At 64.0% G+C, this 111,136-nt stretch carries 104 protein-coding genes (2 of these 104 only partly in view); 50 read left to right on the forward strand and 54 right to left on the reverse strand.

What is annotated here, in order from left to right; genetic code table 11:
* The 3 genes in view from ABCR88_RS01090 to ABCR88_RS01100 are tightly spaced (at most 14 nt apart) and all read right to left on the reverse strand, a layout consistent with a single transcriptional unit that may run on beyond the window.
* Positions 1-452 carry the beginning of an arylsulfatase gene (locus ABCR88_RS01090; RefSeq protein WP_015633716.1) on the reverse strand. The gene continues 1,159 nt to the left of window position 1, outside the view, so only the first 452 of its 1,611 coding nucleotides appear in the window; the start codon lies at positions 450-452; its stop codon lies beyond the left edge, outside the window.
* 14 nt (positions 453-466) lie between these two features.
* Positions 467-1,282, reverse strand: coding sequence for an ABC transporter ATP-binding protein (locus ABCR88_RS01095; RefSeq protein ID WP_011058586.1), 816 nt, complete (start codon positions 1,280-1,282; stop codon positions 467-469).
* Positions 1,279-2,874 (reverse strand): ABC transporter permease subunit, encoded by a 1,596-nt coding sequence (locus ABCR88_RS01100; RefSeq protein ID WP_041115132.1) that lies wholly within the window; start codon positions 2,872-2,874, stop codon positions 1,279-1,281. Before ABCR88_RS01100 ends, ABCR88_RS01095 begins: the two co-directional genes overlap by 4 nt.
* Before the next feature lie 368 nt (positions 2,875-3,242).
* On the opposite strand from ABCR88_RS01100, the gene ABCR88_RS01105 reads away from it, so the two are divergent.
* Entirely contained in the window at positions 3,243-4,265 is a 1,023-nt protein-coding gene (locus ABCR88_RS01105) for an ABC transporter substrate-binding protein (protein WP_041115133.1), read from the forward strand.
* Positions 4,266-4,425: 160 nt separating this feature from the next.
* On the opposite strand, the gene ABCR88_RS01110 is transcribed toward ABCR88_RS01105, so the two are convergent.
* Entirely contained in the window at positions 4,426-5,346 is a 921-nt protein-coding gene (locus ABCR88_RS01110; protein ID WP_015633719.1) for a LysR family transcriptional regulator, read from the reverse strand.
* A gap of 183 nt (positions 5,347-5,529) precedes the next feature.
* Here ABCR88_RS01110 and ABCR88_RS01115 point away from each other — a divergent pair, with 183 nt between their 5' ends.
* On the forward strand, positions 5,530-6,435 hold the full coding sequence (locus ABCR88_RS01115; protein ID WP_236185413.1) for a TauD/TfdA family dioxygenase: 906 nt from the start codon (positions 5,530-5,532) through the stop codon (positions 6,433-6,435).
* Positions 6,436-6,593: 158 nt separating this feature from the next.
* On the opposite strand, the gene ABCR88_RS01120 is transcribed toward ABCR88_RS01115, so the two are convergent.
* Entirely contained in the window at positions 6,594-8,210 is a 1,617-nt protein-coding gene (locus ABCR88_RS01120) for an alkaline phosphatase family protein (protein WP_350403986.1), read from the reverse strand.
* 222 nt (positions 8,211-8,432) lie between these two features.
* Complete coding sequence (locus ABCR88_RS01125; protein WP_047283431.1) at positions 8,433-9,377, reverse strand: LysR family transcriptional regulator; 945 nt, start codon at positions 9,375-9,377, stop codon at positions 8,433-8,435.
* Positions 9,378-9,531: 154 nt separating this feature from the next.
* On the opposite strand from ABCR88_RS01125, the gene ABCR88_RS01130 reads away from it, so the two are divergent.
* Positions 9,532-11,904: a TonB-dependent receptor gene (locus ABCR88_RS01130; protein ID WP_325985412.1), complete on the forward strand. Its 2,373-nt coding sequence runs from the start codon at positions 9,532-9,534 to the stop codon at positions 11,902-11,904.
* Positions 11,905-11,970: 66 nt separating this feature from the next.
* Positions 11,971-13,308 (forward strand): aryl-sulfate sulfotransferase, encoded by a 1,338-nt coding sequence (locus ABCR88_RS01135; protein WP_350403988.1) that lies wholly within the window; start codon positions 11,971-11,973, stop codon positions 13,306-13,308.
* Between the two features lie 63 nt (positions 13,309-13,371).
* Here the strand turns inward: ABCR88_RS01135 and ABCR88_RS01140 are convergent, their stop codons facing one another.
* The 9 genes from ABCR88_RS01140 to ABCR88_RS01180 form a co-directional block, all read right to left on the reverse strand.
* Positions 13,372-13,701, reverse strand: coding sequence for a hypothetical protein (locus tag ABCR88_RS01140; protein ID WP_236203006.1), 330 nt, complete (start codon positions 13,699-13,701; stop codon positions 13,372-13,374).
* Positions 13,698-14,135, reverse strand: coding sequence for an SMI1/KNR4 family protein (locus tag ABCR88_RS01145; protein WP_011058596.1), 438 nt, complete (start codon positions 14,133-14,135; stop codon positions 13,698-13,700). The genes ABCR88_RS01140 and ABCR88_RS01145 overlap by 4 nt, the downstream gene beginning before the upstream one ends.
* Positions 14,136-14,230: 95 nt before the next feature.
* Positions 14,231-14,902 carry a hypothetical protein gene (locus ABCR88_RS01150; protein WP_047335383.1) on the reverse strand — a complete coding sequence of 224 codons (672 nt, stop codon included), beginning with the start codon at positions 14,900-14,902 and terminating at the stop codon, positions 14,231-14,233.
* Positions 14,903-14,977: 75 nt separating this feature from the next.
* Positions 14,978-15,193 (reverse strand): helix-turn-helix transcriptional regulator, encoded by a 216-nt coding sequence (locus tag ABCR88_RS01155; protein WP_011058598.1) that lies wholly within the window; start codon positions 15,191-15,193, stop codon positions 14,978-14,980.
* 9 nt (positions 15,194-15,202) lie between these two features.
* Entirely contained in the window at positions 15,203-15,781 is a 579-nt protein-coding gene (locus ABCR88_RS01160) for a hypothetical protein (protein ID WP_041115140.1), read from the reverse strand.
* 287 nt (positions 15,782-16,068) lie between these two features.
* Complete coding sequence (locus ABCR88_RS01165; RefSeq protein WP_350403989.1) at positions 16,069-16,545, reverse strand: DUF6392 family protein; 477 nt, start codon at positions 16,543-16,545, stop codon at positions 16,069-16,071.
* Positions 16,546-16,695: 150 nt separating this feature from the next.
* Positions 16,696-17,901, reverse strand: coding sequence for a CynX/NimT family MFS transporter (locus ABCR88_RS01170; protein WP_041115142.1), 1,206 nt, complete (start codon positions 17,899-17,901; stop codon positions 16,696-16,698).
* Positions 17,888-18,349 carry a nucleoside deaminase gene (locus ABCR88_RS01175; RefSeq protein ID WP_011058602.1) on the reverse strand — a complete coding sequence of 154 codons (462 nt, stop codon included), beginning with the start codon at positions 18,347-18,349 and terminating at the stop codon, positions 17,888-17,890. The genes ABCR88_RS01170 and ABCR88_RS01175 overlap by 14 nt, the downstream gene beginning before the upstream one ends.
* A gap of 28 nt (positions 18,350-18,377) precedes the next feature.
* Entirely contained in the window at positions 18,378-19,040 is a 663-nt protein-coding gene (locus ABCR88_RS01180; RefSeq protein WP_325985413.1) for an ankyrin repeat domain-containing protein, read from the reverse strand.
* Positions 19,041-19,148: 108 nt separating this feature from the next.
* Here ABCR88_RS01180 and ABCR88_RS01185 point away from each other — a divergent pair, with 108 nt between their 5' ends.
* From ABCR88_RS01185 to ABCR88_RS01245, 13 genes are all read left to right on the forward strand, one after another.
* The gene (locus ABCR88_RS01185) at positions 19,149-20,012 is read left to right on the forward strand and encodes a LysR substrate-binding domain-containing protein (RefSeq protein WP_325985414.1); all 864 of its coding nucleotides are present in this window, start codon (positions 19,149-19,151) and stop codon (positions 20,010-20,012) included.
* A 512-nt stretch (positions 20,013-20,524) separates the two neighbouring features.
* Positions 20,525-21,334, forward strand: coding sequence for an energy transducer TonB (locus ABCR88_RS01190; protein WP_053148443.1), 810 nt, complete (start codon positions 20,525-20,527; stop codon positions 21,332-21,334).
* Between the two features lie 55 nt (positions 21,335-21,389).
* Positions 21,390-22,115 (forward strand): MotA/TolQ/ExbB proton channel family protein, encoded by a 726-nt coding sequence (locus tag ABCR88_RS01195; RefSeq protein WP_011058606.1) that lies wholly within the window; start codon positions 21,390-21,392, stop codon positions 22,113-22,115.
* 1 nt (position 22,116) lies between these two features.
* Complete coding sequence (locus tag ABCR88_RS01200; protein WP_011058607.1) at positions 22,117-22,518, forward strand: biopolymer transporter ExbD; 402 nt, start codon at positions 22,117-22,119, stop codon at positions 22,516-22,518.
* A 314-nt stretch (positions 22,519-22,832) separates the two neighbouring features.
* Positions 22,833-23,414, forward strand: a complete 582-nt coding sequence (locus tag ABCR88_RS01205; protein WP_011058608.1) for an alpha/beta hydrolase — start codon at positions 22,833-22,835, stop codon at positions 23,412-23,414.
* A 57-nt stretch (positions 23,415-23,471) separates the two neighbouring features.
* Positions 23,472-24,410 carry a sigma 54-interacting transcriptional regulator gene (locus ABCR88_RS01210; RefSeq protein ID WP_103290577.1) on the forward strand — a complete coding sequence of 313 codons (939 nt, stop codon included), beginning with the start codon at positions 23,472-23,474 and terminating at the stop codon, positions 24,408-24,410.
* A 107-nt stretch (positions 24,411-24,517) separates the two neighbouring features.
* Positions 24,518-24,952: a hypothetical protein gene (locus ABCR88_RS01215; RefSeq protein ID WP_350403992.1), complete on the forward strand. Its 435-nt coding sequence runs from the start codon at positions 24,518-24,520 to the stop codon at positions 24,950-24,952.
* Positions 24,952-25,593, forward strand: a complete 642-nt coding sequence (locus ABCR88_RS01220) for a hypothetical protein (RefSeq protein ID WP_350403994.1) — start codon at positions 24,952-24,954, stop codon at positions 25,591-25,593. Before ABCR88_RS01215 ends, ABCR88_RS01220 begins: the two co-directional genes overlap by 1 nt.
* A 220-nt stretch (positions 25,594-25,813) precedes the next feature.
* Positions 25,814-26,596, forward strand: a complete 783-nt coding sequence (locus ABCR88_RS01225; protein WP_011058610.1) for a MetQ/NlpA family ABC transporter substrate-binding protein — start codon at positions 25,814-25,816, stop codon at positions 26,594-26,596.
* A 471-nt stretch (positions 26,597-27,067) separates the two neighbouring features.
* Positions 27,068-27,733, forward strand: a complete 666-nt coding sequence (locus ABCR88_RS01230) for an amino acid ABC transporter permease (protein ID WP_011058611.1) — start codon at positions 27,068-27,070, stop codon at positions 27,731-27,733.
* Positions 27,714-28,373 carry an amino acid ABC transporter permease gene (locus tag ABCR88_RS01235; protein ID WP_015633731.1) on the forward strand — a complete coding sequence of 220 codons (660 nt, stop codon included), beginning with the start codon at positions 27,714-27,716 and terminating at the stop codon, positions 28,371-28,373. The genes ABCR88_RS01230 and ABCR88_RS01235 overlap by 20 nt, the downstream gene beginning before the upstream one ends.
* The gene (locus ABCR88_RS01240) at positions 28,370-29,152 is read left to right on the forward strand and encodes an amino acid ABC transporter ATP-binding protein (RefSeq protein ID WP_183000628.1); all 783 of its coding nucleotides are present in this window, start codon (positions 28,370-28,372) and stop codon (positions 29,150-29,152) included. The genes ABCR88_RS01235 and ABCR88_RS01240 overlap by 4 nt, the downstream gene beginning before the upstream one ends.
* Entirely contained in the window at positions 29,149-30,033 is an 885-nt protein-coding gene (locus tag ABCR88_RS01245; protein ID WP_011058614.1) for a transporter substrate-binding domain-containing protein, read from the forward strand. The genes ABCR88_RS01240 and ABCR88_RS01245 overlap by 4 nt, the downstream gene beginning before the upstream one ends.
* A 132-nt stretch (positions 30,034-30,165) precedes the next feature.
* Here ABCR88_RS01245 and ABCR88_RS01250 read toward each other — a convergent pair whose 3' ends face one another.
* A complete protein-coding gene (locus ABCR88_RS01250) occupies positions 30,166-31,362 on the reverse strand; it encodes an AAA family ATPase (protein WP_041115150.1) in 1,197 nt (398 codons plus the stop codon).
* Positions 31,363-31,636: 274 nt separating this feature from the next.
* Between ABCR88_RS01250 and ABCR88_RS01255 the strand changes: the two genes are divergently transcribed.
* Genes ABCR88_RS01255 through ABCR88_RS01265 form a run of 3 tightly spaced genes read left to right on the forward strand, consistent with a single transcriptional unit; the run spans position 31,637 to position 36,881 of the window.
* Complete coding sequence (locus ABCR88_RS01255; protein WP_011058616.1) at positions 31,637-32,731, forward strand: efflux RND transporter periplasmic adaptor subunit; 1,095 nt, start codon at positions 31,637-31,639, stop codon at positions 32,729-32,731.
* A complete protein-coding gene (locus ABCR88_RS01260; protein ID WP_210692854.1) occupies positions 32,728-33,798 on the forward strand; it encodes an efflux RND transporter periplasmic adaptor subunit in 1,071 nt (356 codons plus the stop codon). Before ABCR88_RS01255 ends, ABCR88_RS01260 begins: the two co-directional genes overlap by 4 nt.
* Positions 33,795-36,881, forward strand: coding sequence for an efflux RND transporter permease subunit (locus tag ABCR88_RS01265; RefSeq protein WP_350403996.1), 3,087 nt, complete (start codon positions 33,795-33,797; stop codon positions 36,879-36,881). Before ABCR88_RS01260 ends, ABCR88_RS01265 begins: the two co-directional genes overlap by 4 nt.
* A 231-nt stretch (positions 36,882-37,112) precedes the next feature.
* Here the strand turns inward: ABCR88_RS01265 and ABCR88_RS01270 are convergent, their stop codons facing one another.
* The 12 genes from ABCR88_RS01270 to ABCR88_RS01325 form a co-directional block, all read right to left on the reverse strand.
* Positions 37,113-37,739: a class I SAM-dependent methyltransferase gene (locus ABCR88_RS01270; protein WP_350403998.1), complete on the reverse strand. Its 627-nt coding sequence runs from the start codon at positions 37,737-37,739 to the stop codon at positions 37,113-37,115.
* A 152-nt stretch (positions 37,740-37,891) separates the two neighbouring features.
* Entirely contained in the window at positions 37,892-38,536 is a 645-nt protein-coding gene (locus tag ABCR88_RS01275) for a methionine ABC transporter permease (protein WP_015633738.1), read from the reverse strand.
* On the reverse strand, positions 38,526-39,650 hold the full coding sequence (locus ABCR88_RS01280; protein ID WP_337154469.1) for an ATP-binding cassette domain-containing protein: 1,125 nt from the start codon (positions 39,648-39,650) through the stop codon (positions 38,526-38,528). The genes ABCR88_RS01275 and ABCR88_RS01280 overlap by 11 nt, the downstream gene beginning before the upstream one ends.
* 1 nt (position 39,651) lies before the next feature.
* Positions 39,652-40,461, reverse strand: coding sequence for a MetQ/NlpA family ABC transporter substrate-binding protein (locus ABCR88_RS01285; protein WP_350404001.1), 810 nt, complete (start codon positions 40,459-40,461; stop codon positions 39,652-39,654).
* 112 nt (positions 40,462-40,573) lie between these two features.
* Positions 40,574-41,941, reverse strand: coding sequence for an LLM class flavin-dependent oxidoreductase (locus ABCR88_RS01290; protein WP_350404002.1), 1,368 nt, complete (start codon positions 41,939-41,941; stop codon positions 40,574-40,576).
* Positions 41,941-43,140 carry an SfnB family sulfur acquisition oxidoreductase gene (locus ABCR88_RS01295; RefSeq protein WP_041115161.1) on the reverse strand — a complete coding sequence of 400 codons (1,200 nt, stop codon included), beginning with the start codon at positions 43,138-43,140 and terminating at the stop codon, positions 41,941-41,943. The genes ABCR88_RS01290 and ABCR88_RS01295 overlap by 1 nt, the downstream gene beginning before the upstream one ends.
* Before the next feature lie 39 nt (positions 43,141-43,179).
* Positions 43,180-44,421 carry an SfnB family sulfur acquisition oxidoreductase gene (locus ABCR88_RS01300; protein WP_350023479.1) on the reverse strand — a complete coding sequence of 414 codons (1,242 nt, stop codon included), beginning with the start codon at positions 44,419-44,421 and terminating at the stop codon, positions 43,180-43,182.
* 374 nt (positions 44,422-44,795) lie between these two features.
* Entirely contained in the window at positions 44,796-45,176 is a 381-nt protein-coding gene (locus tag ABCR88_RS01305; RefSeq protein WP_041115165.1) for a DUF2750 domain-containing protein, read from the reverse strand.
* 55 nt (positions 45,177-45,231) lie between these two features.
* Positions 45,232-45,984 (reverse strand): L-cystine ABC transporter ATP-binding protein TcyN, encoded by a 753-nt coding sequence (tcyN, locus tag ABCR88_RS01310; RefSeq protein ID WP_041115168.1) that lies wholly within the window; start codon positions 45,982-45,984, stop codon positions 45,232-45,234.
* Positions 45,985-45,988: 4 nt separating this feature from the next.
* A complete protein-coding gene (gene tcyL, locus ABCR88_RS01315) occupies positions 45,989-46,654 on the reverse strand; it encodes a cystine ABC transporter permease (RefSeq protein WP_011058627.1) in 666 nt (221 codons plus the stop codon).
* Positions 46,654-47,451, reverse strand: coding sequence for a cystine ABC transporter substrate-binding protein (gene tcyJ, locus ABCR88_RS01320; RefSeq protein WP_011058628.1), 798 nt, complete (start codon positions 47,449-47,451; stop codon positions 46,654-46,656). The genes tcyL and tcyJ overlap by 1 nt, the downstream gene beginning before the upstream one ends.
* Before the next feature lie 340 nt (positions 47,452-47,791).
* Positions 47,792-48,787, reverse strand: coding sequence for a D-cysteine desulfhydrase (locus ABCR88_RS01325; protein ID WP_077933196.1), 996 nt, complete (start codon positions 48,785-48,787; stop codon positions 47,792-47,794).
* 189 nt (positions 48,788-48,976) lie between these two features.
* On the opposite strand from ABCR88_RS01325, the gene epsC reads away from it, so the two are divergent.
* On the forward strand, positions 48,977-49,903 hold the full coding sequence (gene epsC, locus ABCR88_RS01330) for a serine O-acetyltransferase EpsC (protein ID WP_011058630.1): 927 nt from the start codon (positions 48,977-48,979) through the stop codon (positions 49,901-49,903).
* Between the two features lie 385 nt (positions 49,904-50,288).
* Complete coding sequence (gene betT, locus ABCR88_RS01335; RefSeq protein WP_161466434.1) at positions 50,289-52,250, forward strand: choline transporter BetT; 1,962 nt, start codon at positions 50,289-50,291, stop codon at positions 52,248-52,250.
* Positions 52,251-52,259: 9 nt separating this feature from the next.
* Here betT and ABCR88_RS01340 read toward each other — a convergent pair whose 3' ends face one another.
* Both ABCR88_RS01340 and ABCR88_RS01345 read right to left on the reverse strand, forming a co-directional pair.
* Complete coding sequence (locus ABCR88_RS01340) at positions 52,260-52,517, reverse strand: hypothetical protein (protein WP_350404004.1); 258 nt, start codon at positions 52,515-52,517, stop codon at positions 52,260-52,262.
* Positions 52,518-52,569: 52 nt separating this feature from the next.
* A complete protein-coding gene (locus tag ABCR88_RS01345) occupies positions 52,570-53,310 on the reverse strand; it encodes an SDR family oxidoreductase (protein WP_019094920.1) in 741 nt (246 codons plus the stop codon).
* A gap of 132 nt (positions 53,311-53,442) precedes the next feature.
* Here ABCR88_RS01345 and ABCR88_RS01350 point away from each other — a divergent pair, with 132 nt between their 5' ends.
* The 3 genes from ABCR88_RS01350 to ABCR88_RS01360 all read left to right on the forward strand — a co-directional run bounded on the left by ABCR88_RS01350 (position 53,443) and on the right by ABCR88_RS01360 (position 55,163).
* Positions 53,443-54,333 (forward strand): LysR family transcriptional regulator, encoded by an 891-nt coding sequence (locus tag ABCR88_RS01350; RefSeq protein WP_350404006.1) that lies wholly within the window; start codon positions 53,443-53,445, stop codon positions 54,331-54,333.
* Positions 54,334-54,549: 216 nt separating this feature from the next.
* Positions 54,550-54,732, forward strand: a complete 183-nt coding sequence (locus ABCR88_RS01355; protein WP_041115175.1) for a type II toxin-antitoxin system HicA family toxin — start codon at positions 54,550-54,552, stop codon at positions 54,730-54,732.
* Between the two features lie 29 nt (positions 54,733-54,761).
* The gene (locus tag ABCR88_RS01360) at positions 54,762-55,163 is read left to right on the forward strand and encodes a type II toxin-antitoxin system HicB family antitoxin (protein WP_041120520.1); all 402 of its coding nucleotides are present in this window, start codon (positions 54,762-54,764) and stop codon (positions 55,161-55,163) included.
* A 12-nt stretch (positions 55,164-55,175) separates the two neighbouring features.
* On the opposite strand, the gene ABCR88_RS01365 is transcribed toward ABCR88_RS01360, so the two are convergent.
* Positions 55,176-56,222, reverse strand: a complete 1,047-nt coding sequence (locus ABCR88_RS01365) for a LacI family DNA-binding transcriptional regulator (protein ID WP_077933197.1) — start codon at positions 56,220-56,222, stop codon at positions 55,176-55,178.
* A 205-nt stretch (positions 56,223-56,427) separates the two neighbouring features.
* On the opposite strand from ABCR88_RS01365, the gene ABCR88_RS01370 reads away from it, so the two are divergent.
* From ABCR88_RS01370 to mgrA, 3 genes are all read left to right on the forward strand, one after another.
* A complete protein-coding gene (locus tag ABCR88_RS01370; RefSeq protein ID WP_350404008.1) occupies positions 56,428-58,686 on the forward strand; it encodes a TonB-dependent receptor in 2,259 nt (752 codons plus the stop codon).
* A gap of 143 nt (positions 58,687-58,829) precedes the next feature.
* Positions 58,830-60,158: an LLM class flavin-dependent oxidoreductase gene (locus ABCR88_RS01375; RefSeq protein ID WP_232643906.1), complete on the forward strand. Its 1,329-nt coding sequence runs from the start codon at positions 58,830-58,832 to the stop codon at positions 60,156-60,158.
* 74 nt (positions 60,159-60,232) lie between these two features.
* Positions 60,233-61,270, forward strand: coding sequence for an L-glyceraldehyde 3-phosphate reductase (gene mgrA, locus ABCR88_RS01380; RefSeq protein ID WP_350404009.1), 1,038 nt, complete (start codon positions 60,233-60,235; stop codon positions 61,268-61,270).
* A gap of 95 nt (positions 61,271-61,365) precedes the next feature.
* Here the strand turns inward: mgrA and ABCR88_RS01385 are convergent, their stop codons facing one another.
* Entirely contained in the window at positions 61,366-62,553 is a 1,188-nt protein-coding gene (locus ABCR88_RS01385) for an HlyD family secretion protein (protein ID WP_350404010.1), read from the reverse strand.
* Positions 62,554-62,630: 77 nt separating this feature from the next.
* Here ABCR88_RS01385 and ABCR88_RS01390 point away from each other — a divergent pair, with 77 nt between their 5' ends.
* Complete coding sequence (locus ABCR88_RS01390; protein WP_350404012.1) at positions 62,631-64,226, forward strand: DHA2 family efflux MFS transporter permease subunit; 1,596 nt, start codon at positions 62,631-62,633, stop codon at positions 64,224-64,226.
* Positions 64,227-64,240: 14 nt separating this feature from the next.
* On the opposite strand, the gene ABCR88_RS01395 is transcribed toward ABCR88_RS01390, so the two are convergent.
* On the reverse strand, positions 64,241-65,287 hold the full coding sequence (locus ABCR88_RS01395) for a helix-turn-helix domain-containing protein (protein ID WP_011058640.1): 1,047 nt from the start codon (positions 65,285-65,287) through the stop codon (positions 64,241-64,243).
* 371 nt (positions 65,288-65,658) lie between these two features.
* Between ABCR88_RS01395 and ABCR88_RS01400 the strand changes: the two genes are divergently transcribed.
* The 8 genes from ABCR88_RS01400 to lpdA all read left to right on the forward strand — a co-directional run bounded on the left by ABCR88_RS01400 (position 65,659) and on the right by lpdA (position 74,354).
* Positions 65,659-67,440 carry a fatty acyl-AMP ligase gene (locus ABCR88_RS01400; protein WP_019095745.1) on the forward strand — a complete coding sequence of 594 codons (1,782 nt, stop codon included), beginning with the start codon at positions 65,659-65,661 and terminating at the stop codon, positions 67,438-67,440.
* The gene (locus ABCR88_RS01405; protein ID WP_015633759.1) at positions 67,437-68,345 is read left to right on the forward strand and encodes an acyl-CoA desaturase; all 909 of its coding nucleotides are present in this window, start codon (positions 67,437-67,439) and stop codon (positions 68,343-68,345) included. The genes ABCR88_RS01400 and ABCR88_RS01405 overlap by 4 nt, the downstream gene beginning before the upstream one ends.
* Positions 68,346-68,376: 31 nt before the next feature.
* A complete protein-coding gene (locus ABCR88_RS01410) occupies positions 68,377-69,333 on the forward strand; it encodes an acyl-CoA desaturase (protein WP_015633760.1) in 957 nt (318 codons plus the stop codon).
* Between the two features lie 52 nt (positions 69,334-69,385).
* A complete protein-coding gene (locus tag ABCR88_RS01415) occupies positions 69,386-69,706 on the forward strand; it encodes an acyl carrier protein (RefSeq protein WP_011058644.1) in 321 nt (106 codons plus the stop codon).
* Between the two features lie 18 nt (positions 69,707-69,724).
* Entirely contained in the window at positions 69,725-71,704 is a 1,980-nt protein-coding gene (locus ABCR88_RS01420) for an alpha/beta fold hydrolase (protein ID WP_183000634.1), read from the forward strand.
* 37 nt (positions 71,705-71,741) lie between these two features.
* On the forward strand, positions 71,742-71,939 hold the full coding sequence (locus ABCR88_RS01425; RefSeq protein ID WP_011058646.1) for a rubredoxin: 198 nt from the start codon (positions 71,742-71,744) through the stop codon (positions 71,937-71,939).
* 202 nt (positions 71,940-72,141) lie between these two features.
* On the forward strand, positions 72,142-72,903 hold the full coding sequence (locus tag ABCR88_RS01430; RefSeq protein WP_171053494.1) for an alpha/beta fold hydrolase: 762 nt from the start codon (positions 72,142-72,144) through the stop codon (positions 72,901-72,903).
* Complete coding sequence (lpdA, locus tag ABCR88_RS01435; protein WP_350404015.1) at positions 72,900-74,354, forward strand: dihydrolipoyl dehydrogenase; 1,455 nt, start codon at positions 72,900-72,902, stop codon at positions 74,352-74,354. Before ABCR88_RS01430 ends, lpdA begins: the two co-directional genes overlap by 4 nt.
* Positions 74,355-74,413: 59 nt before the next feature.
* On the opposite strand, the gene tauD is transcribed toward lpdA, so the two are convergent.
* The 7 genes from tauD to ABCR88_RS01470 all read right to left on the reverse strand — a co-directional run bounded on the left by tauD (position 74,414) and on the right by ABCR88_RS01470 (position 82,829).
* Positions 74,414-75,253, reverse strand: a complete 840-nt coding sequence (gene tauD, locus ABCR88_RS01440; RefSeq protein WP_350404017.1) for a taurine dioxygenase — start codon at positions 75,251-75,253, stop codon at positions 74,414-74,416.
* A gap of 260 nt (positions 75,254-75,513) precedes the next feature.
* Positions 75,514-76,353, reverse strand: coding sequence for a taurine ABC transporter permease TauC (tauC, locus tag ABCR88_RS01445; RefSeq protein ID WP_041115196.1), 840 nt, complete (start codon positions 76,351-76,353; stop codon positions 75,514-75,516).
* Positions 76,350-77,144 carry a taurine ABC transporter ATP-binding subunit gene (tauB, locus tag ABCR88_RS01450; protein WP_350404019.1) on the reverse strand — a complete coding sequence of 265 codons (795 nt, stop codon included), beginning with the start codon at positions 77,142-77,144 and terminating at the stop codon, positions 76,350-76,352. Before tauB ends, tauC begins: the two co-directional genes overlap by 4 nt.
* A 27-nt stretch (positions 77,145-77,171) precedes the next feature.
* Positions 77,172-78,149 carry a taurine ABC transporter substrate-binding protein gene (gene tauA, locus ABCR88_RS01455; RefSeq protein ID WP_011058652.1) on the reverse strand — a complete coding sequence of 326 codons (978 nt, stop codon included), beginning with the start codon at positions 78,147-78,149 and terminating at the stop codon, positions 77,172-77,174.
* A 173-nt stretch (positions 78,150-78,322) separates the two neighbouring features.
* Complete coding sequence (gene gshA / locus ABCR88_RS01460) at positions 78,323-79,906, reverse strand: glutamate--cysteine ligase (protein WP_026020196.1); 1,584 nt, start codon at positions 79,904-79,906, stop codon at positions 78,323-78,325.
* A gap of 215 nt (positions 79,907-80,121) precedes the next feature.
* Complete coding sequence (locus ABCR88_RS01465; RefSeq protein ID WP_011058654.1) at positions 80,122-80,505, reverse strand: PaaI family thioesterase; 384 nt, start codon at positions 80,503-80,505, stop codon at positions 80,122-80,124.
* Positions 80,505-82,829 (reverse strand): Tex family protein, encoded by a 2,325-nt coding sequence (locus tag ABCR88_RS01470; protein WP_041115200.1) that lies wholly within the window; start codon positions 82,827-82,829, stop codon positions 80,505-80,507. The genes ABCR88_RS01465 and ABCR88_RS01470 overlap by 1 nt, the downstream gene beginning before the upstream one ends.
* A gap of 359 nt (positions 82,830-83,188) precedes the next feature.
* Between ABCR88_RS01470 and ompR the strand changes: the two genes are divergently transcribed.
* Positions 83,189-83,929, forward strand: a complete 741-nt coding sequence (gene ompR, locus ABCR88_RS01475) for a two-component system response regulator OmpR (RefSeq protein WP_011058656.1) — start codon at positions 83,189-83,191, stop codon at positions 83,927-83,929.
* Between the two features lie 105 nt (positions 83,930-84,034).
* Positions 84,035-85,348, forward strand: coding sequence for an ATP-binding protein (locus ABCR88_RS01480; protein WP_011058657.1), 1,314 nt, complete (start codon positions 84,035-84,037; stop codon positions 85,346-85,348).
* Positions 85,349-85,423: 75 nt separating this feature from the next.
* Here ABCR88_RS01480 and rimK read toward each other — a convergent pair whose 3' ends face one another.
* The 3 genes from rimK to ABCR88_RS01495 are packed head-to-tail and all read right to left on the reverse strand — an operon-like array spanning position 85,424 to position 87,604.
* On the reverse strand, positions 85,424-86,329 hold the full coding sequence (rimK, locus tag ABCR88_RS01485; RefSeq protein ID WP_007931744.1) for a 30S ribosomal protein S6--L-glutamate ligase: 906 nt from the start codon (positions 86,327-86,329) through the stop codon (positions 85,424-85,426).
* Positions 86,326-86,808 carry an ATP-dependent zinc protease gene (locus ABCR88_RS01490; protein WP_007931742.1) on the reverse strand — a complete coding sequence of 161 codons (483 nt, stop codon included), beginning with the start codon at positions 86,806-86,808 and terminating at the stop codon, positions 86,326-86,328. The genes rimK and ABCR88_RS01490 overlap by 4 nt, the downstream gene beginning before the upstream one ends.
* Positions 86,809-86,824: 16 nt before the next feature.
* The gene (locus ABCR88_RS01495) at positions 86,825-87,604 is read right to left on the reverse strand and encodes an EAL domain-containing protein (protein WP_041115206.1); all 780 of its coding nucleotides are present in this window, start codon (positions 87,602-87,604) and stop codon (positions 86,825-86,827) included.
* A 115-nt stretch (positions 87,605-87,719) separates the two neighbouring features.
* Between ABCR88_RS01495 and ABCR88_RS01500 the strand changes: the two genes are divergently transcribed.
* The gene (locus ABCR88_RS01500; RefSeq protein ID WP_041115208.1) at positions 87,720-88,124 is read left to right on the forward strand and encodes a S4 domain-containing protein; all 405 of its coding nucleotides are present in this window, start codon (positions 87,720-87,722) and stop codon (positions 88,122-88,124) included.
* Positions 88,125-88,162: 38 nt separating this feature from the next.
* Here ABCR88_RS01500 and ABCR88_RS01505 read toward each other — a convergent pair whose 3' ends face one another.
* Complete coding sequence (locus tag ABCR88_RS01505; RefSeq protein ID WP_011058660.1) at positions 88,163-88,975, reverse strand: phosphatase PAP2 family protein; 813 nt, start codon at positions 88,973-88,975, stop codon at positions 88,163-88,165.
* Between the two features lie 98 nt (positions 88,976-89,073).
* On the opposite strand from ABCR88_RS01505, the gene hslO reads away from it, so the two are divergent.
* Positions 89,074-89,976: an Hsp33 family molecular chaperone HslO gene (gene hslO / locus ABCR88_RS01510; RefSeq protein WP_011058661.1), complete on the forward strand. Its 903-nt coding sequence runs from the start codon at positions 89,074-89,076 to the stop codon at positions 89,974-89,976.
* A gap of 179 nt (positions 89,977-90,155) precedes the next feature.
* Positions 90,156-91,700, forward strand: coding sequence for a phosphoenolpyruvate carboxykinase (locus tag ABCR88_RS01515; protein ID WP_350404022.1), 1,545 nt, complete (start codon positions 90,156-90,158; stop codon positions 91,698-91,700).
* Positions 91,701-91,815: 115 nt separating this feature from the next.
* On the opposite strand, the gene ABCR88_RS01520 is transcribed toward ABCR88_RS01515, so the two are convergent.
* Both ABCR88_RS01520 and ABCR88_RS01525 read right to left on the reverse strand, forming a co-directional pair.
* A complete protein-coding gene (locus tag ABCR88_RS01520) occupies positions 91,816-92,670 on the reverse strand; it encodes a DMT family transporter (RefSeq protein WP_325986004.1) in 855 nt (284 codons plus the stop codon).
* 40 nt (positions 92,671-92,710) lie between these two features.
* On the reverse strand, positions 92,711-93,064 hold the full coding sequence (locus tag ABCR88_RS01525) for a DUF1493 family protein (protein ID WP_325985423.1): 354 nt from the start codon (positions 93,062-93,064) through the stop codon (positions 92,711-92,713).
* A gap of 233 nt (positions 93,065-93,297) precedes the next feature.
* Here ABCR88_RS01525 and ABCR88_RS01530 point away from each other — a divergent pair, with 233 nt between their 5' ends.
* The 5 genes from ABCR88_RS01530 (at position 93,298) to ABCR88_RS01550 (ending at position 99,589) form a co-directional block, all read left to right on the forward strand.
* On the forward strand, positions 93,298-94,455 hold the full coding sequence (locus ABCR88_RS01530; protein WP_350404024.1) for a tetratricopeptide repeat protein: 1,158 nt from the start codon (positions 93,298-93,300) through the stop codon (positions 94,453-94,455).
* 67 nt (positions 94,456-94,522) lie between these two features.
* Complete coding sequence (locus ABCR88_RS01535; protein WP_350023487.1) at positions 94,523-95,653, forward strand: polysaccharide deacetylase family protein; 1,131 nt, start codon at positions 94,523-94,525, stop codon at positions 95,651-95,653.
* Between the two features lie 168 nt (positions 95,654-95,821).
* Entirely contained in the window at positions 95,822-97,756 is a 1,935-nt protein-coding gene (locus tag ABCR88_RS01540; protein ID WP_350404025.1) for an ATP-dependent DNA helicase RecQ, read from the forward strand.
* A gap of 104 nt (positions 97,757-97,860) precedes the next feature.
* On the forward strand, positions 97,861-99,087 hold the full coding sequence (locus ABCR88_RS01545) for a 3-hydroxyacyl-CoA dehydrogenase (RefSeq protein WP_123431236.1): 1,227 nt from the start codon (positions 97,861-97,863) through the stop codon (positions 99,085-99,087).
* Positions 99,088-99,154: 67 nt separating this feature from the next.
* The gene (locus ABCR88_RS01550) at positions 99,155-99,589 is read left to right on the forward strand and encodes a thioesterase family protein (RefSeq protein WP_011058669.1); all 435 of its coding nucleotides are present in this window, start codon (positions 99,155-99,157) and stop codon (positions 99,587-99,589) included.
* 160 nt (positions 99,590-99,749) lie between these two features.
* Here the strand turns inward: ABCR88_RS01550 and ABCR88_RS01555 are convergent, their stop codons facing one another.
* The 3 genes from ABCR88_RS01555 to ABCR88_RS01565 form a co-directional block, all read right to left on the reverse strand.
* Positions 99,750-100,223 carry a YMGG-like glycine zipper-containing protein gene (locus ABCR88_RS01555; protein ID WP_011058670.1) on the reverse strand — a complete coding sequence of 158 codons (474 nt, stop codon included), beginning with the start codon at positions 100,221-100,223 and terminating at the stop codon, positions 99,750-99,752.
* 299 nt (positions 100,224-100,522) lie between these two features.
* Positions 100,523-102,871 (reverse strand): FdhF/YdeP family oxidoreductase, encoded by a 2,349-nt coding sequence (locus tag ABCR88_RS01560; protein WP_350404026.1) that lies wholly within the window; start codon positions 102,869-102,871, stop codon positions 100,523-100,525.
* Positions 102,872-103,152: 281 nt separating this feature from the next.
* The gene (locus tag ABCR88_RS01565; RefSeq protein ID WP_053155922.1) at positions 103,153-104,040 is read right to left on the reverse strand and encodes a LysR family transcriptional regulator; all 888 of its coding nucleotides are present in this window, start codon (positions 104,038-104,040) and stop codon (positions 103,153-103,155) included.
* A gap of 136 nt (positions 104,041-104,176) precedes the next feature.
* Between ABCR88_RS01565 and lysM the strand changes: the two genes are divergently transcribed.
* On the forward strand, positions 104,177-104,617 hold the full coding sequence (gene lysM / locus ABCR88_RS01570) for a peptidoglycan-binding protein LysM (protein WP_325985426.1): 441 nt from the start codon (positions 104,177-104,179) through the stop codon (positions 104,615-104,617).
* 68 nt (positions 104,618-104,685) lie between these two features.
* On the opposite strand, the gene yrfG is transcribed toward lysM, so the two are convergent.
* The gene (gene yrfG / locus ABCR88_RS01575) at positions 104,686-105,348 is read right to left on the reverse strand and encodes a GMP/IMP nucleotidase (protein WP_053155925.1); all 663 of its coding nucleotides are present in this window, start codon (positions 105,346-105,348) and stop codon (positions 104,686-104,688) included.
* Between the two features lie 224 nt (positions 105,349-105,572).
* On the opposite strand from yrfG, the gene nudE reads away from it, so the two are divergent.
* The gene (gene nudE / locus ABCR88_RS01580; RefSeq protein WP_011058675.1) at positions 105,573-106,139 is read left to right on the forward strand and encodes an ADP compounds hydrolase NudE; all 567 of its coding nucleotides are present in this window, start codon (positions 105,573-105,575) and stop codon (positions 106,137-106,139) included.
* Between the two features lie 11 nt (positions 106,140-106,150).
* Positions 106,151-106,978: a 3'(2'),5'-bisphosphate nucleotidase CysQ gene (gene cysQ / locus ABCR88_RS01585; RefSeq protein WP_350404027.1), complete on the forward strand. Its 828-nt coding sequence runs from the start codon at positions 106,151-106,153 to the stop codon at positions 106,976-106,978.
* A gap of 141 nt (positions 106,979-107,119) precedes the next feature.
* Here cysQ and ABCR88_RS01590 read toward each other — a convergent pair whose 3' ends face one another.
* The 4 genes from ABCR88_RS01590 to rfbD form a co-directional block, all read right to left on the reverse strand.
* The gene (locus tag ABCR88_RS01590) at positions 107,120-107,575 is read right to left on the reverse strand and encodes a YiiD C-terminal domain-containing protein (protein ID WP_350404028.1); all 456 of its coding nucleotides are present in this window, start codon (positions 107,573-107,575) and stop codon (positions 107,120-107,122) included.
* A 37-nt stretch (positions 107,576-107,612) separates the two neighbouring features.
* On the reverse strand, positions 107,613-109,019 hold the full coding sequence (locus tag ABCR88_RS01595) for a sigma-54 dependent transcriptional regulator (RefSeq protein ID WP_077933207.1): 1,407 nt from the start codon (positions 109,017-109,019) through the stop codon (positions 107,613-107,615).
* A 74-nt stretch (positions 109,020-109,093) separates the two neighbouring features.
* Positions 109,094-110,902: an ATP-binding protein gene (locus tag ABCR88_RS01600; RefSeq protein WP_011058679.1), complete on the reverse strand. Its 1,809-nt coding sequence runs from the start codon at positions 110,900-110,902 to the stop codon at positions 109,094-109,096.
* 34 nt (positions 110,903-110,936) lie between these two features.
* A protein-coding gene (gene rfbD / locus ABCR88_RS01605; RefSeq protein WP_350404029.1) for a dTDP-4-dehydrorhamnose reductase crosses the window boundary here: on the reverse strand, positions 110,937-111,136 show its end. Its footprint extends 682 nt past the window's final position; the window shows 200 of its 882 coding nt (coding positions 683-882); its start codon lies beyond the right edge, outside the window — the gene reads right to left on this strand; its stop codon occupies positions 110,937-110,939.

Genomic DNA, 111,136 nt, shown 5'->3' on the forward strand with positions numbered 1-111,136 from the left:
TCGTCGTAGGTCGGCTCGAAGCCGTAGTGGTTGGCCGCCCCCGGCAACAGCGAGAACGAGCGCTCGAAGCCCCGGGCATGGGGCGCGCGTTCGGCAGTCAGCCCCAGGTGCCATTTGCCGCTCATCAGGGTCTGGTAGCCGGCCTCGCGCAGCAGTTCCGGCAGGGCCACCACGCGGTCGTTGAGGTAACCCTCATAGCCCGGCTTGCCGATCAGCTCGGGGGTCAGGGCTTCGGCCATGGTGCCGATCCCGGCGATGTGATGGTCGGTGCCGGTGAGCAGCATGGAGCGGGTTGGCGAGCAGGTGGGGGCGGTGTGGAAGTCGGTCAGGCGCAGGCCGTTGAAGGCCAGGGCATCGAGGTTCGGCGTGGCGATCTCGCCGCCGAAGGCGCCGAGGTCGGAGAAGCCCAGGTCGTCGGCCAGGATCACCAGGAAGTTGGGACGTTGCGGCATCGAGTCACTCCTGTTCAGCAAGCAATGAAGGTCAGGGGCAGGTCGCGGATCTGTACCGGCGAAGGCGCCTGGTAGAGCTCGTCGCGGGTCAGTTCGTGAAGCAGCTCCTCACGCAGTTGGTGGAAGTCGAAACTGCTGCGCTGGCGCGGGTGGGGCAGGGCCACCTCGACCACGCGCTTGATCCGCCCCGGGCGCGGTTCCATCACCACCACCCGGTCGGCGAGGAAAATCGCTTCCTCGACATCGTGGGTCACCAGCACCGTGGTGATCTTGGCCCGCTCGCGGATCGCCAGCAGTTCGTCCTGCATCTGTTGGCGGGTCAGGGCGTCGAGGGCGCCGAAGGGTTCGTCCAGCAGCAGGATCCGCGGGCTGGCTACCAGCCCCCGGGCAATGGCCACTCGTTGCGCCATACCGCCGGACAGTTGGTGGGGATAGGCCCGGGTGAAATCCTTGAGGCCCACCAGTTCGATGAATTCGCCGACCCGTTGCTGGCGCTCGGCGGCGCTCAGGGGCTCGTTGACCAGGCCCAGGCCGATGTTCTCGGCCACCGTCAGCCAGGGGAACAGGCGGTGTTCCTGGAACACGATGCCGCGCTCGCCGCCGATGCCGCTGACGGCCTTGCCGTCGACCCGGATCTGGCCACGAAACTCGGTGTCCAGGCCGATCAGCAGGCGCAGCAGGGTGGACTTGCCGCAACCGCTGGAACCGACGATGGCGACGAACTCGCCTTCGGCGATGTCCAGGTTGAATTCGCGGATCGCCTCCACCTCGCCACCGGCGACGGCGAAGGTCTTGCCCACGTGAGTGAAACTGACCAGGGGTGCGTTCATGCGTGTCTCCAGCGGGTGGCGCGAAGTTCGAGTTGTTGCCCGATCAGGTTGAGCAGGGCCCCGGTAAGGCCCACCAGGAGCATGCCGGCCATGATCAGGTCCATGCGTAGCAGTTGCTGGGCACTGATCATCTGGCTGCCGATGCCGCCGTTGGACGGCATGAAGTATTCCGCGCCGATGGTGCCCAGCCAGGCGTAGATCAGGCTGATGCGCAGGCCGGCGAAAATCCCCGGCGCGGCGCCGGGCAGCACCAGCCGGCGCAGCCGTTGCCAGAGGTTCAGGCGCAGTACCTGGGCGGCTTCCGCCAGTTGCGGCGAGAGCTGGGCGACGCTGCGCTGGGTGGCGATGAACAGCGGGAAGAATGCGGCCAGGGCGACGAACACCCACTTGGCCAGTTCCCCGAGGCCGAACCAGGCGGTGAGCAGCGGCACCCAGGCGAAGATGGCGATCTGGCGGATGGCGGCCAGGGTCGGGCCCAGCACGCGTTCACTGAACCGCGACAGGCCCAGCAGCAGGCCAAAGGCAAAGCCCAGGCCGCCGCCCAGCAGCAGGCCGCCGAGGGTGCGGCCCAGGCTCAGGCCCATGCCCCCCAGCAGGCTGCCATCGAGCAGGCCGTTGCCGGTGGTGGCGAGTACCGCCAGGGGGCTGGGCAGGATGTTCGGGTCGACCCACTGCTGGTCGCTCGCCACTTGCCACAGGGCCAGCAGCGCCAGGGGCAGCAGCCAGGGTTGCAGGCGCTGCCAGCCCTGGTAGCGCGGGCCGCGACGGAATTCGGCGGTGGCCGGGTGCGGCCAGTGCACCAGCCGGCGGTCGAGCCAGCCGATGCCGCGGTCCATGCACACCCCCAGCAGGCCGATCACCAGGATGCACACGAAGACGATGTCCAGCATGAACAGCTGGCGTGCCCAGACCATCAGGTAGCCGATGCCTTCGCTGGAGGCCAGCAGTTCCACTGCCAGCAGCGAGGTCCAGCCGGTGGCCAGCGCCAGGCGCACCCCGGCCATGAAGGCCGGCAGCGCAGCGGGCAGCACCAGGCGGCGCACCAGCAGCGCCGGCGGCAGGCGCAGCACCGCGGCGGCTTCCCGCAGCCGGGGCTGGGCATCGCGCACGCCCACCAGGGTGTGCAGGGTCACGGGCACCACCACCGCCTTGATCAGCACCACCAGCTTGAGCACTTCGCCGATGCCGAAAAACACCATGAACAACGGGATCCAGGCCAGGGTGGGGATCTGCGACAGGGCGCCGAAGGTGGGAAACACCAGGCGCTCCAGGCGTCGGCTGAAGCCCAGGGCACCCCCCAGCAGGGCGCCGGCGGCGATACCCGCCAGCAGGCCCCAGAACAGCCGTTGCAGGCTGATCGCCAGATGGCTCCACAGCTCGCCATGGGCCAGCTCCAGGGCACTGCTCCAGACCAGGGCCGGGGCCGGCAGGATCTGTTCGCTCATCCATTGATTGCGGCTGGCCAGCCACCACAGGGCGAACAGGCTGATGGGCAACAGCCAGGGCAGCAGCCGCTGGCTGATCAGGGGCCAGCCCGGGCGTCCGTCGGACGGCGCCGCCAGGGGCAGGCTGAGCAGGGAAACACGGGCCATGGATGACCTCCGTCGTCGGGTACTGCATGGCGTGGGTCGATGCCGTAGGGGCTGGCTTGTCGGCGAATCAGCGTTTGAGGGCCTCTTCGCTGGCAAGGCGGTTTCTACGTTTTATGCATTTGTGATCTATTAAAATTCTTATCGATTCTATTAAGAGATAAGAAAGGCCATTTAAGGCTTCTCGCCGACACGCATCCAATGCATTTGAAGAATATTTTTCATGCATTTCATGCATATCCCCGGGGACGCCCGTGGCAGCTGATTTATTCGATATGGTTATCAAAATGTGAATTTATAGTATTTAAGTGTTGAACGATTCCGTGCCTACCTTTTGCTCCTCTCAGCCTTTGCCACCAGGAGCCGCACCCATGAACCTTCCCTTCAAACGCGTCATCAGCCTGTTCGCCGCCCCGGCCCTGGCGGGGCTCCTGGGCTGCCTGCCGCTGCTGGCCCAGGCCGACGAACTCAAGGAAATCCGCATTGCCGTGCCCGACCTCAGTGCCGGCACCCAGCACAGCGGCGGTGGGGTGGTGGATGTGCTGCGCCAGCAACAGATCTTCGAAAAGGCCTTCGCCGACCAGGGCATCAAGATCCAGTGGAATTTCTTCAAGGGCGCAGGCCCGGTGATCAACGAGGCCTTCGCCAACGGCCAGGTGGACCTGGCGTACCTGGGGGACCTGGCCGCCATCATCGGCAAGTCCAACGGCCTGGATACCCGCCTGCTCAGCGCCTCGGCCCGTGGGGTCAAGCACTATCTGGGGGTGGTGCCGGGTTCCGGGATCAAGACCCTGGAAGACCTCAAGGGCAAGCGCGTGGCAGTGTTCCGTGGCACCGCCACCCAGCTGTCGTTCGACGCGGCCCTGGCCAGCCGGGGCCTGAGCGAGAAGGACCTGAAGGTGGTCAACCTTGACTTCAACGCGGCGGTGGCTGCATTGGCGGCCAAGCAGATCGACGCCTCCTGGGGCAGCACCGGGCTCTCGGCCCTGCGCAGCAAAGGCCTGGCCGAACTGCCCCTGAGCACCAAGGACCTGGGGGGCGCCGGCAGCGTGCAGAGCGTGCTGGTGGGCGCCGGCAAGTTTGTCGACGAACATCCCGAGGCCGTGGCAAAACTGCTCAAGGCCCAGCAGCAGGCCGTAGAGTGGCTGACCCAGGACAGCAACAAGGAAGCCTACATCCAGCTGGTTTCGGGGCTGGCCAGCTACCCGCCGGTGATCTTGCAGGATGACCTCAAGGACCAGCGCCTGAGCGAGATCTTCCCCTCGACCCTGGACCCGGTGTTCCTCGGCAAACTGCAGGATTCAGTAGACCTGGCGGCCAAGGAACGCTTGATTCGCAAGCCGTTCAAGGTGGATGCCTGGGTCGCCCCGCAGTTGGCCGCTGCCGGTCTTTGAGGTCGGCACCATTCGCCGGCAAGCCGGCTCCTGCGTAACCCTGGAGCCGGCTTGTCGGCGAGGGAGGGCTTGAGGGCCTCTTCGCTGGCAAGCCAGCTCCCACGGTCGGCGGGGATATCGTGCGGGATCTTGTAGGAGCCGGCTTGCCGGCGAAGCTGTTCTACACGGCGATGGCGTGCCCCTGCCGATCCACCGCCACCAGCACTTCGATCATCTTGCGCGCCGCCGGCGACAGGCGAAAACCGCTGCGGCTGACGATGCCGCAACGGGCATTCAGGCTGTCGATGTTCTGCGGCAGGTTGCGCCAGTGCAGCAGCGCCAGCGAACCCTGGGCGATGTCTTCGGCAAAGGCCTCGGCGGTGCCCACGCCGATGGCATTGGACTGGCGGACGATCTTCACCAGCGCCGGAAAGTGCTCGGTCTCGATGGTCGGGGAAAAATCGATGCGCCCGCTGAGGTTGGCCAGCAGCTTGCGGATCCCCGGGGGGATCAGGGTGGTGGCCAGGGGGTAATCGAACATGTCGTTGGTGGACAGGCTCTCCTTGGCCAGCAGCGGGTGCCCCGGGCGGCAGAAGAACACCCCGCGCTTGGGCGTCAGGGGCTGGGTCTGGTAGTTCGGGTCGGCTTCGAAATGGCGGATGTCGGCAATAAAGAATTCGATCTCTTCGCGGTTCAGGCTGCGGCTGAGTTTTTCCCAGTTGTCCACGGCAAAGCAGGTGCGCACCTTCGGGTGGGCACTGGTGAATTGCGCCACCGCATCGGGTACCAACTTCACTGCCGGGGCCGGGCCGCAGCCGAAGCGCACCTCACCGGCGTCGAGCTTGGTCATCTGGGTCACTTCGCTGCTGAGCAAGGCCGCGCCCTGCACCAGGCTCAAGGCGTGCTGCAGCACCACCTGGCCTTCCGGGGTGGGGCGCAGATCCTTGTTGCCGCGGTCCACCAGCACGCAGCCGAACTCCTGTTCCAGGCCCTGGATACTGCGGCTGAAGGCCGGCTGGGTGATGCCCATGGCGTCGGCGGCGCGGACAAAACTGCGGTGTTCATTGAGGGCGATGAAGTAACGCAATTGGCGAAGATCCATATGCTTTCCCGGCATCCGAAAAATAGCTCGAAGGCATTTGCGACGAGTGAGGAATGAGGTTTTAAATGCAAGCTCTTATTCCGTCAACGAAGCATGTGGTTATCTATTAGATCTAAATTGAATATAGATAGAGCGTTGTTTCGCGGCGGTTCCACCGTAAGCAGTCCGATGAGGGTGTACCTGATGAGCAATGCCGCCTTAGCCGTTCAACCTGCTGTTCATGCCCTTGATATTCACCCGGTGGCCGGCCGTATCGGCGCTGAGATCCGTGGCGTGCAACTGTCCGGCGATCTCGACGCCGCCACCGTGGAAGCGATCCGGCAAGCGCTGGTGCAGTACAAGGTGATTTTCTTCCGTGGCCAGACCCACCTCGACGACCAGAGCCAGGAAGCCTTCTCGCACCTGCTGGGCGAACCGGTGGCCCACCCCACCGTGCCGGTACGCGACGGCACCCGCTACCTGATGGAGCTGGATGGCGCCCAGGGCCAGCGGGCCAACTCCTGGCACACCGACGTGACCTTCGTCGACGCTTACCCCAAGGCCTCGATCCTGCGCTCGGTGGTGGCCCCGGCCTACGGTGGCGACACCGTCTGGGCCAACACCGCCACGGCCTACAACGAACTGTCGGCGGAGCTGCGGGAGCTGGCGGACAAGCTCTGGGCGGTGCACAGCAACGAATACGACTACGCCGGGGCCAAGCCGGACGTTTCGGCGGAGAAGCTGGAGCGTTACCGCAAGGTATTCACCTCCACGGTGTTCGAGACCGAGCACCCGATCGTTCGCGTGCACCCCGAGAGCGGTGAAAAGAGCCTGGTACTGGGGCACTTCGTGAAGCGCATCAAGGGCTATTCCCAGGCGGACTCGGCGCATCTGTTCGGCTTGCTGCAAAGCCACGTCACCCGTCTGGAAAACACCGTGCGCTGGCGCTGGAGCGCAGGGGACGTGGCGATCTGGGACAACCGCTCGACCCAGCACTATGCCGTGGACGACTACGGCACCCAGGACCGCATCGTGCGCCGCGTGACCCTCAAGGGCGACGTCCCGGTGGGCGTCCACGGCCAGCGCAGCCAGACCACCAAAGGCCTCTGACCCGCCCCCTCAAGCCCCTACGGGCATTTACCCGATGAACCTGCCCACTGTAGGAGCTGGCTTGCCAGCGAAGGCGCCCTCGAGAGCGCTGCAAGGTCCAAGGGCCTCTTCGCCGGCAAGCCGGCTCCTACGGGGGAAGGTGCAGGTACGGGTGGGGGTTACCACACGCCGATCTGTACCAGCTTTTCGCTTTCCGGCTCGCCGTAGCGAAAACGCTGGCCGCGCAGGTCGATTTCTTGATGGCTGATGGTGGTACGGCGTTTCAGGCCGCGCAGCCATTCCAGCACATATCCCAGGTGTTCTTCGCGCACCGCGGCATAGGCCGGATCGGTCCCCAGGTCGTGCAACTCCTGGGGGTCGTTGTGCAGGTCGAACAACTGCGGGCGCAAGCCATCGTAGGCCAGGTACTTCCAGCGCTCGCTGCGCACCATGGTCATGCGGCAGCGGTCGATGGGCTGGCCCAGGCGCTCTCGCGCCGGGGCCTGGAAGGCGTAGTCGTATTCGCTGATGGCGTAGCGGCGCCAGGCCGGTTCGGCGCCGTGCAGCAGGGGGATCAGCGAGCGGCCTTCCAGGCGATGCTCGGCCCCCGGCAGGCCCAGGGCCTCGAGAAAGGTCGGCAGGGCGTCGATGGTTTCCACCAGGCGTTCGTCCACGGTGCCGCGGCTGCTGTCTGCCGCCGTGCGCGGGTCGCGGACGATCAACGGCACGCCCACCGCCGGTTCCAGCAGAAATTCCTTTTCCCCCAGGTAGTGGTCGCCAAGGAAGTCGCCGTGGTCGCTGGTGAAGACGATCAGGGTGTCGTCCCAGCGGCCGTTGCTCTGCAGGAAGTCAAACAGCCGGCCGAGCTGGTCATCCACCTGCTTGATCAGGCCCATGTAGGTGGGCACCACGTTCAGGCGCACTTCGTCCCGGGAAAAATTCAGGCTTTCTTCATGCTGGCGGAAGGCGGCGTAGACCGGGTGATCGCTGAGCTGCCCTGGCGCGGCGCGCACCGCCGGGATCACCTGCTCCGGGCCATACAGGGCGTGGTACGGGGCAGGCGCGATATAGGGCCAGTGCGGTTTGATGTAGGACAGGTGCAGGCACCAGGGCTGCTCGCCTTGTTCGCTGATGAAGTCGATGGCGCGGTCGGTGGTGTAGACGGTTTCCGAATGCTCTTGCGCGACCCGGGCCGGCAGGTGGGCGTTGCGCATTTTCCAGCCGCTGCGGATTTCTCCCTGCTCGCCGGCCCCGGCGTTGGCCCAGTCGTGCCAGGGGTTGCGCCCTTGGTAGCCGAGGTCGCGCAAGTAGTGGGTGTAGGGCGCCGACTCGCGCTTGTCGTCGAAGATCGGGTCGTCGGGGTAGATGCCGTCATGGCGGAAATAGGGCTCGAAGCCGACTTCGTTGAGCACCTCGGCCTGGGCACTCCCGGGGTCGATGGCCAGGCGTTGCAGGGCGTCGAGGTTGGGTGTGGCGTGGGTCTTGCCCACCAGCGCGGTGCGGATGCCGTGGGGTCGCAGGTAGTCCCCCAGGGTCAGTTCTTCAAGGGGCAGGGGCACGGCGTTCCAGGCCACCTGGTGGCTGCTGACGTAGCGCCCGGTGTAGGCCGACATGCGCGACGGGCCGCAGATGGTGCCCTGGGTGTAGGCGCGGCTGAAGCGCACCCCGGCGGCGGCCAGGCGGTCGATGTTCGGGGTCTGCAGGTGCGGGTGGCCGTAGCACGAGAGGTAATCCCGGCGCAGCTGGTCGCACATGATGTAGAGCACGTTGCGCACGGGCGGATGGGTATTGGACATGGGGTTCACCGAGGGGAAGACAGGCGAGGTTTTTCGCCTCCGGCGGGGGCTTCCGGCAAGCGCATTTGCCGAATAGTTTCGATGCGTTTCATGCAATGCGGGGGGCGCCCGCGGGTCTGTGGTGCCTGTAGGAGCTGGCTTGCCAGCGAAGGCGCCCTCGAGCGCGCTGCAAGGTTCAAGGGCCTCTTCGCCGGCAAGCCGGCTCCTACGGTTGGGGGCAGTTCACACGGCGAGGTTGTCCAGGTTGCATACCTCTTCGTCCTGTTCGTCGATGCGCTTGATCTCGTCGATCATCGCCGCGGCCAAAGGCGACAGGCGATAGCCGGCGCGGCTGACGATGCCGTAGCGGGTGTAGAGCTCTTCCAGGTCGTCGGCCAGGCCGTCGATCTTCAGGCACACCAGCTCGCCCTTGGCGTTGTGCAACGCGTCGCTGTAGGAACCGACGATGCCGATGGCGTCCGAGCGCATGACCACCCCCAGCAGGCTGTAGCTGTTTTCGCATTCCACATTGGGCGTGAAGTCCGGCTTGCCGCTCAGATCGACAATGACCTTGCGCAGGTTGGGCGGGCGGATGGTCACCGCCAGTGGGTAGCTCATCAGTTCGCTGGCGCTGACACTTTCGCGCTGGGCCAGGGGGTGCCCGGCGCGGCAGCAGAAATGCCATTTGCGCGGGCGCAGGCGCTGGGTCAGGTAGTCCGGATCGGCCTCGAAGTGCCGGGTGTCGGCAACGAAGAATTCGAACTCTTCGCTGAGCAGGCGCTTGCTCAGGCTTTGCCAGTCATCCACCTGGAACTGCACCCGGGCCTTGGGGTAACGCCCGATAAAGCTGCCGATGGCCCGGGGGATCAGCCCGGCGGCTGGCGCCGGGCCACAGCCGAAGCGCAACTCTCCCGCTTCCAGCCCATTGAACTGGCTGATCTCGTTGGCCATCTGCTGGGCGCCGCTGACCAGCCGGCGCGCGTGCTCCAGCAGCAACTGGCCCTGCTTGGTCGGCGCCAGGTCCTTGCGCCCGCGATCCACCAGCTGGCAGCCGACGCTGTGTTCCAGGGCCTGGATGCTGCGGCTGAAGGCCGATTGCGAGAGGTTCACCGCCGCTGCGGCCGCGACAAAGCTGCGCTGTTCGGCGAGGGCGATGAAGTGGCGGAGCTGGCGCAGGTCGATATGCATTTTTCACATAAAAAATATCGGGGAAATGCATTGGCTATGCATTAGGTCGACTCCTTATAAAGGCAATCTCTTATGCAGTAAATCTTTGTAAAAACATAAATAAATAACTTTAAGGAATATACAAGGCTGTATATTTTCTGACCAGGAGCCGCCCATGAGCCCGTTGTCCCTCGCTTCACCCCTCTCGCCCCGGCGGCTCAAGCGCCTGCCCCTGGCGCTGTTGCTGGCCGGCAGTGCCAGTTGGACACCGACCTGGGCCGAAGAGGCCCCGGCGCCGCAAGCCACCCCGGCCAAGAGCAGTGCCAGCAAGGCCAAGGCCGATGATGGCCAGTTGCAGACGGTGACCGTCACTGCCCGTCGACGCGAGGAAAGCTCCCAGAGCGTGCCCACCCCCATGAGCGTGGTCAGCGGCCAGGCCCTGGAGAGCCAGCGGGTGTACCGCATCCAGGATCTGCAGCAACTGGTGCCCAGCGTCAACGTCGCCTACATGCATGCGCGCCAGTCCAGCGTGTCGATCCGTGGCCTGGGCAACAACCCGGCCAGCGACGGCCTGGAAGGCAGCGTCGGGCTGTACATCGACAACGTCTACCTCGGAAGGCCGGGGATGGCGGTGTTCGACCTGATGGACATCGAGCAGCTGGAAGTGCTGCGCGGCCCCCAGGGCACCCTGTTCGGCAAGAACACCACCGCCGGGGTGATCAACATCAGCACCCGGGCGCCGAGCTTCACCCCGGAGCGCAGCATCGAAACCTCCCTCGGCGAGGATGGTTACTTTCAGACCAAGGGCACGATTTCCGGGCCGCTGACCGATGAGCTGGCGGGGCGTTTTTCCGCCTACCGCACCCGCAGCGACGGCGACATCAAGAACGAATTCGACGGCCACGACCTCAATGGCGGCTCACGCCAGGGCTTTCGCGGGCAGTTGCTGTACAAGCCCAATGAGCGCTTCAACCTGCGCTGGATCGGCGACTACAACGAAGAGGATTCCAGCGCCGGCACCCGGGTGCTGTATAGCACCGGGCCGACCATCAACGGCACCAATGTCTACGAGTCGCGCGCGGCGGCGGCCGGCGCGACCCTGGTCAATGGTTCGCACCGCAAGGTCAACCTGGACAACGACCAGCACGTGACGGTGTTCCAGGGCGGCACTTCGCTTGAGGCCAACTGGACCCTGCCCAGCGACTTCACCCTGACCTCGGTCAGCTCCTACCGCTGGTGGAATTTCACCCCGCGCAACGACGATGGCCTCAACGTTCCGGCCAGCTACAACGCCGGGGTTTCGGTGCAAGACAAGCAGTGGTCCCAGGAATTTCGCCTGGCCTCGCCCACCGGCGGCTTCTTCGACTATGTGCTGGGCGCCTACTACTTCGGCTCCGACCTGGACAACAAATCCTTCGCCTATTACGGGCCCAAGGCGGACATCTGGAATGGCACCCCGGCCGGCGCCCTGAGCAACGTCACCAGCATCGGCAACGGGCATATCCAGACCAACAGTTTCGCCCTGTTTGCCCAGGGCACCTGGCACCTCACCGAGCGCCTGGATTTCACCGCCGGCCTGCGCGGCACCTACGAGGAGAAAAGCGCCTGGGTGACCCGCAACGCCCCGGTGGGCGGCGTGGCGGTGGCCGGCGCCGCCGCCAACGCGCGGCGCGGGCGCACCGGAGCCTATGACTCCGGCGACCTCAACCAGTACAGCACCAGCCCCTCGGGCCTGCTCAACCTCAGCTACCGCATCACCGACGACCTGCTGGGCTACGCCACCCTGTCCCACGGCGAGAAGTCCGGTGGGGTCAACCTGACGGTGGGGTCGGCGCCTACCGCCGGGGCCGATTCGCTGCTGATCGGCACCGAGCGCGCCAACAACGCCGAGCTGGGTTTCAAGAGCACCCTGTTTGACCGCCGCCTGCAACTCAACGCCAACCTGTTCTGGACCCAGGTCAACGGCTACCAGACCAACGCCTACGACGACGCCAACCGCGTGCAGTACCTGACCAACGCCGGTTCGGTGCGCTCGCGCGGGGTGGAAGTGGAAAGCACCCTGGTGCCGATCCGTGGCCTGACCCTGAACCTCAACGGTTCCTATAACGACGTGCGCTACCTCTCCTACAAGGATGCGCCGTGCCCGCCGGAAGTCAGCCTGCGCCCCGGTGCCCCGGCCTCGTGCGATCTCAGCGGCCACCAGGTGGTGGGTGCCTCGAAATGGATCGGCAACGCCAACGGCGAATACAAGTGGAACCTGGACAACGGCCTGGAAGAGTACGTCACCGCCAGCTATGCGTTCCGTTCCAAGGCGGTGGGCACCGTGGAGGATTCCGAGTACGGGCAGATCCCCAGCTACGCCGTGGTCAACCTTTCCACCGGCTTGCGCGGCAACTACGAGCAGGGCCAATGGGACGTTTCGCTGTGGCTGAAGAACGCCTTCGACAAGACCTACTACACCACCCTCTGGACCGGCGGCAACGGCGGTTACGAAGGCCTGCTGGGCACCCCGCGGACCTTGGGCGTGACCGGTCGCTACGACTTCTGATACCCGGCTTTTCGCACCTTGCGCCGGGTTCTCCGGCGCCTTTCGACTTGAACAGGAGTGCTTGTCATGTTGCGCCTCACCACCGCTTTGCCCCTGCTGCTGTCCACCGCCCTGCTGGCCTCGGCGGTGCAGGCCGCGCCCAGCGTCTACCCCACCGGCGTCACTCGCTACGACCCGGCCAGGGCCTATAACCAGTACGTGATCTTCAGTGGTGCCGATAAGCAGACCCACCTGATCGACATGAACGGCAACGAAGTGAAGAACTGGCCCCAGGCCGGTTTCCCCTCGGCCATCATCGACCCGCAGCTGGTGGGCGGCGAGCGTGGCCGGGTGCTGTTGCAGCTCAAGGACAAGGAGCCCGGGCCCCTGGGTTCGGCGGGTAACGGCCTGGGCAACCAGAGCGTCGGCGAGCTGGACTGGAACGGCAAGCTGGTCTGGCAGTGGGGCGACCAGGCCCCGGGCGGCGCGGCCCAGCAGCATCATGACCAGCGCCGGCTGAGCAACGGCAACACCCTGGTGCTGGCCAACAAGGTGCACAAGGTGGCGGGGTTCAAGGTGCCCCAGGTGATCGACGACGCGATCTATGAAGTCAGCCCCGGGGGCCAGGTCAAATGGCAGTGGCTGGCCTCCGAACACCTCAAGGAATTCGGCTTTACCCCGGCGCAACTGAAGCTGGTGTACGGCACCGACAACCCGGACTACCTGCACATCAACAACCTCAGCGTGGTGGGGCCCAACCAGTGGTTCGACGCCGGTGATAAACGCTTCGCCCCGGACAACCTGCTGATCGACTCGCGCAACGCCAACTTCATCGCCATCCTCGACAAGCACAGCGGCAAGGTGGTCTGGCGCCTGGGGCCGAACCTGTCGCCGATCAACCCGAAGACCGCCGCCAAGGTGCCGCGCCCGGTGGACCAGTTCGTCGGCCAGCATGACGCCCACATCATTCCCGCCGGCTTGCCAGGGGCCGGGCATCTGCTGGTATTCGACAACCAGGGCACCGCCGGTTACCCGTCGGTGCCCCTGGGGCTGATCGCCGGCTCCCGGGTGCTGGAGATCGACCCGATCAAGAACCAGATCGTCTGGCAGTACAGCGCCGCCAGTTCCCGGCAGCCGGGCTGGGCTTTCTACAGCTCGTTCATCAGCAGTGCGCGGCGCCTGCCCAACGGCAACACCCTGATCGATGAAGGCATGAACGGGCGCTTCTTCCAGGTGACGGCCGGCGGTGAAATCGTCTGGGAATACGTCAGCCCCTATCTGGGCAAGGCACCGGGCAGCGAGGCCATCAGCAACTGGGTGTACCGGGCTCTGCCGGTGAGTTACGACTGGGTGCCCCAGGGCACGCCACGTTCGGAAACGGCAGTGAGCGTGCCGGACTCGGGGCTCAAACAGGCGGGGATTTGAGCAGGTTCCCGGGGCGGGCGGCCTCGCCACAAATCAGGTGCGGGAGCAGCCCTGGGGATGGCCTCAGAAGTAGAAAAACAGGCCGGTGTCGCGTTCCAGGGCCAGTCGATTCAAGGCGATCAGCTTGGGGAGCAGTTCGTCTTGCGCCGTAGCGGCCCGGGTCAGGATCGACAGGGCCGTGGCCAGGGCGGCCTGGCCCTGGATCGAGGCGTCCTCGTAGTCATCGATCAGGGTGCCCAGGGCACGGTTCAAGCTGGGCAGCAGGTCGCTGCGGGACAGGGTTGCCCACTGCTCCGGGGACAGGGCCAGTTCTTCCAGGTCGCCCGGCAGGCACTGGTCCAGGTCCAGGCGTTGCTGGGCGTCTTTGCTGGTGGGCACGACTATCCACTTCATGGCTGCCACAGCTCGACAAAGGCCTTGAAATCGGCGGCCACCGGGTAACGGCTGGCGCTCTCGGGATCGAAGATTTCCACCGCCACGGCCGGGCTGTTGAAGTCCAGGCAGATCAGCAGGCCGCCGGCATCCCGGGCAATCGGCAGGCAGCCTGCGGCGAGCCCCGGCACACGGCCAGGGCTGGCGTACCAGAGCAGGGTCCAGGGCTGGCTGCTCAGGCCGAATTCGAAGAACTCGCTGATGCAGGTGTAGCCGCCGTCATAGGCGAAGCCGCCGATCCCCGGCGTGGCGGCCTCGGCGTACTGCACCAGCTCCAGGTACAGCGACGGAAACTCGACGCCGAGGCGATGCTGCACCTGGGCGATCAGCTGTTCGTCCACGATAGATCCGGGTTCTATTTCCCAGGCATTCCAATCCAGGGTCATGCTCGACATGCGCCTTGTCGTTGAGGGACCGCGCCCGCCCGATGGAGGATCGGGCGGGCGTCGAGGGGCGATTGTAGGCGTGTCGCCCGGTGCGTGGTAGGCGCTTATTTGCAGCTATGGCCTTCGGGCAGGGTGACGGTGTATTTGCGCTGCACCCGGTTGCGGAAGTCCAGGTTGTCCAGGCTTTCCTGCACCAGGAAATCCTCGACCTTGGCGTCCTGGCAGTCCTCGTTATAGGACGAGGCCCGCAGCAGGAATACCGTGCGCCGGCTCTGCTCGTCCTTGGCCTTGATGTTGAAGGTACTGAGGGTGGTGTAGCCGGTGCGCTCCGAGGAACCCACCGGGCCCCAGGTGGTGGTCGGGGTGCTGTTGCACACCAGGTTCTTGTCTTTATGGGTGCTCTGCTTGCACACCGTCTTGGTGCTGCTGGGCACCTGGCCGTAGTCGGTGGCGGTGTAGCGGTAGCTGACCTTTTCGCTGCCCACGTCGAGGGTGAAGTTCATTCGGAACGGCGGATGGTTCTTGGGCAGCGACGTATCGGTGTAGACCTGCTTGAAACCCATGCCATGCAGGGCGGCGACCATGTCGCGCAGGTAGTAGCTGGCGTTGAGACCGTGGGCATCGTTGGCTCCGTTGATGCTTACCAGCACCGGGGCCTGAGGGTCGAAGTAGTAGTCCGGGGCCGGAGTGGCGGCAATCGCCACTTCGAGTTTGTTGGCGCAGCCGGTCAAAAGACAGGCGAGCAAAAGCAGCGGGCAGAGCAGGTAGCGAGTCATGAATAAGCCAATGTGCAACGTGAGGAGTGGTAAGGCTTTAACGATCGGGACTCGGATCAAACAAACGCGGGGGTGTCACGCGGGCTCGGTGGCCTGATATTCCAGCAGGTCGCCGGGCTGGCAGTCGAGTGCGGCGCAGAGTTTGTCCAGGGTCTCGATTTTCATCCCCTTGACCTTGCCATTTTTCAGCAACGACAGATTGGCCTCGGTAATGCCCAGGATGGCGGCCAACTCTTTCGAGCGAATCTTGTTTTTAGCCATGACAACGTCAAGCCGAACGATAATGGTCATCTCATTGTTCTATATGTAGTGACTGTGCTCATCACTGAGGACTTTGGCGTCGCGCATGATAATGGAAAACGAGCAGAGCAAGATTCCTTTGACCACCTCGTAGGCCGCGTAGGACGAGAAGCCCGCGGAAATCTGCAGGATGCGCTGGCCGGGCGGCAGGTCGATGGACAGGGCCAGGCCTTGCAGGGTTTCCATCATCGGGAACGTGGCCGGGGCGACTATCCACAGCATGCCCACGCGCCAGAGGATGCGGATGTTGCGATCGCTCCAGGTTTCGCCACGGGACAGGCGCAGGAAGAACACGCCGGTCAGGTACAGGGCGAAGCTCGACAGCAGCAGTGGCAGGAAGTCGAGGATCACCAGCAGGGTGAAGCTCAGCGACGAGAGCTTGAAGTCGGCTTCCAGCAGGCGCGGCGAGTGTTCGGCGAATACGCCGAGCAGGGCGCCCAGGACCTGGTCCTTGCTGTAGATCCAGAGCCCGGCATTGCCGCCCAGCTCCACCACGCCCATGACCCAGGCCAGGATCGCGGCCAGCAGGCCGACCCGTCGTAAGCGGTACTGGGCCGAGCCGTTGATTTGGGAGTTCATGCGTTATTCCTTGCAAAACTTTGGGGGTGGCAAATTATTGATAAAAAATTATCGAATTACAATAATTTATTTTCAATAATCGCCACGACTCCAAGCCAGGAATCATGCTGTGGCGAGGGAGCTTGTTCCCGCCCGGGCGCGTAGTGGCCGTAAAACCCGAGGTTGGGGTCTTATTGGTGTACCTATCCATTGCTGCGGTCACGGCCACTTATGGTTTGGCTCTTACAGCGAGTCACTTTGAAGCCCGGATCGTCGCGAGTCTCCACGAGCCACTCTGTGTGTCCGAATCAGTCGCGCTGCGGCTCCAGCAAGTCGAACGACAGGACCTTGATCTGCCGGTCGGCGCTATAGACGAACCCAACCCGCGCACCGGGATGCAGGTGCTCCGGCAGGCGGTAGCTCTCCCAGGCGTTGAGCGTGTATTGCCCATCTGCTGATGGCCTGCGCTCCCCCGATCGCAGGGGCGTACCCAGCAGGTTGCGGATGTCGGCGTGGGTCATGCTGCGCGAGAACGGGGCGGGCAGCTCGCCCCTGTAGAAGGAGCGCCCCTGTTCAAGGGGCATGAGTTCGATCAATACCTTTTCCAGGGCCAGGCTGTCTTCCCAGAAGTCCAGCATCAGGCCGGGCTCGACGATCACGGTCAGCCAATCGAATTCATCGTAGATCTTGTCCTTCGGGGTCTCGATGCGTTCTCCCCGGGCGATCAGTTCTTCATGGCTGAGCCCCAGGCTGCTTACCCAGCGGCCGATCGTTGCAGCGTCCATCGCTATTCCTGTGTCCTGAGTTGAGTGTGTGCCCGTTGTCGCGAGAGGCGTTGGCGGCCGATCTTAGCCGGTCGAGAAGGATAGTGGTGCTGTGGCGACATGAAGAACGCCGCCTGCCGTGCTGGCAGGCGGTGGGTTGGAGGGCCGGTGTCAGGCCGGTTGGGGCGCGGTATCGAGCTGGGCCCGGGCCTGATAGCTGGCGGGGCTGAAGATCCGGGTCAGGAGCAGCATCGCCAGGACACCCACGATCAGCACCCACCAGGCGCTGACAAAGCTGCCGGTGACTTGCCGCAGCCAGCCGCTGAGCCATGGCGAGACGGCGTTGATCAGAAAGCCCACGCCCTGGACAAAAGCCGCCAGTTGCCCGGCTTCCCGAGGGTCGCGCCGGTGATCCAGGGTGAGGATCAGGCTCAGGGCAAAGCACGCTCCGAGGCCGAAGCCGATCAGCGCCACCCACAGGTGCGGGCTCTGCAAGGGCCACAGCACCAGCCCGAGAAAACCCGCGGCCTGGGCCGCGAGGCTGATGCCCAGCAGCGGGCGGCGGTCGCTGCTGCGTTGGGCCAGGGCCGGCATCAGCAGGGCGGCGCTGACTTGGAACAGGGTCATGAAGGCCAGCAGCGAACCGCTCTGGCTGGCGCTCCAGCCCATCTGCAGGTAGTAGGCCGGCAGCCAGGCGACCATGCTCATGTAGCCGCAGTTCACCAGGCCGAAATACAACGCCAGCAGCCAGGCGCGGCGGTTGTTCCAGAGCCCGGCCAGGGGAGCCGGGCTGCCGTTGCGGCGGCCGGCCCCCAGGGGCAGGCAGGCCCAGAGCAGCAGCGCCGCCATCGCCGGTAGCAGCCAGACGCCAAGCCCCGCCTGCCAGTTGGCGAAGTGGCTGGCCACCTGCGGGCTGAGCAGGGCGGCAATGCCGCCACCGCCCATCAGCGAGGCCGAGTAGACGCCCATGGCCAGGGCTACGCGCTGCTGGAACTGGCGCTTGATCAACGCCGGCACCAGGGCCTGGATCAAGGCCACCCCGGCGCCGCCGAGCAGGGCGGTGGCGAGCAAGGCCGCGGCCTCGCCGAAGAACAGCCGCACCAGGCAGGCCAGCAGCACCAGCAGCAAGCCCAGGGAAACGCCCCGACGCTCGCCCAGGCGGGCTTCGATGCGTACACCGAGCAAGGCCACCAGGCCCATGCAGATCACCGGCAGGCTGGTGAGCCAGGCGCTGCTCTGGAAGCTCATGCCGGTGGCGCCGCGGATCTCGTTGAGCAGCGGGCTGACCGAGCTGAGGATGGGCCGCAGGTTCAGCCCCAGGCACACCAGCAGGGCCCAGCCGGCCCAGCGCTGGAAGGTGGATTCAGTTCGCTGCATGACGCTCCTGCCAATCCTGGTAGAGGGCGCTCATCGCTGCCTGGGGCAGGTGCAGCACCGGCAGGCGCTGGGCTTCCAGGGGCTTGCTCAGTTGCTGGTAGATGGCCGCGGTGGACAGGCCGAACGGCTCAGCTTGCTCATTGCTGGCAGCGAATACCGCGCGGGACACGCCGCACAGGTACATGGCGGCCAGGCACATGGGGCAGGGCTGGCCGCTGGCGTAGATCACGCAATCATCCAGGCGCGGGCCCAATTGCCTGCTGGCGGCGCGGATGGCCAGCATCTCGGCGTGGGCGGTGGGGTCCTGGCTGAGGTGGATTTCATTCACCGCCTCGGCCAGTACCCGGCCGTTGCGCACCAGCAATGCGCCGAACGGGCGGCCGCCCTGTTCGACATTGCGCCGGGCCAGTGCCACGGCCTGTTGCAGGTAGTGTTGATCGTCGTGCATGCAAGGTTCCTTCAAAAGAGGGGCGGGCTCAGGCAGCGCCGGCATCGCGCAGCAGCTTGGCGATGGCGCTCTGGCCACGGCGCTCGGCCTGTTGCAACGGGCTGAGGCCGGCGCGGTCCGGCAGGTTCAGGTCGGCGCCGGCGGCAATCAGTTGGGCGACGATCTGTTGGTGCGCCGGGCCGCCGTCGGACAGCACTATGGCTTCCATCAGGCAGGTCCAGCCCAAGTGGTTGACGTGGTCCAGCTCGACGCCGGCCTCGATCAGCAGGCGCACGGTTTCCACGTGGCCGCGTTCGCAGGCCGGGATCAGCGCGGTGCCGCCGTAGCGGTTGGTGCTCTTGAGGTCGGCGCCGTGGGCCAGGGTCAGCTTGAGGATTTCGTTGTGACCGCTGGCGCCGGCCAGCAGGTAGGGGCTGTCCTGGATCAGGTTCTTGCGGTTGACGTCGGCCCCGGCCTCGATCAGCGCCCGGGCGATGTCGATGCGGTTGTCCCGGGTGGCCACCAGCAGCGGGCTGCTGCCGTCCAGGCCACGGCCATCGAGCGCCGCGCCTTGCTCAAGCAACTGTTGTACCTGCTGCAGTTGCCCCTTGCGTACCGCTTCCAGCAACGCGCCATCGCTGGCCATGACCACCCCCGCAGTGAACAGGCCGGCGGCGATCAGGCCGCGTTTGAGAAAACGCTTGAGTAGCATGAGAACCTCCCGTTCCGGCTGATGAAAGGGAAGTATGGTGACGGCCCTGGGTATTCTGAAATTAAATATAATCATGCCAACCAGTGGCAGTCAGGATGATAGGTCAACATGTTGGATCCGGTGTTGTTACGCAGTTTTGTCGCGGTCGCCGACAGCCAGAACTTCACCCGCGCCGCCGAGCGCCTGCACCTCACCCAGTCCACTGTGAGCCAGCAGGTGCGGCGCCTGGAAGAGAGCCTGGGCTGCCAGTTGCTGGACCGTGACCAGCGCCGGGTGGTGGCCACGGTGGAGGGCGAGCGGCTGCTGGCCTACGCCCGGCGCATCCTGGCGCTGCATGAAGAGGCCAGCGATATGCTGGTCAACCAGCGCGGCGAAGAAGTCCTGCGCCTCGGGGTGCCGGAAGATTTCGCCGCCGAGCGCCTGATGCCCATGCTCTCGCGCTTTGGCCTGGACTATCCGGCGGTGCGCCTGGAGGTCAGCAGCGGTCTGGGCCCGGAGTTGCTGCGCCAGTACCGGCGCGGTGAATTCGACCTGCTGCTGGTCAAGCAGATGGGCCACAGCGACGACTGCGTGGCGTCCTGGCCCGAGCCTTTGTGCTGGGTCGACAGCGTTCGCCAGCCCGCCTTTGGCCGCGATCCGTTGCCTTTGGTGGCGTTCCCGGTGGGCGGCCTGTACCGCCAGGAAATGCTCCATCACCTGGAGGTCGGAGGCTGGCCGTGGCGCATCGCCTATTCCAGCGCCAGCCTGGCCAGCGTCTGTTCGGCGGTGGCGGCGGGCCTGGGCATCAGCCTGTTGCCGGTGCGGGTGCTGGGCAAGGGGCATCGCGTGCTCGACGCCGACAGCGGTTTGCCGGACATCCAGGGCGTGCGCCTGGCGTTGTACGCCGGCAGTGGCTTGAGCCGGGCCGGCAAGGAGCTACAGGAACAGTTGCGGGCAGTGGCAAGCGTCAAGCCGCAAGTGGCCAGGCGCTGACTGTCTGCTGGTTGGCCAGGTTCGTCTGCACCAGGGCTGTACAGGCCGATCATCCGGGGGGCGAGTTGCGGAACAGCTTCGTCTAGCCGTCGCGCGTTCGATAACAGGCGGCCGCCGGTATCTCGTCGCCTCATGCCGGTAGCACAGTGCCCCAGCGGCCCTGGAATGCCCCTTCACAAGATTGTTCAAGCAGCGCAAGGGCTGATCTTGAGGGGCCGCTGCTGCTTGGAGAGCTGTTCCATCCCCCGCCAAGCGTCTTGTTTCGATGCTTTGCGGGAATATTTTCGATGCCCGCAAGGCATGGTGTTTTTCCCTCTTGGCTGCAGCCCTTGAACCACGGGGCCTGGGACTTTTTCGCGAAATCATGTATTCGATTTCGATCTATCTATAACTTGAAAGATTACTTTAAGAGATAAGCACGGGGCACTGATCATTGACCCCGCGGCACCGTTGCGTTGGGGCAGTTCAAACGCCGGTGCCGGGTTTTTCAAAAGATCGTAGGGAGTGAATCCATGGGCAATGTCCAGACCGCCGCCAGTGCACACGAGGTGCTGTGGCGCCAGGCACCGAGCGGCGAGTTGGTCGACCTCGGCCGGCCTCACCGCTTGCCGCTGGGCCAATTGCGTCTGCAACGCACGCCCAAGGGGATATTGCGTCGCCGTGAGGCCATCATCCTCGGCGCCGCGGCCCTGGTACTGCACGCGGCAGTGATCTACTGGCTGAGCCAGAAGCCGACCCCGGTGCTGCCGATCGTGCCGCCGGAAATCCCGCCCATGACCATCGAGTTCTCGCGCCCGGCGCCGCCGGTGGTCGAGCCCCCACCGCCACAACCGGTACAGCCGGTGGTGGAGCCGCCACCGCCAGTGGAGGACGAGCTGGCCGTGAAGCCGCCACCGCCCAAGCCGGTGCCCAAACCCAAGCCGGTGCCCAAGCCCGAGCCGAAACCTGCGCCCAAACCGGTGCAGCAGACTCCGGCGCCGCCACAGCCCGCGGCCCCGGTAGCCGCTCCGGCTCCGCCCGCGCCACCGGCCCCGGCGCCCGTGACTCCGGCTTCGGCGAATGCCGCGTACTTGAAGAACCCGGCGCCGGAATATCCGTCGCTGGCCCAGCGTCGCGGTTGGGAAGGCACGGTGTTGCTGCGGGTGCATGTACTGGCCAGCGGCAAGCCGGGCGAGATCCAGATCCAGAAGAGCAGTGGTCGCCAGCAACTCGATGACGCCGCCCTGGCCGCGGTCAAGCGTTGGAGTTTCGTCCCGGCCAAGCAGGGCGACGTGGCCCAGGACGGCTGGGTCAGCGTACCCATAGATTTCAAGATTCATTGAGCCGCAAGGCCGATCAACCAACACGCGCTAAACGCTTACACAGAGGGAACACATCATGACGTTACTGGCATCTCCACTGGAATCCATCGAAAGCGCGGTGATCTGGCTGTTGGTGGTCTTCTCCGTCGCCACTTGGGGCCTGGCCCTGGTCAAGGGCGTGCAGTTCGCCCGCCTCAAGTCCCAGGATCGCAAGTTCCACAATCAGTTCTGGGCAGCGTCCAGCCTCGACTCCGCTGCCTCGTTGAGTGAAACCCAGCCCGGCGCGGCGGCCCGGGTTGCCCAGGCCGGCTATGCGGCGATCCAGGTCGGCGAAGCGCCCCATGCCGCGGACCTGAGCCAGGCGATCAACCATCAGGACCGTCTCGAACGCGCCCTGCGCCAGCAGATCGTGCGTGAACGCCGCTCCCTGGAAACCGGCTTGGCGGTGGTCGCCAGTATCGGTAGCACCTCGCCCTTTATCGGTCTGTTCGGCACCGTGTGGGGGATCATGGAAGCCTTGAAAGGCATCAGCGCGGCGGGCTCTGCCAGCCTGGAAACCGTGGCCGGGCCGATCGGCGCGGCCCTGGTGGCCACCGGCGTGGGGATCGCCGTCGCGGTGCCGGCGGTGCTGGTCTACAACTACTTCCTGCGGCGCCTGAAGCTCACGGCTGCGGACCTGGACGACTTTGCCCACGACTTCTACAGCCTGGCGCAGAAGAACTCCTTCCGTGTGCTGATCCACCCGAGCGTGCACAAGGCCGCGGCCCAGGGCAGCCCGCAAAAAGTGAAGGAGGCGTCCTGACATGGCCTTCTCCACTCAAGACAGCGATGAGGTGCTGAGTGAGATCAACGTCACCCCGCTGGTGGACGTGATGCTGGTACTGCTGGTGGTGTTCATCGTCACCGCGCCGCTGCTGACCAACGCCATTCCGATCAACCTGCCCAAAACGGAGGCCGTGGCCCCGGTGGAGCAGAAAGACCCGCTGGTGGTGAGCATCGACGGTGCCGGCAAACTCTTTATCAACAAGGACGAGATCCAGCCGGACCTGCTGGAAACCAACTTGCAAGCGGCCAAGGCCAAGGACCCGCAAGTGCGGGTCCAGCTGCAGGCCGACGATGGCGTCAACTACGGCGAAGTGGCCCGAGCCATGGCGTCCATCGAGCGTGCGGGCATCACCAAACTGTCGGTGATTACCGCGCGCTGAGACCGAGCAACAACGCCACGACTTTTCAGGCCGTCTCCTTGGCAGGGTGCGGCCTTTTTTTTGCCTGGCGAAAAAGCCCCCGCAAGGCCCCCACCGTAATCGCGCCAGCCGTAGGCGCTGGCTTGCCAGCGAAGGCGTCCTTGAGCGCGGTGCAAGGCTTGCGGGCCCCTTCGCCGGCAAGCCGGCTCCTACGGAGGCCGGGGGGAAGTTTTATATTCGTTTAAGGCATTAATAAATAGCTTCTTATTCCTTAACGAATATAAATCCCCTCCCTATACTCGTCCGGGAACAGACACGCAGCAGGAGAGTTCCCCATGCGCAACGAATCCATTCGCTACTTGATTGTGCCGGGCTGGCAAGGATCGCCAGAAGATCATTGGCAAACCCACTGGCAGAACAGCCTGCCCAACAGCGCGCGGGTGGAGCAGGCCGACTGGCTGACGCCGCGCCGCGAAGATTGGGTGGCGGCCCTGGCCGAGGCCATTGCCGCCGACGACACTCCGGTGATCCTGATTGCCCACAGCCTGGGTTGCATTACCGTGGCTCATTGGGCCGCGCGCGCGCCCGTAGCGGCCTTGCGCCAGGTGCGCGGTGCGTTGCTGGTGGCCCCGGCGGACGTCGAGCGCCCGGCCTGTGCCCCGGCGCTGCGCAATTTCGCGCCGATCCCCCGGCACCTGCTGCCGTTCCCCAGCCAAGTGGTCAGCTCGGATAACGACAGTGCCGTGAGCGCGCCGCGGGCCCTGGAGCTGGCCCGTGACTGGGGCGCCGAAGCCGGGATCCTGGCCGGCGCCGGCCATATCAACGTCAAGTCCGGCCACCATCGCTGGGAGCAGGGTTTCGCCTATCTGTACCGCTTGCAGAACCGCATGGAACAACACGCCCTGCGTCGTGCCTGATCGTCCTTTTTTCGTTTAAACGCCCCGTCCCCCGGCGGTCTGGGGCGGGAGCCTGCCATGAGTGCCCATACCCCATTCGGTCAGCCGTTGCTGACCTTCCCCGATGCCGAGAAAAGCCCCCTGAGCATCCGCGCCAAGGCGCTGGTGTTCGTCGACCCGCGCTCGCGGCAGTTGCGCGAAGAGCTGGAGCAACTGGCGCCGCGTTCGGTTTCGGTACTGATCCGTGGCGAAACCGGCACCGGCAAGGAGCTGCTGGCCCGGCACATCCACCGTGCCAGCGATCGCAGTGGCCTGTTCGTCTCGGTGAACTGCGGCGCCATCAGCCCGACCTACGCCGACGCCGAACTGTTCGGTTATGCCGCCGGCAGTTTCAGCGGTTCGGCCAGCAGCCGCGCCGGCTGGTTCGGCTCGGCCAACGGCGGGACCCTGTACCTGGATGAAATCGGCGACCTGCCGCTGCCGATCCAGACCAAGCTGCTGGCCGCCCTGGAGAACCACGAAGTGACCCGGGTCGGCGCCCAGCAACCGAGCCCGGTGGACGTGCGCCTGGTGGCGGCCACCAGCATCGACCTGGCCCAGGCGGTGGCGGCGGGCAAGTTTCACGAGCGCCTGTATCGCTACCTCAGCGAAGGCCAGCTGGAACTGCCGGCGCTGCGGGAACGGGTGGGAGACATCGAGTCCCTGGCCGAATACTTCCTCGGCATCTACAGCCAGCGCCTGGACCTGCCGGTGCCGCTGATCAGCGAAGCCGCGCAGCAGGCCCTGAATCGCCACAGCTGGCCGGGCAACACCCGGGAGCTGGAGAACGTCATCCACTTTGCGCTGCTGGTCAGCAGCGGCGAGGAGATACTGCCCGAGCACCTCAACCTGCCGGAAAAAGTGTCACCGCTGAGTGAGTTGGAGCGGCAAATAGAGGTGTTGCTGCGGGGAAGTGAGAGTGAGCGCGGAAGGTTGAAGGCTGTGCTGGAGAAGGTTGCGCAGCGGTTGGGATTGTAGAGCGGAGCGAGCACGAGAGTTATTGCAAAAGCAATGGTTGTACATGCAAATGATTTGCATTAACTTCTTCGAAAAGGAAATCTGCTTCAAGCATTAAAGGGATTTTTATGAGAAGAGTATCTTGTGCGGTCATTTTTCTATCTGCTCTGACCCCCAACGCCTATGCGTATCTCACTGAACTGGCGATGTTTTCTCGTGCCAACTGTTTCGGTTTCAACGAGTCAGTCAGTTGGGACACGATACGTACATGGAAATTAGAAACATCGTCTGTGCAATACAACACTGTGGATGGCAGTTACAGGGAGTTTTACGATAAATCCGACAGTACCTGGCGGTCTTATGCAGGTTGCGGATTTTGTGGCATGGATTGGGAAGTCTACGGTTTCCATTATGCGGACGGGAAATATGGCGATCCTGACTACAGCGCTCAACAGGATCATCTGCTTATCAATGTCTGTACTCCTGGCTGGTCTCCAAGCGTAGCTGACGGTTCGCCCTGCCTCGAAACCTACACGACCTCTTGCAATCTGACGGAGTGGTGATGATGCGCTTGTTGATGATCTGCATAAGCATGTTGCTTGTTTCATTCTCGGCAATTGCGGAGTTGGAAATTCACCCTCTAAGTGGTAACGCACATATTCAAAGTATCATCAACAAGAGACCCGCCTCATCCCGAATTGAGCCTGAGAAAAGATCGAGCTTTCCAAGCTTCGAGCAATTCAGTTCGATGGTCACACTCGCTCAGAAGACCGATAAAAGGCTATCTAAAGCAGTCAGGTTCAAATCGGAGTCGAGAGCGGCAATTGAAAAATTGGGATGTCAGTTTTCCAAAGAAGCCCCCTCCGGTGTCGAGATGAAGGAAGGCGGTTTGAACGGTGTCATGTCACTTTATTCGTGCGGTGCTGACTATGTTGTCACCTACGAGTCCCACTATGAACGTGAGCTGTCGCAGCGTGTAGTTGTTTACGACGATGATTACGCCAAGCCTCAAGACCTCGGTAAGCCCTTGGTGAAAACGTCGGAAAAAGTAGTGGGCGGAGTCAGGAAGACCGGGTTGCGCTGGATGAACTCGAAGCATGAAGTGAGGTATGACATTTACGCCAGCCTGGAGGGTGATGGTGCACTGGAGAAGGCACTGACGTCGGTCATTACCAAGGTTGCCATTGAAGTCGGTAATCGATAGATCGCAGGCGTTGTGTAACGGAGCAACGAGACGTACCGGCAGGCTAGCCAGCTATCCATTTTGTACCCGTAAAAAAGTTATAAGTTCTTGCGAAAAAGATATTGTTCGGGAATAAAAAATCTCGGTATTGTCCGCCTCACGCCAGCAGTGGCACTTCACTGGCACCTCAATCAGTTCCCTATTTGAAGCCGTCGTCGACCTCGACACCTAAGGACCTTGCATGAAAAAAGTTCTGTTGTTCACCGCACTGGCGGCAGCCCTGAGCGCAGGTATCGCCCAGGCTGGCGAGAAGCTGGTGGTCGCTGCGACCCCGGTGCCCCACGCCGAGATCCTCGAGCTGATCAAGCCGACCCTGGCCAAGGAAGGCGTGGACCTGGAAATCAAGGTCTTCACCGACTACGTGCAGCCCAACGTGCAGGTCGACCAGAAGCGTCTGGACGCCAACTACTTCCAGACCCTGCCCTACCTGAAGAGCTTCAACGAAGGCAAAGGCACCCACCTGGAAACCGTGATCGGCGTGCACGTCGAACCTTTCGGCGGCTACTCCAAGAAGGTCAAGACCCTGGCCGAGCTGAAAGATGGCGCAACCATCGCCATCCCCAACGAAGGCAGCAACAGCGGCCGCGCCCTGATCCTGCTGCAGAAGGCCGGGCTGATCGAGCTCAAGGACCCGAAGAACGCCGTGGCCACGCCCAAGGACATCGCCAAGAACCCGCACAACTTCAAGTTCAAGGAACTTGAGTCGGCCATGCTGCCGCGGGTCCTGGACCAGGTTGACCTGGACATGATCAACACCAACTACGCTCTGGAAGCCGGCCTGAACCCGGCGAAGGATGCGCTGATCATCGAAGGTTCCGATTCGCCTTACGTGAACTACCTGGTGGCCCGCCCGGACAACAAGGACAGCCCGGCCATCCAGAAGTTGGCCAAGGCGCTGACCAGCCCGGAAGTCAAAGCCTTCATCGAGAAAAAATACAGCGGCGCAGTACTGCCGGCGTTCTGATGAACTAGGCTACTGACGCGACAAACCCCTTCAAGGTTTAAACGCCGACGGCTAGCGCAGCGTCGGCGTTTTTTATTGCGCCCGAAAAAACCGTAGGAGCCGGCGCCTACACAGGGGCGTTTTGGGCGGTGGGCTGGGTGGCCCGGCGCAGGGCCGCCAGCCATTTCATCAGTTCATGGGGGTCCAGGGGTTGCGGGGTCTTTGCATCGGCCATGGTGGTCGTCCTTGAGAAGTGCAGCGTCCAGTGGGGCTGTTCGAGCGCGAAAGAACCCGGCAGGCCCGGCAGAGAAGGTAGTAGCTGGGCGCCAGCCCGGCAAATCCGCGGGTTAGGTTTTTGGGTGATATCAATATGCCTTAACGGTATTTAAATTCTGCTTTTTATAGCTATAAAGTCGCGGCAGCCGGGCGGTTACCCATCGCCCCATGGACTGCACCACCGCCGCTGTATCCCAGCGGCGTCCAGGACTTTCAATGACCCTCGACTACGCCTTTATCCTCAGCACCCTGCCGGCCTTTCTCAAAGCCGTTGGGGTAACCCTGCAGGTCGGCCTGATCGCCATCGGCACTTCCCTGCTGGTGGCCCTGATCAACGCCACGCTCCTGGTATTTCGCACCCCTTACCTGCACCGGCTGATCGGCCTGTACGTGGAACTGGCGCGCAATACACCGTTGCTGATCCAGCTGTTCTTCGTCTACTTCGCCTTGCCGGCCCTGGGGATCAAGGTCTCCGGCTTCACCGCGGCGATCATCACCATGACTTTTCTTGGCGGCGCCTACCTCACCGAGGTGCTGCGGGCCGGCGTGGAAGCCGTGCCCCAGGCGCAGCTGGAGTCGGGGCGCTCCATCGGCCTGTCGCAGTGGCAGTTGCTGCGCTACGTGATCCTGCCCCAGGCCGGGATCCTCAGCCTGCCATCGCTGTTCGCCAATTTCATTTTCCTGCTCAAGGAAACCACCGTGGTCTCGGCGGTGGCGGTGCCGGAAATTCTCTACACCACCAAGAGCTACATCGCCCTGTACTACAAGACCTACGAAATGCTCGCGGTGCTGACGCTGATCTGCGTGCTGTTGTTCCTGCCCCTGTCGCTGTTGCTCAGCCGTCTGGAAAGGAGGTTGCAGCATGGCCAGTTCGGGTCTTGAGCTGTTGCTGGTGTCCCTGCCGCAACTGGCCAGGGGCGCTGCGCAGACCTTGTCGATTTCCTTGCTGAGCATTGCCTTCAGCACCCTGGGCGGCGTGCTCTATGGCGTGCTGCGCAGCCTGCAGCGCAAGGTGCTGGACGTGCCGCTGCGGATCTACCTGGAGCTGTTCCGGGCGATTCCGGTGCTGGTCTGGCTGTACCTGCTGTTCTTCGGCTTTCCGATCTTCTTCGGCATCAGCATTCCCAGCTTCACCTGCGCGGTGCTGGTGCTGTCGCTGTGGGGTGCCAGCGAGGTCGGCGAGGTGGTGCGCGGGGCGCTGCAGTCCCTGCCCCGGGGCCAGCGTGAGGCAGGGCTGTCCATCGGCCTTTCCGGTGCCCAGTTGTACGGCTACGTGTTGCTGCCCCAGGCGCTGAAACGCATGACGCCACCGACCATCAACGTCTACACGCGGATCATCAAGACCAGCTCCCTGGCAGTGCTGATCGGCGTGGTGGACGTGATCAAGGTCGGCCAGCAGATCATCGAGCGCACCTACGAGTCGGTGCTGATCTACGGCGTGCTGTTTCTGTTTTTCTTCTTTATCTGCTACCCGTTGTCAGCCGCCTCCCGCGTGCTGGAACGGCGCTGGACGCAAGCATGAGCGCATTGATCGAGTTCCAGGGTTTCAACAAGTTCTTCGGCCCGCAGCAGGTGCTAAAGGAAGTGGACCTCTGCGTGGCGGCGGGTGAGGTGATCGTCATCCTCGGCCCCAGCGGCTGCGGCAAGAGCACCCTGTTGCGCTGCCTCAACGGCCTGGAAACCGCCCACAGCGGCCACCTGCGTTTTGCCGGGCGCGAACTGCTGAGCCCCGCCACCGACTGGCGCCAGGTGCGCCAGCAGATCGGCATGGTGTTCCAGAGCTATCACCTGTTTCCCCACATGAACGTGCTGGACAACATCCTCCTGGGGCCGCTCAAGGTACAGAAGCGCGAGCCCCGGGAAGCCCGGGCCCAGGCCGAGGCGCTGCTGGAACGAGTGGGCCTGCTGGACAAGCGCGAGGCCTTTCCCCGGCAGCTTTCCGGCGGCCAGCAGCAACGCATCGCCATCGTCCGTTCGTTGTGCATGAACCCCCAGGTGATGCTGTTCGACGAGGTCACCGCGGCGCTGGATCCGGAGATGGTCAAGGAAGTGCTGGAAGTGATCCAGGGCCTGGCCCGCGACGGCATGACCCTGTTGATCGTCACCCATGAAATGGCCTTCGCCCGGGCCGTGGCCGACCGTGTCGTGTTCATGGACGGCGGGCGCATCGTGGAACAGAACACCCCCGAGGCTTTCTTCACGAACCCGCAGAGCGCACGCGCGCAGCAGTTCCTGGAGAAGTTCTCCTTCGTTGAAGCACTGCCCAAGAAAGCCCCTAAAAAGGAACTGGAGCTCTTATGAAAACTGCCAAGTCTTCGCTGTTGTTACTGCCGCTGTTCGGTCTGGCCCTGCTGGCCGGCTGCGACAAATCCAATGATGCACCCAAGCCTGCGGCCACGGCCGCCAGCGCCGCGCCGGCGGCCGGCTACCTGGACAAGATCAAGGCCCGGGACAAGCTGATCGTCGGTGTATTCACCGACAAGCCGCCGTTCGGTTTCGTCGATGAAACCGGGCGCTACGTGGGCTTCGATACCGACATCGGCCGGCAATTCGCCAAGGACCTGTTGGGGGACGAGAACAAGGTTGAATTCGTCGCCGTGGAACCGGCCAGCCGCATTCCCTTCCTGCAGAGCGACAAGGTCGACCTGATCCTGGCCAACATGACCGTGACCCCGGAGCGCAAGGAAGCGGTGGAGTTCACCAACCCCAACCTGAAGGTGGCGGTCCAGGCCCTGGTGCCTGAAGGCAGTGCAGTGAAGAGCCTGGATGACCTGGCGAGCCGCACCACCATCGTCACCACCGGCACCACCGCGGACATCTGGCTGACCCAGAACCACCCGGACTGGAAACTGCTCAAGTTCGAGAAGAACACTGAATCCCTGCAGGCCCTGGCCAACGGTCGCGGTGACGCCTATGCCCAGGACAACCTGATCCTGTTCAGCTGGTCCAAGCAGAACCCGGGCTACCGCGTATTGCCGCAGACCCTGGGCGAGCAGGCGCCGATCGCCCCGGCGGTGAAGAAGGGCAACATTGAATTGCGGGACTGGGTGAATGCCGAACTGGCCAAGCTGGGCGAGGAGAAGTACCTGCTCAAGCTGTATGACCAGTACGTGCGCAAAGAGCTGAGCGACGACACCAAGCCTGAGAGCGTGATTGTCGAAGGCGGCAAATGGCAGGGCTGACCCCTCCTCCCTTCGCGTAGGAGCTGGCTGGCCAGCGAAGGCGTCCGTGAGGGCGATGCAGGGCTTGAGGGCCTCTTCGCCAGCAAGCTGGCTCCTACGGGGGGCATGGCAGTCGGGGCCGGCGGGGAGGGGTCAGTCAGGCCAGTTCCACGCCGGTTCGTCCAGCATGCGCTGGCCGACGATGCCGGTCTGGCCCAGTTGTTTCTCCAGCACGATGCAGTTGCATTCGGGGTCTTGCTGCAAGGCTGCGATCAGCCGCCGGGCGTGGGACACCACCCACACCTGGCACTGTTGCGAGGCGCGAATGATCAGGCGCGCCAGGGCCGGCAACAGGTCCGGGTGCAGGCTGGTCTCCGGTTCATTGAGCACCATCAGGGTCGGTGGTCGTGGGGTCAGCAGGGCCGCTACCAGCAACAGGTAGCGCAAGGTGCCGTCGGACAGTTCCGCGGCCGACAACGGTCGCAACAAGCCATCCTGATAGAACTGCACCCCGAACAGCCCCCCCGGAACGGCATCGATCTCCAGCCGCGACTCCGGGAAGGCATCGCTGATGGTTTCGTGCAATGCCTGCTGATCGCCCACTTCGATGATGGTCTGCAACGCGGCGGCCAGGTCCCGGCCATCGTGGTGCAGCACCGGGGTGCGGGTGCCCAGTTGTGGTCGGCGCGCGGGTGCCTGGCTGTCGGTGCGCAAGTGGTCATAAAAACGCCAGCCTCGGATCTGCTCGCGCAGATGCAGGACCTCGGGCGATGAACTCAGGTTGCCCACCCGGTCGAACAGGCTGTCGCCGCTGCTCGTGTGCTGCGCCAGCACCTCCCATTGGCGGCCCGCACGGGCTCGTATCATCGGGCCCTGGCGGTCCACCAGGGCACTGGCCGAGCGGTACAGGGGCCCGCCCCAGATGCTCTCGCGCTTGATCCAGGGGTCGAGAGTGAAGCGCGAGGCAATCGGCGAGCTGTGCCCGGGCAACATGAAATGGCCGCTGGAATCCGGCAGCCCCAGGCTGATCGCGTACCCGAAGTCCTCACCGGCAAAGCCCAGTTGCAGGCGTCTGGCGGCCTTGCGCGGCCCGCCCTGGATCGGCACCTCGCCCTGGCTCATGCGTCGGCTGATCTGTTCCGGCCCGGCCCAATACGTCGATTCCAACCCGCCTTCCTTGGCCAGGGCGTTGACCACGCCGCCCTGGGCGGTCTCCGCCAGCAGGCGCAGGGCGCGGTACAGGTTGGACTTGCCGCTGCCGTTGGCGCCGGTGACCAGGTTCAGCCGACCCAGGGGGATCACCAGTTTGTTGATGGAGCGGTAGTTGGCCACCGCCAGGGTCTTGAGCATGCCGGGTCTCCTGTTGCGTGGTGCGCAGTGTGCCTGATTTGTGGAGCCGCAGCTTGCTTGCGGCTGCCCTCGAAACCGACGTCGTGCTTGCCAGGATAGAGCGCGTCGAGGGCCGTTGCGGCTGCTGCGCCCCGGGGCGCCGGCCGGCCAGCGGGAGCAAGCTTCGCGCCACCGAAACCCTCTCTGATGAGACTGGCGTGCAGCGGTTGAACCCTGTTCTAAGCTCACAGTCGTAACGTCACTGGCGAGACAGCATCACGCAAAAGGAGCCTGCATGGCTGCGTTCAATTCGAAGTGGATAGTGGGATTGACCCTGTTGCTGCTGCTTGGCGGCTGCGGGGCGGAAAAGCCCGGGGAAAAGGAGCGCCCGCGGGTGCGCATCCTGGAGGTGCAGAGCAGTGACTTCGCCCCTTCGGTGACCCTGACCGGTGACGTCCAGGCCCGGGTGCAGACTGAACTGTCGTTCCGCGTCGGCGGCAAGATCATCCAGCGCATGGTCGATGTCGGCGATCGGGTTACCGCGCAACAGGTGCTGGCCAAGCTCGATCCCAAGGACCTGCAGACCAATGTCGATTCTGCCGCGGCCTCGGTGTTCGCCGAGCAGGCCCGGGTCAAGCAGGCCGGCGCGGCGTTTGTCCGCCAGCAGAAGCTCTTGCCCAAGGGCTACACCAGCCAGAGTGAATACGATTCGGCCCAGGCCGCCCTGCGCAGCAGCCAGAGCGCCCTGAGCGCGGCCCAGGCGCAACTGGCCAACGCCCGCGAGCAACTGAGCTACACCGAGCTGGTGGCCGAGGCTCCGGGGGTGATCACCGCGCGCCAGGCCGAGGTCGGCCAGGTGGTGCAGGCCACGGTGCCGATCTTCAGCCTGGCCCGGGATGGCGAGCGCGATGCGGTGTTCAACGTCTACGAGTCGCTGCTGATGCAGCCACCGGGCCAGGAAACCATTCACATCAGCCTGCTGGACAACCCCAAGGTGACCACCACCGGCAAGGTCCGCGAGGTGACGCCGGTGGTCTCGGCCCAGAGCGGCACGGTGCAGGTCAAGGTGGTGCTCGATTCGTTGCCGGCGGGCATGGACCTGGGCTCGGTGGTCAGCGCTACCGCCCGGGCCCATGGCAAGGCCAGTGTGGTGCTGCCCTGGTCGGCCCTGACCAAGAACCTCAGCGAGCCTGCCGTGTGGCTGGTGGGCGAGGACGGCAAGACGGCCCTGCACACGGTGAAGGTCGGGCGCTACCTCACCGGCAAGGTGATCATCAGCGACGGCCTCAAGGGCGGCGAGAAAGTGGTAGTGGCGGGTGGGCAGTTGCTGCACCCGGGGATGTTCGTGGAGATCGCCTCGCAAACGAGCGACCAAGGAGCACAGCCATGAAGCGCCTGCTGCCGTTGTTGTGTGCCAGCGCCTTATTGCTGGGCTGCTCCAGGGAAGAGCCGGCGCCGGAGCCGGTGCGCCCGGTGCTGTCGTTCCGGGTGGCGCCCCAGGCCGAGGAAAGCCTGGGGCGTTTTGCCGGCACCATCCAGGCCCGCTACGAGACCAACCTGGGCTTCCGGGTGCCGGGGCGCATTGCCAACCGCAATGTCGATGTCGGTGCCGAAGTGGGCCCCGGGGACTTGCTGGCGACTCTGGACCCCACCGACCAGCAGAACCAGCTGCGGGCCGCCCAGGGCGACCTGGCCAAGGTCGAGGCGCAGTGGATCAACGCCCAGGCCAATGCCCGGCGCCAGCAGGAACTGTTCGATCGCGGCGTGGGCGCCCAGGCGCAACTGGACATCGCCCAGACCGACCTGAAGACCACCGGTGCCTCCCTGGACCAGGCCAAGGCCTCGGTGCGCCAGGCCCGGGACCAGCTCAACTACAGCGAACTGCGCAGCGATCACGGCGGTGTGATCACCGCCTGGAACGCCGAGGCCGGGCAGGTGGTGACCGCCGGCCAGCAAGTGGTGACCCTGGCCCGGCCGGAGATCAAGGAAGCGGTGATCGACCTGCCGGCCAGCCTGGTGGACCAGTTGCCGGCCGGTGTGGAATTCAAGGTCGCGGCACAGCTGGATCCGAGCATCAGCACCACCGCCACGGTGCGTGAGATCGAACCCCAGGCCCAGAGTGCAACCCGTACCCGCCGCGCCCGCCTGACCCTCAAGGACACGCCCGAGGCCTTTCGCCTGGGCACCGCCATCAGCGTGACCCTGAGCTCGGCCATCGAGCCGCGCACCGAGGTGCCGCTGACCGCCCTGCAAGAGGTGCAGGGCAAGACCCGGATCTGGGTCGTCGACCCCCAGAGCCAGACGGTGGCTCCGCGCGAGGTCACGGTGCTCAGCCGCGACAGTGCTTCGGCGTTGATCAGCCAGGGCGTCAAGCCCGGCGAGCGGGTGGTCAGTGCCGGGGTCAACAGCCTCAAGCCGGGGCAGAAAGTCAAAATCGATGAGGACCGCGCACAATGACGCCCGACAGCAAAGGGAGCTTCAACCTGTCCGAGTGGGCGATCAAGCATCAGTCCTTCGTCTGGTACCTGATGTTCGTTGCGCTGCTAATGGGCGTGTTTTCCTACATGAATTTGGGGCGCGAGGAAGACCCGTCCTTCACCATCAAGACCATGGTCATCCAGACCCGCTGGCCCGGTGCGACCCAGGAAGAAACCCTGAAGCAGGTCACCGACCGCATCGAGAAGAAACTCGAAGAGCTGGACTCGCTGGACTACGTGAAAAGCTACACCCGCCCCGGCGAATCGACGGTTTTCGTCTACCTTCGCGACACCACCAGTGCCAAGGACATTCCCGAGATCTGGTACCAGGTGCGCAAGAAGATCAACGACATCCGCGGCGACTTTCCCCAGGGCCTGCAGGGCCCGGGGTTCAACGATGAGTTCGGCGATGTGTTCGGTTCGATCTACGCCTTCACCGCCGATGGCCTGAGCATGCGCCAGTTGCGCGACTACGTGGAACAGGTACGGGCGCAGATCCGTGAAGTGCCGAACCTGGGCAAGGTGGAGATGGTCGGCGAGCAGGACGAAGTCATCTACCTGAACTTCTCCACCCGCAAGCTGGCGGCCTTGGGCATTGACCAGCGCCAGGTCCTGCAGAGCCTGCAATCGCAGAACGCGGTGACCCCGGCCGGGGTGATCGAGGCAGGGCCGGAGCGCATCTCGGTGCGCACGTCCGGGCAGTTCGCCTCGGAGAAGGACCTGGCCACGGTCAACCTGCGGCTCAACGACCGCTTCTACCGGCTGGCGGACATCGCCGAGATCAGCCGCGGTTATGTCGACCCTTCCACGCCGCTGTTCCGCTTCAATGGCAAGCCGGCCATCGGCCTGGCGATCGCCATGAAGAAGGGCGGCAACATCCAGGACTTCGGCAAGGCCTTGCACGCTCGCATGGACCAGCTCACCGCCGACCTGCCGGTGGGCGTCGGGGTGCATAAGGTTTCCGACCAGGCCGAGGTGGTGGAAGAGGCAGTGGGCGGTTTCACCAGTGCCCTGTTCGAGGCGGTGATCATCGTGCTGGTGGTGAGTTTCATCAGCCTCGGGGTCCGCGCCGGCCTGGTGGTGGCCTGCTCGATTCCGCTGGTGCTGGCCATGGTCTTCGTGTTCATGGAGTACAGCGGCATCACCATGCAGCGGATCTCCCTGGGGGCGCTGATCATCGCCCTGGGGCTGCTGGTGGATGACGCGATGATCACCGTGGAAATGATGGTCACGCGGCTGGAGAAGGGCGAGAGCAAGGAGCAGGCAGCGACCTTCGCCTACACCTCCACCGCCTTTCCCATGCTCACCGGGACCCTGGTGACCGTGGCCGGCTTCGTGCCCATCGGCCTCAATGCCAGTTCTGCCGGTGAGTACACCTTTACCCTGTTCGCGGTGATCGCGGTGGCCATGCTGGTGTCGTGGATAGTCGCGGTGCTGTTTGCCCCGGTGATCGGCATCCACATCCTGAGCACCAACGTCAAACCCCATTCCGATGAGCCGGGGCGTATCGGACGGGCCTTCAACGGTGGCCTGCTGTGGGCCATGCGCAACCGCTGGTGGGCCATCGGCATCACCGTGCTGCTGTTCGTGGCTTCGGTGTTCTGCATGCGTTTCGTGCAGAACCAGTTCTTCCCGTCATCGGACCGGCCGGAGATCCTCGTTGACCTCAACCTGCCGCAGAACGCTTCGATCAACGAGACCCGCCAGGCCGTGGACCGCCTGGAGGCCACCCTCAAGGACGACCCGGACATCGAGCGCTGGAGCACCTACATCGGCGAGGGCGCAATCCGTTTCTACCTGCCCCTGGACCAGCAATTGCAGAACCCGTACTACGCCCAGCTGGTGATCGTCAGCAAGGGCCTGGAGCAGCGCACGGCCCTGACCCAGCGCTTGCAGAAACGCCTGCGGGAAGATTTCGTCGGCATCGGCAGCTATGTGCAGGCCCTGGAAATGGGCCCGCCGGTGGGGCGGCCGATTCAATACCGGGTCAGTGGCAAGGACATCGACCAGGTGCGCAAGCACGCCATCGAACTGGCCACCGAGCTGGACAAGAACCCGCACATCGGCGAGATCATCTATGACTGGAACGAGCCCGGCAAAGTGCTGCGCATCGACATCGCCCAGGACAAGGCGCGGCAACTGGGGCTGTCCTCCGAAGACGTGGCGCAGTTGATGAACAGCATCGTCAGCGGCTCCACCGTGACCCAGGTGCATGACGACATCTACCTGATCAACGTGGTCGGTCGCGCCGACGACAACGAGCGCGGCTCCCCGGAAACCCTGCAGAACCTGCAGATCGTCACTCCCAGCGGCACTTCGATCCCGCTGCTGGCGTTCGCCAGCGTGCGCTACGAACTGGAGCAGCCGCTGGTGTGGCGTCGCGACCGCAAGCCGACCATCACCATCAAGGCCGCGGTGCGCGATGCGATCCAGCCCACCGACCTGGTCAAGCAACTGAAGCCGGACATCGACCATTTCGCCGCGCAACTGCCCGCCGGCTATTCGGTGGCCACCGGCGGCACCGTGGAGGAGAGCGGCAAGGCCCAGGGGCCGATCGCCAAGGTGGTGCCGCTGATGCTGTTCCTCATGGCGACCTTCCTGATGATCCAGCTGCACAGCGTGCAGAAGCTGTTCCTGGTGGCCAGTGTGGCGCCCCTGGGGCTGATCGGCGTGGTCCTGGCCCTGGTGCCCACGGGCACGCCCATGGGCTTTGTGGCGATCCTCGGGATCCTGGCGCTGATCGGCATCATCATCCGCAACTCGGTGATCCTGGTGACCCAGATCGACGAATACGAGCGTGAGGGCTATCACCCCTGGGACGCGGTGCTGGAAGCCACCCACCATCGGCGTCGACCTATCCTGCTGACCGCCGCGGCGGCCAGCCTGGGGATGATCCCGATTGCCCGGGAAGTGTTCTGGGGGCCGATGGCCTACGCCATGATCGGCGGCATCATCGTTGCCACCTTGCTCACCCTGCTGTTCCTCCCGGCGCTGTACGTGGCCTGGTACAAGATCAAGGAACCGAGCAAGGACACCGAGCGCACCCGGCCCACGGCCTCGTAGGCGCTGGCTATTTCCGTAGGAGCTGGCTTGCCAGCGAAAGGGGGCCTGAAGGCGAGCACCTGATCCGAAATCGCCTTCGCCGGCAAGCCGGCTCCTACGGGGTATGCGGCGTTGCAGAGGGCGTAGGCCCCCCACTGCCTCGTAGGAGCTGGCTTGCCAGCGAAGGGGTCCGAGAGACAGGCGCCTGATCTGAAATCGCCTTCGCTGGCGAGTTGGCTCCTTGCAGGGGGATCAGGCCTTGCGCCAGACGCTGGCCAGCCACGGTTGCTGTTCGCGAGGCAGGCCGGCGGGGCGGTAGTAGTGCTCCAGTTCGACAAACCCGGCATCAGTCAGCAGTGCCTGCCAGGCCGCCAGGTCGTGGTAGGCGCCATAGCGCGGGCCGTTCCAGCCTTCCTGGTTTTCCCCTCGCGGATTGGAGCTGAACAGCACGCCGCCGTCCTTCAGGCTGGCATGCAGCTGCTTGAGTATCCGCGGCAGTTCCTGGCGGGGAATGTGGAACAGCACCGCGTTGGCGAAGATCCCGTCGAAGCGTTCAGCCGGCAGGTCGAGCTTGAGAAAGTCCTGCTGCCAGACCTCGCAGCCGCTGTCTTCCCGGGCCATCTGGGCGAAGCGCTCGCAGCCGTCGAGGCCGACGGCGACATGGCCCAGGCGGGTAAAGGCCTGCAGGTCGCGGCCGGGGCCGCAGCCAAAATCCAGCACGGTGAATGGCGCCGGGCCCTGAATGTGCCGCAGCAGCGCGTCGATGTTCTGGCTCACATCGTGGTCGCGGGTGCCTTCGCGAAAACCTTCGGCCACCTGGTTGTAGTGGCCGAGGGTGGTTGCGGTGATGCTTTCGAGATCGTCGGGGGCGAGTTTCATGGCGGGCTGCGTGGGTAGAAGGGAGGCAGCAAATATACCTCCAATGGCGACCTGGCGGCCTTTTCGCGAGCAAGCTCGCTCCTACAGGTTGTGTGCAGTCCCTGGTAGGAGCGAGCTTGCTCGCGAAGGCGTCCGAGCGGACACCACAGCCCTCAGCGCTTGTTCAGCACCCGCGCCAGGCGGTCGCCACCCAGCTGGATCGCGGCCACCAGAATCACCAGCAGCACGATCACCGTGAGCATGATCTGGCTGTCGAAACGCTGATAACCGTAGCGGTAGGCAATGTCCCCCAGGCCGCCCGCGCCAATCGCCCCGGCCATGGCCGAGGAGTTGATCATGGTCACCAGGGTGATGGTGAAGCCGCCGACGATGCCCGGCAGCGCTTCGGGCAGCAGCACGTGCCAGACGATATGCCAGCGCCGGCAACCCATGGCCTGGGCGGCCTCGATCAGGCCGTGGTCGACCTCACGCAGGCTGACTTCGGCGATCCGCGCAAAGAACGGCGTGGCGGCGATGGTCAGCGGCACCACGGCGGCCCACACGCCGTAGGTGGTGCCGACGATCATCCGGGTAAAGGGGATCAGCGCCACCATCAGGATCAGGAACGGGATCGAGCGGAACAGGTTCACAAAGGCCCCCAGCGCCCGGTTCAGGTTCGGCGCCTCGTAGATCCCGCCCTTGCCGCTGGTGACCAGGATCACCGCCAGGGGAATCCCCGCCAGCAGGGCAATCAGCGAGGACACGCCGACCATCAGCAGGGTGTCGAGAATGCCCTGCAACAAGCGATCAAACCACATAGCCCAGTACCTCCACCTGTTGTGCCCATTGCCCGGCGCGCTGGCGCAGTTGCGCAGCCTCCAGGGACGAGCCCTGGACTGCCAGCAGCAATTGCCCCAGGGCGTGCCCCTGGATGCGTTCCACGCCGCCTTGCAGCAGGCGTACGCGGCCGCCCAGGGCGCCGAACAGCGCCGCCAGGTCCGGTTCCTCATGGCTGCTGCCGGTGAAGCGCAGGCTCAGCACCAGCGCCGCCTCGGAAGACGTCGGATGGCTTTGCAGGCGGTTCTGCAGTTCTTCCGGCAGGCCGTGCTGCAGGGGCGCCAGCAGGGTCTTGCTGACCTCGTGCTGCGGGTTGCCGAAGACTTCCCAGACCGGCCCCTGCTCGACGATGCGCCCGTGTTCCAGCACCACCACGCGGTCGCAGATATCGCGGATTACCGCCATCTCGTGGGTGATCAGGATGATGGTCAGGCCCAGGCGCTGGTTGATCTCTTTCAGCAGGCCGAGGATCGACTGGGTGGTTTCCGGATCCAGGGCCGAAGTGGCCTCGTCGCACAGCAGGATCTCGGGATCGTGGACCAGGGCCCGGGCGATCCCCACCCGCTGCTTCTGGCCGCCGGACAACTGCGCCGGGTAGGCCCGATGCTTGTCCTTGAGACCCACCAGCTCCAGCAGCTCGCGCACCTTGCGCTCGCGCTCGGCCTTGGGTACCCCGGCCACCTTCAGCGGCAGCTCGACGTTGTGCCACACGGTCTTGGCCGACATCAGGTTGAAGTGCTGGAAGATCATGCCGATGCGCCGGCGCAGGGCCACCAGGCGGTCTTCGTCGAAGTCGCCGATGTCCACCTGGTCGATTAGCACCCGGCCGCTGCTGGGCTGCTCCAGGCGGTTGATGGTGCGGATCAGCGACGACTTGCCGGCGCCGCTGCGGCCGATGATGCCGAACACCTCGCCGCGCTGGATCGAGAGGTCGATATCGTGCAAGGCCTGCACCGGACCCTGCTGGCCCTGGTAGGTCTTGCCCAGGCCGATAAAACGCACCTGGGCGCGATTCAGTTCGGGGTGCAGCTCGGTCTGCTCGGCGCGCCGGGGCGCCGCTTCCGGCAGCTTGCGCTGCAGCGTCGCGACACTCATCTCAACCTTCCCAACCGGCTTGGTAGAGCTTGCCGTGGGCTTTATCCAGAGCGGCGCGAACGGCAGGCGAGTGCTGGTAGATGTCGACGAACTTGATCAGCCGCGGGTCGTTCTTGCTCTTGGGCTGGATCACGAACTGAATCACGTATTCCTTGTGGTCCAGGCCGTCGAACAGCAGCGCCGAGCCGGCATCGAAGGTCTTGGCCAGGCGGATGTAGGCCGGGTAGCCCTGGACCAGGTCGGCGTCGTCATAGGCGCGTACCAGTTGCACGGCTTCGACCTGGAGGATCTTGATCTTCTTCGGGTTGCTGACGATGTCGTCTTCGGTGGCCTTGTAGCCGACGCCCGGCTTGAGGGTGATCAGCCCGGCCTTGGCCAGCAGTTGCAGGCCGCGCCCGCTGTTGATCGGGTCGTTGGCGATGGCCACGCTGGCGCCCTCGGGCAGTTCAGCGAAGCTTTTGTATTTTTTCGAGTACAGGCCGACGTTGTTGATGATGCCCGGGGCGAAGGGCACCAGGTCGAAACCGGCGGCGGCCTTGGCGTTTTCCAGGAACGGGATGTGCTGGAAGTAGTTCACGTCGATGTCACCGGCGGCCAGGCTGACGTTGGGCGCGATCCAGTCGGTGAACTCCACCAGTTCCACCTTCAGGCCCTGCTTGCCGGCCTCTTCCACGGCGGCCTCCAGGGGAATGGCGAAGGCGGCGGTGGTGCCGACCTTGAGCGGCGCGTCGGCGGCGAAGACGGCGCTGCTGAACAGGCCGAGGGCGAGGGCCAGGGCTTTGAGCGGGTGGCGCAGGCGTTTGGTTTTCATAGGGGTCAGGGTCCGAGTCGGGGCCAGGGAATGGGGTGTGGTTGCGGGCCTCTTCGCTGGCTAGCCAGCGCCTACAGTGAGGTGTGCAGGAGCCGGCTTGCCGGCGAAGCATTTAGCGGCGGTAGGCCGCGCCGGTGTGTTGTTCGGGCAGCTTGCGGCCCTGGCGGAAGAGCTTTTCCCGCAGGGTGCCGTCGTCGTAGGCGGTCTTGTAGGAGCCGCGGCGCTGCAGTTCGGGGATGACCAGGTCGATGAAGTCGACGTAGCTTTCCGGGGTGACGATGCGGGTCAGGTTGAAGCCGTCCAGGCCGGTTTCGGCGATCCAGGATTCCAGGTCGTCGGCCACCTGCTGCGGCGAGCCGACCACGGTGAAGTAGCGGCCGCCCAGGGCGTGCTGGTCCAGCAGCTTGCGTCGGGTCCAGTCGTTGTTCTGCAGGTTCTTGGTGGCCGACTGGATGGCATTGCTCTTCACGTACTGGATCGGCTCGTCGATCTCGTACTGGGAAAAATCGATCCCGGTGGACGCGGAAAAATGCGCCACCCCGGCCTCTGCGCTGGCGTGGCTGCGGTACTCGGCGTGCTTCTTCCAGGCCAGTTCCTCGGTCTGGCCGACTATCACGTTGAGACCCATGAACACCTTGATGTCCTCGGGATTGCGCCCGGCGGCCACGGCGCTGGCGCGGACCTTGTCCACCTGGGCCCTGGTCGCGGCCTTGTTCTGCCCGCTGATGAACACGCACTCGGCGTGGCGCCCGGCGAACAGCAGGCCGCGGTCCGAGCTGCCGGCCTGGAACAGCACCGGGGTGCGCTGCGGCGACGGTTCGCACAGGTGGTAGCCACTGACCTGGTAGAACTCGCCCTGGTGCTCGACCTTGTGCACCTTGCCCGGCTGGGCGTAGATGCGCTGTTCGCGGTCGTTAAGGACCGCGTCGTCCTCCCAGCTGCCTTCCCAGAGTTTGTACAGCACCTCCAGGTACTCGTCGGCCTGGTCGTAGCGGCGGTCGTGCTCGATCTGCTCCTTGAGCCCCATGGCCTGGGCGGCGCTGTCCAGGTAGCCGGTGACGATGTTCCAGCCGACCCGGCCACGGCTCAGGTGGTCGAGGGTGGAAAGGCGCCGGGCGAACAGGTAGGGCGCCTCGTAGGTGAGGTTGGCGGTGAGGCCGAACCCCAGGTTCTTGGTGACCGCGGCCATGGCCGAGACCAGTAGCAGCGGGTCGTTCACCGGCAGCTGGATCGACTCCTTGAGGGGCACGTCCACCGAGTTCTGGTAGACGTCGTAGACCCCGACGATGTCGGCGATGAACAGCCCGTCGAACAGCCCGCGCTCCAGCAACTGGGCCAGCTCGGTCCAGTACTCGAGGGTCTTGTACTGGGTCGAGTTGTCCCGCGGGTGGGTCCACAGGCCGTGGTTGATGTGCCCGACGCAGTTCATGTTGAAGGCGTTGAGCAGGATCTTCTTCTTGGTGGTTTCAGGCGCGGCCATCAGATGGTCCCCCGCAGTGGCGGGTTCTGCTGGTTCAGGTAGTAGTTGCCCACCGCGTGGTACTTCCAGCGCACCGGGTCGTGCAGGGTGTGTACCCGGGCATTGCGCCAGTGGCGGTCCAGGCCATGCTCGGCCAGGGTCGCCTGGCTGCCCGCCAGTTCGAACAGGGTGCTGCCGGCGGCCAGGGAGATTTCCGTGCTCAGGGCGCGGACCTCGGCCACGGCGATGGACGCGGCGGCCACGGTGTCGGCGTTGGTGTCGGCCTGGGCCCGGTCGAGGAATTCTCCGGCGCGCTCCAGCAGGGCCTCGGTGGCGTGCAGGCGGATGCTCAGGTGGCCGAAGCTCTTGAGGGTCAGTGGGTCGTCGGTGGCCTTGTCGTTGCCGGAGTCGATCCACGGCCGGGTCTTGGTGCGCACAAAGCGCAGGGCGTCTTCATAGGCGGCGCGGGCGATGCCGGTGTCGATGGCGGCGTGGAGAATCTGCGCCAGCGGGCCGACTGGGGTCGGGCGCTCGAAGGCGCTCTGGAACGGCACCACGTCGGCCTCGTCCACCCACACGTTGTCGAATTGCACCGAGCCGCTGCCGGTGGTGCGCTGGCCGAAGCCGCTCCAGTCGTCGATCACGTCCAGGCCCTGGGCGTCGGCGGGGACGAAGGCCAGTTGCTGCACGCCGTGTTCATCCACCACCGAGGTGGGGATGCGCTGGGCGTAGAGGGCGCCGGTGGCGTAGAACTTGCGCCCGTCGATGCGGTAGCCCGGGCCGTTGCTGTCGCGGCTCAGGCGGGTGGTGCGGTCGTGGGCGGTCTTGGTGCCCAGCTCGGCCAGGGCATTGCCGAAACGCCGGCCGGCCAGGACTTCGGCGTACAGCCGTTGTTTCTGCTGAGGGCTGCCGTTCACTCGCAGCACTTCCAGGGCGTAGAAATGGTTCTGCGGGATCTGCCCCAGGGAGGCGTCAGCCTCGGCGATCAGGGCGATGACCTTGGCCAGGGTGACGTTGGAAACCCCGGCGCCACCGTATTCCTTGGGCACGCTGATGCCCCACAGGCCGGAGCGGGAAAAGGCTTCCAGCTCGGGGTGCGGCAGGCGCCGCTCGCGGTCGCGCAGGGCGCTGTCGCGCTTGAAATCTTCCGCCAGGTCGCTGGCGACAATCAGGGCTTGCTCATCGCTGGTAATGACCGCGACGTGTTGGGAAAGAGACATGTGTTTCTCCAGAGATCTGGTCAAAAGCGTTCTGGGCGGTTAAATCCAGGAGTGCCGGGCAGGCAAGGTGCCGTTCAGGTGATAGGTGCCCACGGCGTGGTACTTCCAGCGCACCGGGTCGTGCAGGGTGTGCACCCGGGCGTTGCGCCAGTGACGGTCGAGGTTGAATTCGGCGAGGGTGGCGCGGCTGCCAGCCAGCTCGAAGAGCTTTTCACTGGCCAGCAGCGAGATCTCGGTGGTCAGCACCTTGGCTTCGGCCACGGCGATGGAGGCGCGGGCCGCAGACTCGGCAGTGATCGGCGCCGCACTGACCTGGTCCAGCACCTGGCCGGCCTTGCGCAGCAGGGCTTCGGCGGCGTGCAGTTCGATCTGCAGCTTGCCGATGTCGGCGATCACATACAGGTCATCGCTGGCCCGTTCGACGTTGGCGTCGACCCACGGGCGTGCTCGTTCACGAACGAAACGGATGGCGTCGGCCAAGGCTTCCCGGGCGATGCCGGCGTCAATGGCGGCCTGGATCAGCTGGGATACCGCGCCCTGGATATTCGGTGTTTCGTTGATCCGCCAGTTGTCTAGCACCAGCTCGGCGTCCACCCGTACATCGTTGAGCAGGATGGTGCCGCTGGCGGTGGTGCGCTGGCCGAAGCCCGACCAGTCGTCGACGATGCGCAGCCCCGGGGTGCCACGACGGACGAAGGCCAGCACCTGGCGGCCTTCCTCGTTGAGTGCCTTGACCGCCACCCAGTGGGCGAACAGGGCGCCGGTGGAGTAGAACTTCTGGCCATTGATCACGTGGCCGTCGGCGTCGGCGGTGATCCGTGCCTTGAGTTCAAGGGTGTTCTTGGTGCCGCGTTCCGGGCCGGCATTGCCGATGCGCCAGCCTTCCAGGACGCTCTGCAGCAGCTGTTTCTTCTGCCGCTCGGTGCCGCAGCCGAGAATCAGGCCGAGGATGCCAAACTGGTTCTGCGGGATCTGTCCCAGGGCCGGGTCGGCCGCGGAAATGATGGCAAAGACTTCGGCCAGGGTGACGAAGGAAACCTGTGGCCCGCCGTAGGTGCGGGGGATGGAAATACTGCCCAGGCCGCTGCGGGTGAACTGTTCGATCTGCGCCCAGGGCAGCTTGCGCTGACGGTCACGTTGGGCGGCTTGCTGGCGGGCAACGTCCGCCAGTTCATGGGCGGCCTGAAGGGCTTCGGCGTCGTTGCGCAAAACCCGTGCGGGCAACAAAAGGGGAGCAATATCCAGGTCACTCTGGACCTGAGCTTCGACCAGACTGGACATCAGCGCCACTCCTTGGCTGCACGCAATGCCCTGGCGATCTGCACTGGGGTGATTGTGTTCCGGACCATACCTACCTCACATCTCATGGATATGCCGCGTGCGTGCGGCGAAATCAGAATCAAGAATGTCCGGTGGTCCGGTGCATATACCCTATGCGCGTATAAAAATTAAATAAACTAATTTTTAGGAATATGAATAGAAGGGGTTTACGTATACGGCAGGATGGCCGGTTGCGGCCCAGTGGCTGCGGGCTGGCGCGGTGTGCGGCAGACACCGGCTAGCATTTTTCGTTGGCGCAAAAGAACACGGACAGGGGGATGCAAACACGGGAAGTGAGGCGATCGGCGCTGAGCGTTCAGGCGCCGCCGCAGGCGTTACTGGTACTGATCCAGCTCGTGGGTGAGCGATTGCAGCAGTGACTCGGGGGGCAGCAACAGGCCTTGTCCGTCCGCATCGGCAAACACCAGGCAGAGCCTGGCGTCGCGCTGCATGCCAGGCAGCCAGTGGGAGAGGAAATGGCCCAGCTCAATGGGCTTGGGTTCAAAGCCGTGCCATGGGCCGTGGGCGCACAAGGCGGCGAACTCCGCCTCTGGCCAGAAGGCGATGGCGCTGGCCTGGGCGGAGCCGGCGGTGGCCCAGCCGTCAGCGAACAGCCCCCAGATGACCTGGAAATCCGCCACCTTGCGAATCAGGTAGTCACACCGGGCCTGGGGCGAGAGCCGGAGCAGGTTGTGGATTTTCTGCGGCGCCAGCATCAGGCCTCCATGGCCTGGAAGGAGCGCAGGCAGCCGGCTAGGGGAGTTTCAAGCTTCATGTGCCGGGGTGGAGAAACTTGCTGAGGAACTGTCGGGTGCGTTCGTGCTGGGGGTTGGCGAACAGCGCCTTGGCTTCGCCCTGTTCGACGATCACCCCCTTGTCGAAGAAGATCACCCGGTTGGCCACGTCCCGGGCAAAGCCCATCTCGTGGGTGACGATGACCATGGTGCGTTTCTCTTCGGCCAGGCTGCGGATGGTGGCCAGTACTTCGCCCACCAGCTCCGGGTCCAGGGCCGAGGTGGGTTCGTCGAACAGGATCACCCGCGGTTCCATGGCCAGGGCCCGGGCGATCGCTACCCGCTGTTGCTGGCCGCCGGATAGGCGCCTGGGGTAGGCATCTTCCTTACCTGCCAGCCCGACCTTGGCCAGCAGCGCGCGACCCAGGGCGACGGCTTGCTCCCGCGGGGTCTTCTTCACCACCAGCGGGCCTTCGATGACGTTCTCCAGGGCGGTGCGGTGGGGGAACAGGTTGAAGTTCTGGAATACGAAGCCCACTTGCTGGCGCAACTGGCGGATCCGGCCCTGCTGATGGCTCAGGGGGATGCTGCTGTCGATGCTGATGTCACCGATGCGGATGCGGCCGCTGGTGGGTTCTTCGAGAAAATTCAGGCAGCGCAGGAAGGTGGTCTTGCCCGAGCCGCTGGGGCCGATGATGGCGACCACTTCGCCTTCCTTGACCTCCAGGTCGATGCCATTGAGCACCGTCTGGCCCTTGAACTGCTTGGTCAGTTTTTCCACCACGATCATGGCTTCAGGACTCCTGGTCGTGCCGATTGACCCGCTCTTCAAGCCGGTTCTGCAGGTGCGCGAGCACGCTGGCGAGAATCCAGTAGATCAGGGCGGCGGCAAGATACATGGTGAAGATTTCGAAGGTGCGGGCGGTGATCAGCTGCGCCTGGCGGAACAGTTCAGGCACCTGGATGGTGGCGGCCAGGGCCGTGTCCTTGACCAGAGAAATGAAGCTGTTGCCCAGCGGCGGCAGGGCCGTGCGCATGGCTTGGGGCAGGATCGCCCGGCGCAGGGTCTGCGCGCGGGTCATGCCGATGCTGGCGGCGGCTTCCCATTGGCCACGCTCGATGGAGCCGATGGCAGCTCTGAGGATTTCACAGGCATAGGCCGCCATGTTCAGGGAGAAACCGATCAGTGCCGCGGGCAGCGGGTCCAGTTCCAGCCCCAGTTGCGGCAGGCCGTAATAGATCACGAAGAGCTGCACCAAGAGCGGCGTGCCGCGAAAGAACGACACGTAGATGCGGGCGATCCAGCTCACCAGGGCCAGGTGTGACAGGCGCATCAAGGCCAGGCCAAAGCCCAGCAGCAGTCCGAAGAACATGCCGCCGAGGCTGAGGATGACCGTGTAGTACGCGCCTTTGAGAAGAAATGGCGCTGATTCCAGCGCCAGTTGCAGGCCTGCTTCCATTATTGGGTGACGTCAGCGTTGAAGTATTTTTCCGAGAGTTTTTTCAACGTGCCGTCCGCCCGCAGTTCCTCGATGGCCTTGTTCACCGCCGCCAGCAGCTCAGGTTCGCCCTTGCGCAGGGCCACGCCGGCTTCCTGGCGGGAGAAGGGTTCGCCGGATACCACGAGGGTGTCCTTGGTTTTCTTGATCAGTTCGAAGGCCGCCAGGCGGTCCACCAGGATGGCTTCGATACGGCCTACGCGCAGGTCCTGGTACTTGGTCGGATCGTCGTCGTAGGTCTTGATGATGGCGGTGGGCACATTGTCCTTGAGCCACTGCTCGTAGTTGGTGCCCAGGCCCACGCCGACCTTGTGCCCACCCAGGTCGGCGGCGGTCTTGAACTTGCCTTCGTCCTTCTTCTGGGTCAGGGCCTGGATGCCGGAGACGGTATAGGGGATGGAGAAATCGTACTTTTTCTTGCGCTCTTCAGAGATGGTCACCTGGTTCACCACGGCGTCCAGGCGCTTGGACTCCAGAGCGGCGAGAATGCCGTCCCACTTGGTCGGCTGCAGCTTGACCTTGACCCCGAGCTTGTTCGCCAGGGCTTCGGAGAATTCCACCTCGAAGCCGGTCAGCTTGCCGTTTTCGTCCACATAGCTGAACGGTGGGTAGGTGCCTTCCAGGCCGACGTTGATGACTCCGGCATCCTTGATTTTCTGCAGTTGCTCGCCGGCAACCGCTTGTCCCATCAGTCCGGCACCGAGGGCCAGGCCCAGTGTGCCAATCAGCAGATTGCGACGCAGTACGGAAAAATTCATGACAAGCCCCTGTGTGTTTTCTTATGCACGATGCGGGTGGAGTTGCAGGTCAATCGGTGAGGCGCGAACTGTGCTTTATCCTGCCTTAAATGCGCGCGGCGCGTCTCGTGGCAATTGGGCCTGCGGCGCGACTATAAGACGGCATTTATAGGTTTAAAAATAATATAAATTTACTTTGTTATTCCTTTTTGTTTGGTTTTGTTGCGCCACCATCTCCTACAAAAACTTCACGGCACTCAACCCGTAGGAGCTGGCTTGCCAGCGAAAGCGCCGTCGAGGGTGGCGCATGGCTTGCGGGCCTGTTCGCCGGCAAGCCGGCTCCTACACAAAACTTCACCTCCTACGAGAAGGCGCCGGCGTAGGCGAACAGGGCCGGGGCGCCGCCGGTGTGCAGGAAAATCAGCGGGCCATCGTCGAAGCGCTGGCGGCCGACCCCGTCCAGCAGGCCGGCCATGGCCTTGCCGGTGTATACCGGGTCCAGCAACAGGCCTTCCTGGCTGGCCAGCAGCTTGACCGCCGCCAGCGTCCCGGCATTGGGTTCACCGTAGCGCGGGGCGAAGTACTCGTCCCACAACTGCACGTTGAAAGCGTCGGGCAGCTTCACTCCCAGCAACTCGGCGGTGCGCTCGGCCAGGCCCTGGACCTTGGGCCGCTGGTCTTCTTCGCTGCGCGACACGGTGACCCCGATCACCGGCAGTTGCGGCAGCACGTCGCTCAAGGCCAGGGCCAGGCCGCTGTGGGTGCCGGCGCTGCCGGAGGCCAGGACCACGGCGGCAAATTCCAGGCCGCTGTCTTCGATCTGCTGCGCCAGCTCCAGGCCGGCGCGCACGTAGCCCAGGGCCCCCAGGGCGTTGGAGCCGCCGATGGGCACCAGGTAGGGTTTCTTGCCGTTGCTGCGCAGGCGCGCGGCCAGGGCGTGCAGTTGCTCGTCGGCCTGGTCGAGGTTTTCCACCAGCTCCACCTTGGCGTCGAACAGGTCCAGCAGCAGGCGGTTGCCATTGCCCAGGTAGTTGGGGTCTTGGGTGCCGGTGGGGTTTTCCAGCAGGGCCACACAGCCCAGCCCCAACTTGGCAGCCAGGGCTGCGGTCTGGCGCACATGGTTGGACTGGATGGCACCGGCGGTGATCAGGGTGTCGGCGCCCTGGGCCAGGGCATCGGCGGCCAGGTATTCGAGCTTGCGCAGCTTGTTGCCGCCCATGGCCAGGGGTGTGCTGTCGTCACGCTTGACGTAGACATCGCGACCGATCCAGGCCGACAGCCGTTCGAGTTTTTCCAGGGCGGTGGTAGACCTGAGCAGGTCGAGACGATTAAAGCGGGCGAGCTGTTGTTTGATCATGGGGCCGCACGGAACAGGGAAGGTGCAAGGACTATAGGCAGCCCTTTTTGCCCGGGCAACCGCCAATCGCTTATGCGAAAAAGTGCTTGAAGCCAGACAATTAGTTCTTAAGCGCCGCCGTCGCCGGGCGTAAAGTGATCGCCGTTTGCGCGGCCCGATTGTCCGGCCGCCCGAGTAAGGAGTCTTATCGTGAGCGAGCGTTCCAGCCATTGGCAATTGCAGACCATCGTTGGCCAACTGCGTGATGCCCGTGACCAGTGGCGTACCCGCAACGGTCGGGTCAGCGGCGAGCAGGGCGGGCGTGAGCTGCCGTCGCGAGCGGCCATGGCAGAAATCCTCGAGGCCCTGTGCGGTGCCCTGTTCCCCATGCGCCTGGGGCCGGTGGACCTGCGCGAAGAGAGCGAGGACTTCTACGTGGGCCACACCCTAGACGCGGCGCTCAACGCCTTGCTGGCCCAGGCGCGCCTGGAGCTGCGCTATGTGGCCAGGCAGAGCGGCGAGGCCGATGCCGAAGTCAACGCCCGGGCGATCCGCCTGATCCAGGATTTCGCCCTGGCCCTGCCCGGCCTGCGGGTGCTGCTGGACACCGATGTGCTGGCGGCCTATCACGGCGACCCTGCGGCCCGCAGCGTGGATGAGGTACTGCTGTGCTACCCCGGCATCCTGGCGGTGATCCACCACCGCCTGGCGCATCATCTGTATCGCGCCGGCTTGCCGCTGCTGGCGCGGATCAGCTCGGAAATCGCCCACTCGGCCACCGGCATCGACATCCACCCGGGTGCGCAGATCGGCCGCAGCTTCTTCATCGACCACGGTACCGGCGTGGTGATCGGCGAGACCGCGATCATCGGCGAGCGGGTGCGCATCTATCAGGCGGTGACCCTGGGCGCCAAGCGCTTCCCGGCGGACGAGGACGGCCAGTTGCAGAAGGGCCACCCGCGCCACCCGATCGTCGAGGACGACGTGGTGATCTACGCCGGCGCGACCATTCTGGGGCGCATCACCATCGGCAAGGGCTCGACCATTGGCGGCAACGTCTGGCTGACCCGCAGCGTGCCGGCCGGCTGCAACCTGACCCAGGCCAACCTGCAGCACGACGACGGCTCGCAGAAGTAGAAGCCGGCTTGTGTAGGACTGGCTTGCCAGCGAAGGCGTCCCTGAGAGCAATGCAGGGCTTGCCAGCCTATTCGCCGGCAAGCCGGCTCCTACGGGAGAGAGGCCGGCCCGGCAAGGGGCTTTTTCTGCTGAACGATTGCGTGCGACATACGTCATACCCTTCCCTGAGCTAGCGTACTGACAGTACCGCTGAGCCCTGCGATTAGTCCTCGACCGCCTATCCATGTTTAACTTGAACGCTTGTTCAAGTTAAACCGGTGGTTCGCTGCCCGCTCACAACAGGAGGCTTGCCTTTGCTGAGTCCGTCTATTTCAGCCATGTTTCATCCCTTCGAGGTGCATCGTTCATGAGTGCACCATCCACCTCCGCGAATGCTCTGATTCGCATGAACCCTCCGGTGTTCTACTTCGCCGCGAGCTTTATCCTGATCTTCGGCGTGGTGGTCATTTCCATGCCGGAACAGGCCGGCGCCTGGCTGCTGGCGGCGCAAAACTGGGCGGCCAATACGGTCGGCTGGTACTACATGCTGGCGATGACCCTGTACCTGGTCTTCGTGGTGGTCACCGCCTTGTCCGGCTACGGCAAGATCAAGCTCGGTGCCGACCACGACGAACCCGAGTTCAGTTACCTGTCCTGGGCCGGCATGCTGTTCGCCGCCGGGATCAGCATCACGCTGTTCTTCTTCTGCGTTTCCGAGCCCCTGACCCATATGCTGCAACCGCCCCAGGGCGAGGCTGGCACCGCCGAGGCGGCGCGCCAGGGCATGCAGCTGCTGTTCCTGCACTGGGGCCTGCACGGGTGGGGGGTGTTCGCCTTCGTCGGCATGGCCCTGGCGTACTTCGCCTATCGGCACAACCTGCCGCTGGCCCTGCGTTCGGCGCTGTACCCGCTGATCGGCAAGCGCATCAACGGCCCTATCGGCTACGCGGTGGATGGCTTCGGCATCATCGCCACGGTGTTTGGCCTGGGCGCCGACATGGGCTTTGGCGTACTGCACCTGAACTCCGGCCTCGACTACCTGTTCGGCATCGCCCACACCCAGTGGATCCAGGTTGGCCTGATCACCCTGATGATGGGCGCGGCGATCATTGTCGCGGTGTCCGGGGTCGACAAGGGCGTGCGGGTGATGTCCGACATCAACATGCTGCTGGCGGTGGCGCTGCTGCTGTTCGTGCTGTTCGCCGGCCCCACCCAGCACCTGCTCAACACCCTGATCCAGAACCTGGGCGACTACCTGGGTGCCTTGCCGACCAAGAGCTTCGACGTCTATGCCTACAACAAGCCCAGCGACTGGCTGGGCGGCTGGACGGTGTTCTACTGGGCCTGGTGGATTGCATGGTCGCCGTTCGTGGGCCTGTTCATCGCGCGGATTTCCCGGGGCCGGACCATCCGCGAGTTCGTGTTCGGCGTACTGCTGATTCCCCTGGGCTTTACCCTGGCGTGGATGTCGATCTTCGGTAACAGCGCCATCGACCAGGTACTCAACCACGGTATGAGCGCCCTGGGCATGTCGGCTATCGACAACCCGTCGATGACCCTCTACCTGCTGCTGGAAACCTACCCCTGGAGCAAGACCGTGATTGCGGTCACGGTGTTCATCAGCTTCGTGTTCTTCGTCACCTCGGCGGATTCCGGCACCGTGGTGCTCTCGACCCTGTCGGCCAAAGGCGGCAACGCCGATGAGGATGGGCCGAAATGGCTGCGGGTGTTCTGGGGCGCGATGACGGCGCTGGTTACCAGCGCGCTGTTGTTCGCCGGCAGCATCGACTCGCTGAAGTCGGCGGTGGTGCTGACCTCGCTGCCGTTCTCGCTGATCCTGCTGTTGATGATGTGGGGGCTGCACAAGGCGTTCTACCTGGAATCCCAGCGGCGCATCGCCCAGTTGCATTCCCTGGCGCCGGTTGCGCCTTCGCGGCGGGGCAAGGGCGGCTGGCGCCAGCGCCTGAGCCAGGCGGTGCATTTCCCGTCACGGGATGAGGTGTATCGCTTCCTCGACCAGACAGTGCGCCCGGCCATCGAAGAGGTGACCGCGGTGTTCGTCGAGAAGGGCTTGAACGTGGTGACCCAGCCCGACCCGGCCAACGACAGCGTGAGCCTGGAAATCGGCCATGGCGACCAGCACCCGTTCATCTACCAGGTGCAGATGCGCGGTTACTTCACCCCGTCCTTCGCCCGTGGCGGCATGGGGCCCAAGGAGCTGCGCAACCGCCGTTACTATCGGGCCGAGGTGCATCTGGCCGAGGGCAGTCAGGATTACGACCTGATGGGCTACACCAAGGAACAGATCATCAACGACATCCTCGACCAGTACGAACGCCATATGCAGTTCCTGCATCTGGTGCGCTGAGCCGTTCGCTCAGGCCTTGGTGAGCAACAGGTAGAACACCAGGGCCAGCACCGGCACGGCAAACACCAGGCTGCCGACCGCCAGCTCCGAACGCAGGGGCTGGTGGGCGGTGACCATGCCCACCGCACCGTTGATGACCGTCAACGCCAGCCACAGCCCCGAGAAGCCATAGCCCAGGGGCTGGCGGCTGAAACCCAGCCGCTCGCCGATAAACAGCACCAGTGCCAGCAGGATCAGGCCAAAGGTGATGATGATGGTGGTGTGCATGATGGGTACTCCCCGGGAGCCGGTGTGCCGGCGCATATATCGAGCATAGGCGTCAAACCAGCCCGCCATTGGCCCGCAGGATCTGCCCGTTGACCCAGGCCGCCGCCGGGCTCGCCAGGAAGCTGATGATGCTGGCGATATCCTCCGGCTGCCCCAGACGTTCCAGGGGCGGCATCCTGGCGAAGCTGGCCACCTGCTCGGCAGTCTTGTCCTTGAGGAACAGTTCGGTGGCCACCGGCCCCGGCGCCACGGCATTGACCGTGATCTGGCGCCCGCGCAGCTCCTTGGCAAACACCTGGGTCAGGGATTCCACCGCCGCCTTGCTGGCGATGTACACCGCGTAGCCCGGCAGGTTGAGGCCGACGGTGCTGCTGGAGAAATTGACGATACGGCCGCCGTCATTCAGGCGCCCGGCGGCTTCGCGCAGGGTGTTGAAGGTACCGCGAGTGTTGATGGCGAAGGTCTGCTCGTAGAGCTCGTCGCTGTGCTCGGCCAGGGGCAGCACCTTGAGGATGCCGGCGTTGTTGATCAGCACATCGACCTTGCCCAGTTGGGTCTCGGTCTCTTCGAACAGCCGGCGCACATCGCTGGCGCTGGCCACGTCGGCCTTGACCGCTATGGCCCGGTGCCCGGCCTGGCGCAGTTCCACCACCAGCCGGGAAGCTTCCTCGCTGCTGCTGGCGTAGTTGATCGCCACGGCGTAACCCTCCTTGGCCAACTGGCGGGCGATCACTGCGCCTATGCCTCGGGAGGCTCCGGTGACAATGGCGACTTTTGCGGCTTGAGCGGTCATGGGGTCAGTCCTTCATGGAGTTTGAACGGCTTGTCTGGACAACAGGTTCACGGATTTACCGTGCTGGATAAATGCGCCAGAGTTGCCTTGACTGTTCAATATTCGCCAACAATCGAGCTTCTGGAGCCACCTGTGGACCAAGTCAAAGGGATGAAAGTGTTCGTAAGGATCTACGAGCGCAGCAGCTTCACTCTAGCCGCCGATGACCTGAACCTGCCCCGGGCGACCCTGACCCACACCCTCAACCAGTTCGAGGCCTGGCTCGGCACCCGGCTGCTGGAGCGCAGCACCCGCCGGGTACGCCCGACTCTGGATGGCCAGGCCTATTACCCCCGTTGCGTGCAACTGCTGGCGGAGCTGGAAGAGGCTGAACTGGCGTTTCGCACTGTGGAGCCCCATGGGCGCTTGCGGGTGGACATGCACGGCACCCTGGCCAAGCACTTCGTGATCCCGCGGCTGGGGGAGTTCATGCAACGTTATCCACAGATCGAACTGGCCATCAGCGAGGCCGACCACTTTGTCGACCTGGTCGCCGAGGGCGTGGACTGCGTGCTGCGTGCCGGCAACCTGGAAGGCTCCTCGCTGATTGCCCGGCGGGTGGCGAACCTGCAGCAGGTGACCTGCGCCAGCCCCGCCTACCTGGCGCGATACGGCGAACCGCAGAGCCTGGACGAACTCGGTGCGCATCGGGCGGTGAACTACGTTTCGCGTACCGCCACCCGCTCGTTCCCCTTCGAGTTCCTGGTCGAGGGGCAGGTGCGCGAAGTGACCATCGATGGTGCCTTGTCGGTGTTCGGTGCGCAGATCTACGGCGCCTCGGCCCTGGCGGGGCTGGGGATCATCCAGTGTCCGCGTTATCACGTGGCGCGGCAGATCGAGCAGGGATCGATGCGCGAGATTCTCTGTCACATGCCGCCCCCGGCAATGCCGGTGTCGGTGGTCTACCCCCACAGCCGGCACATGTCGCCGCGGGTGCGGGTGTTTGTCGACTGGCTGGCGCAGGTGTTTACCGAGGCGCATTGACGTCCCCGCTGGCACGCTATGCGCAGGAGCCGGCTTGCCAGCGAAGGCCGCCGCGAGAGCGATGCCGGACCTGAAGGCCTGTTCCCCGGCAAGCCGGCTCCTGCACGCTGGGCGATTGGCCACCAGCGTATTAATTAACCAAGTGTGTATAGTGTGTATTTTGCTCTGCTGCATTGCTTAAGGTGCCTGATCGTTCGGCATCCACAGGGCGGGGCTATGCGCAGTCGGGAAATGATCAGCAGGATCGAGGCGGATGGTTGGTACTTGGTGGCCGTCAAGGGCAGTCACCATCAGTACAAGCATCCTTTCAAGCCGGGCCGCGTGACCATCAGGCACCCGGATACGGATCTGCCCAAAGGCACGCTCAACAGCATCTTGAAACAGGCGGGCCTGAAATGAGCCTGTTTCTGAACGAGGAGTCCAACGACATGAAATTCCCGGTGGTTCTGCACAAGGATGCCGACTCCGAATATGGGGTGACAGTTCCGGATGTACCGGGCTGCCATTCTGCCGGCCCGACGGTTTCCCTGGCGTTCGAGAACATCAAGGAAGCGCTGTCCCTGCACTACGAGGGCCTGGTGGCGGACGGCGAGCCCTTGCCCCAGGTGCATGAGATTGACGATCACCTGGACAACCCCGACTACGCCGGTGGCGTATGGGGCGTGGTGGAGTTCGACGTGACGCCCTACTTCGGCAAGTCGGTGCGCTTCAACGCCACCCTGCCGGAGCAATTGCTGGAGCGCATCGACCAGAGGGTCGAACGCGATCAGCGCTACCGTTCGCGTTCCGGGTTCCTCGCCGCTGCGGCGCTGCGCGAGCTCTCTGCCTGAGGGGCGGTGGGCTCAACTGCTTTCGCGCTCGATCAGCTGGCATTGCAGCAGGTTCAGGCGTTGCACCGTGCCGGCCACTGGCAGCACTCCCAGGCTCTCCAGCACCCGGGTCGCGGCCAGTACGCCGATCTGAAGCGCCGGTGGCTGGATGGTGCTCAGGCTGGGCAGCAGCATCTGCGCAAAGGGGTAGTCGCCAAAGCCCAGCACCGCACATTCCTCGGGGATCTTCAGCCCGGCTCGTTGCCCCGCCAGCAGGCCGCCGGCCGCCAGGTTGTCGTTGGCGAAGATGATCGCGTCGGGGCGTTCCGGGCTGCCCATCAGCGCTTCCATGGCCTGTTTGCCGGCCTCGAAGGGCGCGCGGTCGGCATCCGGGGCAAACACCCGGGGCGCCAGCCCCAACTCGGCCAGCGTTGCCAGATAGCCGTCGCGCCGCTCCAGGGCACTGAAGTCTCCCGGGGCGCTGTTCTGCACGAAGGCGATGCGCCGGTAGCCTTTGGCGTGCAGGTGGCGAGCGGCCGTGACCCCTACCTGAAAGTGCGAAAAGCCGATCTGCAGCGGTTGGCGCTGGGGCTGGTAGTCCCAGGTTTCGATCACCGGGATCTCGGTGTCGGCGAGCATCTTTTCCGTGCCCGGGCTATGGAAGTGGCTGGTCAGTACCAGGGCTGCCGGCGACCAGCCGAGAAAGGCCCTTACCGCGCTCTCCTCCTGCCTTGCGTCGAAGTAGCTGGAAGCCAGCAGCAGTTGGTAGCCATGGCGGCTGAGGGTGTCGCTGAAGCCCTGGATGGTCTGGGCGAAAATCGGCCCGGAAATGTTCGGGATGACCATGGCGACAATTCGCCCGCGGGCCGAGGCCAGCCCGCCGGCCACCAGGTTTGGTACATAGCCGAGTTCGGCGACCACCGCGGCGATGCGTTCACGGCGCTCGGGGGAAACACTGTCGGGCTGGTTGAAATAGCGCGAAACGGTGATCGCCGAGACCCCGGCCTGGCGCGCCACGGTGTTCAGGGTTACGCGGCCGGCGCCGCGGCGCTTGCGGCCAGGCGCTTGGTCAGAGGTCATGAGCGCATCCCTTTGGCTGAACAAAAAGGCATATAAAAGTAATTTTTCAGTATTGGACGCTCTATCAAGAGCCTGTCGATACTGGCGATGTTAGCGCTAACAAAGCGCCATGTCTGCTACTCGCTCGAGCGAATGCCCAAGACAGTTTTCAGGCGCTGCCGGCACAGATCGGCAGCGGTTCGGGGCATTTTTCAGCAGGTGCAGCATGCAGAACTTTCTTGGGGAACAGCACAGTCTCACGCAGTCGATCCGCGGTGCCACGCCATTGCGACCCCATCTGGGCTGGTTGCTGGCGGGGCTGGTTGCCTTGCCGCTGCCGGCGGCTTTTGCCGCTGACAGCGGCGCCAGCGCACAGGATCAGGAACCGACCCTGAAGTCGGTGACCGTCACCGCCACCCGCCGCGAAGAATCGCTGCAGAAAGTCCCGGTGGCGGTCTCGGTGGTGGAGGGCGAGCAACTGGAGCGGGATAACCGCAACGGCGTTGCAAGCATTGTGCAGCAGGTTCCATCGCTGAACTTCCGCACGGGTGCCTCGAACAAGGACACCTCGCTGTTCATCCGTGGCGTGGGCACCATTTCCACCTCACCGGGGGTGGAGCCCACGGTGGCTACGGTGATCGACGGGGTGGTCTACGGCCGCCCCGGCCAGGCCACCCTGGACCTGCTGGATCTGGAACGGATCGAGGTGCTGCGCGGGCCCCAGGGCACCCTGTTCGGCAAGAACGCCTCGGCCGGGGTGCTGAATGTCATCACCAAGGCGCCTACGGCCGAGACTCATGGCTACATCGACCAGGCCTACTACAGCGGCAACGAAAGCCGCACCCGTTTTGGCATTGGCGGCAGCCTGATTCCCGACACCCTCAAGGGCTCGCTCACCACCTTGTTCGGCAGTTACGACGGCAATGTGGATAACCGCCACAACGGCCAGGAGGTCAACGGCTACAACCGCAAGGGCGTGCGCGGCAAGCTGGAGTTCACCCCCAGCGAGGACCTCAAGTTCACCTTCGCGGCGGACTACATGCAATCCCATGATGACGCCCCCAACGGGGTGGTGAGCAAGGCCCTGACACCTGCCTTTGCCAATGCCCTGAACCCCGTGCGCGCCAGCAGCGACAACCGGGACATCAACACCGACACCCGTACCCATGTGGACGATATCAACAAGGGCCTTTCCGGCCAGCTGGACTGGAGCCTGGGCGACTATACCCTGACCTCGATCACCGCCTGGCGCGGCTGGAACAATACCCAGTACCAGGACGGCGACCGTCTTGGCACGGTCACTGCGGCTTTCCCCGGGACCGCCGACAAGGGTGACCTGGACTACAACCAGTACTCGCAGGAGCTGCGCCTGGCATCGCCCAAGGGGCAGTTCCTGGAGTACGTCGGCGGCCTGTTCTACATGCACGGCAAGGATGAAGAAACCTACCAGCGCACCCTGACCACCACCACCAGCGCCAGCCGGGGCGTTGCCGACTACAGCACCACCAACGACAGCTACGCGGTATTTGGCGAGAGCACCCTGAATTTCACCGAGGACTTTCGTGGCATCGCCGGCCTGCGCTGGACCCACGATGACCTGAAGTACGATCACCGCCGGGTCTCGACTTCGGCGACCACGGTCAGCGGCATCCAGCCGGGCACCCAGAGTTCCGGCTCGGTGGACGAGGATGGCTGGTCCGGGCGCCTGGGCCTGCAATATGACCTCAGCGCCACGGTCACCAGCTACCTGACCTATTCCCGGGGCTACAAGGGCCCGGCCTACAACGTGTTCTTCAACATGCAGCCGCGGGACACCCAAGCGCTGAAACCCGAAACCTCCAACACCTGGGAGGCGGGGATCAAGGCCAGCAGCTGGAATAACCGGCTGACCACCAACCTCGCGGTGTTCCACAGCGAATACGACAACTACCAGGCCAACTTCTTCGACACCGTGGCCGGGCAGGTAGTGACCCGCCTGATCAATGCCGGGAGCGTCAGCAGCGAGGGCGTGGAACTGGATTACGCCCTGCAGGCCACCCAGCAACTGAAGTTCTCCGGGGCCCTGGCCTACACCCGGGCGCGCATCGATGAATTCGCCTGCCCGGCGGGCGCGGCGGCTTCGTGCAACGTCAACGGCAAGCCGTTGCCCTTTAGCCCGGACTGGAAAAGCTACGTGCGCGCCGACTACAGCATTCCCCTGGATAACGGCCTGGATATCGAGTTGGGCACTGACTACAGCTGGCAAAGCGAAGTGCAGTACGACATCAGCCAGAACCTCGACACCCGGCAGGGCGCCTACGGCATCTGGAACGCCAGCATTGCCCTGGCCGACTACAACGATGGCTGGCGCGTGGCGTTGCTGGGCAAGAACCTTGCCGACAAGTCCTATTCGCCCTTGCTGGCCAGTGGTGGCAACTACATCTACCGCGCCGTGCCCCGGGATGACGAACGTTATTTCGGCGTGCAGTTGCGCAAGGATTTCTGATGCCCTGCCGTTGTAGGAGCCGGCTTGCCGGCGAATGGGGCGGCGAGCTGGGAGCAGGTCCCGGGGGCGCTTTCGCTGGCAAGCCAGCTCCTACCGCGGGCTTTGGCGGTGCCCTTTTTGCAGCATGAAACAAGGAGTGATCCATGTCCCGTTCCACTCGCCAGCTCAAGCTCGGCGCCTTTCTCATGGCCACCGGTCACCACGTTGCCGCCTGGCGTCATCCGGATGTTCCGGCCCAGGCAGGGCTGGATTTTGCCGTCTATAAAGAACTGGCGCAGATCGCCGAAGCCGCGCGCTTCGATGCACTGTTCGTCGCCGACAGCCTGGCAGCCCCTACCGGCCCCATCGCCAGCCGCATGGCCCGCTCCGATTACTTCGAACCCTTGACGTTACTGGCGGCCCTGGCGGCCGTGACCGAACGAATAGGGCTAATTGCCACTAGCACTACGAGCTATAACGTACCGTACCACGTAGCACGTAAATTCGCTTCGCTGGACCATCTTTCAGGTGGTCGGGCGGGGTGGAACCTGGTGACTTCCGACAATGCCGCCGAAGCGCGGAATTTCGGTCGGGAAGAACATTTTGGGCACGCGGAACGTTATCGCAGGGCCCGGGAGTTCCATCGGGTGGTCACCGGGCTCTGGGACAGCTGGGAGGACGACGCCTTTGTCCGCAACAAGGCCAGTGGCGAGTATTTCGACCCGGACAAGCAGCATTTACTGGACCATCGCGGTGAATTCTTCCAGGTCAAAGGGCCATTGAATGTGGCACGCCCACCCCAGGGATACCCCGTCATCGTCCAGGCCGGTTCTTCCGAGAGCGGTCGTGAGCTGGCGGCCCAGACCGCCGAAGTGGTATTCACCGCCCAGCCCTCCCTGGCTGCCGCACAGGCCTTCTATGCCGACCTGAAAGGACGCCTGAAGCAGTACGATCGTAGTACACAATCCCTGAAAATCATGCCTGGGGTATTCGTGGTGGTGGGGGACAGCGAAAGTCAGGCCCGGGAAAAATTCGAAGCCTTCCAGGACCTGGTGGAGCCCGAAGTGGGCGTGGCCCTGTTGGGGAGGATGCTGGGCAACTTCGACTTGTCCGGCTACCCGCTGGATGCACCGTTACCGTCGCTGCCACTGACCGAGAGCGGCCAGCAGAGCCGCCAGCAATTGCTCACCGAGCTGGCCGGCAAGGACAACCTGACCCTGGCCCAGTTGGGGCGCAGGATTGCCGGTGGCCGTGGGCACTACAGCCTGATCGGTACGCCCGGGCAGATAGCCGACGAACTGCAAGCCTGGTTCGAGGAGGACGCGGCCGATGGTTTCAATGTGCTGGTGCCACATCTCCCTGGCGGGCTACGGGACTTTGCCGGCGGGGTGATTCCGGAACTGCAGCGGCGCGGGCTGTTCAGAACTGAATACGAGGGCCGAACCCTGCGGGAAAACCTGGGGTTGGCGCGACCGAAGAATCAGTTTGTGTGACAACGCGGCTCCTACCGTGGGGCGCTTTGATCGACGTTAGTCGTTTTGGAAAGACCTGACTCAGAGAGGATTCGATGACTTACATAGCTGCTGAAAACCGCTACGACTCCATCCCCTATCGCCGTGTCGGCCGCAGTGGCCTGGTACTGCCGGCGCTGTCCCTGGGGTTGTGGCACAACTTTGGCGACAGCACGCCGATCGACACCCAGCGTGCCTTGCTGCGCACGGCCTTCGACCTGGGGATCAACCACTTCGACCTGGCCAACAACTACGGCCCGCCCTACGGCAGCGCCGAAATCAACTTCGGCCGCTTGCTGCGTGAAGACTTCAAGGCCTATCGCGATGAATTGATCATCTCCAGCAAGGCCGGTTGGGACATGTGGCCCGGGCCTTACGGGCAGGGCGGCGGTTCGCGCAAGTACGTGCTGGCCAGCCTCGACCAGAGCCTGCAGCGCCTGGGCCTGGACTATGTGGATATCTTCTATTCCCACCGTTTCGACCCGGATACGCCGCTGGAGGAAACCGCCAGCGCCCTGGCCACCGCCGTGCAGCAGGGCAAGGCGTTGTATATCGGTATTTCTTCCTATTCGGGGGCCAAGACCCGGGAAATCGCCGTGTTGCTCAAGGAGTGGAAGGTGCCGCTGCTGATCCATCAACCGGCCTACAACATGCTCAACCGCTGGGTCGAGAAGGACCTGCTGGACACCACCGAGGAGCTCGGCGCCGGGGTCATCGCCTTTACGCCGCTGGCCCAGGGCCTGCTTACCGACAAGTACCTCAATGGCATTCCCGAGGATGCGCGGGTCAATCGTCCGGGGGGCGGCTCGTTGCAGGCTTCGCACTTGTCGGAGGCCAATATCGCCCATGTCCGCGCGCTCAACGAGATCGCCAAGAACCGCGGCCAGAGCCTGGCGCAACTGGCCCTGGCCTGGACCCTGCGCGACCCGCGGGTGACCTCGGCGCTGATCGGTGCCAGCCGGCCGGAGCAGATCATCGAGAACGTCGGGGCGTTGCAGAACCTGAGCTTCAGTGTCGAGGAACTGGCGGAAATCGATCATTTCGCCAAAGAGGGGCGCATCAACCTGTGGGAAAAACCTTCGACGGCAGAGTGAGGTAAGTCTGCCCGTGCACCGATAAAACAGCCCCCGGCAGAGCGATCTGCCGGGGGCTGTTGGCTTTGCCGCCTGGAGCGGGGCGGCAGGCGTCGTTACCTGGTCGTGCTGCTGACTTTCAAGGGGGACGGATTGCCGGCCACGGTGCGGTCCTGGGGATCATCGAGGTCGACCTTGGCGGTCACCGACAGGCCCGGCCGCAGGCGTTCGAGGCCGGACTGGTTGGCGTCGAAGCGAATGCGCACCGGCACCCGCTGGACGATCTTGGTGAAGTTGCCGGTGCCCGGTTCGAAGGGCAGCAGGGCAAAGGTCGAGCCTGAACCCGGAGCCAGGCTTTCCACGGTGCCGGTGATGCTGACGCCTGGCAGGGCATCGATCTTGATCTGCGTCGATTGCCCCGGGTACATGTGCTGGGTCTGGGTCTCCTTGAAGTTGGCCAGTACATAGAGGTCATGCAGCGGCACCAGGGTCAGCAGGCGCGAACCCGGTTGCACGTAATCGCCGACCTGGATCTGCCGATTGCCGACGGTGCCGTCCATCGGTGCATAGATGGTGGTGTGGCGCAGGTCCTGCTGGGCCAGTTCCAGCCGCGCCTTGGCGGTTACCACCTTGGCCTTGGCCATCTGCAATTGCGCTTGCAGGCGTTGCCGTTGCGCGGTGGTGACCGCAAGGTCGTTCTCCGCCACTTGCAACATGGCCTGGGCGTAGGCCAGGCCTTGTTCTGCGGAGATGGCCTGGGTGCTGTATTTCTCCACTTCATTGCGCGCCACGGCGCCAGTGGTGACCAGGGTATCGAAGCGATTGCGCTCTGCACCGGCACGCTTGGATTCGGCCTGGTTGGTGCGGATCGAGGTACGCGCCGCCTGCACGCGGGCACTGGCCAGGCGCTGCTCGGCGTCCTGGATGGTCAGCGCGGCCTCGGCCAGGGCGACTTGGGCCTGGTTGTCCGCCAGATCGCCTTCGGCCAGGGATACCCGGCTGTCGAACTCTTCGCTGTTGATGCGCACCAGGGGCTGCCCGGCGGTGACGCTCTGGTGATCCTTGACCAGCACCTCTGTCACCAGGCCATGGACCCGCGGCGCGACGGAGGTCGCATCGGCGGCGATGTAGGCATCGTCCGTGGCCTGCGTCGACGGCGCCATCAGCACCCAGCCAACCCCGACTGCTACCAATGTCAGGGCGATAGCGCCGGCGATCAGCGGGCGCTTGGAACGCTTGCGCGGCTTCTCGGACTCTTGGGCGGCTTGCAGGATGGCGTTCTGAGTCTGGGTGCTCTGCTCCATGTTGAAGCTCCATGCTGTTTTGAATTACGATCATAATATTCACATGTCGGTCGCAATACTACAGGGAAGTACCTACCGTGACGACAAGCGCAACTGACCTCTCCGAAGCGGGTGCCCAGCCCGGCCAACAGTCCACCAAGCGCAAGTTTCTGGTCTTCACGATCATGGCTTTCGGCATGTTCATGGCGCTGATCGACATCCAGATCGTGGCGGCCTCGCTCAACGACGTGCAGGCCGGGCTCAGTGCCGGCCCTGATGAAGTGAGCTGGGTGCAGACCGCCTATCTGATTGCCGAACTGATCATGATTCCCTTCTCGGCGTTTCTCGCCCAGGCGATTTCCACCCGCTGGCTGTTCGCTGCCAGCGCGGCGTTCTTTACCCTGTTCAGCGTGGGTTGCGGGATGGCCTGGAACATCGAGTCGATGATCGTGCTGCGGGCCCTGCAAGGCTTTGCCGGCGGGGCGATGGTGCCCACGGTATTCGCCGTGGGGTTCGTGTTGTTCGAAGGCAAGCAGCGGGCGATGGTCCCGGCAATCCTTGGCATGACCGCGGTGCTGGCACCGACCCTGGGCCCCACGGTGGGCGGCCTGGTGACCTTCTACCTGGACTGGCGCTGGATCTTCTTCATCAACGTGCTGCCGGGGCTGGTGATCTGCATCGGTGCGGCGTTGCTGATCGATGTGGATCGCCCGGACCTGTCCATGCTGCGGCGTATCGACTGGCTGCATTTCGTCGCCATGGCGCTGGCCCTGGGGTGTTTTGAATACGTGCTGGAGGAGGGGCCGCGCAAGGACTGGTTCAGCGATACCGGGATCGTCATCGCGGCCTGGGTGTCCCTTGTGTCCTTTGGTTTGTTCATCGAGCGCTCGTTGTATTCGAACAACCCGATCGTGTCCCTGGTGCCGTTTCGCGACCGTACCTTTTCCATTGCCTGCCTGCTGAACCTGGTGATCGGTTTTGGCCTTTATTCGTCGACCTACCTGGTGCCGGTGTTTCTTGGCCGGGTGCGTGGCTTCGATAGCCTGGAAATCGGCACCACGGTTTTTGTCGTGGGCATCGGGCAGTTGGTCAGTACGATTATTGCTGCCCGGGCCTCGGAAAAAGTTGATCGGCGCCTGATCATCTCGGTGGGTTTCCTCGGCCTGGCGCTGAGCCTGTGGCTGACTTCCCGGGTCACCTCCAACTGGGGATTCGATGAGTTGCTGGTGCCGCAGGTGGCGCGTGGGCTGTTCCTGATGCTGTGCATCGTGCCGAGCGTGAACATGGCCTTGAGTTCGTTCCAGGGGGTTGAACTGCGCCAGGCCTCCGGGCTGTTCAACCTGATGCGCAACCTGGGCGGCGCCATTGGTATTGCTACGGTCAACACCTGGCTGCAGGACGATGCCCGGACTCAGGTCCTGCGCCTGTCCGAGTCGCTGGGGAGCAAGGCTGTCGCCGCCCAGGAACTCATGGGCCAACTGGCGCTGAAGATTGCCGCCGATACACCGGATGCCAGCCACGCTTTCCTGATGGCTCAGGGCATTCTCGGCCGCCTGGTGGGGCGTGAAGCGCTGACCCTGGCCTTTGGCGATGTGTTCCGCCTGATGGCGATGATGTTCGTGGTGGCGTTGTTGCTGGTGCCGTTGTGCAAGGTGCCCCCGGCCGCGCCAGGCGCAGCCGAGGAGGAGAGGTGATAAGCAGCCGGGGCCTAGATGATCGGCGGCCCGGAGCGGGTCTTGCGCAACTGGCTGGGGGTGCAGCCCATGTTTTTCCACATCAGGCGGCGTAGAGCGGTGGAATCGGCATAGCCCACTTTGAAAGCAACTTCTTCAATGCTCATATTGGTGGTTTCCAATAAGCTTTGAACATGTTGCAGGCGAACTTTCTGAATGAAGGCCATGGGCGGTTTTCCCGTGGCGCTACGAATTCTGCGGGATAAGGTCTTCTCGGTTATACGCAAATGTTCGGCAATGGTGCTCAGTGGCGGAACGTTGGGCAGGCAATCCTCGATGAACTTCTCCATTAACAAAACTTCACGGTTTTCCGTTTGCAAGTTGGACAAGGCCATGTAGTGATATTGCGCCGGTCGACCATCTATCAACAGATAACGCATGGTCAATTCAGCAATCTGATTGCCCATCTTATTACGCAATATGTAGAGCATTAGATCCATTTGCGACATGCCTGCGCCTGCTGTAATCATATTTCCGTCATGAATAAGCATGCGTTTTGTGTCGAGTATCGCTTCGGGATAACGCTCTTTGAAAGTTTCATACAGTTGCCAATGAGTGGTGACCGTATGCCCCTCCAGAACCCCCGCCTCACCCAGGACGAAAACTGCTGAACAGGACGCCGCCGTCTGCTGCCCGCGGCGGTGATGGTCATGCACCAGCTGGCTGAGCTTGCGGATATCGGCGTGCCCGAGCCGGGTGATCAGTTCGCTGGACAGGCTGAGCCCAGGCAGCCTTTTTTCGCGGCGACAGCCAAAGAAATCCAGCTCCTGGGTGTTCTCCAGCCCCAGTCCAGGGATCACCAGCATGCTGCCTTCGATGGCCTGGACCTTGTCCAGTGGCTGGGCATCCAGGCGCATGCCGTTGCGCATGCGAACCGATTCGCTGCTGCCGATAATCTTCCAGGTGATGGTTGGCCGGCCCATGACTTCGGCGACCTGGTTAGCTGTTCGCAGCACATCCAGGGTGATCGCGACACTCGATCCCATGGCACCTTCCAGCGCAATAAGCGTGAGCACATCCATGTCCATTTTCTCCCTGTAAGTGTCCATTTGTGCATTAGCAAAATATACAAGCTGGTGGCAGACTTCTCAACGCATCCAGATTTCACTTTCCTGCCCACGCTATTCCCTGTGGGACATAAAAAAATATGCATTCATCAAGTGAATGCGTTGCTCTGTCAATAAAATGACATCTTTGTCTACTGCCTAGTAAGAGCTCCCCTTCTTAGGGGCGTTTGTTCGGTTCCTTAGTGCTGAAAATAATAAACGACCTTTAGGTCAATATATGGCTCTCCATTTAAAAAGGATTTTGAATGAACTACGCCGTGCCTCGTGATTATCTTAATGATGTCAATCCAGCCATCTCAGCGCATGTAGCAGTTGATGATCTGCCGTTGGCCGAAGTCCCGGGCATCGAATGTTTAAGTTCGGTTACCGAAGTACTGGCCTATCGCGCATGGCGGCAACCCGATGCCATTGCCTTCATCCATCTGCTCGATGGCGAGCGGGAGGAGGCGTCGATCAGCTACGCCGAACTGTGGAAGCGTAGTCAACGATTGGCCGCCGCGCTGCAGATCTTCGAGCCCCGTGAAAAACGGGTGCTGATGCTGTTCGAGACCGGTATAGACTACATCGTTTCACTGTTCGGCCTGCTGCTGGCCGGTGCCGTGGCGATCCCGGCCTTTCCCCCAGTGGGGACCCGGGGGCTGGAGCGGCTGGCACTGATCTGCGCTGATGCCCATCCGCAACTGGTGCTCACCAGCTCGCGCTTCATGCGGTCCCAGGAGCGGGTCAACGCTCTGCTCCAGGGTGATTTGCCCGTGCCCCAGTGGGTTGACCCGGAGCAGTTGGCCGAGGCGGATTCATCCTGGCGCGGGCAGGCGCTCGCCCACGGCCAACTGGCCCTGCTGCAATACACCTCGGGCTCCACCTCGGCGCCCAAGGGCGTGATGCTGACCCACGACAACCTCTACAGTAATTGCCGCAGTGCCAGCCAGTGGATGGGCCCGGCCAGGAATCGCGTGGGTTGCAGCTGGCTGCCGCCCTATCACGACATGGGCCTGATGGGCGGAATCCTGCAGCCGATCTTCGATGCCTTCCCTACCGTGCTCATCAGCCCCGGGCACTTTGTCCAGCGGCCGCTGCGCTGGCTGGATGCGGTGTCCAGGTACGGCGCCGACGTCACCATCGCGCCCAACTTCGCCTTCGACCTGTGTGTCGAAAACATCACCGACGAGGAACTGGCAGAGCTCGACCTGAGCAAGCTCAAGGCTATCTATTGCGGGGCCGAGCCGGTGCGCCAGAGCACCCTGGCGCGCTTCTCCGAACGTTTTGCCGCCGCCGGCTTCAACCCGGCGGCCCTGGGCCCCTGCTACGGGTTGGCCGAGGCCACCGTACTGGTCTCGGGCAAGCGCCACGATGAGCCGGCGTTCAATACCCAGGTGGATCGGGACCAACTCGCCAGTGGCACCCTGGCCATCGTCGATGCCGAGGATGCCCGGGCCCTGCCGCTGGTCAGTAGCGGCAGGGTCGCCCCGGGCCTGCGCGTGGCGATTGTCGACCCTGTCAGCCTGCAACCGGTGGCGGACGGCCAGATCGGCGAGATCTGGGTCCAGGGCGACAACGTGGGCGCCGGCTACTGGGGCAAGGAAGCGCTGAGCCAGCAGGTGTTTCGCGCCAGCCTGCCGGGCATCCATGGGCGTTTCATGCGCACCGGCGATCTTGGCGCGCTGCACCGCGATGAGCTGTTCGTCACCGGGCGCCTCAAGGACCTGATCATCATTGCCGGGCGCAACCTGTATCCCCAGGACCTGGAGCTGGCGGTGGAAAGCGCCGACCCGCGCATCCGCAGCAACGGCTGCGTGGCGGTGGGCATCGATAACGGCCAGCAGGAACAACTGGCGATCGTGGCCGAGGTCAAGCGCAGCGAGAAACTCGATGAAGCCCAGCAGGAACAGCTGCGCCAGGTGATCACCAGTGCGCTGGTCAGCCAGTTCGGCGTGGCCCCGGCGCGCATCCACCTGGCGCCCATGGGCGGCATTCCACTGACCACCAGTGGCAAGGTCCAGCGCCAGGCCACCCGCAAGGCCCTGCTCAACGACACGCTGGCGCGCTATGGCGCCAGTCGCGCGGCTGCGGCACCTACCCTTAAAACTGCTACGGATGCCCTGTCATGACGGCCATGAATCCTCATATCGACCGCACCGGCCAGCGCGAGCGGCAATTGGCCTGGCTGACGGTCGCAACTCCGGCAGTGGGCACCGTGGTGGCCCTGGTGCTGGCCTGGCATCAGGGCATCGGCTGGCTGGAAATCGGCGCGCTGGCCAGCATGTACCTGCTGACCGCCCTGGGAGTGGAAGTGGGCATGCACCGGTTCTTTTCCCACCATGCGTTCAAGGCCGGCCCGGTGATCACCGCATTCTTCGGCATCGCCGGTTCGATGGCGGCGCAGGGCCCGATCCTGTTCTGGGCGGCGACCCATCGCCAGCACCACGCCTTCACCGACAAGGAAGGCGACCCGCATTCGCCGCGCCCGCTCAAGGCGGGTTTTATCGGCAATATCCAGGGCTGGTGGCACGCTCACCTGGGCTGGCTGTTCAGCCTGCGCAAGCAGAACTGGAGCCAGTTCGTGCCGGACCTGCTGCGCGATCGACTGATCATGCAGATCAACCAGCGCTACTACCTGTGGATCATCCTCGGCCTGCTGCTGCCCAGCCTGGCATGCGGGCTGATAACCCGCAGCTGGGAGGGCGCGCTCAGCGGCCTGCTGTGGGGCGGCTTCGTGCGGATCTTCCTGGTGGACCACGCCACCTGGTGCATCAACTCCTTTGCCCACCGGGTTGGCGGCCGCGACCACAAGACCCGGGATACCAGCCGCAACGTGTTCTGGCTGGCGATTCCGACGGTAGGGGGCGGTTGGCACAACAACCACCATGCCTTCCCGGCGCTGGCCCATGCCGGCCTGAAACCCTGGCAGTTGGATATTGGCGGCCTGTTCATCGAGCTGCTCGCCCTCTGCGGCCTGGCCTGGGATGTCAAACGGCCCGGCCCGACCGTGGCTGCAGAACCTTCAGAAAGCTGATTGCCGGTCCCTACCTCACAGGAAGCAATTCATGGACGAGATACTCACCAACACAGCGACACCAGAGGTCGGCGGGGTTGCCCAGCTGAGCCCGAGTGCGGCCAGGACCAAGGCGCGGATCGCGCTGGCAGTCATGCTGGTGCCCCTGTTCGGGACCTTCGAGGCAATCCGGCTATGGTTCACCGGCCAGGTCCATGCCCTGGATTTCATCCTCTTCGCGGTGTTCTACGCGGTGCAGATGTTCGGGGTTTCCATGGGCTACCACCGTTACCTGGCCCATCGTGCGTTCAAGACCTCGCGGCTGATGAGCAGCCTGATGCTGATCGCCGGTTGCATGGCGGCCCAGGGACCGATCCTGTTCTGGGTCACCACCCATCGCCGGCACCACACCTACAGCGACCAGCACGGTGACCCGCATTCCCCCAACCTCATGGGCCAGAGCCGCTGGCAACGGGCCAAGGGGCTGTGGCATGCGCACATGCCGTGGATGCTGGCCCCGGACATGTCGAGCTGGAACTTCTTCGCCCCGGACATCCTGCGCGACCGCCGGCTGTTCTTCTACAACCAGACCTACCTGTTCTGGGTGGCCCTGGGGGTAATCCTGCCAGGGGTGATCGGCGGGCTGGTCAGCCAGAGCTGGTCCGGTGCCTGGAGCGGCCTGATCTTCGGCGGCCTGGCGCGGATCTTCGTCGCCAACCAGGCGGCCTGGTGTGTGGGCTCCATCTGCCACCGCTACGGCGCTCGCCCGTTCGTGACCCACGACCAGAGCACCAACAACTGGATCGTGGCCTTCCTCACCTTTGGCGAGGGGCTGCAAAACAATCACCACGCATTCCCTGCCTGGTACCGGCATGGCGTGCACTGGTGGGAGCCCGACCTGTCGGGCTGGACACTGGCGTTAATGGGCAAGCTGAGACTGGTCTCAGACCTGCGTTCCCCGTCCCAGGCAATGATCGACAAAGTCCGCAAGCGCCAGGCCTCGTCCTGAAACGCCCAATCGGCTGATCGTATTAACCACCTCACTCATCAAGGAAGATCCTATGTCCAATTTCATCTCCAATTTGCTGAGCACTCTGAGCTTCTCAGAGAAAAAACAGGCGGCGGTCGAACTCAACGAGGACAGCATCAAGCATTGGCTGGTGCAGAAGATGGGCGCGCTCTTGAAGATCGATCCTTCCCAGGTCGATACCGCCCGCAGCTTCGAGTCCTACGGCCTCGATTCGCTGGTAGCGGTGAAGGTGGCGGGTGACCTGGAGAAGTTCATGGAGCAGCGCCTGTCGCCGGCCCTGCTGTTCGAATACTCCAGCATCGATGACCTGTCCAAATACCTGGCCAATGAACTGACCACATCCGAAGTTTGACTTCGCAGGAGCTTGGCCATGGCCATTGCACAGATGCCCTCGCAAAAAAACGATAAATTCAATGACCTGCTCCGACGCTCTCAGGAGATCGAGGGCCTGCGTCTGACCGACGCAATCCCCAAGCACCTGTATCAGCCGCGGGTATGGCGCGGGATGCTCAGCTTCGTCGTCAGCTACATGCTCTACATCGGTGCCATCGTGGCGGTCGCCCACGTGCACTGGATGTTCTACCTGCCGCTGTGGCTGGTGGCGGGCCTGGGCGGCTGGGGCCTGTTCTGTGTCGCTCACGATTGCGGGCACAACTCGTTCTCGCGCAACCGCAGCTTCAACCACATCCTCGGGCACATCGCGCTGCTGCCGTTGCTGTACCCGTTCCACGGCTGGCGCCACATGCACAACATGCACCACGCCAACACCAACAACCTGGAAATGGACGTCGACTGGCGCCCGGTGCTGCGCGTGCAATATGACGCCATGCCCTGGTGGGACAAGCTGGTCTACAGCAGCACCCGCACCTGGCTGTTCTGGCTGGGCACGGTCAACTACCAGCGTCACTCGGGCTTCCGTCCGTCGATGTTCCACAAGCTCGAAGCGCGCAACGAAGTGCGTCGCTCGATCCTGTTCATGGTGGTGGCTGCGCTGATCTACCTGCCGACCCTGGTCTACTTCACCGGCTTCACCGGCCTGTTCCTGTACTTCATCGCCCCGTGGCTGGCGACCCATGCCTGGTTCAGCCTGACCACCATGATGCACCACATCAGCGACGAGACCCCGTTCCTCACCAAGGAACACTGGAGCTTCAACAGCAGCCGCCTGCTGCTGACCACCGACTACATGTACCCCAAGTGGCTGCTGTTCCTGACCCACTACATTTCGGTGCACACCGCGCACCATGTGGCGCCGATCATTCCCCACTACAACCTGCCCGAAGCCCAGGCCGCGTTGAAGACGGCCTTCCCCGGCATGGTCCGGGAAAAGCCCATGACCGTGCAGGACGTGTGGCACGTGGCGCGTAGCTGCCACCTGTACGACCCGGTGAACGGTTTCTATGAGTCCTTCGACCAACCAACCCAGGCGGCCGGTGACCCGAGCACCCCCGGAGCCCGGGCCGCCAACGGCCCGTTGACCATGAAGCAGCAGATGCTGCGCAGCTACATGGGCGTGCTGGGATCGGTGTCGCTGGAGACCGCCGGGGCCAAGGCCACCGACCTGTTCGGCTACACCCGGGAATACATCAAGCAGCCGGACAAGGAAATGAGCCCCCTGGGCGCCCAGCGTTTCCATATCAAGGGTATCCCCGGCGTTCCCCATGGCTATCAGTGGGGCACGGGCAACCAGACCATCCTGCTGGTCCATGGCTGGGGTGCGGACAGCCGCAGCCTGTATTCCTTCACCCGGGTCCTGCAGCGCCAGGGCTTCAAGGTCGCGACCTTCGATGCGCCGGCCCACGGCATCTCGCCGGGCTCGCTGAGCACCATGACCGAGTTCAAGGACGCGGTGAAAGCGGCGATTGTCGCCCTCGGCGACGTGGTGGGTATCGTTGCCCATTCCCTGGGCGGGATTGCCGCCACCGGAGCCCTGGCCGAACTGGCCGAGACTCATCGGATCAAGGCCCTGTGCCTGCTGGGCTCGCCGGCCAACCTGCCGGTGGTGATCCAGCGCTGGGCCAACGGCTACCTGAAGCTCAAGCCGGCGGTGGTCCAGGCCATGCACCGGGAACTGTGGAAACGCAACGGCGTGCCGGTGGAGCACTGGGATATCCCGGCGCTGGGCAACGCCCTGCAACTGCCAACCCTGGTGCTGCATGACCTCAACGACCCGATCGTGCCGTTCTGCGAAGCGCAGCAGATCACCACGCTGATGCCATGGGCCAAGCTGGAGCCGGTGTCCGGGCTCGGGCATGTGCGGATCCTCTCCGATGCCGCGGTACTGGAGCAGGTGGCGCAGTTCCTCGTGGAGAACGTCAAGGTGGCCGAAGTGGCCCAGGCCAGCGCATGAGAACAACGCATAACCCTTTGATGATGGTTGACCACCCATGAGCACCTACGCTGAAAACGCTGTGGCCGAGTCCGGCCTGTGGATGTGCCTGATCTGTGGCTGGATCTACGATCAACGCCTTGGCGATCCGGATTCGGGGGTGCCTCCTGGCACCGCCTGGGACGACATTGCCGAGGATTGGACCTGCCCGGAATGCGGCGTGAGCAAGTTGGACTTCAACATGGTGAAGCTGTAGCCCAGCGCTTGAATTCTGTAGTCGATGAGGAAGGAAGATGGCGACCCAAGAGCCAAGGCCGGCACCTGCCAGGGGCCGGCGCAACAGCTTCAGGAAGATGCTCTTCAAGGGCATTTACAACGGGGTTCTGGGGCTGCTTCGCTGCAGCTTCTGGATTGAGTCGCGGCTTTTTCCCCAGCGCGCTGCAGCACGGGCGCTGAAGATGTTCACGACGCCACAACGGCTGCGCCAGCATTTTCCGCAGACCTTGCCCAGCGCCACGGTGCAGGACCTGGAAACCGACCAGGGGCGCCTGCGCTGCTTTCGCTGGACTCCACCGCAGGTCCGGCGCCGGGTGGTGCTGGTGCACGGTTGGAGTGGCGCCAGCACCCAGTGGCAGTACCTGATCCCGCTGTTGCTGGAGGAGGGCTGCGAGGTCCTCTCCTTCGACTGCATCGGCCATGGCGGCAGCGGCGGTCGGCAGGCCTCGCTGCCGACCTTCGTCAGCATGCTCGACCAGGTGCAAAAGCAACTGGGGCCCTTCGACACCGTGATTGGTCACTCCCTGGGCGGCGCTGCCGCCGGGTATGCCTTGAGCACTCCGGTCGGCAAGGGTTTCCAGCGAGCGGTCCTGGTGGCCGCGCCGGCCGATATCGAAAACGTGGTCCGGCGCTTTGCCGCATTTTTGTGGATCAACGATGACGTCAGGCAACGCATGCAACTTCTGGTTGAGCAACGCTATCAGAAGGACATGGCCAGCCTGGCGGTCAGCCGTTATGGGCGCCAGGTGGAGGTCCCGGTGCTGCTGGTGCATGACCAGCAGGACCAGGAAGTCCCGGCAGATGACCTGCAATCCTTCGCCGAAGGCTTGCGACACCGGCGGGTCTTGCAGACTCGCGGGTTGGGCCATCTGAAAATTCTCAAGGACAGCGCGACCATGGAGGCCGTGGTCGAGTTTGTCTGTGCAAAGGACGGCAACCTATGAGTGAAAGTTACGATGTGATCGTTATTGGTGCGGGTCCCGGCGGCTATGTCGCCGCCATCCGGGCCGCGCAACTGGGGCTCAAGACAGTCTGCATCGAGCGCTACAAGGGCAAGGATGGCAAGACTGCCCTGGGCGGGACGTGCCTGAACGTTGGCTGCATTCCCTCCAAGGCACTGCTGGACAGTTCCCACCACTACTACGAAGCGCGCAACGGATTCGAAGTGCACGGCATCGGCATCCGCAATCCGCAGATGGATGTGCCGGCCATGCTGGCGCGCAAGGACAACGTGGTGCGCAATTTCAACGGTGGCATCGCCTCGCTGTTCAAGGCCAATGGCGTGGCCCTGCTGGAAGGTCACGGCAAGTTGCTGGCCAACAAGGAAGTGGAGGTCACCGCGGCCGATGGCAGCACCCAGCGCATCAGCGCCACCAGCATCATTCTCGCCCCCGGCTCACGGCCTATCGATATCGCCGCCGCGCCGCTGACGGACAAGGTGATCGTCGATTCCACCGGAGCCCTGGAATTCACCAGCGTGCCCAAGCGTCTTGGGGTGATCGGCGCCGGCGTCATCGGCCTGGAACTGGGCTCGGTCTGGGCCCGCCTGGGCGCCGAAGTGACGGTGCTCGAAGCCCTCGACAGCTTCCTGCCGGCAGTGGACGTACAGATCGCCAAGGAGGCGCAGAAGATCCTCGGCAAGCAAGGCCTGGATATCCGTCTGGGTGCCCGGATGACGGCGTCCGAAGTGCAGGGCGACAGCGTCAAGGTCAGCCTCAGCGAGGCCGGCGAAGACAAGCAGCAGACCTTCGACCGCCTGATCGTCGCCGTGGGTCGTCGGCCCCTGACCACCGACCTGTTGGCGCCTGACAGCGGCGTACAACTGGATGAGCGCGGCTTCATCCACGTCGACGGTCAGTGCCTGACCAGCGTGCCCGGGGTGTTCGCCATTGGCGACGTGGTACGCGGCCCGATGCTGGCGCACAAGGCGTCGGAAGAAGGAGTGATGGTGGCCGAGAGCCTTGCCGGGCATCACCATCCGCTCAATTACGAGCTGATCCCGTCAGTGATCTACACCCACCCGGAAATCGCCTGGGTCGGCCAGACCGAGCAGGCCCTCAAGGCCCAGGGCATCGAGCTGAACATCGGCACCTTCCCCTTCGCCGCCAGCAGCCGCGCCATGGCGGCCAACGACACCGCCGGGCTGGTCAAGGTAATTGCCGATGCGCGCACCGACCGGGTACTGGGCGTGCATGTGATCGGGCCGGGCGCTGCGGAACTGGTCCAGGAAGGCGCGATCGGCATGGAGTTCGGCACCAGCGCCGAAGACCTGGGGATGATGGTGTTCTCCCATCCGACCCTGTCCGAAGCCCTGCATGAAGCCGCACTGTCGGTGAATGGCCAGGCGATTCATATCGGCAATCGCAAGAAGAAAGCTCCCGCCAGCGTCAAATAGCCAGCCTTCCCCGGCCTCGCTCGTTCAGCGGGGCCGGGGCTTGCTGCATCCTCCGTGTTTCAGCGAAAGAACGGCACATCCCCCAGAATGGTCGCGCGGTGCATGACTCGGCGCTGTGGACGGTAGTCGTCCACCGCATAGTGCTGGGTCACGCGGTTGTCCCAGAACGCCACGTCGTTTTCCTGCCAGCGCCAGCGGATGGTGAATTCCGGGCGGGTGGCGTGGGCGAACAGCAGCTTGAGGATGGCTTCGCTTTCGCTCTCGGACAGTTCGTTGATCTTGGTGGTGAATCCGTCGTTGACGAACAGCGACTTGCGTCCGCTCACCGGATGGGTGCGGATCACCGGGTGCGACAGCGGCGGGTTCTTGCGCCGGGTTTCCTCCCAGCGCGCCAGGTCTTCGGGGGTGTTGCCGAAGCGCTCCAGAGGGAAGGACTTGATGAACTCGTGGGTGGCGGTCAGGCCCTGGAGCAGGTTCTTCATCGGCTCGGACAAGGCTTCGTAGGCGGCAATGCCGCTGGCCCACAGGGTGTCGCCGCCGAACTCCGGCAGCAGCTTGGCGCTGAGCACCGCGCCCAGGGCCGGGGTCGGCAGAAAGGTTACGTCGGTGTGCCAGATGGCGTTGTCGCGCACGTCGGTCTCGGCGGTATCGAGGATCAATACCTCCGGCTGCTCCGGCACATTGGGGTAGATCGGGTGGATGTGCAGGTCGCCGAAGCAGGCGGCGAAACGCGCCTGCTGCTGCGGGGTGACCGGCTGGTTGCGAAAGAACAGTACCTGGTGCTTGAGCAGCGCCTGCTCGATGGCGTCACGATGTTCGATGCTCAAGGGCTGGCTGATATCGATGCCGCCGATCTGGGCGCCGAGGGCGGAGCTTAGAGGAGTGATGGTCAGGCTCATGATCGTTCTCTTGTACGGCGCCGGACGTCGGCGTGGTCGGATTCGGTTTATCTGCATCAATCTTAAAATCGCTGGCATGCACGGTTCTTGTAGCCGCTGCCGAGCCTTGGCGAGGCTGCGAACGTCTGCGCAGCAAACGCAAACCCTTGCAGCGCGGTCGTCCTGGCCGATCGCTGCGAGCGCTGTGCGCTCGGTCGCAGCCTCTCGGGGGCTGCAGCGGCTACAGACAACCGGGGCAATCGACGCAAGGCAGGCGCCAGTCAGTGGCTCTGGCCATGCCAGGGCACCAGCTTGCGCTGCAGGGCGCGCAGGCCCATTTCCATGGCGAAGGCGATCAGGGCAATCACCAGGATCCCCAGCACCACCACATCGGTGACCAGGAATTGCGCGGCGGACTGCACCATGAAACCCAGGCCGCTGGTGGCGGCAATCAGCTCTGCCGCCACCAGGGTCGACCAGCCCACGCCCAGGCCGATGCGCACGCCGGTGAGGATGTCCGGCAAGGCGCTGGGCAGGATCACATGGCGAATCAGCTGGGCCCGGGTAGCCCCCAGGGACTGGGCGGCGCGCAGCTTCGCCGGGTCCACGGTGCGCACGCCGGTAGCGGTGGCGATGGCGATCGGGGCGAAGATCGCAAGGTAGATCAGCAGCACCTTGGACAGCTCGCCAATCCCGCACCAGATGACGATCAGCGGCAGGTAGGCCAGGGGCGGAATCGGCCGGTAGAACTCGATCAGCGGGTCGAGCACGCCACGGGCGATGCGGTTGGCGCCGATGGCGATGCCCACCGGAATCGCCGTCAGCACGGCAAAGCCCAGGGCCAGGCCGATGCGTTGCAGGCTCGCCGCCAGGTGCTGCCATAGGGTGGAATCCATGTAGCCGCTGGTGGCCAGCAACCAGCCCTTTTGCAGCACCGCAGAAGGGGGCGGCAGGAACAGCGGCTCGATCAGGCCGGTGGCGGTGACGGCCCACCACAAGGCCAGCAGGACCACCAGGGTCAGCACGCTGATCCAGCGGGTGCTCAGGCTGCGGCGCGCGATTTGTGGCGCTTTGGGGTTGGCATCGCCGGTGGCGGTGGCGGGAATCTCGTAGCTGCTCATGGCCGCTCCTGCTGCTGGGTGGCGCTGCGCTGGGAGAACACCCGGGCCAGCACGTGTTCGCGGGTTTCGATGAACCGCGGGTCGGACTTGATCGCCCGCGCCGACTCGCCGGCGGCGTAGCGCTGGCCGAAGTCCAGGTTCAGGCGTTCGACGATCTGCCCCGGGTTGGGCGCCAGGAGAATCAGCTCGGTGGCCAGGAACACCGCTTCTTCGATGTCGTGGGTAATCAGGAATACCGGCTTGGCGGTACGGCGCCAGACTTGCAGCAACAGCTCCTGCATCTGCTCGCGAGTGAAGGCATCCAGGGCACCGAAGGGTTCGTCCATCAGCAGCACCCGCGGGTCGGCCGCCAGGGCGCGGGCCAGGCCCACTCGCTGCTTCTGGCCACCGGAGAGCTGCCAGATGCGGCGCTTGTCGAAGCCGGCCAGGTCCACCAGGGCAAGCATTTCCCGAGCCCGCGCTTCGCGCTTGTCGCGGGCCACGCCGGCCAGCTCCAGGCCGACGGCGACGTTGCCCAGCACGTCCTGCCAGGGCAGCAGGGCATCGTCTTGGAACACCACGCCGCGTTCGGCGCTGGGGCCCTGCACCGGTACGCCATCAAGCTGGATGCGCCCGGCGCTGGGTTCGACGAAGCCGGCAATCAGGTTCAGCAGCGAGGTCTTGCCGCTGCCGGAAGGGCCCAGGGCGACCAGCAGTTGCTGTGGCCCCAGGGTCAGGGAAATATCCGCCAGCACCGGTTCGGCGGCGCCGGGGTACTGTGCGCTGATGCGCTCCAGTTGTAGCAAGGCCATGACGGCTATCTCCTGTCCTGACGCGGGTTATTCAGGGATGAACTTGGCGCTGACGTAGGGGGCGTAGTCCGGCAGCACTGCCTCGACCTTGCCCTGCTCCTTGAGGAACGCGGCGGTGTCGGTGATGGCCTTGGTGGTCGGGGCGCCGAGGCTGACCACCTGATCGGCGGCCAGTGGGTAGACGTTGCCTTGCAGCAGCAGCGGGATATCGCTGGCCTTGGCCCCGGAGAGCTTCACCAGCTTGTCGACGTTGCCCTGGTTGGCCAGCCAGGCTTGCGGGTCCTTGCGGTACTGGGCGTAGGCATCCAGGGTCACCTTGGCAAAGGCCGTGACGATTTCCGGGTGCTTCTCGGCGAAATCCTTGCGCACGATCCAGGCGTCGAAGGTCGGCGCGCCGAACTTGGCCAGCTCGCCGGAGGTGATCAGCACCTTGCCGTTTTCCTTGGCCACGCCCAGGGCCGGGTCCCAGACGTAGGTGGCGTCGATATCGCCGCGTTTCCAGGCGGCGATGATCGCCGGTGGCGCGAGGTTGAGGATCTGTACTTTCGAAGGGTCGATGTTCCAGTGCTTCAGGGCGGCCAGCAGGCTGTAGTGGCCGGTGGAAACGAAGGGCACGGCGACTTTCTTGCCGACCAGATCCTGAGGGCTGTTGATCCCGGAACCGTCCCGGGCCACCAGGGCTTCGGCGGCGCCGATCTGGGTGGCGATGAGGAAGGTCTGCACCGGCACCTTGCGGGTGATGGCGGCGGTCAGCGGGCTGGAGCCCAGGTAGCCGATCTGCACATCGCCGGAAGCGATGGCGGCGATGACGTCGGCACCGTTGTCGAATTTGCGCCAGTTGATCTTGGCCTGGGTGGCTTTTTCGTAGCTGCCGTCGGCTTGGGCGACCTTGGCCGGGTCGACGGTGGTCTGGTAGGCGACGGTGACGTCGGCCGCCTGGGCGAAGAAACTCGCTGCGGCCAGGGACGCGGCCGCCAGGAGGCGAAGGGGGAAATGCAGTTTCATGGAAGGCTCCTCATAGGCGGCCGGTGATCGGCGTGGGAGGAGACTAAATGATCTAAGAATGCAGAAATAAATAACTTATTTGCATTAGCTTATGAGGGGAATATGTAGCGTGCTGTTCGCCGGCAAGCCGGCTCCTACGGGAGGGGTGTAGGAGCCGGCTGGCCGGCGAAGCGTCAGTTGCTGATGGCCAGGATGCTGGCCTGGTAGGCACCGACGAACACGTCGAAATCACCCACCTCGTTCTGTTCAAGCTCGGTCTGCTGTTCCAGGGATTTGCGCGCCGCTTCTTCGAAGGCGGCTTGCTCTTCCTTGCTCAGTGCCTGGCTGCGGAAGTACTCGGCATGGGCCTGGCTCTGGCGCAGGGAGAACTGGGTGAAGCTCTCCTTGTGCTCGCTCATGGCCGCCAGGACCTGGGCCGAAGGGGTCAGGGACGAATCCTTGACCTTGGCCAGTTGGGCGTCCAGGGCCTTGCTGTGCACGTCGCTGCCATGGCTCTGGTCGAGCAGGGCGGCCAGAGGGGCGATCTGCTCCAGCAGTTGGGCGGCCCACTCCTTCATTTCCACCGGCTGGCCCTGGCGTTGCAGCTGCAGGCCCGGGCGCCGGCCTTCCTTGACCACGGCGAGGAAGTTTGAGGTGGCATTGCCGCACTCGTTGTTCTCGAACAGCGGGCTGTCGTTGAGTGCGCAATACAGCAGAAAGGCGTCGAGGAAGCGGGCTTCCTGGATGTCGATGCCCAGTGGCAGGAACGGGTTGATGTCCAGGCAGCGTACTTCGACGTACTGGATACCCCGGGCCATCAGCGCCTGGATCGGCCGCTCGCCGGTGTAGGTCACGCGCTTGGGGCGGATGTTGGAGTAGTACTCGTTTTCGATCTGCAGGATGTTGGTGTTCAGTTGCACCCACTCGCCATCCTTGTGGGTGCCGACTTCCACATAGGGCGCGTAGGGCGTGGCCACGGCCTTGCGCAGGCTGTCGGTGTAGCTGTTCAGGTCGTTGTAGCAAGGGGTCAGGCCGGCCTGGGCCTTGCTCTGGTAGCCCAGGTCGCTCATGCGCAGGCTGGTGGCGTAGGGCAGGTACAGGGTCTCGGCGTCCAACTGCTCCAGCTGGTGCGAGCGGCCGCGCAGGAAGCCCGCGTCCAGGGCCGGCGAGGCACCGAACAGGTACATCAGCAGCCAGCTGTAGCGACGGAAATTGCGGATCAGCGCGATATAGGCCGAGGACTGGTAGTCACGGTCGGTGCCGACAAAGCCCTCGGCCTGCTTGAGCAGCGGCCATAGCTGTTCCGGCAGGGAAAAGTTGTAGTGGATCCCGGCAATGCACTGCATGGTCTTGCCGTAGCGCAGGGCCAGGCCCTTGCGGTACACGTACTTGAGCTGACCGATGTTGGAGGTGCCGTAGTAGGCGATGGGGATATCTTCCTCGGCCGGCAACGGGCACGGCATCGATGGACTCCACAGGTACTCGTTGCCGAGCTTGCTGTAGGCGAAGCGATGAATCTTGTCGAGGCTGGCCAGGGTGTCCGCCGGGTCCTTGAGGGCCGGGGTGATGAACTCCAGCAGCGACTCGGAGTAGTCCGTGGTGATCTGTTCGTTGGTCAGCGCGGAACCCAGTTCTTCCGGGTGCGGGGTCTGTGCCAGGCGGCCTTCGCCGGTGACACGCAGGCATTCACGTTCGATACCGTGCAGGCACTGCTCGAGCAGAGAGAGGTTAGCGCGCTCGCCGAGCAGAGCCAGGCGGCGGTTGAGAAGTTCGCTCAAGTTGGATTCCTTCACGCGTCAGTCGCCCCAATATGGGGGTGGGCAGGACGGTCTACAAGGGTGAAGTTAAAACTGGCGTTTTCGCCTGGTTTTTGAGTCAAGCCGACTCGCCTGAAAACGCCAATCCTTCATCCCTGAATCTGGCTTTAGCGCGGGCAGAAAACTCCGACGCCGCTTTCGCAGCGCCGAAATTAACCCAAATTCATGACAGGGAGCTATAGGACGGCGAAGGTGCCTTGTGCTTTTGCGACCAGTTTGTCGCCCTGGATCACGTCCGCTTCCACCACCAGGGTGCGGCGGCCGGGGTGGATCACCTTGGCCCGGCACAGCACTTCACCCTCGGCCACGGCGCGGATGTAGTTGATCTTGCACTCGATGGTGGCGCTCTGCTGGTCAAAGCCGTGGGTGCTGGAACAGGCCAGCCCCATGGCAATGTCCACCAGGCTGAAGATCGCCCCGCCGTGCAGCTTCTGCCCGCGATTGCGCAGTTGCGGGGTCAGCTCCAGGGCGACGTCCGCTTCGCCGGTTTCCAGGCGTTGCAGACGGCAGCCGAGCAATTGGCTGAAGGCGCTTTCGGTCAGGCCGGCAGGGATCTGCATCAGCGTTTCTTCAACTGCTTGGCGTTGGCGAACAGCGAGGCCATGGCGTTGTTGCTCGGGGCGGGCGCGGCGCTCTCCTTGCGCGGTGCATTGCCCTGGGAGGAGCGTGGCGCCGAGCCGGGGCGGGAGCCACGGGCACCGTCGATCTTCTCGCCCGGGGTGTCGCCCATGCGCATCGACAGGCCGACGCGTTTGCGCGGGATATCGACTTCCATGACCTTCACTTTCACCACGTCACCGGCCTTCACCGCTTCGCGTGGGTCCTTGATGAACTTCTCCGACAGCGCCGAAATGTGCACCAGGCCGTCCTGGTGCACGCCGATGTCGACGAAGGCCCCGAAATTGGTGACGTTGGTCACCACGCCTTCGAGGATCATCCCCAGTTGCAGGTCCTTGAGGTCTTCGACACCGTCCTGGAACTCGGCGGTCTTGAACTCGGGGCGCGGGTCGCGGCCGGGCTTGTCCAGTTCCTGGAGGATGTCGGTGACGGTGGGCAGGCCGAAGGTTTCGTCGGTGAACTTTTTCGGGTCCAGGCGCTTGAGGAAGCCGCTGTCGCCGATCAGCGAGCGGATGTCGCGGCCGGTGTCGGCGGCGATGCGTTGTACCAGCGGGTAGGCTTCCGGGTGCACTGCGGAAGCGTCCAGCGGGTTGTCGCCGTTCATCACACGCAGGAAGCCGGCGGCCTGTTCGAAGGTCTTTTCACCCAGGCGGGCGACTTTTTTCAGCGCGGCGCGGGTCTTGAAGGCACCGTGTTCGTCGCGGTGGCTGACGATGTTCTGCGCCAGGGTCGCGTTGAGGCCGGAGATCCGCGCCAGCAGGGCCACGGAGGCGGTGTTGACGTCGACGCCCACGGCGTTCACGCAGTCTTCCACCACCGCGTCCAGGCCACGGGCCAGTTTCAGTTGCGAGACATCGTGCTGGTACTGGCCGACACCGATGGATTTCGGGTCGATCTTCACCAGCTCGGCCAGTGGATCCTGCAGGCGGCGGGCGATGGACACCGCGCCACGGATCGATACGTCCAGGTCCGGGAATTCCTTGGCCGCCAGCTCCGAGGCCGAGTACACCGATGCACCGGCTTCGGAGACCATGACCTTGGTCATCTTCATGGCCGGGTATTTCTTGATCAGCTCGGCCGCCAGCTTGTCGGTTTCCCGGCTGGCGGTGCCGTTGCCGATGGCGATCAGGTCCACCGAGTGCTTGGCGCACAGGGCAGCCAGTATGCCCAGGGTCTGGTCCCACTTGTTGTGCGGCACATGGGGGTAGACGGTGGCGTGGTCCAGCAGCTTGCCGGTGGCATCCACCACCGCCACCTTGCAGCCGGTGCGCAGGCCCGGGTCCAGGCCCAGGGTGGCGCGCGGGCCGGCCGGAGCGGCCAGCAGCAGGTCGTGCAGGTTGTGGGCGAAGACGTTGATCGCCTCGGTTTCCGCGCCATCGCGCAGCTCGCCCAGCAGGTCGGTTTCCAGGTGGGTGTAGAGCTTGACCTTCCAGGTCCAGCGCACCACTTCACCCAGCCATTTGTCGGCGGCACGGTTCTGGTTCTGGATGCCCACGTGCTGGCCGATCATGCCTTCGCAGGGGTGCATGGTGCCCGGCAGCTCGTCACCGACTTTCAGCGCGGAGCTGAGAATGCCTTCGTTGCGGCCACGGAAAATCGCCAGGGCGCGGTGCGACGGCATGCTTTTGAGTGGTTCATCGTGTTCGAAGTAGTCACGGAACTTGGCGCCTTCCTCTTCCTTGCCAGCCACCACGCGGGCGCTGATGGTCGCTTCCTGCTTGAGGAAATTGCGCAGCTTTTCCAGCAGGCTGGCGTCTTCGGCGAAGCGCTCCATCAGGATGTACTTGGCGCCTTCCAGGGCGGCCTTGACGTCGGCCACGCCTTTTTCGGCGTCGACGAAGCGTGCGGCTTCGGTTTCCGGAGCCAGGTTCGGGTCGTTGAACAGGCCGTCGGCCAGTTCGCCGAGGCCGGCTTCCAGGGCGATCTGGCCCTTGGTGCGGCGCTTCTGCTTATAAGGCAGGTAAAGGTCTTCGAGGCGGGTCTTGGTGTCGGCCAGCTTGATGTCGCGGGCCAGCTCCGGGGTCAGCTTGCCTTGCTCTTCGATGCTGGCCAGGATGCTGATCCGCCGTTCGTCGAGTTCTCGCAGGTAGCGCAGGCGCTCTTCCAGATGACGCAGCTGGGTGTCATCGAGGCTGCCGGTGACTTCTTTCCGGTAGCGGGCGATGAAGGGCACGGTGGAGCCTTCATCCAATAGAGCGACGGCCGCTTCGACCTGTTGTGGGCGTACGCCGAGTTCCTCGGCAATGCGGCTGTTGATGCTGTCCATAAAACCACCTGACAAATTGTGAAAGCAGGCCCGCGGGCACGAAAATAAGGCCCGGCGAGTCTGGTTGAGCGGCCTGGCACGCGCCGCCACCTGGATCAAAAGGCTGCCTGTTGACCCGTGAAATCGAAAAAATACTGCCGGCCCGGGTAAAAAAATAAACCGGCCGCAGGCGTACTGATCAGATATTGCCCAACACAAAAGGCGGCGCATTATACCCAGCGTTAGCCGTTGCGGGGTGATCGCCAGCCTCAGGCCGACAGCGGGTTTGCTGGCGATAGAGGAAAAATCTGCTAACAATGCACTCGGTGCGTATAACGGCAGCTACGCCATAATGCGCACCGAGATTAGAGGAGCATCCAATGAGCAGCACTGTACAAACTGCTGAAGGCGAAAAAATTCTTATTGTTGACGACGACCCTGGGCTGAGCAGCCTGCTGGAGCGTTTCTTCGTCAGCAAGGGCTACCGTGCCCGCGCAGTACCGAACACCGAGCAAATGGACCGCCTGCTGGGTCGCGAAGTGTTCAACCTGGTGGTACTCGACCTGATGCTGCCCGGCGAAGACGGCTTGACCGCATGCCGCCGCCTGCGCAGCGCGAACAACCAGATTCCGATCATCATGCTCACCGCCAAGGGCGACGAGCTGAGCCGCATCAAGGGCCTGGAACTGGGCGCCGACGATTACCTGGCCAAGCCGTTCAACCCCGACGAGCTGATGGCGCGGGTCAAGGCCGTATTGCGTCGCCAGTCCGCCCCGGTGCCGGGTGCGCCGGGCAGCGAAGACGAAAGCGTGACCTTCGGCGACTACGAGTTGTCCCTGGCCACCCGCGAGCTCAAGCGCGGCAATGAAGTGCACATGCTCACCACCGGTGAATTCGCGGTGCTCAAGGCGCTAGTGATGAACGCCCGCCAGCCGCTGACCCGGGACAAGTTGATGAACCTGGCCCGTGGTCGCGAATGGGACGCCCTGGAGCGCTCCATTGACGTGCAGATCTCCCGCCTGCGTCGGATGATCGAGCCCGATCCTTCCAAGCCGCGCTACATCCAGACCGTCTGGGGCGTGGGTTATGTCTTTGTGCCGGATGGCACCGCGACCAAGTGATCATTGATTTGTAGGAGCCAACGCCCGGGCCGGTAACGACCCGGGCGTTCGCATTCCGCAACGGTGCGAGCGCGAGTCGCTCCTGCAAAGTGTGTAGTGGCTGTTATGAAAACCCCGCTGTGGTTCCCCCAGAGTTTCTTCTCCCGCACCCTGTGGCTGGTGCTGATCGTGGTGCTGTTTTCCAAGGCATTGACCCTGGTTTATCTGTTGATGAACGAGGACGTGCTGGTGGACCGGCAGTACAGCCACGGCGTGGCCCTGACCCTGCGCGCCTACTGGGCCGCCGATGAATCCAACCGTGACCAGATCGCCGAGGCTGCCGGCCTGATCAAGGTGGTGGGCAGCGGCGTACCGGCCGGCGAGCAGCATTGGCCCTACAGCGAGATCTACCAGCGGCAGATGCAGGCCGAACTGGGCGCCGACACCGAAGTGCGCCTGCGCATGCATGCGCCGCCGGCGCTCTGGGTGCGGGCGCCGAGCCTGGGGGACGGCTGGCTCAAGGTGCCGCTGTACCCCCACCCGCTGCGGGGGCAGAAGATCTGGAGCGTGCTGGGCTGGTTCCTGGCCATTGGCCTCTTGTCCACCGCCTCGGCCTGGATCTTCGTCAGCCAGCTCAACCAGCCCCTCAAGCGCCTGGTGTATGCCGCCCGGCAACTGGGCCAGGGACGCAGCGTGCGCCTGCCCATCAGCGATACGCCCAGCGAAATGACCGAGGTCTACCGCGCGTTCAACCAGATGGCCGAGGACGTGGAACAGGCAGGGCGAGAGCGGGAGTTGATGCTGGCCGGGGTGTCCCACGACCTGCGCACGCCGCTGACCCGGCTGCGCCTGTCCCTGGAATTGATGGGCGATCACACTGACCTGACCGACGACATGGTGCGGGATATCGAGGACATGGACGCCATTCTCGACCAGTTCCTGGCCTTCATTCGCGATGGCCGCGACGAGTCGGTGGAAGAGGTGGACCTGGGCGATCTGGTGCAGGAAGTGGCGGCGCCCTACAACCAGAACGAAGAGCGGGTGCACCTGCGCCTGGAGCCGATCCAGCCGTTCCCGTTGCGCCGGGTGTCGATGAAGCGCCTGCTCAACAACCTGATCGGTAACGCCCTGAATCATGCGGGTACGGAAGTGGAAGTGGCGGCCTATGTGTCCGGTGACACCAATGCGCCCTATGTGGTGCTCAGCGTGATGGACCGTGGCGCGGGGATCGATCCTTCGGAACTGGAAGCGATCTTCAACCCCTTCACCCGTGGCGACCGTGCCCGGGGCGGCAAGGGCACCGGGCTGGGGCTGGCCATCGTCAAGCGGATTGCCGCCATGCACGGTGGCAATGTCGAACTGCGCAACCGCCCCGATGGTGGCCTGGAAGCGCGGGTACGCCTGCCGCTGGGCTTGCTGCTGCCCCGTGATGCGGATTGATCAGGGCTTCGCTCCTGCAGGCAGCACATAGCCCGTAGGAGCTGGCTTGCCAGCGCAAGGCCGGCCACGCGATCCCTAGCCCTTGCCCTTGGTCCGGGTCATGTTCGGCCCGCCGTTCTTCTCGATGTGCTCGATGATGATTCCCGCCACGTTCTTGCCGGTGGTGGTCTCGATGCCTTCCAGGCCCGGCGAGGAATTGACTTCCATCACCAGCGGCCCGTGATTGGAACGCAGGATATCCACCCCTGCCACGCTCAGGCCCATGACCTTGGCCGCCCGCAACGCAGTCATGCGTTCTTCGGGAGTGATCTTGATCAGGCTGGCGCTGCCGCCGCGATGCAGGTTGGAGCGAAACTCCCCCGGCTTGGCCTGGCGTTTCATTGCCGCGATCACCTTGTCCCCCACCACGAAGCAGCGAATGTCGGCGCCGCCGGCCTCCTTGATGTACTCCTGGACCATGATGTTCTGCTTCAGGCCCATGAAGGCCTCGATCACCGATTCCGCCGCCGTGGCGGTTTCACACAGCACCACGCCGATGCCCTGGGTGCCTTCCAGCACCTTGATCACCAATGGCGCGCCGTTGACCATCTCGATCAGGTCGGGAATGTCGTCCGGGGAATGGGCGAAGCCGGTCACCGGCAGGCCGATACCACGCCGCGACAGCAACTGCAGCGAGCGCAGCTTGTCCCGGGAGCGGGCGATGGCCACCGATTCGTTGAGGGGGAACACCCCCATCATTTCGAACTGGCGCAGCACCGCGCAGCCATAGAAGGTCACCGAGGCACCGATCCGCGGGATCACCGCATCGAAGCCTTCCAGGGGCTTGCCGCGGTAGTGGATCTGCGGCTTGTGACTGGCGATGTTCATGTAGGCGCGCAGGGTATCGACCACTACCATTTCATGGCCACGCTCGGTGCCGGCCTCGACCAGACGACGAGTGGAATACAGACGCGGGTTACGCGACAGCACAGCGATCTTCATGCAACACCTGTGGCAGAGGTAGTGGATACCGGGAACACCGGTTTGTCTTGTACGTACTTGATGCCCGGATTGACCACCAGTTGGCCGTCGATCAGAGCCTTGGAACCCAGCAGCAGGCGATAGCGCATGGCCTTGCGGCAGGCGAGGGTGAACTCCACCCGCCACACCCGATCGCCCAGGGCCAGGGTGGTGCTGATCACGTAGCGCACCTGGGCCTGGCCATTGGAGCTTTTAATGGTTTTCATCGCCACCAGCGGCGCTTCGCAACGCCGGTGACGCAACTGCACCACACTGCCCAGGTGGGCATTGAAGCGCACCCACTGCTCACCGTCGCGCTCGAAAGGCTCGATCTCGGTGGCATGCAGGCTGGAGGTGCTGGCCCCGGTGTCGATCTTGGCGCGCAGGCCGGCCACGCCCAGATCCGGGAGCGCCACCCACTCGCGCAGACCGACAACGGTCAAATGGTCAAAAGTCTTCAATAAGGAAAATCCGCAATTAGCTGTTCCAGGCCGCGGCCGGAACCTCGGCCAGGGCTTTGAATGCAGGCTTGGCGAACCAGTAGCCCTGCATCAGATAAATTCCACAGTCGCTGAGAAAGTCCCGTTCACCGGCGCTTTCAATACCTTCGGCGATGACTGTAACCCCCAACTCCGCACACATTGTGACAATCGCGCGGATGATCGCCTGGCGTACGCGATCCTGGTCCACATCGCGCACCAGCGCCATGTCGAGCTTGATCAGGTCGGGTTGGAAATCCGCCAGCAGGTTCAGCCCCGAGTACCCCGAGCCGAAGTCGTCGATGGCGGTCTTGAAGCCGAATTCGCGGTATTCACGCAGAATATTGGTCAAATGGCGATAGTTATCTACGTGCTGGCTTTCCAGGGTTTCGAAAATCAGCCGGTCCAGGGGAAAACGCTGGGCCCGGGCCGCCTCCAGGGTGCTGCGGATGCACAGTTCCGGCCGGTACACGGCGTTGGGCATGAAGTTGATCGACAGGTGGCTTTGCATACCCAACTGGGCGGCGAGGGCGATTGCCTGGGTCCGGCAGCGCTGGTCGAAACGGTAGCGATTGCTGTCATTGACCTGGCCCAGCACCGTTCCCGCGCCTTCGCCATTGACCCCGCGCACCAGGGCTTCGTGGGCGAAGACCGAGTGGTCCCGCAGATCGACTATGGGCTGGTAGGCGAAGGAAAAATCGAAGCCCAGTGGCTGGCTTTGCTGGCAACCTTCGCAACGGTTGCCGGGCGAGGTCAGGGAAGTGGGGAAGTCAGTCACGGGGACTCCTCGCGTATCAGGGCGCAACCTGGGTTATTTTAGGTGAGCGGCAGGGTTTATGAGAGCCCGCTTGCAGGCGGTAAAGTTGCGACATTTTTCAGCGAGGGGAATTCCAGTGGCGCACAAGCAGGAAGAAGAGGACAAGGTTCGTCTGGATAAATGGCTGTGGGCGGCGCGCTTCTACAAGACCCGGGCCCTGGCCAAGACAGCGATTGAAAGCGGCAAGGTGCATCACCGGGGCGAGCGCTGCAAACCGGGCAAGGAGCCACGGGTAGGGGACGAGTACCAGATCCGTACCGGTTTCGACGAACGCACCGTGGTGGTCCAGGCCCTGTCCATCGTCCGCCGTGGCGCTCCTGAAGCACAGGCTCTGTACGCGGAAACCGAGGCCAGCATCGCCAAGCGCGAAGCCGCTGCGGCCCAGCGCAAGGCTGGTGCCCTAGGAGTGAGCACCGACGGTAAACCGAGCAAGAAACAGCGCCGGGACCTGTTCAAGTTCCACGGCAGCAACCACGAATGAAACCGTAGGAGCCGGCAAGCCGGCTCCTACGGGGCTGCTTAGCGCAGCAGGCTGCTGGCGCGCACCACGCTCATGCGCGAGAGCACGGGCATCCGGCTCAACAGGTTGAACAGCGGGTGGGTCAGGCGCAGCAGGAAGTTCGACATCCGCGCCGCGTACGGGGTGTAGTAGCCCCAGCCCAGGGCCAGCACCGCCAGCAGCACACCGCCGATGTAGTCGTCCTGGCCCCAGTGGGCGCCTGCCACCAGGCGCGGCATCATGAACAGCAGGGTCAGGCCCCAGACGATCAGGAACTGGCCGATGCTGCGGCTGAAGATCCCCATGAACAGGCCCCAGATCAGCAGCACCGAAGCGTGGTCGCCCGGGAAGCTCTGGCTGGAGCGGTCCTTGAGTTCCCAGGTCTTTTCCCAGCCCGGGAAGTAGTCGCTCATGTGCACGGCGCCTTCCAGCACCATGGACGGGCTGTTGTGCTGCCAGTTCATGACGGCTACCAGCTTGGAAAACAGCGCGCGAATCACCACCATCAGAATCAGGATCGATAGAAAGCCGAAGAAGGCACGGCGCACGTCCACCGCCTTGAACACCCAGTCACCGCGAATCAGCAGGCCGAGCATGATCAGCCCCACCACGATATCGAACGGCCGCAGGCTGGCCACTGCCCAGATATGCAGCCAGGTCGAGTTGCTTGCCAGAGGGGCGTTGAGGTGGTGGAACAGCCATTCGTCGAAGACCGTGCAGAGCGCCTGCCCGGTGGGCCACAACCAGAAACCCAGCAGGGCCAAAGGGAGTAAATTGCACAGAACCAGCTTGCCGAGGTTCCACCTTGCTTGGAACAAACCCGGATTGTTCATAAAATATCTCCAATCACCGCAAAACTGCACCCTCATGGTGCAAAGCCGCAATTTTCGGTGCTTGTCACCTTTTTGTCATCATTCAGATACCCAGACCTATGACTGATTTGCCGGATACCGACTTCACTCAACGCTTCATCTTCGATGAGAGCGACACCCGCGGCGAGCTGGTGGCGCTGGAGCGCAGTTACGCGGAAGTCCTCGCCAAACACCCCTATCCCGAGCCGGTTGCACAGCTGCTTGGCGAACTGATGGCGGCGGCATCGTTGCTGGTCGGCACCCTGAAATTCGATGGCTTGCTGATTCTCCAGGCCCGTTCCGAAGGCCCGGTGCCGCTGCTGATGATCGAGTGCTCCAGCGAGCGCGAGATCCGTGGCCTGGCCCGTTACGACGCGGAGCAGATCGCCCCTGATGCCACCCTCGCCGACCTGATGCCCAACGGCGTCCTGGCCCTGACCGTGGACCCGACCAATGGCCAGCGCTACCAGGGCATCGTCGACCTGGACGGCACCAACCTGGCGGAATGCTTCACCAACTACTTCGTCATGTCGCAACAGACCGGCACCCGTTTCTGGCTCTATGCCGACGGCCGCAGCGCCCGTGGCCTGCTCCTGCAACAACTGCCCGCCGACCGCCTGCGTGATCAGGAAGAGCGTGACGCCAGCTGGCAGCACCTCACTGCTCTGGCCAGCACCCTGACCGCCGATGAGCTGCTGAGCCTGGACAACGAAACCGTGCTCCACCGCCTGTACCACGAAGAAGCCGTGCGCCTGTTCGACGTGCAGCCGCTGCGTTTTCGCTGCAGTTGCTCGCGGGAACGCTCGGGCAATGCGCTGGTCAGCCTGGGTCTGGAAGATGCCCAGCAACTGGTGGTCGAACATGGCGGCAGCATCGAGATCGATTGCCAGTTCTGCAACGAACGCTACCTGTTCGATGCCGCTGATATCGCGCAATTGTTCGCGGGGGCGGGCGTGGATACGCCGTCAGATACTCGTCACTAAAACGATTCAGCGCAGGTAAATCACCTGGCAAACGCCGGAATTACGCCGTGCTGACGGGAGGGCCCTACTATTTTGGGGCTTTTCTGGCATAATCCGGCGCACTTTTTTCGCGGTAGTAGTGCGCGAGTTTCTACTACAAAACGTTTGGAGCACTCGGCCAATGGCCGACGGGGAACCTCATGACGCAAGCCAATAACGCCGTGTACACCGATCTGAGTGTGGATGATCTGGTCAAAGAAGCCCTGAACCGCGGTGAGGGCGAGCTTGCCGATACCGGCGCTCTGGTGGTTCGCACCGGTCATCGTACCGGCCGTTCGCCAGTGGATCGTTTCATCGTAGAAGAGCCCAGCACCCAGGACGCTATCGCCTGGGGCCCGATCAACCGCAAGTTCCCGGCGGCCAAGTTCGACGCCCTGTGGGACCGCGTTGAAGCCTACCTGGGCGAGCGCGAGCGTTTTGTTTCCCATGTGCATGTAGGTTCCGATCCGGCGCACTACCTGCCGGTGAAAATGACCACCGAGACCGCCTGGCACAACCTGTTCGGCCGCTGCCTGTTCATCAACCCCGAGCAGTACAACGCCGGTGGCAAGGATGAGTGGCAGATCCTCAACGCGCCGAACTTCGTCTGCGAGCCAGAGCGCGACGGCACCAACTCCGATGGCACCGTGATCCTCAACTTCGCGGCCAAGAAAGTGCTGATCGCCGGCATGCGCTACGCCGGTGAAATGAAGAAAGCCCTGTTCTCCGTGCAGAACTTCCTGCTGCCGGCTGCCGACGTACTGCCGATGCACTGCGCCGCCAACATGGGCGAAGAAGGCGACGTGACCCTGTTCTTCGGTCTGTCGGGCACCGGCAAGACCACCTTGTCCGCCGATGAAAGCCGTTACCTGATCGGTGACGACGAACACGGTTGGGGCGTGGGCGTGGTGTTCAACATCGAAGGCGGTTGCTATGCCAAGTGCATCGACTTGTCGGAAAAGAACGAGCCGGTGATCTGGAAAGCCATCCAGCACGGTGCCGTTCTGGAAAACGTGGTGATCGACCCGGTCACCAAGAAAGCCGACTACGCCGACGACAGCCTGACCCAGAACAGCCGCGCCGCCTACCCGCGCGAGCTGATCGAAAAACGCGCGCCGAAGAACCTCGGTGGCGAGCCTAACGCCGTGATCTTCCTGACCTGCGACCTGACCGGCGTACTGCCGCCCGTCTCGATCCTCAGCGAAGAACAAGCCGCCTACCACTTCCTGTCCGGCTACACCGCTCTGGTGGGCTCGACTGAAATGGGTTCGGGCTCGGGCATCAAGTCGACCTTCTCCACCTGCTTCGGCGCACCGTTCTTCCCGCGTCCGGCGGGCGAATACGCCGAGCTGCTGATCAAGCGCATCCGCGGTTTCGGCTCCAAGGTCTACCTGGTCAACACCGGCTGGACCGGCGGTGGCTACGGCGTGGGCAAACGCTTCAACATCCCCACCACCCGTGGCGTGATTGCAGCGATCCAGAGCGGCGCGCTGATCGGTGCCGAGACCGAGCACCTGGACATCGTCAACCTGGACGTGCCAAAAGCCGTACCGGGCGTCGAAACCGGCCTGCTCAACCCACGCAACACCTGGGCGGACAAAGCCGCCTACGACGAAGCCGCCAAGGCCCTGGCCGGCCTGTTCATCGAGAACTTCAAGAAGTTCGACGTGAGCGACGTGATCAAGGCCGCCGGTCCAAAGCTGTAAGCCTCGACCTGCAATGAAAAAGCCGCCCTTCGGGGCGGCTTTTTTGTGCGCCGCTGTAGCCGCAGGCGCAGGCTGCGATGGGATGCGCGGCATCCTCTGGGCCAGCCAGACACCCTCACGTCTTCAAGTGCAACACCAGCGCCCCCAGCAACACCAGCACCACACCCGTCACTTGCACCGCCGTCAGCCGCTCCTTGAAGAACACATAGCCCAGCACCGCGGCGATGCCGCCGGACAGCGTACTGATCACCGTCACCACCGACACCGAGCCGCTCATGGCGCCCCAGGAAAAGGCGAAGAAGGCGCCCAGGTTCATCAGGCTGGTGGAGGCCAGCAGGCCGCAGTTTTTCAGTGGCGGAATCTTCAGCCCGTCCGCGACTTTCAGCACCATCAGCAGCATTACGCCGCTGCCCACCGCGTAACCCAGCCAGAGCATGCTGATCGGCCCCAGTTGCGGCAGGGTGTAGCGGCCCTGCAGCCAGAAGCTGGTGCCATAGAGGAAGGCCGAGAGCAGGGCGAAGAAGATCGAGCGGCTGGCGGAGGTGCTGTGGGGCAGCTTGGAGTCCGAGTGCAGGCTGGAGAGGATCACGCCGATCACGCACAACAGGATGCACATGAGCTGCAGCAGGCTGATCTGCTCGCCACTGGCCCAGGACAGCAAGGTGGTGACCACACCGTAGGAGGTCACCAACGGGGCGACGATGGAGGCTTTGCCCAGGGCGAAGGCCTTGCCCAGGGCCAGGGCGCCGGAGACGGTGAAGGCCGCGGCGACCACGCCCATCAGCCAGACCTCCAGGGGCGCGGCCATGGCCTTGAGCAGGAAGGCGGGAAAGATCACCAGCAGCAGGCTCATCAGGGTGAGCCCCAGACTCTGGCTGAAGAACACCGCACGTTTCACGCCCACGGCGCGCACGTTGAGCCCCACGAGAAAATCGGTGCCGCCCCAGAGCAGGGCGGCGAGCAAGCCCATCAGTACGTCCACGGCATTTCCTTATGTACTGCCGTGAACCTTAGAGGCCTTCCAGCTCCTGAGTGTCCCAGCGTTGCTCCTTGAGCGCCCGGTACAGCATACCGATGGTCAGCGGAAGCTTGTCTCCCCGACCCTTGGCGCGGCGTTTGAAGGACACATCGTAGCCTTCGGGCTGGAAGTAGCGATAGCTGTCGAAATCGACAAAATCGATATCGAACTGTTCTTCCAGAGCGTTGAGTAAATGCCGGGCGTCGGCGCCGTCGCAACCCAGGTCGAGATTGATCGCGGTGTTCAGGCGAAGAGTCTTGCGCTCGGGCAGGCCTATTTCCTCATGCAGCAGTTGCATGAGCTGGCGCATGATGACGTCGTCGGGAAAGCCGGGGGCCAGTTGCATGGTCGGGGTTCACTTGCGGTTTCCAGGGGCTGCAGTGTAAGGCGAGTTGGGGTTTGGCTTGCAAGTGCTTGGAGGTCGGGGCGGGGGGCGTTGCTCCGGGTAGGCAAGACTGTCGTTTTGCGCTGTATTTACGGCGCCAGGCCGAGCATTGGCGGGCAAAACTGTGTATGGTTCGCCGCTGATGGGTGGGGCGGGACAGAGGTCCGGCCATCGTTATCAACAGGGATTTTGTTATGGCTTTTTTCCGCCTGGCGGCGTTGTTGTGGCTAGGGATGCTGATGAGTCCGGTGCAGGCTCAGTCGTTGTCGCTCCAGGTGCTGGATGCGGTGGTCAAGGACGCGGTGCTGGCCGATGCTGAAGTGCAGTTGGGGCAGGCTTCCGGGCGGACCGATGCCCAGGGGCGAGTGACGCTGGAGGCCGCCGATTCGCCGGGCAGTGAACTGCTGATCCGCAAGCTCGGTTATGCCGACCTGCGGGCCAAGTGCCCGTGCCAGGGGCTGAGCTACGCCATGAGCCCGGTGCTCAAGGATCCGCAAAGCCTGCGCGTGGTGCTGAGCTGGAGTGCACCGGGGGAAGACCTGGATGCGCATTTGAGCTATCCCCACCGGTTGCTGTATTACGCCACCGGCACCGGGCCGGGGGCGCGGATGAATGTGGATAGCACCGACAGCCGCGGGCCGGAGACCCTCACCATCGAACAGCCTGTGCCGGGCGATGCCTACGTGTATGCCGTGCACGACTTTACCAACGGTAATAATCCCGAATCCTTGCGCCTGGGCCGCAGCCAGGCGCAGGTCTTTGTCTATAAGGGCCCGACGCTGATGCGCAGCTACCGGGTGCCACAGAACCGCCAGGGCAACCTCTGGGTAGTGTTTCGCCTGACGGCCAATGGCCAACTGCAGGACATCGATCGGGTGCTGCAAGGTAACGAGGAAGTGGAGTCGCGGATGAGCGACCTCGACCCGCTGCTACTGGCCAATGGCAAGCCCATTGATGCAGTGTTGGCCAGGGACGAGGGGCCGGTGGATGCCAAGAGCCTCAACCAGAAAGGCGAGGCTTCCTACCGCAAGGGCGACTTCGGCAGTGCGGGTATCTACTATCGCGAAGCCATCGAGCTGGACCCAGGCTTTGCCCAGGCCTACAGCAACCTGGCCCTGTCCAACCGCAAGAACAGCCGCCCCGATGAGGCCGTGGCCGCCGATCGCCAGGCAATCGCCCTGGCCAGTGGCCCATCGGCGCCCACCATACGCGCCAGCGCCTACTACGACATGGGGCGCATCTACGAAGACGCCGGGCAATTGGTCACGGCGCTGGAGCACTACCGCAAGGCCCGGGAGCAGAAGGCCAACCCGGTGTACGACAAGGCGATAGAGCGGTTGCAGAACCGCTGATCACACAGGCAGAAGTTATCTCCACAACGCGCCGGCAGTGGCGCGTTGTGCATTTATGGAGGTTGGTATGCGAATTCGTGTTTTCCCCTGGTTGCTGGCGCTGTGTCTGACCACAGGGGTGGCCCAGGCGGCCGGGCCGCTGGTGTTCGCCACCATCGACCGCAGTGGCTGGCCGAATCCGCTGACCAGCGCCGCAGATTTCGATATCGCCTCCCGGGCCGAGATTCTGATGTTCAGCAAAGCCCTGCTGGCCACCGAGGCCTTGGATGATAAGGCCCTCAAGCAGCGGCTTGGAGTGCGGCAGCTTGACCGCAAGTCGGTGGATCAACTGCGCCAGCGTTTCTGGGACCAATTGCTGGACAACTACCGGCAGGCCAGCCAGGACTGTGACGGCCAGCCTTTTTGTCTGCAGGTACGCAACCTTGGGGAGCTGCGGCAACTGGCGGCCAGTTTCACCGGCGCCAGCAAGGCGGCCTACGGCGCCTGGGGTGAGGCCAGTGGGCAGTTTCATCAGCAGTACCTCAATGAACAGCTGCGCCTGGCCGCCTTGTTTCCCGCCGTCAGCAGTGAGATCCAGCGTATGGACCCGGCAGAGCGCCTGGGCGACGAACTGGCAGACCGGCAGTTTCTGCTGACCTTCGACGATGGGCCGAGCCTGAGAGACGGGCCTACGGATCAGTTGATCGAGATGCTGCGGGCCTACGATCTACATAGCCTTTTCTTTGTCCTGGGGGACTCGTTTCAGGCGCGCCTGAGCCAGTCTTCGGCAGGGAAAATGCGCGAGTTGTACGACGGTCAGTGTGTGGGCGTACATGGCTGGGAGCACAAGTCCCACTCCTCCTGGAACGAATGGCAAAGCTCGGTGATTCGCAGCACCAACTTGGCCAACCGCACGTTGACCAATGAGTACCTGCCGTTGTTCCGGCCGCCCTACGGGCAGCGTCGCAGTGACAGCGCCGGGTTCTTCAAGGCCCAGGGGGTGCAGGTGATGCTGTGGAACATCGACTCCCAGGACTGGAGCAAGAAGGTCGGCGCCGAGGCGGCCGCGCAGCGGGTGCAGACACTGATGCTGCTCTGGCGCCGGGGCATCATTCTGTTCCATGACACCCATGCCAAGGCCGCCCAGGCGGTGCCGGCCTTGCTCAAGGCCAATCAGCACAACGGCGTGCAGTGGCTGGATTGCCGGACCTTGCGCTAGCGGTGGCCTCCTTTAGCGGCAAGCCGGCTCCTGCGCTGGGGCTGGCTTGCCGATGAAGCTTCTTGTGCCCGGTATCATCCGGTAGCGCTTTTCCTTCGACCTTTTCTGGCCCCGCCGACCTGTCCCGCTAGTCTTCAAGACAGGTCAGCGGTCCAAGGAGTGACCCTTATGCACAGCACCCTGGAACAGGTCTTCGGTTATCCACAGTTTCGTCCGGGCCAGGAGGCCGCGGTCAGCGCGGTGCTCGCCGGGCGCTCGGCGGCAGCGATCTTTCCCACCGGCTCGGGCAAGTCCCTGTGCTACCAGTTGCCGGCCCTGCTGCTGCCGCACCTGACCCTGGTGGTCTCGCCGCTGCTGGCGCTGATGCAGGACCAGTTGGCCTTCCTCCAGCGCCACGGCATTGCCGCTGCCAGCATCGACTCGGCCCAGGGCCGGGATGAAGCCAATGAGGTCATGGCCCGGGCTCGTTCCGGGGAGCTGAAGATCCTGATGATCTCGGTGGAGCGGCTGAAGAACGAACGCTTTCGCAATTTTCTGCAGCAGGTGCCCATCTCCCTGCTGGTGGTGGACGAGGCGCACTGCATCTCCGAATGGGGCCACAACTTCCGCCCCGACTACCTGAAACTGCCGGACTACCAGCGCCAGTTCAACATCCCCCAGGCCCTGCTACTGACGGCCACGGCGACCCCCAAAGTGATCGCCGACATGCAGGCCAAGTTCGCCATCGCCCAGCAGGACGTGGTAACCACCGGTTTCTACCGACCCAACCTCAACCTGCTGGTGGAACCGGTACCGGGCGCCGACAAGCGTCGGCGGCTGGTGCAGTGGATGAGCGCCCGGGCCGGGCAGCCGAGCATTGTCTACGTGACCCTGCAGAAAACCGCCGAGCAGATCGCCGAGCACCTGAGCCAGCAAGGCATCGCCGCCGAGGCCTATCACGCCGGCCTGCCCCATGAGCAGCGCGAGTCGATCCAGCGTCGCTTCATGGAGGGCCGCAGCCACTGCATCGTCGCCACCATCGCCTTCGGCATGGGCATCGACAAGAGCGACATCCGCAACGTGGTGCACTTCGATCTGCCCAAGTCCATCGAGAACTACAGCCAGGAAATCGGTCGTGCCGGGCGCGACGGCCAGCCTTCGGATTGCCTGGTACTGGCCAACCGCGACAGCCTCAACGTGCTGGAAAACTTCGTCTATGGCGATACCCCGGAATTGAGTGGCATCCGTTGTGTGCTGGAGGAGTTGCAGGCATCGGCGGCGGACGGGCAATGGGAGTTCCTGCTCGGCCCCCTGGCGGACCAGAGCAACATTCGCCAACTGCCACTCAAGACCTTGCTGGTGCAGTTGGAACTGCGGGGCCTGATCGCGCCGCGCTATGCCTATTTCGCGGAATATCGCTTCAAACTGCTGCTGGAAACCGAGGCCCTGCTGGCGCGTTTCGAGGGCGAGCGGAGGGACTTCGTCGAGGCCGTGATCAACACTTCAAGCCGCGCCAGGACCTGGGCCACGGTGAATTTCGACGCGCTCTACGAGCAGTACCAGGCGCCGCGCACCCGGGTGGTCAAGGCCCTGGATTACTTCCAGGAAAAAGGCTGGGTAGAGCTGGAAAGCAAGCAGATGACCGAGGTCTACAGCCTGTTGCAGACGGACTTTGACCTGGCGGCACTGAGTGCCGACCTGCACGGTTATTTCACCCGCCACGAGGGCAGTGAAATTGCGCGGATCCACGCCATGCTCGACCTGTTCGCCACCGAGCAGTGCCTGGGTTACCGCCTGGCGGAGTATTTCGGCGACCGGCACGCACCCCAGCGTTGCGGGCATTGTTCGGTGTGCCATGGCCAGGTGGCGCGGCTGCCGGAGCCGCCGGTTCTGTCCGCGCTTGTGGATAAGAGTTTCGACGGGCTGTGTGGCCACTTTATCCACAGGCACCAGCAGCACACCGGCGATGTACCCGGGGCGGAACGCCTGACCCGTTTTCTCTGTGGTATCAGCGTGCCGTTGTTCACCCGGCTCAAGGCTCGGAGCATCCCCGGTTTCGCGGCACTGGAAGATTACCCTTATGCCGCGGTGCGGGCGTGGTGCGAGGCCCATTTGCCAGGCTAAAAATCCATCTGCTGAATGCTGCTCATCACAGGAATAAATTTCAAAAATGATGAGGGCCTGACTATGGTGGGGGCTGTCTTTGGATCGCCCACAAGAGAGCCAACATGAGCCAGACAGCTTTCGATATTCAGCGCGCCGCCGTGATCGGTGCCGGCACCATGGGCCGTGGCATTGTCATGTGCCTGGCCAATGCCGGCCTGCCGGTACTGTGGCTGGACAACAACCCGCAGATGCTCCAGCAGGCCCTGGCGGCGGTGGCGGACACCTACGCCCACAACGTGCGCCAGGGGCGCATCGATCAGGCCGAGGCCGATGCGCGGGTGGCGCGGATCAAGCCGGCGGCGGATTATCCACAGCTCGCCGACGTGGACCTGGTGATCGAGGCGGTCTACGAAAACCTCGAACTCAAGCAGCAGATCTTTCGTCAGCTGGACGCGACCCTCAAGCCCGAGGCGATCCTTGCCAGCAACACCTCGGCCCTGGATATCGACGCGATTGCCGCAGTCACCCAGCGGGCGCCACAGGTACTGGGCCTGCACTTCTTCAGCCCGGCCCACATCATGAAACTGCTGGAGGTGGTGCGCGCGGCCAAGACCGCTCCTGCGGTGCTCGACGCTGCCCTGGCCCTGGGGCAGCGCATGGGCAAGGTTAGTGTCGTGGCGGGCAACTGCTTCGGCTTCATCGGCAATCGCATGCTCAACACCTACGTGCTCGAGGCGCGCAAGATGCTGCTGGAAGGGGCGTTTCCCTATCAGGTGGATGGCGCCTTGCAGGGGTTCGGTTTCGCCATGGGCCCGTTCCGCATGTATGACGTGGTGGGCATCGACCTGGGCTGGCGCGCCCGGCAACTGGACGGTGTGGGCCAGGATGCGCCCGAGGTGCAGATCGACAACCGGTTGTGCGAGTCGGGTCGTTTCGGCCAGAAGAGTGGCGACGGCTACTACCACTACGAACCCGGCAGCCGCCAGGCCGAGCATGACCTGCAGGTGGATGCGCTGGTGCTGCAGGTCAGCGAGGAGCTGGGTTACCGGCGCCGGGACATCGGCCCCGAGGAGATCCTCGAGCGCTGCCTGCTGGCGCTGGTCAACGAAGGGGCGAAGATTCTCCAAGAGGGCATCGCCCAGTCGGCCGCCGACATCGACCGGGTCTATCTCAATGGCTACGGTTTTCCCAAGGAGCAGGGTGGGCCGATGAGCTGGGCGGATGCCCAGGGGCTGGAGCAGGTCCGTCAGCGTTTGCAGCACCTGCAAGCCGAGCACGGGGCGCATTGGCGCCCGGCGCAGTTGATCGAGGAACTGGCCGCGGCCGGAAAAGGGTTTGCCCAGGCTTAGCTGCCTGGGGTGAAATGCCGGGCGATCAACCGATCGCCCGGCCTTCAAACGATGGGAGAGAGCCCTGATGTCCGAGCCTATGCCGCAACGCGGCGACTATCGCCATTTCCAGCCGATCATCACCCGCTGGCATGACAACGATGTCTACGGCCACGTTAACAATGTCACCTACTACAGCTTCTTCGACACGGCGGTGAACACCTACCTGATCGAACGGGGCGGGCTGGATATCCATGACGGCGAGGTGGTGGGGTTCGTGGTCAGCTCGGCCTGCGATTACTTTGCGTCCATCGCCTTTCCCGAACGCATCGAGATTGGTTTGCGGGTCGGCAAGCTGGGCAACAGTTCAGTGCAGTACGAACTGGCGGTGTTCAAGGCGGGAGAGGCGGATGCCTGTGCAGCGGGACGTTTTGTCCATGTGTTCGTGGACCGGGCATCGAACCAGCCGGTGCCGATTCCGCCCGCATTGCGAGCGGCCCTGGAACAGCTGCTGGTGGCGTGAACGTCGATAATTGATCTGGAATCTGTAGCCGCTGCCGTAGGCTGCGATCGGCTCCGCAGGAGACGCTAACCTGCCTCCACGAGCCGCCTGACACACCGCAGCGCCTGCTCTGGCGAGCCCTGCGGCCTCGCTCGCAGCCTGCGGCAGCGGCTACAGGGGATCAGTCGCGGTAGTGGCGGTGCTTGCGATGCCCGTAGGCATGGCCACGGCCACGGTGGCCGTCGCGGTAGTAGCGGCGGTCGTCGCGGCCGCGGTAGTCGCGATCTTCCCGGGCACTTTCATTGCCCATGTAGTTGCCCAGCGCGCCGCCGGCGCCACCGCCTGCCGCTGCGCCGATCAGGCTGCCGGTGTTGCCGCCCATGCTGCGGCCCACCACGTTGCCGCCGGCTGCGCCCAGGGCGCCGCCAATGGCTGCCTGGCCACGGCTGCGTTTGTCCGCGCCCACTGCGCTACCGCCGGCGCCGCCCAGGGCCGCACCGATGGCGGAACCGGTATTGCCGCCGATCTGCTGACCGACCACCGAGCCTAGAACCCCGCCCAATGCGCCGCCCACACCTGCTTCAGTGGTGCCACCGGCAGAGGCGACGCCGCTGACCAGGCCAAGGGACAACAAGAGAATCGAGGAGAACTTCATAGAGGAGCCTCAAAGGGATGACGGCGCGATCCTGAGGCTGTACCACGACGCTTACAAACGAAATCCGACGAATAGCACGAGTTGTACACAATCTCGTAACTTATTGTTTTTATTGCGGAACTTAAGTGGTTTTTACGGGTCTTTAGCTACTTCGGAACGGCCGCTTTTATGCAAGAGCGGCCTTTTTTGTGTCCGCGATTCAGAGTCGTGGGGAAGCGTTCGCCGGCAAGCCGGCTCCTACGGCTTACCTGTCAACCGTAGGGGCTGGCTTGCCAGCGAAGAGGCCCTCAAGTCAGGCATCAGGCCGAGCGAGCCATGATCAGGCCGTTGTCGCTGGCCGCTTCCAGGCGGATGGCGATGAACTTGGACGTTGGGGTGTGGCTGCCATCGCCGGTGCTTTCCAGCGGTACCAGGGGGTTCACTTCCGGGTAGTAGGCCGCGGCCTGGCCGGCCGGAATGTCGAAGGCTAGCAAGGTGAAGCCCTTGACCCGACGCTCACGGCCGTCATCCCACAGGGACACGATGTCGGCTTTCTGCCCCGGCTTGAAGCCCAGGCGGATGATGTCTGCCTCATTGGCGAACAGCACATCGCGCTGCCCCTTGACCCCGCGGTAGCGGTCATCGAGGCCGTAGATGGTGGTGTTGTACTGATCGTGGGAACGCATGGACTGCAGGATCAGGTCCGGCAGTTGCCCGGTGGCCCGGGTGCGTTCGTGGATCAGGTCCTTGGGCAGCAGGTTGGCGCGGAAATTGGCGCGTCCCGAAGGGGTGTTCCACTGGCGCGAGCCGGCGCTGTTGCCCAGGTAGAAGCCGCCCGGGTGCTTGAGCCGTTCATTGAAGTCCTTGAAGCCGGGAATGGTGTCGGCGATCAGGTCACGGATGCGCCCGTAGTCCGCTGCCAGCCAGTTCCAGTCCACCGGTTGGCTGCCCAGAGTCGCGGCGGCGATGCCGGCGAGGATCCACGGCTCGGAGCGCATCTGCGACGACAGCGGCTGCAGCTGGCCGTTGGAGGCGTGGACCATGCTGAAGGAGTCTTCCACGGTCACCGCTTGCGGGCCGCCCGCCTGCTGGTCGATATCGGTACGCCCCAGGCATGGCAGGATCAGTGCGTCCTTGCCGTGGGCCAGGTGGCTGCGGTTGAGCTTGGTGCTGATCTGCACGGTGAGGTCGCAGTTGCTCAGGGCCTGGAAGGTGCGCGGGCTGTCCGGGGTAGCCTGGGCGAAGTTGCCTCCCAGGCCGATGAATACCTTGGAGCGGCCTTCGAGCATGGCGTGGATCGCCTCTACCACGTTGTGGCCGTTGTCCCGGGGGGCCTTGAACTGGAAGCGCCGCTCCAGGGAGTCGAGGAAGGCCACTGGCGGGCGTTCGTTGATGCCCATGGTGCGGTCGCCCTGCACGTTGCTGTGGCCACGCACCGGGCACAGCCCGGCGCCGGGCTTGCCGATGTTGCCGCGAAGCAGCATCAGGTTGGCGATTTCCTGGATGGTCGGCACCGAGTGGCGGTGCTGGGTGATGCCCATGGCCCAGCACATGATCACGTTCTTGCCCTTGGCATACATGCGCGCGGCTTGCTCGATCTCCACCAGGGTCAGGCCGGACTGCTCGACAATCTGCTCCCAGGGGGTGTCGTCGATGGTGCCCAGGTAATCGAGGACGTGGGCGGTGTGGGCGTTGAGGAAATCGTGGTCGAATACCGACGCTGTCCCGGCTTTCTGCGCATCGCGCTCCCACTGCAAAAGGAACTTGGCCATGCCCCGCAGCAGCGCCATGTCGCCGCCCAGGGCCGGGCGGAAATAGGCGGTGTTGGTCGGTCGATTGCCGTTGGTGAGCATTTCGAGCGGGTTCTGCGGGTGCTGGAAGCGTTCCAGGCCGCGCTCCTTCAACGGGTTGACGCATACCACCTGGGCGCCGCGCTTCACTGCTTCGCGCAGCGGTTCGAGCATCCGCGGGTGGTTGGTGCCGGGGTTCTGGCCCCAGACGAAAATAGCGTCCGCGTGTTCGAAATCGTCAAAAGTCACGGTGCCCTTGCCGACTCCGACGCTTTGCGCCAGGGCTACGCCGCTGGCCTCGTGGCACATGTTCGAACAGTCGGGGAAGTTGTTGGTGCCGTAAGCGCGCACGAACAATTGATACAGGTACGCCGCTTCGTTGCTGGCCCGGCCCGAGGTATAGAACTCGGCCATGTCCGGGCTGGGCAGGTTGTGCAGGTGCCTGGCGATCAGGCTGAAGGCGTTTTCCCAAGTGATGGGCTGGTAGCGGTCGGTGTCGGCGTTGTAGCGCATCGGCTCGGTCAGACGGCCCTGGTACTCCAGCCAGTAATCACTTTGTTCCAGCAGCGAGGTGACGCTGTGCTTGGCGAAGAAGGCCGCGTCCACCCGGCGCTTGGTGGCTTCCCAGTTCACCGCCTTGGCACCGTTCTCGCAGAATTTGACCATGCCGCTTTCCGGCGAATCGCCCCAGGCGCAGCCCGGACAGTCGAAGCCGCCGTTCTGGTTGGTCTTGAGCATCATGCGGATGTTCTTCAGCGCGTTGTCGCTGGTCAGCCAGGCCTGGGCCACGCTGATCAGGGCACCCCAGCCACCGGCGGGTCCCTTGTAGGGCTTGTAGCGGGCTACGGGTTTCTGATCGGCTTGGTTATGTGTACTCACGGGCGACTCTCCATCGCAGGCTGCTGACCCGCAGCGCACGCTCGGCGGCAGGTGGACAAGGTTGAGACGCTGCTCGCGCGGCCAGCGTCTGGCCGGGCAAATGCCTTCGCGTACTAGCGTTCGAGGGATGCTGTGGGGCTGGCTGGCAGCGAGTGCGGGTGCCCGTTTCGCCGGGGCTGGCGCCGCGCCGGGTTGATCAGCGGCGTAACGGCTCCCAAGACTAAGCGCGGCAATCTGTCGCGTCTAATTGCTAGTACTGATCTATTGATAGATGGCGTCGATCAAGAATCGCCGAAGGCTTGCTGGTAGAGGGCGAAGCAGGCTTGCGCCAGGGCCGAGCGCGGCGCGCTGCGGCGCATGATCAGGCCCAGGCGGGCCAGGGTCTGGGCATCGGCGATGGGTTGCAGGCGCAGGTGCTCGGTGAGGGTTTCCAGGCCGCTGTCCAGAGGCATTACGGCGCAGCACAGGCCGCCATGGACCATCTGCACCAGCTGATGGACGGCGTCGGTCTGCAGCACCGGCTGCGGTTGCAGGCCGCGGATGTGGAAGTTGTGGTCGATGGACTGGCGAAAGTGCATGCCGCTGGTGAGCAGGCCCAGGGGCAGTTCGATCAGCGCCTCCCAGCTCAGGGGTTGTTCGCCGAAGCTGAAGTGCCGGTGGTCGTAGAGCAGGCCCATGTGGGTCGGTTCCAGGGGCAGGGAGTCGAAATTCTCGCTGTCCAGGCGCTCCAGGTAGGAAACCCCGAGGTCCAGGCGATTGCTGGCCAACTGTTCGAGGATCTGTTCCGAGCTCAGGGACGAGAGTTCGAAGCGCAGGTTCGGGTGCTCGGCATGCAGGCGCTGCAGCAGTGGCTGGGGATTGAAACTCGACAGCGGCACCACCCCTACGCGCAGGGTGCCCACCAGGTTGCCGCGGCAGGCGGCGGCCTCGGCCAGTAGCCCGTCATGGGCGGTGAGCACGGTGCGGGCCCACGCCAGCACCCGCTCGCCGGGTGCGGTGAAGCCTTCGAAACGCTGGCCGCGCTTGACCAGCGGCAAGTCGAGCTCTTCTTCCAGGCTGCGCAAGCGCATGGAGAGGGTCGGCTGGGTGATGTGGCAGCGCGCGGCGGCTTGGCCGAAATGCCGGGTTTCGTCGAGGGCGATGAGGAATTTCAGCTGCTTGAGGTCCATCTTCGCTCCGGAGCGGCAAAAGGCCGGGATTCTACCGCGGGCCTGTGACCTTGGGTCACTGGTCGCCCGGGAACCTCATCCGGCCAGGCTGGTCTAGTCTTTCGCGTCTGGATCTATCAACCAAGGAGTGTGCGACATGAGCATTTTCAGCTTTGTGAAGGAAGCCGGTGAGAAACTGATCGACCTGTTGACCCCGGGTAACGCCAATGCCAGTGAGCAACTCAAGGAGCACATCGAAAAGGTTGGCCTGGGCAATCCCAATGTTCATGCCACGGTGGAAGGTGACAAGGTGATTGTCAGCGGTGAAGTGGCGAGCCAGGAAGAGAAGGAGAAGATCTTGCTGGCCCTGGGCAACATTTCCGGCGTCGGCAGTGTCGAGGACCAGATCAGCGTGACCGGTCCGGCGGTGGTTTCTGCGGTATTCGTCACCGTGAAGAAAGGCGACACCCTGAGCGCCATCGCCAAGGTGCAGTACGGCGATGCCAACAAGTACAACAAGATCTTCGAGGCCAACAAGCCGCTGCTGTCCCACCCGGACAAGATCTACCCGGGCCAGGTGCTGCGTATTCCCGAATGATCGGTTCTCTTCGCGGGCAAGCCCGCTCCCACGGGGTTCTGTAGGAGCGAGCTTGCCCGCGAAGGGCTTCACAAGCCTTCGATCAGCGCCCGGTAATCCCCCACCGCCGCGAACTCCGCGGTGTCTTTCGGCCCTCTGCGGCTGTCCGGCTGGCTCACCGCCAGCAACTGCGCCACACCAAAGTCCCGCGCACTGCGCAGGATGGGCAGGGTGTCGTCGATGAACAGGCTGCGGGCCGGGTCGAAGCGGATATCGGCTTGCAAGGCGTCCCAGAACTGTGGGCTTTCCTTGGGGAAACCATAGTCGTGGGAACTGATCAGGCGTTCGAAGTATGGCGCCAGTTCGATCCGTTCCAGCTTCAATGACAGGGAGTCGCGATGGGCGTTGGTGATCAGGATCACCCGCTTGCCGGCTTGCTTGATGGCTGCAAGAAAGTTGTCTGCGTCCGGACGCAGGGCGATCAGGTGCGCGGTTTCCAGCTTCAACTCGCGCACCGGCAGTTGCAGTTCGGCGCTCCAGAAGTCCAGGCAATACCACTGCAACTGGCCGGCGTTGCGTTCGAACAGGGGCTGCAGCTCCAGCTCGGCCATGGCCCGGCTGACCCCGTGCAGCTCGGCGTAGCGCTGGGGCAGGTGTTCCATCCAGAAATGGTTGTCGTAGTGCAGGTCCAGCAAGGTGCCGTCCATGTCCAGCAGGACGGTATCGATCTGGTGCCAGGGCAGTAGGGCCATCGAACACTTCTCCAGTGGTAAGAAAACAGCCGACCGGCGGGGTCGACAAGGCCAGTGGGGCAGGGAGGCCCGGTCACTAGAACGGATAGAAAGGAGCCGCCTCGAAGAGGACGGTCACACGTAGTAAACAATAGGTTCCGCCGTGGTGCTGTGCACCGGCAATCTGCAACCCAGTCACTTTAAAACAGGCTGTATAGTAACCCGCTATCGCCAAGGAGCCCGCTATGCGCCAGAAACCCACCGTACTCGCCCGCGAGATCGTCGCCACCAGTCGTCTGTTCTGTGTCGAAGAGGTGCAGTTGCGGTTTTCCAATGGCGTCGAACGTACCTATGAGCGCCTGGTGGGCAAGGGCGCCGGCTATGGCGCGGTGATGATCGTGGCAATGCTCGACGCCGAGCATGCAGTGTTGGTGGAGGAATACTGCGGCGGCACCGACGCCTACGAGCTGTCGTTGCCCAAGGGCCTGATCGAGCCGGGGGAGGATGTGCTGGCAGCGGCCGAGCGCGAGCTCAAGGAAGAGGCCGGGTTTGGCGCGCGGCAACTGGAGCATCTGACCGAGCTGTCGCTGTCCCCGGGCTACATGAGCCAGAAGATCCAGGTAGTGCTGGCCACCGATCTGTATGAAGAGCGCCTGGAAGGCGACGAGCCGGAGCCGATGCGGGTCGACAAGGTCAACCTGCGCGAACTGGCGAGCCTGGCGCAGAACCCTCAGTTCAGCGAAGGCCGGGCCCTGGCTGCGCTGTACCTGACCCGCGACCTGCTGAGCCAGCGCGGGGTCTTTCAAGCATGAGCGAGACGTCAATGAATTTTCCCCATCCCTTGCTGGCGCCGGTTGCCGAGCTGGCCCTGCGTGCCGGTGAAGCGATCCTGCCGTTCTGGCGTGCCGATGTGGCGGTCAATCACAAGGCCGACGAGTCGCCGGTGACCGCCGCCGACCTGGCCGCCCATCACCTGATCGTGGCCGGCCTCACGGCCCTGGACTCGAGCATCCCGGTGCTGTCCGAAGAGGATGCGGACATTCCCCAGGCCACCCGCGCCAGCTGGCAGCGCTGGTGGCTGGTGGACCCGCTGGACGGCACCAAGGAATTCATTTCCGGCAGTGAAGAATTCACCGTCAATATCGCCCTGATCGAGCAGGGGCGGGTGGTGTTCGGCGTGGTGTCGATGCCCACCAGTGGCCGCTGCTACCTGGGCGGTGCCGGCCTCGGGGCCTGGCGCGTGGATCGCGGGCAGGCACCGCAGGCGATCCAGGTGCGTGAGCAACCGGGGGCCGGCGAGGCGTTTACCGTGGTGGCCAGCCGCCGGCATTCGAGCCCGGAGCAGGAACGTCTGCTCAGTGGTTTGAGCGCCGCCCTGGGTGAATTGCAACTGGCCAATATCGGCAGTTCGCTGAAGTTCTGCCTGCTGGCCGAAGGCGCGGCAGACTGCTATCCGCGTCTGGCGCCCACCTCGCAGTGGGACACCGCGGCGGCCCAGGGCGTGCTCGAAGGCGCGGGCGGCGAGGTGCTGGATCTCAGCGGTGCGCCGTTCTGCTATCCACCTCGGGAGTCGTTGCTCAACGGCTTCTTCCTGGCCCTGCCGGCCAAGGCGCCCTGGCGCGCCAAGTTGCTGGAACTGGCCCGCTCCTGATCACCTCGCGGCGACTTGCCGCTGCCACCCTTGTGCAGGAGCCGGCTTGCCGGCGACGCGGCCCTTGGGCCCTGTGCAAGCATTTCCGGCCTCTTCGCTGGCAAGCCAGCTCCTACAGATTTGAGCCGGGTCGCAAACGGGTTAGCGGTGCAGGACGTACTGGCCGGTAAAACGCACGGCGTCTTCTGCGCTGCCGGCATTGACGACCCGGGTGTGCAAGGTCAGGCGGGCACGGCCGTAGCGCTGATACATGGCGAGGAATCTGTTCCAGACCTTGTCATCCGGCGCGGCGCAGATCGCCACGGCGTCGCCGGTCACCGGCAGCGGGTAACTGATCTGGCCTTCCTGGATGACGATGTGCCCGTCATCGATGCCCTGTTCCTTGAGCCGCAGGTGCAGCCAGCCCCAGCCGGCGAGCACCGCACCGCAGTACAGGCTGCCGCCGAACATGGTGCTCTTGTGGTTGACGTTGGCCTCCAGGGGCAAGTGCAGGCGCAACTCTTGCCCCTGCCAGTCGAGCACCTGCAGACCCATGTCCCGTGTCAGGGGGATGTCGCGGTGGAGGATGGATTCCAGGTATCGACTGTCGCGATTCATGCCGGGGCCTCAGGGGTCAAGGGAATAACGGAACGCTTCATTCTGATTCGTCGCCGGGCTGGTTGGCGCCGCCGTCGGCGAAGTTCAAACCGTGCTTGCGCAGCTTGTCGTGCAGGGTCTTGCGTGGAATCCCCAGGGCTTCGGCGAGGCTGCGCATGGAGCTGTGGGGCTGGGCCATTTCAGCGGCGATCAGGGTCTTTTCGAAGTGCTCCACCTGCTCGCTCAAGCCACCTTCGATCAGGCTCGGGGCCGCAGCCGCGGGAGTACCCGGCTCGCTGTTGTCCAGGGCCAGTTCCAGGCCCAGGGCGAAGCGTTCGGCGGCGTTCTGCAGCTCGCGCACGTTGCCCGGCCAGCTGTGGCGCAGCAGCAAGGCACGGTGTCCGGGTTGCAGTTCCTGGGGCGGCAGGCCGTGGCGGGTGCTGGCTTCGTCGGCGAAGTGCTGGAACAGCATCAGCACGTCTTCGCCACGCTCGCGTAGCGGTGGAATGCGCAGCGGCGCGACGTTCAGGCGGTAGTAGAGGTCGGCGCGAAAGCGTCCCTGGTCCGCGGCCTGGCGCAGGTCTTCCTTGGTCGCGGCGATGATGCGGATATCCAGCGGGATCAATTGATTGCCCCCCAGGCGTTCCACCACCCGCTCCTGCAGCAGGCGCAGCAGCTTGACCTGGACATCCAGGCTCATGCTTTCGATCTCATCGAGGAACAGGGTGCCGCCGTTGGCAAATTCGAACTTGCCGATGCGGCGTTTCTGCGCGCCGGTGAAGGCCCCCGGCTCGTGGCCGAACAGCTCGCTTTCCACCACCGACTCCGCCAGGGCACCGGCGTTGATCGCCACGAACGGCCCGTTGCGCCGTCCGGAGAGATCGTGCAGGGCACGGGCCACCACTTCCTTGCCGGCGCCGGTCTCGCCGAGGATCAGCACATCGGCCCGGGTCGCCGCCAGGGCGCCGATCTGCTGGCGCAGGCGCAGCATCGGCGCTGACTGGCCTACCAGTCGTGCACTGAGTTCCTGACGGTCGCTGAGGGCCAGGCGCAGGCTGCGGTTGTCCAGCACCAGGCGCCGCCAGTCCAGGGCGCGGCGCACACTGTCCAGCAGGGCATCGCTGGCGAAGGGCTTTTCCAGAAAGTCATAGGCGCCGGCACGCATGGCCTGCACGGCCAGGGGCACGTCGCCGTGGCCGGTGATCAGCAGCACCGGCAGTTCCGGGTCCTGGGCATGCAGCTGGTTGAGCAGCTCCAGGCCGTCCATGCCGGGCATGCGGATGTCGCTGACCACCACCCCCGGCCAATCCCGCTCCAGGCGCGGCGCCAGGCCCTGGGCTTCGGCGAGGGACAGCACCTTGAGCCCCGCCAGGTCCAGGGTCTGGCTCAGGGCCTGGCGCAGGTGGGGATCGTCGTCGATCAGCACCACTTGCAACTGAGGATCGAGGCTCTCGGGATGGCTCATCGCTCACTTTCCAGATCGTGTCGGGGCCGGGAGCGCCGGGCCGGACAGGGTTGATATCGGGTTGCCGCTCTGCTTCATACCCCGCGGTCCTCGGAGGGCTGCAGGCTGACTCCGGGGGCCCCGGCCCGCAGGCGCAGGGTGATCAGGGCCCCGCCTTCGCGGTGGTTGGCGAATGACAGTTCACCACCGAAGGCACGCATCAGGGTGTCGCAGATGGCCAGCCCCAGCCCCAGGCCCTGAGTACGGGTCTTGGTGGTGTAGAACGGCTCTCCGGCGCGACCCAGCGCTTCCATGCAGAAGCCCGGACCGTTGTCGCGAATGTACAGGTTGACGCCGGTGGCGGTGGATTCGGCACTCAGCCAGAGTTTGCGCGGGGGGCCTTTTTCGGTCAGGGCATCCAGGGCGTTGGCCAGCAGGTTGCCAAGCACCTGGCGCAGGCGGGTTTCCCCGGCTTCGACCCACAGGGTGGCAGCCGGCAGGTCGCGGATCAGTTCCACTTCCATGGCCCGGCGGCGCTTGGCCAGCAGCGCCAGGGCGTCGTCCAGGGCCGGTTGCAGGGCCACGCTTTCCGGGGCGTGGTGATCGCGCCGGGCGAAGGCCCGCAGGTGGGCAATGATCGAGGCCATGCGCCCGGTCAGTTCGCTGATCAGTTTGAGGTTGCCTCGGGCGTCGTCGGTGCGCTGGTGGTCCAGCAGCACTTCGGCGTTCTCGGCATAGCTGCGGATCGCCGCCAGGGGCTGGTTGAGCTCGTGGCTGATGCTGGCCGACATGGTGCCCAGAGCCGAGAGCTTGCCGGCCTGGACCAGGTTGTCCTGGGCCCGCACCAGTTCCTGCTGGGCGGTTTCGCGCTCCAGCACTTCCTGCTTCAGGCGCCGGTTGAGGCTTTCCAGGTCGCTGGTGCGCTCGGCCACACGCATCTCCAGCTCGCGCCGCGCCTTGGCTTCGAAGGCGATCCGCTCCAGGTAGTGGCGGCGGCGCTGCATCATCAGGCCGAGCAACAGCATCAGCACCAGCAGCGCGGCGGCGCCCACGGCCACTACCGTGCGCACCGGCCGGTCGATCAGAGTGCGCGGTGCGAGGATGCTCACGGCCCAGCGGGTTTCGTCGATCTGCTGGGTCTGGGTCAGCCAGGCATTGGGGTTGAGGTTCAGCGGCCTTGGGTCGCGAGTCGGATAGGGCTGGATGGCGACGATCGCCTGGCGTTCCTCGTCGCTCAGCGGCCGGGTCGCGCGAAAGCGCCATTCCGGGCGCGAGGTGAGGATCACCACGCCATTGTGGTCGGTCATCAGCAACTGTTCCGGGGTCTTGCCCCACAGGCTTTCGGTGTGGTCCAGGTCGACCTTGACCACCAGCACGCCAAGGATCCGCTCGCCATCGCGCACCGCGGCAGCAAAGAAGTAGCCGCGCTTGGCCGAGGTGGTGCCCAGGCCGAAGAAGCGCCCCAGGCGCCCGGCCATGGCCTCGCTGAAATAGGGGCGGAAGGCGAAATTGCGACCGACGAAGCTGTCGTGCTTGTCCCAGTTGGAGGCCGCCAGGGTCTTGCCGCTGGTGTCCATCAGGTACATCACCTCGGCGCCGGTCTGGGCACTGATGTTCTTCAGCAGGCGGTTGGCGTTGCCCTGGGTCACGCCATCGTCCGGGGCGCCGAGTACCGCACGCAGTGCCGGCAGGTCGCCGAGGATCTGCGGCAGCACTTCGTAGCGGTGCAGGGTGCCCAGCAGGTTGGCCACGTACAGGTCGAGGGTCTGGCGGTTCTGGCTGGTCAGCTCGTTGCGGTAGTAGCGCTCCGCCAGATGCTCCAGCGGCCACAGCAACGGCGCCAGGCACAGTGCCAGCAAGGCCAGGCTGCGCCAGCGAGGGCGACGGGGAAGGGGTGGGGTCATGGAAAAGGCGCCTGTGGATACAGGCGCATTATGCCTAGCCCTGCTCGGCAAGACACTCGCGCAATGCGGTGTGCCAATCCGGCTGGACCACGCCCCACTCCCGTGCCAGGTGGCTGCAGTCCAGACGCGAGTTCAACGGCCGCGGCGCCGGTGTCGGGTAAGCGCTGGAAGGGATGGCTTCAAGGACGGCGCAGGGTTTGTCCATGGCCAGCAACTGCTCGCCGATGGCCTGGG

Source organism: Pseudomonas sp. W17 (genome assembly GCF_040268305.1).
Classification (GTDB): Bacteria; Pseudomonadota; Gammaproteobacteria; order Pseudomonadales; family Pseudomonadaceae; genus Aquipseudomonas; species Aquipseudomonas protegens.

Excerpts from the sequence above, each read along its gene's own strand:
- ABCR88_RS01095 (WP_011058586.1), bottom strand. The coding sequence starts at position 1,282 with ATGAACGCACCCCTGGTCAGTTTCACTCACGTGGGCAAGACCTTCGCC.
- ABCR88_RS01100 (WP_041115132.1), bottom strand. The coding sequence starts at position 2,874 with ATGGCCCGTGTTTCCCTGCTCAGCCTGCCCCTGGCGGCGCCGTCCGAC.
- ABCR88_RS01105 (WP_041115133.1), top strand. The coding sequence starts at position 3,243 with ATGAACCTTCCCTTCAAACGCGTCATCAGCCTGTTCGCCGCCCCGGCC.
- ABCR88_RS01110 (WP_015633719.1), bottom strand. The coding sequence starts at position 5,346 with ATGGATCTTCGCCAATTGCGTTACTTCATCGCCCTCAATGAACACCGC.
- ABCR88_RS01115 (WP_236185413.1), top strand. The coding sequence starts at position 5,530 with ATGAGCAATGCCGCCTTAGCCGTTCAACCTGCTGTTCATGCCCTTGAT.
- ABCR88_RS01120 (WP_350403986.1), bottom strand. The coding sequence starts at position 8,210 with ATGTCCAATACCCATCCGCCCGTGCGCAACGTGCTCTACATCATGTGC.
- ABCR88_RS01125 (WP_047283431.1), bottom strand. The coding sequence starts at position 9,377 with ATGCATATCGACCTGCGCCAGCTCCGCCACTTCATCGCCCTCGCCGAA.
- ABCR88_RS01130 (WP_325985412.1), top strand. The coding sequence starts at position 9,532 with ATGAGCCCGTTGTCCCTCGCTTCACCCCTCTCGCCCCGGCGGCTCAAG.
- ABCR88_RS01135 (WP_350403988.1), top strand. The coding sequence starts at position 11,971 with ATGTTGCGCCTCACCACCGCTTTGCCCCTGCTGCTGTCCACCGCCCTG.
- ABCR88_RS01140 (WP_236203006.1), bottom strand. The coding sequence starts at position 13,701 with ATGAAGTGGATAGTCGTGCCCACCAGCAAAGACGCCCAGCAACGCCTG.
- ABCR88_RS01145 (WP_011058596.1), bottom strand. The coding sequence starts at position 14,135 with ATGTCGAGCATGACCCTGGATTGGAATGCCTGGGAAATAGAACCCGGA.
- ABCR88_RS01150 (WP_047335383.1), bottom strand. The coding sequence starts at position 14,902 with ATGACTCGCTACCTGCTCTGCCCGCTGCTTTTGCTCGCCTGTCTTTTG.
- ABCR88_RS01155 (WP_011058598.1), bottom strand. The coding sequence starts at position 15,193 with ATGACCATTATCGTTCGGCTTGACGTTGTCATGGCTAAAAACAAGATT.
- ABCR88_RS01160 (WP_041115140.1), bottom strand. The coding sequence starts at position 15,781 with ATGAACTCCCAAATCAACGGCTCGGCCCAGTACCGCTTACGACGGGTC.
- ABCR88_RS01165 (WP_350403989.1), bottom strand. The coding sequence starts at position 16,545 with ATGGACGCTGCAACGATCGGCCGCTGGGTAAGCAGCCTGGGGCTCAGC.
- ABCR88_RS01170 (WP_041115142.1), bottom strand. The coding sequence starts at position 17,901 with ATGCAGCGAACTGAATCCACCTTCCAGCGCTGGGCCGGCTGGGCCCTG.
- ABCR88_RS01175 (WP_011058602.1), bottom strand. The coding sequence starts at position 18,349 with ATGCACGACGATCAACACTACCTGCAACAGGCCGTGGCACTGGCCCGG.
- ABCR88_RS01180 (WP_325985413.1), bottom strand. The coding sequence starts at position 19,040 with ATGCTACTCAAGCGTTTTCTCAAACGCGGCCTGATCGCCGCCGGCCTG.
- ABCR88_RS01185 (WP_325985414.1), top strand. The coding sequence starts at position 19,149 with ATGTTGGATCCGGTGTTGTTACGCAGTTTTGTCGCGGTCGCCGACAGC.
- ABCR88_RS01190 (WP_053148443.1), top strand. The coding sequence starts at position 20,525 with ATGGGCAATGTCCAGACCGCCGCCAGTGCACACGAGGTGCTGTGGCGC.
- ABCR88_RS01195 (WP_011058606.1), top strand. The coding sequence starts at position 21,390 with ATGACGTTACTGGCATCTCCACTGGAATCCATCGAAAGCGCGGTGATC.
- ABCR88_RS01200 (WP_011058607.1), top strand. The coding sequence starts at position 22,117 with ATGGCCTTCTCCACTCAAGACAGCGATGAGGTGCTGAGTGAGATCAAC.
- ABCR88_RS01205 (WP_011058608.1), top strand. The coding sequence starts at position 22,833 with ATGCGCAACGAATCCATTCGCTACTTGATTGTGCCGGGCTGGCAAGGA.
- ABCR88_RS01210 (WP_103290577.1), top strand. The coding sequence starts at position 23,472 with ATGAGTGCCCATACCCCATTCGGTCAGCCGTTGCTGACCTTCCCCGAT.
- ABCR88_RS01215 (WP_350403992.1), top strand. The coding sequence starts at position 24,518 with ATGAGAAGAGTATCTTGTGCGGTCATTTTTCTATCTGCTCTGACCCCC.
- ABCR88_RS01220 (WP_350403994.1), top strand. The coding sequence starts at position 24,952 with ATGATGCGCTTGTTGATGATCTGCATAAGCATGTTGCTTGTTTCATTC.
- ABCR88_RS01225 (WP_011058610.1), top strand. The coding sequence starts at position 25,814 with ATGAAAAAAGTTCTGTTGTTCACCGCACTGGCGGCAGCCCTGAGCGCA.
- ABCR88_RS01230 (WP_011058611.1), top strand. The coding sequence starts at position 27,068 with ATGACCCTCGACTACGCCTTTATCCTCAGCACCCTGCCGGCCTTTCTC.
- ABCR88_RS01235 (WP_015633731.1), top strand. The coding sequence starts at position 27,714 with ATGGCCAGTTCGGGTCTTGAGCTGTTGCTGGTGTCCCTGCCGCAACTG.
- ABCR88_RS01240 (WP_183000628.1), top strand. The coding sequence starts at position 28,370 with ATGAGCGCATTGATCGAGTTCCAGGGTTTCAACAAGTTCTTCGGCCCG.
- ABCR88_RS01245 (WP_011058614.1), top strand. The coding sequence starts at position 29,149 with ATGAAAACTGCCAAGTCTTCGCTGTTGTTACTGCCGCTGTTCGGTCTG.
- ABCR88_RS01250 (WP_041115150.1), bottom strand. The coding sequence starts at position 31,362 with ATGCTCAAGACCCTGGCGGTGGCCAACTACCGCTCCATCAACAAACTG.
- ABCR88_RS01255 (WP_011058616.1), top strand. The coding sequence starts at position 31,637 with ATGGCTGCGTTCAATTCGAAGTGGATAGTGGGATTGACCCTGTTGCTG.
- ABCR88_RS01260 (WP_210692854.1), top strand. The coding sequence starts at position 32,728 with ATGAAGCGCCTGCTGCCGTTGTTGTGTGCCAGCGCCTTATTGCTGGGC.
- ABCR88_RS01265 (WP_350403996.1), top strand. The coding sequence starts at position 33,795 with ATGACGCCCGACAGCAAAGGGAGCTTCAACCTGTCCGAGTGGGCGATC.
- ABCR88_RS01270 (WP_350403998.1), bottom strand. The coding sequence starts at position 37,739 with ATGAAACTCGCCCCCGACGATCTCGAAAGCATCACCGCAACCACCCTC.
- ABCR88_RS01275 (WP_015633738.1), bottom strand. The coding sequence starts at position 38,536 with ATGTGGTTTGATCGCTTGTTGCAGGGCATTCTCGACACCCTGCTGATG.
- ABCR88_RS01280 (WP_337154469.1), bottom strand. The coding sequence starts at position 39,650 with ATGAGTGTCGCGACGCTGCAGCGCAAGCTGCCGGAAGCGGCGCCCCGG.
- ABCR88_RS01285 (WP_350404001.1), bottom strand. The coding sequence starts at position 40,461 with ATGAAAACCAAACGCCTGCGCCACCCGCTCAAAGCCCTGGCCCTCGCC.
- ABCR88_RS01290 (WP_350404002.1), bottom strand. The coding sequence starts at position 41,941 with ATGGCCGCGCCTGAAACCACCAAGAAGAAGATCCTGCTCAACGCCTTC.
- ABCR88_RS01295 (WP_041115161.1), bottom strand. The coding sequence starts at position 43,140 with ATGTCTCTTTCCCAACACGTCGCGGTCATTACCAGCGATGAGCAAGCC.
- ABCR88_RS01300 (WP_350023479.1), bottom strand. The coding sequence starts at position 44,421 with ATGTCCAGTCTGGTCGAAGCTCAGGTCCAGAGTGACCTGGATATTGCT.
- ABCR88_RS01305 (WP_041115165.1), bottom strand. The coding sequence starts at position 45,176 with ATGCTGGCGCCGCAGAAAATCCACAACCTGCTCCGGCTCTCGCCCCAG.
- tcyN (WP_041115168.1), bottom strand. The coding sequence starts at position 45,984 with ATGATCGTGGTGGAAAAACTGACCAAGCAGTTCAAGGGCCAGACGGTG.
- tcyL (WP_011058627.1), bottom strand. The coding sequence starts at position 46,654 with ATGGAAGCAGGCCTGCAACTGGCGCTGGAATCAGCGCCATTTCTTCTC.
- tcyJ (WP_011058628.1), bottom strand. The coding sequence starts at position 47,451 with ATGAATTTTTCCGTACTGCGTCGCAATCTGCTGATTGGCACACTGGGC.
- ABCR88_RS01325 (WP_077933196.1), bottom strand. The coding sequence starts at position 48,787 with ATGATCAAACAACAGCTCGCCCGCTTTAATCGTCTCGACCTGCTCAGG.
- betT (WP_161466434.1), top strand. The coding sequence starts at position 50,289 with ATGAACCCTCCGGTGTTCTACTTCGCCGCGAGCTTTATCCTGATCTTC.
- ABCR88_RS01340 (WP_350404004.1), bottom strand. The coding sequence starts at position 52,517 with ATGCACACCACCATCATCATCACCTTTGGCCTGATCCTGCTGGCACTG.
- ABCR88_RS01345 (WP_019094920.1), bottom strand. The coding sequence starts at position 53,310 with ATGACCGCTCAAGCCGCAAAAGTCGCCATTGTCACCGGAGCCTCCCGA.
- ABCR88_RS01355 (WP_041115175.1), top strand. The coding sequence starts at position 54,550 with ATGCGCAGTCGGGAAATGATCAGCAGGATCGAGGCGGATGGTTGGTAC.
- ABCR88_RS01360 (WP_041120520.1), top strand. The coding sequence starts at position 54,762 with ATGAAATTCCCGGTGGTTCTGCACAAGGATGCCGACTCCGAATATGGG.
- ABCR88_RS01365 (WP_077933197.1), bottom strand. The coding sequence starts at position 56,222 with ATGACCTCTGACCAAGCGCCTGGCCGCAAGCGCCGCGGCGCCGGCCGC.
- ABCR88_RS01370 (WP_350404008.1), top strand. The coding sequence starts at position 56,428 with ATGCAGAACTTTCTTGGGGAACAGCACAGTCTCACGCAGTCGATCCGC.
- ABCR88_RS01375 (WP_232643906.1), top strand. The coding sequence starts at position 58,830 with ATGTCCCGTTCCACTCGCCAGCTCAAGCTCGGCGCCTTTCTCATGGCC.
- mgrA (WP_350404009.1), top strand. The coding sequence starts at position 60,233 with ATGACTTACATAGCTGCTGAAAACCGCTACGACTCCATCCCCTATCGC.
- ABCR88_RS01385 (WP_350404010.1), bottom strand. The coding sequence starts at position 62,553 with ATGGAGCAGAGCACCCAGACTCAGAACGCCATCCTGCAAGCCGCCCAA.
- ABCR88_RS01395 (WP_011058640.1), bottom strand. The coding sequence starts at position 65,287 with ATGGATGTGCTCACGCTTATTGCGCTGGAAGGTGCCATGGGATCGAGT.
- ABCR88_RS01405 (WP_015633759.1), top strand. The coding sequence starts at position 67,437 with ATGACGGCCATGAATCCTCATATCGACCGCACCGGCCAGCGCGAGCGG.
- ABCR88_RS01410 (WP_015633760.1), top strand. The coding sequence starts at position 68,377 with ATGGACGAGATACTCACCAACACAGCGACACCAGAGGTCGGCGGGGTT.
- ABCR88_RS01415 (WP_011058644.1), top strand. The coding sequence starts at position 69,386 with ATGTCCAATTTCATCTCCAATTTGCTGAGCACTCTGAGCTTCTCAGAG.
- ABCR88_RS01420 (WP_183000634.1), top strand. The coding sequence starts at position 69,725 with ATGGCCATTGCACAGATGCCCTCGCAAAAAAACGATAAATTCAATGAC.
- ABCR88_RS01425 (WP_011058646.1), top strand. The coding sequence starts at position 71,742 with ATGAGCACCTACGCTGAAAACGCTGTGGCCGAGTCCGGCCTGTGGATG.
- ABCR88_RS01430 (WP_171053494.1), top strand. The coding sequence starts at position 72,142 with ATGTTCACGACGCCACAACGGCTGCGCCAGCATTTTCCGCAGACCTTG.
- lpdA (WP_350404015.1), top strand. The coding sequence starts at position 72,900 with ATGAGTGAAAGTTACGATGTGATCGTTATTGGTGCGGGTCCCGGCGGC.
- tauD (WP_350404017.1), bottom strand. The coding sequence starts at position 75,253 with ATGAGCCTGACCATCACTCCTCTAAGCTCCGCCCTCGGCGCCCAGATC.
- tauC (WP_041115196.1), bottom strand. The coding sequence starts at position 76,353 with ATGAGCAGCTACGAGATTCCCGCCACCGCCACCGGCGATGCCAACCCC.
- tauB (WP_350404019.1), bottom strand. The coding sequence starts at position 77,144 with ATGGCCTTGCTACAACTGGAGCGCATCAGCGCACAGTACCCCGGCGCC.
- tauA (WP_011058652.1), bottom strand. The coding sequence starts at position 78,149 with ATGAAACTGCATTTCCCCCTTCGCCTCCTGGCGGCCGCGTCCCTGGCC.
- ABCR88_RS01465 (WP_011058654.1), bottom strand. The coding sequence starts at position 80,505 with ATGCAGATCCCTGCCGGCCTGACCGAAAGCGCCTTCAGCCAATTGCTC.
- ABCR88_RS01470 (WP_041115200.1), bottom strand. The coding sequence starts at position 82,829 with ATGGACAGCATCAACAGCCGCATTGCCGAGGAACTCGGCGTACGCCCA.
- ompR (WP_011058656.1), top strand. The coding sequence starts at position 83,189 with ATGAGCAGCACTGTACAAACTGCTGAAGGCGAAAAAATTCTTATTGTT.
- ABCR88_RS01480 (WP_011058657.1), top strand. The coding sequence starts at position 84,035 with ATGAAAACCCCGCTGTGGTTCCCCCAGAGTTTCTTCTCCCGCACCCTG.
- rimK (WP_007931744.1), bottom strand. The coding sequence starts at position 86,329 with ATGAAGATCGCTGTGCTGTCGCGTAACCCGCGTCTGTATTCCACTCGT.
- ABCR88_RS01505 (WP_011058660.1), bottom strand. The coding sequence starts at position 88,975 with ATGAACAATCCGGGTTTGTTCCAAGCAAGGTGGAACCTCGGCAAGCTG.
- hslO (WP_011058661.1), top strand. The coding sequence starts at position 89,074 with ATGACTGATTTGCCGGATACCGACTTCACTCAACGCTTCATCTTCGAT.
- ABCR88_RS01515 (WP_350404022.1), top strand. The coding sequence starts at position 90,156 with ATGACGCAAGCCAATAACGCCGTGTACACCGATCTGAGTGTGGATGAT.
- ABCR88_RS01520 (WP_325986004.1), bottom strand. The coding sequence starts at position 92,670 with ATGGGCTTGCTCGCCGCCCTGCTCTGGGGCGGCACCGATTTTCTCGTG.
- ABCR88_RS01525 (WP_325985423.1), bottom strand. The coding sequence starts at position 93,064 with ATGCAACTGGCCCCCGGCTTTCCCGACGACGTCATCATGCGCCAGCTC.
- ABCR88_RS01530 (WP_350404024.1), top strand. The coding sequence starts at position 93,298 with ATGGCTTTTTTCCGCCTGGCGGCGTTGTTGTGGCTAGGGATGCTGATG.
- ABCR88_RS01535 (WP_350023487.1), top strand. The coding sequence starts at position 94,523 with ATGCGAATTCGTGTTTTCCCCTGGTTGCTGGCGCTGTGTCTGACCACA.
- ABCR88_RS01540 (WP_350404025.1), top strand. The coding sequence starts at position 95,822 with ATGCACAGCACCCTGGAACAGGTCTTCGGTTATCCACAGTTTCGTCCG.
- ABCR88_RS01545 (WP_123431236.1), top strand. The coding sequence starts at position 97,861 with ATGAGCCAGACAGCTTTCGATATTCAGCGCGCCGCCGTGATCGGTGCC.
- ABCR88_RS01550 (WP_011058669.1), top strand. The coding sequence starts at position 99,155 with ATGTCCGAGCCTATGCCGCAACGCGGCGACTATCGCCATTTCCAGCCG.
- ABCR88_RS01555 (WP_011058670.1), bottom strand. The coding sequence starts at position 100,223 with ATGAAGTTCTCCTCGATTCTCTTGTTGTCCCTTGGCCTGGTCAGCGGC.
- ABCR88_RS01565 (WP_053155922.1), bottom strand. The coding sequence starts at position 104,040 with ATGGACCTCAAGCAGCTGAAATTCCTCATCGCCCTCGACGAAACCCGG.
- lysM (WP_325985426.1), top strand. The coding sequence starts at position 104,177 with ATGAGCATTTTCAGCTTTGTGAAGGAAGCCGGTGAGAAACTGATCGAC.
- yrfG (WP_053155925.1), bottom strand. The coding sequence starts at position 105,348 with ATGGCCCTACTGCCCTGGCACCAGATCGATACCGTCCTGCTGGACATG.
- nudE (WP_011058675.1), top strand. The coding sequence starts at position 105,573 with ATGCGCCAGAAACCCACCGTACTCGCCCGCGAGATCGTCGCCACCAGT.
- cysQ (WP_350404027.1), top strand. The coding sequence starts at position 106,151 with ATGAATTTTCCCCATCCCTTGCTGGCGCCGGTTGCCGAGCTGGCCCTG.
- ABCR88_RS01590 (WP_350404028.1), bottom strand. The coding sequence starts at position 107,575 with ATGAATCGCGACAGTCGATACCTGGAATCCATCCTCCACCGCGACATC.
- ABCR88_RS01595 (WP_077933207.1), bottom strand. The coding sequence starts at position 109,019 with ATGAGCCATCCCGAGAGCCTCGATCCTCAGTTGCAAGTGGTGCTGATC.
- ABCR88_RS01600 (WP_011058679.1), bottom strand. The coding sequence starts at position 110,902 with ATGACCCCACCCCTTCCCCGTCGCCCTCGCTGGCGCAGCCTGGCCTTG.